The 115,343-nt window shown below is 72.1% G+C and carries 95 protein-coding genes and 2 riboswitches (1 of these 97 running past the window's edge); of the genes, 41 read left to right on the forward strand and 54 right to left on the reverse strand.

Going from position 1 to position 115,343, the window contains the following annotated elements:
• Positions 1–101 precede the first annotated feature (101 nt).
• A complete protein-coding gene (gene mnmA / locus IE124_RS19965; protein ID WP_189509211.1) occupies positions 102–1,247 on the reverse strand; it encodes a tRNA 2-thiouridine(34) synthase MnmA in 1,146 nt (381 codons plus the stop codon).
• 60 nt (positions 1,248–1,307) lie between these two features.
• Between mnmA and IE124_RS19970 the strand changes: the two genes are divergently transcribed.
• Positions 1,308–1,967, forward strand: a complete 660-nt coding sequence (locus IE124_RS19970) for an N-acetylmuramoyl-L-alanine amidase (protein ID WP_189509212.1) — start codon at positions 1,308–1,310, stop codon at positions 1,965–1,967.
• Positions 1,968–2,003: 36 nt separating this feature from the next.
• On the opposite strand, the gene IE124_RS19975 is transcribed toward IE124_RS19970, so the two are convergent.
• From IE124_RS19975 to IE124_RS20025, 11 genes are all read right to left on the reverse strand, one after another.
• Positions 2,004–3,167, reverse strand: coding sequence for a cysteine desulfurase family protein (locus IE124_RS19975; protein ID WP_189509213.1), 1,164 nt, complete (start codon positions 3,165–3,167; stop codon positions 2,004–2,006).
• A gap of 118 nt (positions 3,168–3,285) precedes the next feature.
• The gene (locus IE124_RS19980; protein ID WP_189509214.1) at positions 3,286–4,155 is read right to left on the reverse strand and encodes a thioesterase family protein; all 870 of its coding nucleotides are present in this window, start codon (positions 4,153–4,155) and stop codon (positions 3,286–3,288) included.
• 23 nt (positions 4,156–4,178) lie between these two features.
• Positions 4,179–4,856 (reverse strand): trimeric intracellular cation channel family protein, encoded by a 678-nt coding sequence (locus IE124_RS19985; protein WP_189509215.1) that lies wholly within the window; start codon positions 4,854–4,856, stop codon positions 4,179–4,181.
• A 236-nt stretch (positions 4,857–5,092) separates the two neighbouring features.
• Positions 5,093–6,217 (reverse strand): ABC transporter ATP-binding protein, encoded by a 1,125-nt coding sequence (locus IE124_RS19990; RefSeq protein WP_229832654.1) that lies wholly within the window; start codon positions 6,215–6,217, stop codon positions 5,093–5,095.
• Positions 6,218–6,225: 8 nt separating this feature from the next.
• Positions 6,226–7,329 carry an ABC transporter ATP-binding protein gene (locus tag IE124_RS19995; protein WP_189509217.1) on the reverse strand — a complete coding sequence of 368 codons (1,104 nt, stop codon included), beginning with the start codon at positions 7,327–7,329 and terminating at the stop codon, positions 6,226–6,228.
• Positions 7,326–8,324 (reverse strand): ABC transporter permease, encoded by a 999-nt coding sequence (locus IE124_RS20000; protein WP_189509218.1) that lies wholly within the window; start codon positions 8,322–8,324, stop codon positions 7,326–7,328. The genes IE124_RS19995 and IE124_RS20000 overlap by 4 nt, the downstream gene beginning before the upstream one ends.
• A gap of 114 nt (positions 8,325–8,438) precedes the next feature.
• Positions 8,439–10,211 carry an ABC transporter substrate-binding protein gene (locus tag IE124_RS20005; RefSeq protein ID WP_189509219.1) on the reverse strand — a complete coding sequence of 591 codons (1,773 nt, stop codon included), beginning with the start codon at positions 10,209–10,211 and terminating at the stop codon, positions 8,439–8,441.
• A 120-nt stretch (positions 10,212–10,331) separates the two neighbouring features.
• Positions 10,332–11,360, reverse strand: a complete 1,029-nt coding sequence (locus tag IE124_RS20010) for an ABC transporter permease (protein WP_189509220.1) — start codon at positions 11,358–11,360, stop codon at positions 10,332–10,334.
• A gap of 362 nt (positions 11,361–11,722) precedes the next feature.
• Positions 11,723–12,514, reverse strand: a complete 792-nt coding sequence (locus IE124_RS20015) for an enhanced serine sensitivity protein SseB C-terminal domain-containing protein (protein ID WP_189509221.1) — start codon at positions 12,512–12,514, stop codon at positions 11,723–11,725.
• A 99-nt stretch (positions 12,515–12,613) separates the two neighbouring features.
• Entirely contained in the window at positions 12,614–13,354 is a 741-nt protein-coding gene (locus tag IE124_RS20020) for an enhanced serine sensitivity protein SseB (RefSeq protein ID WP_189509222.1), read from the reverse strand.
• 189 nt (positions 13,355–13,543) lie between these two features.
• Positions 13,544–14,224: an AAA family ATPase gene (locus IE124_RS20025; protein WP_189509223.1), complete on the reverse strand. Its 681-nt coding sequence runs from the start codon at positions 14,222–14,224 to the stop codon at positions 13,544–13,546.
• 151 nt (positions 14,225–14,375) lie between these two features.
• Positions 14,376–14,475, forward strand: a riboswitch (glycine riboswitch).
• A gap of 1 nt (position 14,476) precedes the next feature.
• Positions 14,477–14,588, forward strand: a riboswitch (glycine riboswitch).
• 59 nt (positions 14,589–14,647) lie between these two features.
• On the opposite strand from IE124_RS20025, the gene gcvT reads away from it, so the two are divergent.
• The 5 genes from gcvT to IE124_RS20050 all read left to right on the forward strand — a co-directional run bounded on the left by gcvT (position 14,648) and on the right by IE124_RS20050 (position 19,826).
• Positions 14,648–15,772 (forward strand): glycine cleavage system aminomethyltransferase GcvT, encoded by a 1,125-nt coding sequence (gcvT, locus tag IE124_RS20030; protein ID WP_189509224.1) that lies wholly within the window; start codon positions 14,648–14,650, stop codon positions 15,770–15,772.
• A gap of 77 nt (positions 15,773–15,849) precedes the next feature.
• Positions 15,850–16,227 carry a glycine cleavage system protein GcvH gene (gcvH, locus tag IE124_RS20035; protein ID WP_024756552.1) on the forward strand — a complete coding sequence of 126 codons (378 nt, stop codon included), beginning with the start codon at positions 15,850–15,852 and terminating at the stop codon, positions 16,225–16,227.
• 31 nt (positions 16,228–16,258) lie between these two features.
• Positions 16,259–17,527, forward strand: a complete 1,269-nt coding sequence (gene glyA / locus IE124_RS20040; protein WP_229832629.1) for a serine hydroxymethyltransferase — start codon at positions 16,259–16,261, stop codon at positions 17,525–17,527.
• Between the two features lie 160 nt (positions 17,528–17,687).
• Positions 17,688–19,058, forward strand: a complete 1,371-nt coding sequence (locus IE124_RS20045; protein WP_189509225.1) for an L-serine ammonia-lyase — start codon at positions 17,688–17,690, stop codon at positions 19,056–19,058.
• Positions 19,059–19,256: 198 nt separating this feature from the next.
• Positions 19,257–19,826: a hypothetical protein gene (locus tag IE124_RS20050; RefSeq protein WP_189509226.1), complete on the forward strand. Its 570-nt coding sequence runs from the start codon at positions 19,257–19,259 to the stop codon at positions 19,824–19,826.
• A gap of 70 nt (positions 19,827–19,896) precedes the next feature.
• Here IE124_RS20050 and IE124_RS20055 read toward each other — a convergent pair whose 3' ends face one another.
• From IE124_RS20055 to IE124_RS20085, 7 genes are all read right to left on the reverse strand, one after another.
• Positions 19,897–20,112, reverse strand: coding sequence for an EF-hand domain-containing protein (locus IE124_RS20055; protein WP_189509227.1), 216 nt, complete (start codon positions 20,110–20,112; stop codon positions 19,897–19,899).
• 217 nt (positions 20,113–20,329) lie between these two features.
• A complete protein-coding gene (locus tag IE124_RS20060) occupies positions 20,330–21,514 on the reverse strand; it encodes a YncE family protein (protein WP_189509228.1) in 1,185 nt (394 codons plus the stop codon).
• Positions 21,514–22,293, reverse strand: coding sequence for a polysaccharide deacetylase family protein (locus IE124_RS20065; RefSeq protein WP_189509229.1), 780 nt, complete (start codon positions 22,291–22,293; stop codon positions 21,514–21,516). Before IE124_RS20065 ends, IE124_RS20060 begins: the two co-directional genes overlap by 1 nt.
• Before the next feature lie 417 nt (positions 22,294–22,710).
• Positions 22,711–23,217: an ATP-binding protein gene (locus IE124_RS20070; RefSeq protein WP_189509230.1), complete on the reverse strand. Its 507-nt coding sequence runs from the start codon at positions 23,215–23,217 to the stop codon at positions 22,711–22,713.
• Positions 23,218–23,312: 95 nt separating this feature from the next.
• Entirely contained in the window at positions 23,313–24,080 is a 768-nt protein-coding gene (locus tag IE124_RS20075; RefSeq protein ID WP_189509231.1) for an enoyl-CoA hydratase/isomerase family protein, read from the reverse strand.
• 86 nt (positions 24,081–24,166) lie between these two features.
• Positions 24,167–25,429: a L,D-transpeptidase gene (locus tag IE124_RS20080; RefSeq protein ID WP_189509232.1), complete on the reverse strand. Its 1,263-nt coding sequence runs from the start codon at positions 25,427–25,429 to the stop codon at positions 24,167–24,169.
• Positions 25,430–25,648: 219 nt separating this feature from the next.
• A complete protein-coding gene (locus IE124_RS20085) occupies positions 25,649–26,815 on the reverse strand; it encodes a L,D-transpeptidase (protein ID WP_229832657.1) in 1,167 nt (388 codons plus the stop codon).
• A gap of 235 nt (positions 26,816–27,050) precedes the next feature.
• Between IE124_RS20085 and glgX the strand changes: the two genes are divergently transcribed.
• Positions 27,051–29,252, forward strand: a complete 2,202-nt coding sequence (glgX, locus tag IE124_RS20090; RefSeq protein ID WP_189509234.1) for a glycogen debranching protein GlgX — start codon at positions 27,051–27,053, stop codon at positions 29,250–29,252.
• Between the two features lie 15 nt (positions 29,253–29,267).
• On the opposite strand, the gene IE124_RS20095 is transcribed toward glgX, so the two are convergent.
• The 4 genes from IE124_RS20095 to IE124_RS20110 are packed head-to-tail and all read right to left on the reverse strand — an operon-like array spanning position 29,268 to position 32,877.
• Entirely contained in the window at positions 29,268–29,912 is a 645-nt protein-coding gene (locus IE124_RS20095; protein ID WP_189509235.1) for a response regulator, read from the reverse strand.
• Positions 29,909–31,207 carry a sensor histidine kinase gene (locus IE124_RS20100; protein WP_189509236.1) on the reverse strand — a complete coding sequence of 433 codons (1,299 nt, stop codon included), beginning with the start codon at positions 31,205–31,207 and terminating at the stop codon, positions 29,909–29,911. The genes IE124_RS20095 and IE124_RS20100 overlap by 4 nt, the downstream gene beginning before the upstream one ends.
• An 18-nt stretch (positions 31,208–31,225) precedes the next feature.
• The gene (locus tag IE124_RS20105) at positions 31,226–31,975 is read right to left on the reverse strand and encodes an ABC transporter permease (RefSeq protein ID WP_189509237.1); all 750 of its coding nucleotides are present in this window, start codon (positions 31,973–31,975) and stop codon (positions 31,226–31,228) included.
• Positions 31,972–32,877 carry an ABC transporter ATP-binding protein gene (locus IE124_RS20110; protein WP_189509238.1) on the reverse strand — a complete coding sequence of 302 codons (906 nt, stop codon included), beginning with the start codon at positions 32,875–32,877 and terminating at the stop codon, positions 31,972–31,974. Before IE124_RS20110 ends, IE124_RS20105 begins: the two co-directional genes overlap by 4 nt.
• Positions 32,878–33,035: 158 nt before the next feature.
• Between IE124_RS20110 and IE124_RS20115 the strand changes: the two genes are divergently transcribed.
• Together IE124_RS20115 and IE124_RS20120 are read left to right on the forward strand one after the other, a co-directional pair.
• Positions 33,036–34,829 carry an ABC transporter ATP-binding protein gene (locus tag IE124_RS20115; RefSeq protein WP_189509239.1) on the forward strand — a complete coding sequence of 598 codons (1,794 nt, stop codon included), beginning with the start codon at positions 33,036–33,038 and terminating at the stop codon, positions 34,827–34,829.
• A complete protein-coding gene (locus IE124_RS20120) occupies positions 34,826–36,679 on the forward strand; it encodes an ABC transporter ATP-binding protein (RefSeq protein WP_189509240.1) in 1,854 nt (617 codons plus the stop codon). The genes IE124_RS20115 and IE124_RS20120 overlap by 4 nt, the downstream gene beginning before the upstream one ends.
• Positions 36,680–36,850: 171 nt before the next feature.
• Here the strand turns inward: IE124_RS20120 and IE124_RS20125 are convergent, their stop codons facing one another.
• On the reverse strand, positions 36,851–38,350 hold the full coding sequence (locus IE124_RS20125) for an MFS transporter (protein ID WP_189509241.1): 1,500 nt from the start codon (positions 38,348–38,350) through the stop codon (positions 36,851–36,853).
• A gap of 126 nt (positions 38,351–38,476) precedes the next feature.
• Between IE124_RS20125 and IE124_RS20130 the strand changes: the two genes are divergently transcribed.
• From IE124_RS20130 to IE124_RS20145, 4 genes are all read left to right on the forward strand, one after another.
• Complete coding sequence (locus IE124_RS20130) at positions 38,477–39,421, forward strand: TetR/AcrR family transcriptional regulator C-terminal domain-containing protein (protein WP_189509242.1); 945 nt, start codon at positions 38,477–38,479, stop codon at positions 39,419–39,421.
• A gap of 239 nt (positions 39,422–39,660) precedes the next feature.
• Positions 39,661–41,691, forward strand: a complete 2,031-nt coding sequence (locus IE124_RS20135; RefSeq protein WP_189509243.1) for a M4 family metallopeptidase — start codon at positions 39,661–39,663, stop codon at positions 41,689–41,691.
• Positions 41,692–41,798: 107 nt separating this feature from the next.
• Positions 41,799–42,476: a response regulator gene (locus IE124_RS20140; protein ID WP_189509244.1), complete on the forward strand. Its 678-nt coding sequence runs from the start codon at positions 41,799–41,801 to the stop codon at positions 42,474–42,476.
• Positions 42,469–43,995, forward strand: coding sequence for a sensor histidine kinase (locus IE124_RS20145; RefSeq protein WP_189509245.1), 1,527 nt, complete (start codon positions 42,469–42,471; stop codon positions 43,993–43,995). Before IE124_RS20140 ends, IE124_RS20145 begins: the two co-directional genes overlap by 8 nt.
• 24 nt (positions 43,996–44,019) lie before the next feature.
• Here IE124_RS20145 and glgP read toward each other — a convergent pair whose 3' ends face one another.
• The 6 genes from glgP to IE124_RS20175 form a co-directional block, all read right to left on the reverse strand.
• On the reverse strand, positions 44,020–46,575 hold the full coding sequence (glgP, locus tag IE124_RS20150; protein ID WP_189509246.1) for an alpha-glucan family phosphorylase: 2,556 nt from the start codon (positions 46,573–46,575) through the stop codon (positions 44,020–44,022).
• Between the two features lie 139 nt (positions 46,576–46,714).
• Entirely contained in the window at positions 46,715–48,070 is a 1,356-nt protein-coding gene (locus tag IE124_RS20155; protein ID WP_189509247.1) for an FAD-dependent monooxygenase, read from the reverse strand.
• A gap of 19 nt (positions 48,071–48,089) precedes the next feature.
• A complete protein-coding gene (locus IE124_RS20160; RefSeq protein ID WP_189509248.1) occupies positions 48,090–49,196 on the reverse strand; it encodes a monodechloroaminopyrrolnitrin synthase PrnB family protein in 1,107 nt (368 codons plus the stop codon).
• A gap of 108 nt (positions 49,197–49,304) precedes the next feature.
• Positions 49,305–50,774 carry an MFS transporter gene (locus IE124_RS20165; RefSeq protein ID WP_189509249.1) on the reverse strand — a complete coding sequence of 490 codons (1,470 nt, stop codon included), beginning with the start codon at positions 50,772–50,774 and terminating at the stop codon, positions 49,305–49,307.
• A complete protein-coding gene (locus tag IE124_RS20170) occupies positions 50,771–52,201 on the reverse strand; it encodes a 4-hydroxyphenylacetate 3-hydroxylase family protein (RefSeq protein ID WP_189509250.1) in 1,431 nt (476 codons plus the stop codon). The genes IE124_RS20165 and IE124_RS20170 overlap by 4 nt, the downstream gene beginning before the upstream one ends.
• Positions 52,202–52,378: 177 nt before the next feature.
• Positions 52,379–53,389 carry an AraC family transcriptional regulator gene (locus IE124_RS20175; protein ID WP_229832631.1) on the reverse strand — a complete coding sequence of 337 codons (1,011 nt, stop codon included), beginning with the start codon at positions 53,387–53,389 and terminating at the stop codon, positions 52,379–52,381.
• 118 nt (positions 53,390–53,507) lie between these two features.
• Here IE124_RS20175 and IE124_RS20180 point away from each other — a divergent pair, with 118 nt between their 5' ends.
• The 5 genes from IE124_RS20180 (at position 53,508) to glgB (ending at position 62,565) form a co-directional block, all read left to right on the forward strand.
• The gene (locus IE124_RS20180) at positions 53,508–54,449 is read left to right on the forward strand and encodes an SDR family oxidoreductase (protein ID WP_189509251.1); all 942 of its coding nucleotides are present in this window, start codon (positions 53,508–53,510) and stop codon (positions 54,447–54,449) included.
• Positions 54,450–54,791: 342 nt separating this feature from the next.
• Positions 54,792–56,786, forward strand: a complete 1,995-nt coding sequence (locus IE124_RS20185) for an alpha-1,4-glucan--maltose-1-phosphate maltosyltransferase (RefSeq protein WP_229832632.1) — start codon at positions 54,792–54,794, stop codon at positions 56,784–56,786.
• Positions 56,783–58,477, forward strand: coding sequence for a maltose alpha-D-glucosyltransferase (gene treS / locus IE124_RS20190; protein ID WP_189509253.1), 1,695 nt, complete (start codon positions 56,783–56,785; stop codon positions 58,475–58,477). Before IE124_RS20185 ends, treS begins: the two co-directional genes overlap by 4 nt.
• A 246-nt stretch (positions 58,478–58,723) precedes the next feature.
• Positions 58,724–60,073, forward strand: coding sequence for a maltokinase N-terminal cap-like domain-containing protein (locus tag IE124_RS20195; protein ID WP_189509254.1), 1,350 nt, complete (start codon positions 58,724–58,726; stop codon positions 60,071–60,073).
• Positions 60,074–60,297: 224 nt separating this feature from the next.
• A complete protein-coding gene (glgB, locus tag IE124_RS20200) occupies positions 60,298–62,565 on the forward strand; it encodes a 1,4-alpha-glucan branching enzyme (protein WP_189509255.1) in 2,268 nt (755 codons plus the stop codon).
• On the opposite strand, the gene IE124_RS20205 is transcribed toward glgB, so the two are convergent.
• On the reverse strand, positions 62,552–64,786 hold the full coding sequence (locus IE124_RS20205) for a HelD family protein (RefSeq protein ID WP_189509256.1): 2,235 nt from the start codon (positions 64,784–64,786) through the stop codon (positions 62,552–62,554). The two genes, glgB and IE124_RS20205, sit on opposite strands and share 14 nt — an antisense overlap.
• Before the next feature lie 145 nt (positions 64,787–64,931).
• On the opposite strand from IE124_RS20205, the gene IE124_RS35540 reads away from it, so the two are divergent.
• Positions 64,932–65,954 carry a DUF6817 domain-containing protein gene (locus tag IE124_RS35540; RefSeq protein WP_189509257.1) on the forward strand — a complete coding sequence of 341 codons (1,023 nt, stop codon included), beginning with the start codon at positions 64,932–64,934 and terminating at the stop codon, positions 65,952–65,954.
• 153 nt (positions 65,955–66,107) lie between these two features.
• On the opposite strand, the gene IE124_RS20215 is transcribed toward IE124_RS35540, so the two are convergent.
• From IE124_RS20215 to IE124_RS20225, 3 genes are read right to left on the reverse strand one after another with little or no spacing between them, the layout of a single operon-like run.
• Positions 66,108–66,443 (reverse strand): thioredoxin family protein, encoded by a 336-nt coding sequence (locus IE124_RS20215; protein ID WP_306432411.1) that lies wholly within the window; start codon positions 66,441–66,443, stop codon positions 66,108–66,110.
• 5 nt (positions 66,444–66,448) lie between these two features.
• A complete protein-coding gene (locus IE124_RS20220) occupies positions 66,449–66,859 on the reverse strand; it encodes a MerR family transcriptional regulator (RefSeq protein WP_189509258.1) in 411 nt (136 codons plus the stop codon).
• A 49-nt stretch (positions 66,860–66,908) separates the two neighbouring features.
• Positions 66,909–67,424, reverse strand: coding sequence for an Lrp/AsnC family transcriptional regulator (locus tag IE124_RS20225; protein WP_189509259.1), 516 nt, complete (start codon positions 67,422–67,424; stop codon positions 66,909–66,911).
• A gap of 67 nt (positions 67,425–67,491) precedes the next feature.
• Between IE124_RS20225 and IE124_RS20230 the strand changes: the two genes are divergently transcribed.
• Entirely contained in the window at positions 67,492–68,427 is a 936-nt protein-coding gene (locus IE124_RS20230; RefSeq protein WP_189509260.1) for an NAD-dependent epimerase/dehydratase family protein, read from the forward strand.
• A complete protein-coding gene (locus tag IE124_RS20235; RefSeq protein WP_189509261.1) occupies positions 68,427–69,323 on the forward strand; it encodes an aldo/keto reductase in 897 nt (298 codons plus the stop codon). The genes IE124_RS20230 and IE124_RS20235 overlap by 1 nt, the downstream gene beginning before the upstream one ends.
• Before the next feature lie 316 nt (positions 69,324–69,639).
• On the opposite strand, the gene IE124_RS20240 is transcribed toward IE124_RS20235, so the two are convergent.
• On the reverse strand, positions 69,640–71,022 hold the full coding sequence (locus IE124_RS20240; RefSeq protein WP_229832633.1) for a cation:dicarboxylate symporter family transporter: 1,383 nt from the start codon (positions 71,020–71,022) through the stop codon (positions 69,640–69,642).
• Positions 71,023–71,235: 213 nt separating this feature from the next.
• Between IE124_RS20240 and IE124_RS20245 the strand changes: the two genes are divergently transcribed.
• The 4 genes from IE124_RS20245 (at position 71,236) to IE124_RS20260 (ending at position 75,255) form a co-directional block, all read left to right on the forward strand.
• Positions 71,236–72,885 carry a sensor histidine kinase gene (locus IE124_RS20245; protein ID WP_189509263.1) on the forward strand — a complete coding sequence of 550 codons (1,650 nt, stop codon included), beginning with the start codon at positions 71,236–71,238 and terminating at the stop codon, positions 72,883–72,885.
• Positions 72,882–73,577, forward strand: a complete 696-nt coding sequence (locus tag IE124_RS20250; protein WP_189509264.1) for a response regulator — start codon at positions 72,882–72,884, stop codon at positions 73,575–73,577. The genes IE124_RS20245 and IE124_RS20250 overlap by 4 nt, the downstream gene beginning before the upstream one ends.
• Before the next feature lie 252 nt (positions 73,578–73,829).
• Positions 73,830–74,438, forward strand: a complete 609-nt coding sequence (locus IE124_RS20255) for a helix-turn-helix domain-containing protein (RefSeq protein ID WP_189509510.1) — start codon at positions 73,830–73,832, stop codon at positions 74,436–74,438.
• A 58-nt stretch (positions 74,439–74,496) separates the two neighbouring features.
• Positions 74,497–75,255 carry a tyrosine-protein phosphatase gene (locus IE124_RS20260; protein WP_189509265.1) on the forward strand — a complete coding sequence of 253 codons (759 nt, stop codon included), beginning with the start codon at positions 74,497–74,499 and terminating at the stop codon, positions 75,253–75,255.
• 9 nt (positions 75,256–75,264) lie between these two features.
• Here IE124_RS20260 and IE124_RS20265 read toward each other — a convergent pair whose 3' ends face one another.
• Both IE124_RS20265 and IE124_RS20270 read right to left on the reverse strand, forming a co-directional pair.
• Positions 75,265–76,308, reverse strand: a complete 1,044-nt coding sequence (locus IE124_RS20265) for an RICIN domain-containing protein (RefSeq protein ID WP_189509266.1) — start codon at positions 76,306–76,308, stop codon at positions 75,265–75,267.
• 298 nt (positions 76,309–76,606) lie between these two features.
• A complete protein-coding gene (locus IE124_RS20270) occupies positions 76,607–77,632 on the reverse strand; it encodes an ATP-dependent 6-phosphofructokinase (RefSeq protein WP_189509267.1) in 1,026 nt (341 codons plus the stop codon).
• A gap of 354 nt (positions 77,633–77,986) precedes the next feature.
• Here IE124_RS20270 and pta point away from each other — a divergent pair, with 354 nt between their 5' ends.
• The 4 genes from pta to IE124_RS20290 all read left to right on the forward strand — a co-directional run bounded on the left by pta (position 77,987) and on the right by IE124_RS20290 (position 83,501).
• A complete protein-coding gene (pta, locus tag IE124_RS20275) occupies positions 77,987–80,080 on the forward strand; it encodes a phosphate acetyltransferase (protein ID WP_189509268.1) in 2,094 nt (697 codons plus the stop codon).
• Positions 80,077–81,336 carry an acetate kinase gene (locus IE124_RS20280; protein WP_189509269.1) on the forward strand — a complete coding sequence of 420 codons (1,260 nt, stop codon included), beginning with the start codon at positions 80,077–80,079 and terminating at the stop codon, positions 81,334–81,336. The genes pta and IE124_RS20280 overlap by 4 nt, the downstream gene beginning before the upstream one ends.
• Before the next feature lie 82 nt (positions 81,337–81,418).
• Positions 81,419–82,849: a pyruvate kinase gene (gene pyk, locus IE124_RS20285; protein ID WP_189509270.1), complete on the forward strand. Its 1,431-nt coding sequence runs from the start codon at positions 81,419–81,421 to the stop codon at positions 82,847–82,849.
• A gap of 157 nt (positions 82,850–83,006) precedes the next feature.
• Positions 83,007–83,501: a hypothetical protein gene (locus tag IE124_RS20290; protein WP_189509271.1), complete on the forward strand. Its 495-nt coding sequence runs from the start codon at positions 83,007–83,009 to the stop codon at positions 83,499–83,501.
• Positions 83,502–83,585: 84 nt separating this feature from the next.
• Here IE124_RS20290 and IE124_RS20295 read toward each other — a convergent pair whose 3' ends face one another.
• From IE124_RS20295 to IE124_RS20310, 4 genes are all read right to left on the reverse strand, one after another.
• Positions 83,586–84,983, reverse strand: a complete 1,398-nt coding sequence (locus IE124_RS20295) for a hypothetical protein (protein WP_370468788.1) — start codon at positions 84,981–84,983, stop codon at positions 83,586–83,588.
• Positions 84,973–85,542 carry a DUF6114 domain-containing protein gene (locus tag IE124_RS20300; RefSeq protein WP_189509273.1) on the reverse strand — a complete coding sequence of 190 codons (570 nt, stop codon included), beginning with the start codon at positions 85,540–85,542 and terminating at the stop codon, positions 84,973–84,975. Before IE124_RS20300 ends, IE124_RS20295 begins: the two co-directional genes overlap by 11 nt.
• A gap of 107 nt (positions 85,543–85,649) precedes the next feature.
• Entirely contained in the window at positions 85,650–86,321 is a 672-nt protein-coding gene (locus tag IE124_RS20305; protein ID WP_189509274.1) for a DUF6230 family protein, read from the reverse strand.
• 602 nt (positions 86,322–86,923) lie between these two features.
• Entirely contained in the window at positions 86,924–87,895 is a 972-nt protein-coding gene (locus tag IE124_RS20310; protein WP_189509275.1) for a tetratricopeptide repeat protein, read from the reverse strand.
• A gap of 320 nt (positions 87,896–88,215) precedes the next feature.
• Here IE124_RS20310 and IE124_RS20315 point away from each other — a divergent pair, with 320 nt between their 5' ends.
• Positions 88,216–88,848 carry a TetR/AcrR family transcriptional regulator gene (locus IE124_RS20315; protein ID WP_189509276.1) on the forward strand — a complete coding sequence of 211 codons (633 nt, stop codon included), beginning with the start codon at positions 88,216–88,218 and terminating at the stop codon, positions 88,846–88,848.
• Between the two features lie 108 nt (positions 88,849–88,956).
• On the opposite strand, the gene icmA is transcribed toward IE124_RS20315, so the two are convergent.
• From icmA to IE124_RS20335, 4 genes are all read right to left on the reverse strand, one after another.
• Positions 88,957–90,657, reverse strand: coding sequence for a coenzyme B12-dependent isobutyryl-CoA mutase large subunit (gene icmA, locus IE124_RS20320; RefSeq protein WP_189509277.1), 1,701 nt, complete (start codon positions 90,655–90,657; stop codon positions 88,957–88,959).
• 71 nt (positions 90,658–90,728) lie between these two features.
• Positions 90,729–91,061 carry a DUF3817 domain-containing protein gene (locus IE124_RS20325; protein ID WP_055641276.1) on the reverse strand — a complete coding sequence of 111 codons (333 nt, stop codon included), beginning with the start codon at positions 91,059–91,061 and terminating at the stop codon, positions 90,729–90,731.
• A gap of 43 nt (positions 91,062–91,104) precedes the next feature.
• Positions 91,105–91,614 carry a MarR family winged helix-turn-helix transcriptional regulator gene (locus IE124_RS20330; protein ID WP_189509278.1) on the reverse strand — a complete coding sequence of 170 codons (510 nt, stop codon included), beginning with the start codon at positions 91,612–91,614 and terminating at the stop codon, positions 91,105–91,107.
• A 42-nt stretch (positions 91,615–91,656) separates the two neighbouring features.
• On the reverse strand, positions 91,657–92,952 hold the full coding sequence (locus IE124_RS20335; protein ID WP_189509279.1) for an MFS transporter: 1,296 nt from the start codon (positions 92,950–92,952) through the stop codon (positions 91,657–91,659).
• A gap of 118 nt (positions 92,953–93,070) precedes the next feature.
• Between IE124_RS20335 and IE124_RS20340 the strand changes: the two genes are divergently transcribed.
• Entirely contained in the window at positions 93,071–94,063 is a 993-nt protein-coding gene (locus tag IE124_RS20340) for an ArsR/SmtB family transcription factor (protein ID WP_189509280.1), read from the forward strand.
• Positions 94,064–94,195: 132 nt separating this feature from the next.
• Positions 94,196–95,212: a glycoside hydrolase family 6 protein gene (locus IE124_RS20345; protein WP_189509281.1), complete on the forward strand. Its 1,017-nt coding sequence runs from the start codon at positions 94,196–94,198 to the stop codon at positions 95,210–95,212.
• 14 nt (positions 95,213–95,226) lie between these two features.
• Here the strand turns inward: IE124_RS20345 and glxA are convergent, their stop codons facing one another.
• The 7 genes from glxA to IE124_RS20380 all read right to left on the reverse strand — a co-directional run bounded on the left by glxA (position 95,227) and on the right by IE124_RS20380 (position 102,019).
• Positions 95,227–97,188 (reverse strand): radical copper oxidase GlxA, encoded by a 1,962-nt coding sequence (gene glxA, locus IE124_RS20350; RefSeq protein WP_189509282.1) that lies wholly within the window; start codon positions 97,186–97,188, stop codon positions 95,227–95,229.
• Between the two features lie 3 nt (positions 97,189–97,191).
• Positions 97,192–99,012, reverse strand: coding sequence for a glycosyltransferase family 2 protein (locus IE124_RS20355; RefSeq protein WP_189509283.1), 1,821 nt, complete (start codon positions 99,010–99,012; stop codon positions 97,192–97,194).
• A 91-nt stretch (positions 99,013–99,103) separates the two neighbouring features.
• Positions 99,104–99,796, reverse strand: a complete 693-nt coding sequence (locus IE124_RS20360; RefSeq protein ID WP_189509284.1) for a TetR/AcrR family transcriptional regulator — start codon at positions 99,794–99,796, stop codon at positions 99,104–99,106.
• Entirely contained in the window at positions 99,793–100,452 is a 660-nt protein-coding gene (locus IE124_RS20365; RefSeq protein WP_189509511.1) for a DUF4166 domain-containing protein, read from the reverse strand. The genes IE124_RS20360 and IE124_RS20365 overlap by 4 nt, the downstream gene beginning before the upstream one ends.
• A 44-nt stretch (positions 100,453–100,496) precedes the next feature.
• Positions 100,497–101,219 carry a hypothetical protein gene (locus IE124_RS20370; RefSeq protein ID WP_189509285.1) on the reverse strand — a complete coding sequence of 241 codons (723 nt, stop codon included), beginning with the start codon at positions 101,217–101,219 and terminating at the stop codon, positions 100,497–100,499.
• A 156-nt stretch (positions 101,220–101,375) separates the two neighbouring features.
• The gene (locus IE124_RS20375; protein WP_189509286.1) at positions 101,376–101,669 is read right to left on the reverse strand and encodes an MTH1187 family thiamine-binding protein; all 294 of its coding nucleotides are present in this window, start codon (positions 101,667–101,669) and stop codon (positions 101,376–101,378) included.
• Entirely contained in the window at positions 101,666–102,019 is a 354-nt protein-coding gene (locus IE124_RS20380) for a DUF3817 domain-containing protein (RefSeq protein WP_189509287.1), read from the reverse strand. Before IE124_RS20380 ends, IE124_RS20375 begins: the two co-directional genes overlap by 4 nt.
• A gap of 107 nt (positions 102,020–102,126) precedes the next feature.
• Between IE124_RS20380 and IE124_RS20385 the strand changes: the two genes are divergently transcribed.
• The 4 genes from IE124_RS20385 (at position 102,127) to IE124_RS20400 (ending at position 104,852) form a co-directional block, all read left to right on the forward strand.
• A complete protein-coding gene (locus IE124_RS20385) occupies positions 102,127–102,765 on the forward strand; it encodes an AIM24 family protein (RefSeq protein WP_189509288.1) in 639 nt (212 codons plus the stop codon).
• 94 nt (positions 102,766–102,859) lie between these two features.
• Entirely contained in the window at positions 102,860–103,510 is a 651-nt protein-coding gene (locus tag IE124_RS20390; protein ID WP_189509289.1) for an AIM24 family protein, read from the forward strand.
• Complete coding sequence (locus IE124_RS20395) at positions 103,507–104,292, forward strand: AIM24 family protein (RefSeq protein ID WP_189509290.1); 786 nt, start codon at positions 103,507–103,509, stop codon at positions 104,290–104,292. Before IE124_RS20390 ends, IE124_RS20395 begins: the two co-directional genes overlap by 4 nt.
• Before the next feature lie 83 nt (positions 104,293–104,375).
• Entirely contained in the window at positions 104,376–104,852 is a 477-nt protein-coding gene (locus IE124_RS20400) for a MarR family winged helix-turn-helix transcriptional regulator (protein ID WP_189509291.1), read from the forward strand.
• 74 nt (positions 104,853–104,926) lie between these two features.
• On the opposite strand, the gene meaB is transcribed toward IE124_RS20400, so the two are convergent.
• On the reverse strand, positions 104,927–105,883 hold the full coding sequence (gene meaB, locus IE124_RS20405) for a methylmalonyl Co-A mutase-associated GTPase MeaB (protein WP_189509292.1): 957 nt from the start codon (positions 105,881–105,883) through the stop codon (positions 104,927–104,929).
• Between the two features lie 24 nt (positions 105,884–105,907).
• Positions 105,908–107,116, reverse strand: coding sequence for an acetyl-CoA C-acetyltransferase (locus tag IE124_RS20410; RefSeq protein ID WP_189509293.1), 1,209 nt, complete (start codon positions 107,114–107,116; stop codon positions 105,908–105,910).
• A gap of 138 nt (positions 107,117–107,254) precedes the next feature.
• On the opposite strand from IE124_RS20410, the gene mce reads away from it, so the two are divergent.
• The 5 genes from mce to IE124_RS20435 all read left to right on the forward strand — a co-directional run.
• Positions 107,255–107,707, forward strand: coding sequence for a methylmalonyl-CoA epimerase (gene mce / locus IE124_RS20415; protein WP_189509294.1), 453 nt, complete (start codon positions 107,255–107,257; stop codon positions 107,705–107,707).
• A 213-nt stretch (positions 107,708–107,920) separates the two neighbouring features.
• Complete coding sequence (scy, locus tag IE124_RS20420) at positions 107,921–112,429, forward strand: polarized growth protein Scy (RefSeq protein ID WP_370468794.1); 4,509 nt, start codon at positions 107,921–107,923, stop codon at positions 112,427–112,429.
• Positions 112,430–112,543: 114 nt separating this feature from the next.
• Positions 112,544–113,479, forward strand: coding sequence for a coiled-coil domain-containing protein (locus tag IE124_RS20425; protein WP_189509296.1), 936 nt, complete (start codon positions 112,544–112,546; stop codon positions 113,477–113,479).
• A gap of 132 nt (positions 113,480–113,611) precedes the next feature.
• Positions 113,612–114,580, forward strand: a complete 969-nt coding sequence (locus tag IE124_RS20430) for an ABC transporter ATP-binding protein (RefSeq protein WP_189509297.1) — start codon at positions 113,612–113,614, stop codon at positions 114,578–114,580.
• Positions 114,581–114,584: 4 nt separating this feature from the next.
• On the forward strand, positions 114,585–115,343 hold the 5' portion of the coding sequence (locus tag IE124_RS20435) for an ABC transporter permease (RefSeq protein ID WP_189509298.1). It continues 21 nt past the right edge of the window; the window shows 759 of its 780 coding nt (coding positions 1–759); the start codon lies at positions 114,585–114,587; its stop codon lies off the right edge, out of view.

Consider the following 115,343-nt stretch of genomic DNA (forward strand, 5'->3'; position numbering starts at 1 on the left):
ACGCACCAGACGCCGCGGGGCCGCCCTTCGGGCGACGACGGGAATGTGACGACACCCCCTAGGGCGCCACTGCCCGGCCCCGGCCGCCCGGGGCCGTGCCGCTACGCGGGCGTGGGCTCCGTCGTACGGCGGGTCGTGGTGGCGATCGTGGCCGAGCCGACGACGCGCGTCCCGTCGTAGAGCACGATCGCCTGGCCGGGGGCGACGCCGCGGACCGGCTCGGCGAAGGTGACCGTGAGCTCCCCGGCCACCAGGGCGGCCGTCACCTCGGTCTCGCCGCCGTGGGCGCGCAGCTGGGCCGTGTAGCTTCCGGGGCCCTCGGGGGCCGTGCCGCACCAGCGGGGCTTGATCGCGGTGAGGGCGGTGACGTCCAGGGCCTCGGCGGGGCCGACCGTGACCGTGTTGTTCACGGGCGAGATGTCGAGGACGTAGCGGGGCTTGCCGTCGGCGGCCGGGTGGCCGATCCGCAGGCCCTTGCGCTGGCCGATGGTGAAGCCGTAGGCGCCCTCGTGGGTGCCCACCTTGGTGCCCGCCTCGTCGACGATGTCGCCCTCGGCCTTGCCCAGGCGGGAGGCGAGGAAGCCCTGGGTGTCGCCGTCGGCGATGAAGCAGATGTCGTGGCTGTCGGGCTTCTTCGCGACCGCGAGTCCGCGCCGCTCGGCCTCCGCCCGGATCTCGTCCTTGGTGGTGAGGGTGTCGCCGAGCGGGAACATCGCGTGCGCGAGCTGCTTCTCGTCGAGGACCCCGAGGACGTACGACTGGTCCTTCGCCATGTCGGAGGCGCGGTGCAGCTCGCGCGTGCCGTCGTCGTTCAGGACGACCGTGGCGTAGTGCCCGGTGCAGACCGCGTCGAAGCCGAGGGCGAGGGCCTTGTCGAGCAGCGCCGCGAACTTGATCTTCTCGTTGCAGCGCAGGCAGGGGTTGGGCGTGCGGCCGGCCTCGTACTCGGCAACGAAGTCGTCGACGACGTCCTCGCGGAACCGCTCGGCGAGGTCCCACACGTAGAACGGGATGCCGATGACGTCGGCGGCCCGGCGCGCGTCGCGCGAGTCCTCGATCGTGCAGCAGCCGCGCGCTCCGGTACGGAAGGACTGCGGGTTCGCGGAGAGCGCGAGGTGCACGCCGGTGACGTCGTGGCCCGCCTCGGCGGCCCGGGCGGCGGCGACGGCGGAGTCCACACCGCCGGACATGGCGGCAAGTACCCGGAGGGGCTGGGTGCGGGGGCGCGGGGGCGAAGTCTCAGTCATAGCCCTACCAGGGTACGGGGCCCGGGAACCAAGGTCGCGGGAGTAAGCGTTCTCTGGTGCATGGGGAGCAGGGGAAGCGGTTCGGACAGGCGGGTGGGGCGGCGCGCCGTGCTGCTCGGCGGCGGGGTCGCCGTGCTGGGCACCGCCGCGCTGGCCAGGGACGAGCTGGCGCGCGCGTGGTGGCGGCTGCCGGGGATGGAGAAGAAGCGGGTCGAGGGCGAGCTCGACCACAAGGGCGCCGAGTGGACGTCCGCGGCGCGGGCGAACTGGCGGCGGGCCGACCGGCCGGACGACTACGTCATAGACCGGGTCGTGATCCACGTCGTGCAGGGCAGCTACGCGACCGCGCTGAAGGTCTTCAAGAACCCGGGGCACGGGGCCGCCGCGCACTACGTGGTCCGCAAGGACGGCCATGTGGCGCAGATGATCCGCGAGCTCGACGTGGCGTTCCACGCGGGGAACCGCGACATGAACGAGCGGAGCATCGGCATCGAGCACGAGGGCTTCGTCGACCGGCCGCAGGACTTCACGGCGGCGATGTACGCGGGGTCGGCGCGGCTGACGGCCGACATCTGCGCGCGGTACGGGATACCGGTGGACCGGGAGCACATCATCGGGCACGTGGAGGTCGAGGGCACCGACCACACCGACCCCGGTCCGCACTGGGACTGGGACCGCTATCTGCGGCTCGTGCGCGAGGCGTCGAAGAAGCCGGTGTGACGGGGGTCGGGCCCGCGCGGCCGGGGGGCCCGGGCCTCAGCTGAGGCCCGCGGTCCTCGCCCGCTCCACGGCCGGGCCGATGGCCTCGGCGACCGCCGTCACGTCCTCCTCGGTGGAGGTGTGGCCCAGGGAGAAGCGCAGGGTGCCGCGGGCCAGATCCGGGTCGGTGCCGGTGGCGAGCAGGACGTGGCTGGGCTGGGCGATGCCGGCGGTGCAGGCGGAGCCGGTGGAGCAGGCGATGCCGGCGGCGTCGAGCAGCAGGAGCAGGGAGTCGCCCTCGCAGCCCGGGAAGGTGAAGTGGGCGTTGGCGGGGAGCCGCTCGACGGGGTCGCCGCCGAGGATCGCGTCGGGGACGACCGTACGGACGGCGCTGACCAGCTCGTCGCGCAGGGCGCCGACCTCTCGGGCGAACTCCTCGCGGCGCTCGGTGGCGAGCCGGGCGGCGACGGCGAAGGAGGCGACGGCCGGCACGTCGAGGGTGCCGGAGCGGACGTGCCGCTCCTGGCCGCCGCCGTGCAGGACGGGTACGGGGGTGTACTCGCGGCCGAGGAGCAGGGCGCCGATCCCGTACGGGCCGCCGATCTTGTGGCTGGAGACGGTCATCGCGGCGAGGCCGGAGGCCGCGAAGTCGACGGGGACCTGGCCGACGGCCTGGACGGCGTCGGCGTGCAGGGGGACGCCGAACTCGGCGGCGGCGTCGGCGAGTCCGCGGACCGGCATGACCGTGCCGATCTCGTTGTTCGCCCACATGACGGTGGCGAGGGCGACGGAACCGGGGTCGCGGGCGATGGCCTCACGGAGGGCCTCGGGGTGGACGCGGCCGTAGCGGTCGACGGGGAGGTACTCGACGTCGGCGCCCTCGTGCGTGGCGAGCCAGTCGACGGCGTCGAGCACGGCGTGGTGCTCGACCGGACTGGCGAGGACGCGGGTGCGGCGGGGGTCGGCGTCGCGGCGGGACCAGTAGAGGCCCTTCACGGCGAGGTTGTCGGCCTCGGTGCCGCCGGAGGTGAGGACGACCTCGCTGGGCCGCGCGCCGAGCGCGGCGGCGAGCATCTCGCGCCCTTCCTCGACGGTCCGCCGGGCGCGTCGGCCGGCGGCGTGCAGGGAGGAGGCGTTGCCCGTGACGGCGAGGTGGGCGGTCATCGCCTCGATCGCCTCGGGCAGCATGGGCGTGGTCGCGGCGTGGTCGAGGTAAGCCATGGTGGGTCGATTCTACGAGTCGACCGCGGCGGCCCCGGCGCCTGGCCGGTTTACGCTCCCGTTCAGGCCGGGGGCCGGGGACTTCCGCCCTCGGATCCGGCCTGAACGGCAGGAACCCTCAGCCGCGCGGGGCGCGGGCCAGCTGGCGGGACTGGGCCACCAGGCGGTCGGCGCTGTCCCAGACCTCGGCGTCCTCCTCCAGGAAGCCGCCGGCGAGGTTGCGGGTGGTGATCGAGACACGCAGGGGGCCGGGGGCCGGGCGGCAGCGGATGTGGGTGGTGAGCTCCACGGTCGGGGTCCAGCCCTTGAGGCCGAGCTCGAAGGAGGTCGGCGGCAGCGCGTCGACGGTGAGCAGCAGCGAGAGCGCGTCCGGCTCGCGGCCGTCGGCGAGGCCGAACCAGGCCCGCATCTCGCCCTTGCCGGACGGGGCGCCGACGGCCCAGCCCACGCAGGCCGGGTCGAGGCGGAGGTCCAGGCGGTCGGCGATGGCGGAGGAGCCGGGGATCCTCGGCGCCGGGTTGTCGGCGGCGCTGAAGCAGTTCTCGATCGCGGCCATCGCGGGCGGCGTCGCGGTGGTGCGGACGTCGTCGGGGAGGGCGTCGAGGTCTCCGTACGAGGCGAGGACGCGGATGCGCTCGACCTCGGTGCCGTCCTCGGCGTACTGGAAGAGCGAGGCCTGTCCGGTGGAGAGGGTCCGGCCGGTACGGACGGTCTCCGTCCGGATCACCGCGGGGCCGGGCACGGACGGCGTGAGGTAGTGCGCCGAGATCGTGAACGGGTCGGAGTGCGGGAGGTGGTCGCCGAGGGCGCGGCCGAGCAGGGCGAGGAGGTAGCCGCCGTTGACGGCCTGGATGATCGTCCAGCCGGCGGAGAGGTCGGCGTCGTAGACGCCGGGGGCCCGGAGGGTGACGGCGGTGTCGCGGTCGAACTCGCTCGCGGCGGCGATGGCGGCCGTCGCGGCTGCGGTCGTCTCGGTGCTCGTGCTCATGGTTCCGACGGTACCGCAGCTCGTTACTGAGCGGTAGCTTTTCCTGGTTCCTCGCGCGCGGAGGAGCGGCGGTTCCAGGCGCGGGGCGCGCGCCAGTGGTAGCGCATCGCGAGGAGCCGGAGCACGAAGGCCGTGAGGACGGCGGCGCCGCTGGTGAAGGCGTTGAGCATGTCGAAGCGGATGCAGAGGACGACCATCGTCGCGCCGACGATCGCGGGGACGGCGTACAGGTCGCGGTCCCAGCGGAGCAGGGACGGCACCTCGTTGGCGAGCACGTCGCGCAGGACGCCGCCGCCGACGGCGGTCGCGAGCCCGAGCGCGGCGGAGGAGGTGAGACCGAGGCCGTAGTCGTACGCCTTCGTCGTGCCGGTCACGCAGAAGAGGCCGAGGCCCGCGGCGTCGAAGACGTTGACGGCGGTCTGGGTCCGCTCGACCTCCGGGTGGAGGAAGAAGACGAGGACGGTCGCGACGAGCGGCATGACGAAGTAGCCGAGGTCGGTGAAGGCGGCGGGGGGTACGGCGCCGATGATCAGGTCGCGGAGGAGGCCGCCGCCGAGGGCGGTGACCTCGGCGAGGACGGCGATGCCGAAGACGTCGAAGTTCTTGCGGACGGCGAGGAGGGCGCCGGAGATGGCGAAGACGAAGATGCCGATGAGGTCCAGGGCGTGCTGGACATCGGGGCTGAACAGATCGTGGAGCACCGCCCAATTGTGCCGGGTGCGGTCGCGTGGGTCGGGCCGTGGCGGGTGGCGCGGCCCGTGCGGGCCAGGCCTCCGGGGCCGGACCGGCACCCTGTGCGCAGCGCGGCCGATCGTGCGGGTCGGGGCACCGGGGGCGGAGGCGCCCGCAGGGGCGCCGTCCCGTGGGCGACGCGTTCACGCGCCCGCGGGAGCATGCCGGAGGCCCCTGCCGCAGCTGCGGCAGGGGCCTCTCGGTGTCACGCCTTCGGCGAGTCGGGCTCCGACTCCGGCTCGGGCTCCGGCTCCGCCGGCGTCTCCGCCTTCGTGGCCTCCGCCGGCGTCTCCGACGGCTTGGCCTTCGTGATCTCGACCGACTCCCGGGCCACCGGGATCGTCAGGCTTTCCGCGTTCTCCGGGTGGTGGCAGGCCACTCGCTGGCCCGGCCGGAGCTCGACCAGCGGGGGTTCCTGCGTGCGGCAGACCTCCGTCGCCTTCCAGCAGCGGGTGTTGAAGCGGCAGCCCGGCGGCGGGGCGATCGGGGACGGGACGTCGCCGGTGAGCAGGATGCGCTCGCTCTTGGCGCCCCGGCGGCGCGGGTCCGGGATCGGCACCGCGGACATCAGGGCCCGGGTGTACGGGTGCATCGGGTTCTCGTACAGGGACTTGCGGTCCGCGAGCTCGACGATCTTGCCGAGGTACATCACCGCGATGCGGTCCGAGACGTGCCGGATGACCGAGAGGTCGTGCGCGATGATCACGTACGTGAGGCCGAGCTCCTGCTGGAGGTCGTCCAGCAGGTTGACCACCTGGGCCTGGATGGAGACGTCCAGGGCCGACACCGGCTCGTCCGCCACGACCAGCTTCGGCTTCAGGGCCAGGGCGCGGGCGATGCCGATGCGCTGGCGCTGGCCGCCCGAGAACTCGTGCGGGTAGCGGTTGTAGTGCTCGGGGTTGAGGCCCACCAGACCCAGGAGGCGCTGGACCTCCTTGCGCACGCCGCCCTCGGGCTCGACGCCCTGGAGCTTGAAGGGCGCGGAGACGATCGTGCCGACCGTGTGGCGCGGGTTCAGCGAGCCGTACGGGTCCTGGAAGATCATCTGGATGTCGCGGCGGAACGGGCGCATCCCGCCGACTCCCAGGTGGGAGATGTCCTTGCCCTGGAACTCGACCGTGCCGCCGGTCGGTTCGAGCAGCCGCGTGATGAGCCGGCCCATCGTGGACTTGCCGCAGCCGGACTCGCCGACCACGCCGAGCGTCTCACCGGGCAGGACCTCGAAGTCGATCCCGTCGACCGCCTTGACCGCACCGGTCTGGCGCTGGAGAAGCCCCTTCTTGATGGGGAAGTGCTTCTTCAGGCCGGTGACCTTGAGGAGGGGTTCCATGGTCTCGCTCACAGTTTCGGCGCAATCTCTTCGGTCCAGATCCGGGTGCGCTCCTCCTGCGGCATGTGGCAGGCCGAGAAGTGGCGGTCGCCGGCGAGGGCCAGCTCGGGCCGCTGGGTGCGCGTGATGCCGCCCTTGGGGACGTCCGCGTACGGGCAGCGGGGGTTGAAGGCGCAGCCGCTCGGGATGTTGATCAGGCTGGGCGGGTTGCCCTTGACCGGGATGAGCCGCTCGGTCTGCTCGCGGTCGATCCTCGGCATCGAGCCGAGCAGGCCCCAGGTGTAGGGGTGCTGCGGCTCGTAGAAGACCTGCTCGGCCGGGCCGCGCTCGACGCAGCGCCCGCCGTACATCACGAGGATGTCGTCGGCGAGCTCGGCGACGACGCCGAGGTCGTGGGTGATGATGACGACCGCCGAGCCGAACTCCTTCTGGAGGTCCCGCATCAGGTCGAGGATCTGCGCCTGCACCGTCACGTCGAGCGCGGTGGTCGGCTCGTCCGCGATGAGCAGTTCGGGGTTGTTGACGAGCGCCATGGCGATCATCGCGCGCTGGCGCATGCCGCCGGAGAACTCGTGCGGGTAGTTGTCGAACCGCTTGGCCGGCTCGGGGATGCCGACCCGGTCGAGGAGCTCGATGGCCCGCCGCTTCGCGGTCTTCTTGTCGACCGGGTGGTGGACGCGGTACGCCTCCACGATCTGGTGGCCGACCGTGTAGTACGGGTGCATCGCGGACAGCGGATCCTGGAAGATCATCGCCATCTCGCGGCCGCGCATCCGGCGGACCTCGTCGGGGTCGGCGGAGAGCAGCTCGCGGCCGTTCAGCCAGATCTCGCCGGAGATCCGCGCCTTCTGGCGGCCGTACTGGCCCACGGTGTGCAGGCCCATGATGCCGAGCGAGGTCACCGACTTGCCGGAGCCGGACTCGCCCACGATGCCGAGGGTCTTGCCCTTCTCCAGCTGGAAGCTGAGGCCGTCGACCGACTTGACCAGACCGTCGTCGGTCGGGAAGTGGATCTTCAGGTCGCGCACGTCGAGGAAGGCGTCGGACGGGGCGCCCGAGGACACGACCGGCTCTCCGGGCGCCGCGCCCGTCTTCGTCAGCTTGTCGGTCATGCGAGCCTCACTCGGGGGTCGATCACCGCGTACAGGAGGTCCACGACGAGGTTGGCGATGACCACACAGGCGGCGGTGATGAGGGTGACGGCCAGGATCAGCGGCAGGTCACGCTCGCTCACGCCCTTGATGGCCAGGCCGCCGAGGCCGTGGAGGCTGAACGCGGTCTCGGTCAGGATCGCGCCGCCGACGAGGGCGCCGAGGTCCATGCCGAAGATGGTCAGGATGGGGGTCATGGTGGAGCGCATCGCGTGCTTGCCGAGCACGACGGGCTCCGGCAGACCCTTGGCCCGGGCGGTACGGATGTAGTCCTCGCCGAGGACCTCCAGCATGGTGGCGCGGGTGAGCCGCGCGTACATCGCCGCGTACAGGAAGGCGAGCGTCACCCAGGGCAACAGCAGGCCGCCGAACCAGCCGGTGAAGGACTCGGTGATCGGCGTGTACGAGGCGTCGACCCACTGGAGCTGGGTACGGAAGACGAGCATCGCCAGCATGGCGGTGAAGAAGATGGGGAGCGAGACGCCCGCGAGCGCGGTGATCATCGCCGCCCGGTCGATGATCGTGCCGCGCTTGAGCGCGGAGATCACACCGGTGGAGACACCCAGGACCAGCCACAGCACCGCGGCGCCGATGACCATGGAGAGGGTGACGGGGAAGGCGTCGACCAGCATCGTCCACACGTCCTGCTCGGTGCGGAACGAGTAGCCGAAGCAGGGCATCGCGCAGTGGATGGTGTCGCCACCGCCCGTGTAGTCCCGGCCGACGAAGATGCCGGAGACGAAGTGCCAGAACTGAACCAGGATCGGCTCGTCCAGGCCCAGCTTCTGACGGATGCCCTCAATGGAAGCCGGATCCGCCTGCTTGCCGACGAACATCGCGGCAGGGTCGCTGCCGGTCATCTTGGGGATGAGGAAGAAGATGCTGAGCGTCACGAGCGTGACGACGAGCAGCATCACGACGACTGCGAAGAGCCGTCGGATTATGTATGCAAGCATGCGGTCGGCCGGTCGGCGGCCGGGGGACCCGATCGGGTCCCCCGGCCGCCGCCCTCGGCCATCACCTGCCCTTCGGACCTGGCGGCGGGTGGTGCGCCGGTGGAGCGGGTCGGATTACTTGACGACGCCGAGCGACGCGTAGTCGTAGCGGCCGTTGTAGGCGTCCGCCGTGTAGACGTTGGTCAGCCGGGAGCTGCGCCAGATGATGTTCTTCTCGTGGGTGAAGGGCAGGTAGACCGCGGCCTCCGACACCTTCGTGTTGATCTGCTTGTAGAGCTCGCCGGCCTTGTCGGGGTCGGTCTCCTTCAGCGCCTGGTCGAAGAGGCCGTTGACGGCCTTGTCGTTCAGCTCGGAGAAGTTGTTGTTACCGCTCTGGAGGATGAAGCGGCCGTCGACCAGCGGCTGGAGGAAGCCCTGGCCCGACGGGAAGTCGGCGCCCCAGCCCATGATGATGATGCCGTAGCCCTTGTCCTTGACGACCTTCGGCGAACCGATGATGCCGGAGGTCTGGGCGCCGTCGAACTGGTCGATCTGGGCGTCGATGCCGACGGCCTTCAGCGACTGCTGGAGGGACTCGGCGGTCGCGATCTCGATCTTCTTGTTGTTGCGGACCGCGATCGTGGTCTTGAAGCCTTCCGGCTTACCGCACTTCTTGAGGGCTTCCTTCGCCTTGGCGATGTCCGGCGCACCGGCGAGCTTGCCGTACGGGTCGGCCTTCGCGTCGGCACCCTTGATCGCCGGCGGCAGCATGTTGGTGGCGATGTCGCCACCGGCCTGCGGGCCACCACGGGCGGTCTGGAGGGACTTCGAGTCGGCCGCGTAGATGATGGCCTTGCGGCACTCGATGTTGGGGATCACCGTCTGCGGGAAGACCGCGTAGCGGATGAAGCCCGTCTGCGGGTTGTCGACGTTGCCCTTGTGCTGCTGGAGCACCTTCTGGCGCGCGGCGGCGCCGACACCCGTCGCGTTGATGTCGAGGTCGTACTCACCCTCGACCAGACGGTTGTCCATGTCGTCGGCGTTCGTGGTGAACGTGACGCTGATCTTGTCCGGCAGGGCCTTGCGGATGGTGTCCGTCTTGGAGTCCCACTTGTCGTTGCGGACAAGCTTGATGGACTTGTTCGGGGTGTACGACTCCCACTTGTACGGACCGGAGGAGAAGGGCTTCAGCTGGTACTTGGCCTTGGTGTCCTTGTCCTGGCGGACCGGGGACGCGGCGGGCATGGCCAGCATCTGCAGGAAGTCACCGTTGGCGACCGGCAGCTTGAAGATGATGGTCTTGTCGTCCGGGGTCTCGATCGCCTTCAGGCCGAGCTTGTCCGCGGAGGTGTCCTTGTAGGGACCCTTGTACTCGCCCTTGGGGTCGAGGACCTGCTGGAGGTAGATCGGGCCGCCGGAGATGACGTCCTGGGCCCAGATGCGCTCGATGCCGTACTTGATGTCCTTGGAGGTGATCGGCTTGCCGTCCTCCCAGGTCACCCCGTCCTTCAGCGTGAAGGTGTAGGTGAGGCCGTCGGCCGAGACCTTGCCGGCGTCGGTGGCGAGGTCCGGGACGAGCTCGGTGGAGGCCGCGCCCGGCTCGGACTTGAAGGTGACCAGCTGGCGCGTGTAGTAGCGCGCGAAGTCCCACACGAAGCCGTAGTAACCGCGCTGCGGGTCCCACGAGTCGGCCTCCTGCGAGCCGATGAACTTCAGCTCGCCACCCTTCTTGTCCGAGGGGTTGGCGACCTTGTTCACGGCGGCGTTGAAGCCGGCGGCGCCCTTCGGGCCCTTGTCGCCGGTCTTGCTGCCACCGTCACCGCCGCACGCCGTGGTGACGACCATCGTGGCCGCCGCGAGCAGCGCGCCCGCGGCGATTCTGCGCCTCTGAGAGCTCATCAGAGTCATGGGTCTCGCAACCTCCGGAGTAGAGACGGCCGTCATGTCGGTCCGCCGTTGGGGGATGAGCCTCCTGTCGCCAGCGGCAGGGGCGGGTCTGTGTGGTGTCGTGGGCCGTCGGTGAAGCGGTCAGCGGGAGCCCTTCGGGTCGAGCGCGTCACGCACGCCGTCGCCGAAGAGGTTGAACGCCAGGACGGTGATGAAGATCGCGAAGCCGGGGATCACCATGAAGATGGGGTCGGCCTCGTAGGTGGTGATGGCCGTCGACAGCATCTGGCCCCAGGAAGCGGTGGGAGGCTTCACACCCGCGCCGAGGAAGCTGAGGGCCGCTTCGGTGAGGATGTTGGTGGGGATCATGAGGGTCGCGTAGACCATGATCGGGGCGATCAGGTTGGGCAGCAGCTCACGGCGCAGGATGTAGAAGCGGCCGGCGCCCAGGCTCTGGGCGGCCTCGATGTACTCGCGGTTGCGCAGCGAGAGGGTCTGGCCGCGGACGATGCGGCCGACGTACGGCCAGCCGAAGAAGCCGATCACGAGCACCAGGGCGGCGATGCGCACGCCCGAGCCGTCGAGGCCGAGGAGCTGGTTGGGCAGCACCGAGACCAGGGCGATCGTGAAGAGCAGCTGCGGGAAGGCGAGCATGACGTCCATGACGCGGCTGAGGGCGGCGTCGATCCAGCCGCCGAAGTAGCCGGCGATGATGCCGAGGACGGTGCCGAGGACGACCGCGAAGACCGCCGCGAGGAAGGCGACGAGCAGCGAGATCCGGGCGCCGTAGACGATCCGGCTGAAGACGTCACGGCCGTTGACCGGCTCGACGCCCAGGAGGAAGTCGGAGCTGATGCCGCCCCACGACCCGATCGGCGTACCGAAGAGCGGGTCGATCTGGTCCTCGTGGAACTCGTCCGGCGGGTGGCCGAGCAGGCCGACGATGACCGGGGCGAAGACCGCGACCAGGATGAGGAAGACGACGACGAAGGCGCCGGCGAGGGCGAGCTTGTCGCGCTTCAGCCGGGTCCAGGCGATCTGCCAGGGCGAGCGGCCCTGGATCGCCTTGGTGTCGGTGCCGGAGTTGTCCGGTGTGCCGGGAGCGTCGGGCGTGCCGACGACGGTGGCGGTCGACTCGCCCGCACTCGTCTCGTGCAGTGGTGCCGTCATCGTGGTGAGGACCCCTCTCGGCCGCGGGTAGCCGGCCCTTGCCCGCCGCGGGTAGCGGCTTGGTGGAACAACCTGCTGGGCACCGGCTCGAAAGGAGCCGAACGCCCTGTGTTCCGGGGAGTCTTCAATGCGTTCGCGATCACCCGCCAGCCCTGACGGGGAATGTTTGCTCAAACGTGATGCGGTGCTGCGACTTCCGTTATCCGGACGTCGTGATCACCTGAGCGGACCATCTCGGGTCCTCTTCGCCACAATCGGACATGTCGCACAACTGGGCGTTCGAGGTGCGTTATTGGGGCGAACAACGGCCTCCGGAGAGAACTCCGGAGGCCGGTGGGGTGGGAGGCGAGAAGGGTGGCGTCTCAGTATCCGGACGGGGCCGGCGGCGGGTAGCCGTAGCCCGGCGCGGGGGCGGATCCGCGTCCCGCGTGCGCCTCGCGGTCGTAGAAGGGGCGCGCGTGGGCGCCCAGCCAGAGGGCCACCGGGTCGTACGCGTCGGAGAGCGCGACCGTCGAGACGGGCAGGCCGTCGGGGACGGCGGAGATCGACTGGCGCATCATCGCGCGGACGGAGTCGACGGCGGCCGCGGAGTTGTCGTACAGGTCGAGTCCGACGGCGAGGTACGGGGAGCCGAGCGCGGGCTGCACCCAGCCGCGGCGCAGCGAGCGGACGGCCGGGGTGCGGTGCGCGTTCTGCGTGAGCAGGGCGTAGAACTGCGGAATCTCCAGCGCGGGTTCGCTGACGCGCAGAGGCCCTGCGGGCATCCGGTCGAGGCCGGTGGCGATGCGGCGCAGGTCGGCCCAGGGGATGCCGACGCCGCCGCCGGGAGCGTGCGGATTCAGCCAGATGCCCCAGCGGTCGGGGTAGAGGGCGCGGGCCATCTCGCGGCCGGTGACGAGCTCGTGGGCGCGGTTCCAGCCGGAGGCGGCGAGCTCCTGGGCGGAGGTGACGCAGGGCGCGTAGCCGAAGCCGTCGACCTCCATGTTCCCGTACTGGGCGTCGGGCGAGCCGGGAGAGCCCTGCCAGAGCAGCATCCAGACCTCGCCGTCGGCCAGGGCGTGCAGCAGCCTCTCGTACGCGTCGTAGCGTCCGGGTGCCACCTGGCGCAGCATGTGCTCGACCCCTCCGGTCGCAGCGGTGCTCGACGCGCTCACCCTGGGTCCCGCCCCTCTTCCGTTCACCACATCCGTCCAGCCGCCGGTTCGGTTCGGCTGGGATCGGTCCAGTTCAGTTCAGCTTAAACAAGGTGCCGCTCACCCGGCGGCGCGCTGGTAGAAGGGGCGTACCCGCTCCAGCATCCAGTCGCCGACCGGATCCTGCGCCATGTCGAGCAGGATGAGGTTGACCGGCCAGGCGGCCTCGACACGCCCGAGGGCCCGGCCGAGGGCGTCCAGGGGGGCGTTGCGGTCGACGCCGTCCCAGGCGACGAGCTGGACGCCGATGAAGAGGGCGGGTTCGGTGCCCTCGACGCTCGCGAGGACGCGGCGGGCGGTGGTGACGACTCCGGTGGCCTCGAACTCGGCGGAGGCGGCGGCGAGGAAGTCGACCGGGTCGTCCTGCCAGTCGGGCTCGAAGAGCCGGACGCGGCCGCCGCTGGCGGGGCCGTCGAGCGGGGTGCGGCCGGTGCGGCAGAGCTCCGCGACGGCGGGCGGGGGCAGCGGGACGCCGACGGTGCCACCGGGGTTCACGGCGATGCCGAGCTGCGGGGGCAGGCCGCGGGCGAAGTCGCGGGCGGGGGCGACGGTGTAGGACATGTGGGTGCCGACACAGGCGAGGAACTGCTGCTCGGAGCTGAAGACGGGGACGAAGGCCGCGCCGTCGATCTCCATGGTGGCGAGGTCCAGGTCGGCGCTCTCGGCACTGCCGCCGTTGGGCAGGGGCACCCAGACCGGGCTGCGTCCCAGCACCTCGACCAGTCGGCCCCCTGCGGCGGGGTTGCCGAGCGAGGCGGCCAGCACCTCTTCGAGCTCATTGCCCGGCCACGTCACGTCCACGGTCCCTCTTCCCCTGTCTCGCGGGTGCGCGCCCTCCCGCGCCGCCCCGCAGCACCCTAACGCCGCCCTGACGCCGCTGTGGCCAAAAGCAGGGGGTACGAGTGAGGGGCGGCCCACACCGAGCGGCCCCGTCACGCGCGCACGGGCCCCGTCACGTGCGCACGGGGCCCGTCCCGTGCGCACGGCGCCTCAGGCCGCGTCGCGGAAACCGATCTTCCGGAGGGCGTCCGCGGAGTCCCGGTCGAGCAGGGTCGCCGAGGCGCAGCCGTGCGGCAGGCCGCCGGACTCGGCGGCCTTCAGCATCCGTCCGACGGCCCGCCGGTGCCGGGCGAAGGCGTACGCGGAAACTCCGCGGCCCCGGGCGCGCTGGCCGTCCCGCGCGGTGTCCGGGGTGACGTCGAGCAGGACCAGGTGCAGGGCCGCGCCGCGGCGTCTCGCCTCGCGGGCGAGCCAGCCGCGCACCCAGGACTGGGTGCCGCAGTCGTGCACGATCACGCTCGCGCCGGAGCGCAGGGCGCTGCGCAGCCCGGCGTAGTGCGCGATCCGGACCAGGGGGCGGTAGACCGCGTACGGCAGGAGGCGCGGCATGCGGGCCTCCCAGCGCTCGCGGGCGTCCTGGGAGTCGATGCCCCGGCCGTCGGCGGCGCGCTTCATGAGGGTGGACTTGCCGCTGCCGGGCAGCCCGGACACGACGACGAGGTCGCCGGCCGCGAAGGTGAGGTCCCGGGGCCCCCGGCCGCCGCGCTCGCGCAGGTCCCTCAGGATCCGGCCACGGCGTCGGGTCCCGGCGCGCGCCTTGGTGCGGGCCCGGGCGCGCTGGGGCGGTATGCCGGTACCCGTCGCGTATGCGCCGGTGTGCTGGATCCTCATCGTTGCTCCCCCTGCCGGGCCTCGGGAGACCCTTGCCCACAAAGTGTAAAGAAGCGGTAATGAGATACAAGTGATGTGCCGCGCGGAGGTCGCGTGCAATGATGTGCGCGCCAGGCGCGCACAGTCGCCACACAACCTCATACCGGCCGCTCGAATCCGCGCGGGAGAGTTCCGGACCGCCTCAGGCGTCCGGACGCCGAAGGAGCAAGACCCTCCCTTGAATCTCTCAGGCCCCGTACCGCGTGGATGAGGCAGATCTGAAAAGCGGGACACCCTGCCGTGTCCCCACCCAAGGTGCAAGCCGATCTCTCGTTGACGAGATGCTCTCGGTGAACCTCTCAGGTTCCATGACAGATGGGGAGGACGTCCTCGCCCGTCATGTGTTTCGTCACCGAACCGCCCTTGGGATCCGGGAGCCACCCCATGAGCACTGCCCCCCGTCTGACCGCCCTCGATGCGCTGCATCGTTCGCTGGGCGCGACCATGACCGACTTCGCGGGCTGGGACATGCCGCTGCGCTACGCCAGCGAGCGGGACGAGCACGTCGCCGTCCGGACCAAGGCGGGCCTCTTCGACCTCTCCCACATGGGTGAGATCACCGTCACGGGTCCGCAGGCCGTGGAGCTCCTCGACCACGCCCTCGTCGGCAACATCTCCACGGTGGGCGTGGGCCGCGCCCGCTACACGATGATCTGCCAGGAGGACGGCGGCATCCTCGACGACCTGATCGTCTACCGCCTCGGCGAGACGGAGTACATGGTCGTCGCCAACGCCTCCAACGCGCAGATCGTCCTCGACGCGCTGACCGAGCGCGCGGCCGGCTTCGACGCCGAGGTCCGCGACGACCGTGACGCGTACGCGCTGATCGCGGTCCAGGGCCCGGAGTCCCCCGGCATCCTGAAGTCGCTCACCGACGCCGACCTGGACGGCCTGAAGTACTACGCCGGCCTCCCCGGCACCGTCGCGGGCGTGCCGGCCCTCATCGCCCGTACCGGCTACACGGGCGAGGACGGCTTCGAGCTCTTCCTGAAGCCCGAGCACGCCGAGGGCGTCTGGAAGGCGCTGACCGAGGCGGGTGCCCCGGTCGGCCTCATCCCCTGCGGCCTGTCCTGCCGCGACACGCTCCGCCTGGAGGCGGGCATGCCGCTGTACGGCCACGAGCTGACGACCGCCCTCACCCCCTTCGACGCCGGTCTCGGCCGGGTCGTCAAGTTCGAGAAGACGACCAACGACGGCCGCTTCGTCGGCCGCGAGGCGCTCGAGAAGGCCGCCGAGCGCGCCGAGACCGCCCCGCCGCGCAAGCTCGTCGGCCTGGTCGCCGAGGGCCGCCGGGTCCCGCGCGCCGGTTTCTCGGTCGTCAAGGACGGCGTGGTGATCGGCGAGGTGACCTCCGGCGCCCCGTCCCCGACGCTCGGCAAGCCGATCGCGATCGCCTACGTGGACGCGGCGCACGCCGCTCCGGGCACCGAGGGTGTAGGTGTGGACATCCGCGGCACCCACGAGCCCTACGAGGTCGTGGCGCTGCCGTTCTACAAGCGCCAGAAGTGACGCAGTCGTCTCACCCCGGGTCTCACCCCGCGAGACCCACGTTCATCAGTACTCCCCCGATCCAGGAGAATCAGGTCATGAGCAACCCCCAGCAGCTGCGCTACACCAAGGAGCACGAGTGGCTGTCGGCCGCCGAGGACGGCGTCGCGACGGTCGGCATCACCGAGTTCGCGGCCAACGCGCTCGGTGACGTCGTCTACGCCCAGCTCCCCGAGGTCGGCTCGACCGTCACCGCGGGCGAGACCTGTGGCGAGCTGGAGTCGACGAAGTCCGTGAGCGACCTGTACTCCCCCGTCTCGGGTGAGGTCGTCGCCGCCAACCAGGACGTGGTGGACGACCCGTCGCTGGTGAACACGGCTCCGTTCGAGGGTGGCTGGCTGTTCAAGGTACGTGTCGCGGGCGAGCCGGACGAGCTGCTCTCCGCCGACGAGTACACCGCGTTCTCCGCCGGCTGAGACCGGGCCCGAGACCCCTAGGGATCGATTCATGTCGCTTCTGAACACTCCCCTCCACGAGCTGGACCCCGACGTCGCCGCCGCCGTCGACGCCGAGCTCCTTCGCCAGCAGTCCACCCTCGAGATGATCGCCTCGGAGAACTTCGCTCCGGTCGCGGTCATGGAGGCCCAGGGCTCCGTCCTCACCAACAAGTACGCCGAGGGCTACCCGGGCCGCCGCTACTACGGCGGCTGCGAGCACGTCGACGTGGCCGAGCAGATCGCGATCGACCGGGTCAAGGACCTGTTCGGCGCCGAGTACGCCAACGTCCAGCCGCACTCCGGCGCCTCCGCGAACCAGGCCGCCCTCTTCGCGATCGCCCAGCCGGGCGACACGATCCTGGGTCTGGACCTGGCGCACGGCGGCCACCTCACCCACGGCATGCGCCTGAACTTCTCCGGCAAGCAGTTCAACGTCGTCGCGTACCACGTGGACGAGGCCGGTCTGGTCGACATGGCCGAGGTCGAGCGCCTCGCCAAGGAGCACCGCCCGAAGGTCATCATCGCGGGCTGGTCCGCCTACCCGCGTCAGCTGGACTTCGCGGAGTTCCGCCGGATCGCCGACGAGGTCGAGGCCAAGCTGTGGGTCGACATGGCCCACTTCGCGGGTCTGGTCGCGGCCGGTCTGCACCCGAACCCGGTCGAGTACGCGGACGTGGTGACCTCCACCACGCACAAGACGCTCGGCGGCCCCCGCGGCGGCATCATCCTCGCGAAGAAGGAGTTCGCGAAGAAGCTGAACTCCTCGGTCTTCCCCGGTTTCCAGGGCGGCCCGCTGGAGCACGTGATCGCGGCCAAGGCCGTCTCCTTCAAGGTCGCGGCCTCGGAGGACTTCAAGGAGCGCCAGCAGCGCACCCTGGACGGCGCCCGCCTCCTCGCCGAGCGCCTGGTCCAGGACGACGTCACCGCGCACGGTGTCTCGGTCCTGTCCGGCGGCACGGACGTGCACCTGGTCCTCGTCGACCTGCGCAACTCGGAGCTCGACGGCCAGCAGGCCGAGGACCGTCTCCACGAGGTCGGCATCACGGTCAACCGGAACGCCGTTCCGAACGACCCGCGCCCGCCGATGGTCACCTCGGGTCTGCGCATCGGCACGCCGGCGCTGGCGACCCGCGGTTTCGACACCGAGGACTTCACCGAGGTCGCCGACATCATCGCGGAGACCCTGAAGCCCGGCTTCGACGGCGAGAAGGCCGAGGCCCTCAAGGCCCGGGTGACCGCGCTGGCCGACAAGCACCCGCTGTACCCCGGCCTGAAGTAATTTCGTACGCTCTTCGTACGCTTTAGTTCCGATTGCGTTCGTACGGAACCTCTGGGGCACCGCGCACACTGGACAGTGAGCGCGGTGCCCCGCCCCATGATCAACGTTTCTGCACCACCCCGGCAGACAACGGCGTCTAGCCCCCCACAAGGAGTCCCCCGTGGCCATCTCGGTCTTCGACCTGTTCTCGATCGGCATCGGCCCGTCCAGCTCCCACACGGTGGGCCCGATGCGCGCGGCCCGGATGTTCGCCCGCCGCCTCAAGAACGAGGGCCTGCTCGCCCACACGGCGGCCATACGGGCGGAGCTGTACGGCTCCCTGGGCGCGACCGGCCACGGCCACGGCACCCCCAAGGCGGTGCTCCTCGGCCTGGAGGGCAGCTCGCCCCGCACGGTGAACGTGGAGACCGCGGACGACGAGGTCGAGCGGATCAAGTCGAGCGGCCGGATCAACCTCCTCGGCGCGCACGAGATCCCCTTCGACTTCGACGCCGACCTGATCCTGCACCGCCGCAAGGCGCTCCCGTACCACGCCAACGGCATGACGATCTTCGCGTACGACGCCGAGGGCGCGCTCGTCCTGGAGAAGACCTACTACTCGGTCGGCGGCGGCTTCGTCGTGGACGAGGACGCGGTCGCGGGCGAGAACCCGATCGTCCCGGACGACACCGTCCTGAAGTACCCCTTCCGCACGGGCGACGAGCTGCTGCGCCTCGCCAAGGAGACCGGTCTCTCGATCTCCTCGATGATGCTGGAGAACGAGAAGGCCTGGCGCACCGAGGACGAGATCCGCGCCGGGCTCCTGGAGATCTGGCGGGTCATGCAGGCCTGCGTCTCGCGCGGCATGACCCGCGAGGGCATCCTGCCGGGCGGCCTGAAGGTGCGCCGCCGCGCCGCGAACACGGCCCGCAAGCTGCGCTCCGAGGGCGACCCGGCGGCGCTTGCGATGGAGTGGATCACCCTCTACGCGATGGCCGTGAACGAGGAGAACGCGGCGGGCGGCCGGGTGGTCACCGCCCCGACGAACGGCGCGGCCGGCATCATCCCGGCGGTCCTGCACTACTACACGAACTTCGTGCCCGGCGCCGACGAGGACGGCATCGTCCGCTTCATGCTCGCGGCCGGCGCGGTCGGCATGCTCTTCAAGGAGAACGCCTCCATCTCCGGCGCCGAGGTCGGCTGCCAGGGCGAGGTCGGCTCGGCCTGCTCGATGGCGGCGGGCGCGCTCGCCGAGGTCCTCGGCGGCACCCCGGAGCAGGTGGAGAACGCGGCCGAGATCGGCATGGAGCACAACCTGGGCCTGACCTGCGACCCGGTCGGCGGCCTCGTGCAGATCCCGTGCATCGAGCGGAACGGCATGGCGGCGGTCAAGGCGGTCACGGCCGCGAAGATGGCGATGCGCGGCGACGGCAGCCACCTGGTCTCCCTCGACAAGGTCATCAAGACCATGAAGGAGACGGGCGCGGACATGAGCGTCAAGTACAAGGAGACCGCCCGCGGCGGTCTCGCGGTGAACATCATCGAGTGCTGAGGCCCCAGGCCGAGAACGAATCCCCCGACCGGTGCGCGACCGGTCGGGGGATTCGTCTTCTACAGCGGGCATGGGCGTGCAACCGGATCGACGCGGTGGCCGCCTCCGCCCGCCGGTCACCACCCCTCCGGCAGCGGCCTTGTCCCCGACGGGCGAAAGACCGATCACTCACCGTCCGAGGCCTGTAGTGTCCGCGTCATGACCACGCAGACAGAGACCACCGACGCGGAGTGCCTCGCCCTCACGCGCGGGCTGCGCCGCCGCGGCGCGATCGTCCTTGCCGTCTTCGGTCTCGTCTGGGCCCTCGCGGGGGGTTCGGGGATCGCGGCAGGCCCGGTGTCGGTCGCCGTCGGTGTCCTCGGGGTGGTCGTGGCGGCGGGTGCGGTCGTGGTGGCCTTCCGGGGGACCCGGGGGCCGGTGAACCGGCTGGTGCGGCTGCCGGAGAAGTGGAACCGCGGGGTCGGCCTGGTCAACGGTGCCGAGCTGCTGGCGATCTTCGCGGTGATCGCCGCGTCGAACGCCTCGGGCCACGCGGAGTTCATCCCGGTCGGGATCTGCCTCGTCGTCGGTCTGCACTTCTTCCCGCTGGCGCGCCTCTTCGACCAGCCGCAGTACACGTGGACGGCCGGCCTCCTGACGGCGGTCTCGCTGGTGGGCCTCGGCGTCCTCGCGGCCGGAGGCAGCGCGGAGACGGTCCGCGCGGTGGTGGGCCTGGGCGCGGCGCTCGTGCTGTGGGGCTCGTCGTTCCACGTCGCCCTGCGGGGTTAGGGCCTGACCCGGTGACCGAGCCCCGGGCGGGCGGCAGCTCAGGCCGGCGCCGCCTGCCCGGGCGCGCGGATCAGGCCTTGTTGTAGTGCGCCCAGAACTCGTCCCAGGACAGGACGCCGTCGCCGTTGGCGTCGCGCTGCTTGATGAGGACCTCGGCGACCGCCTCGGTGACGTTGAAGTCGCCGTGGCGGGCCATGAGGCTCTTGTACTCCGCGGCGGTGATGAAGCCGTCGCCGTCCGCGTCGAACTGGTTGAATGCCGTGCGTGCCGACTCGATGTCCGCCACTGCTTCCGCCCCTTCTTGGTGCTTCTCTGACGGGGGTCAGATTAGCGGGCCCGCTCCTGCCGGATGATGGCGGTATGAGCAGCGAAGTGGCACGGATCCTGGCGGGGGCGGCACGGGGGGAGTTCCCGCCCCCGGACGGCGCCACGACGGTGGTGAAACGATCGACCTGCTGACGATGGCCGACGCCCTGCCGGGCCCTCCCCCGCTGGAGCTCGGCCTACCGGAAGACGCCGGTGTGGCCGAGGGAGTAGCGGCCGGGCTGGGGGTAGACGGCGAGGCCGTGGGGGCCGCCGCCGACGGGGATGCGGGCGAGCTGTTCGCCGCTGGTCGTGTCGATGGCGTACACCTCGGAGTCGTAACGCCCGGAGAGCCACAGGACCTTGCCGTCGGCGGAGACGCCGCCCATGTCGGGTGAGCCGCCGTCCGGGAGCCACCACTTCTTGGTGAGCTTGTTCTTCGCGAAGTCGAAGACGGAGATCGAGCCCTCGCCGCGGTTGGGGACGTACATCTCGCGGGAGTCCCGGCTGACGTAGAGGCCGTGGGCGCCCTTGCCGGTGGGCATCAGGGTCGGGGTGGTGAACTTCTCGCCGTCCAGGACCCACATGCCGTGGGCCATCATGTCGGCGATGTAGAAGGTCTTGCCGTCCGGGGAGATCTTCACGTCCTGCGGCATGGCGCCCGCGAAGGGCAGTTTCTGCTGGCCGATCACCTCCATCTTCTCCGTGTCGACCTTGAGGAGTTCGCCGGAGAACTCGCAGGAGACGACGAAGTAGCGACCGTCGGCGGAGAAGTCGGCGTGGTTGACGCCGTAGCAGCTCACCGGGACGGTCTTCTTCCGCTCCATGGTGTGCGGGTCGCGGAAGACGAGTTCGCGGTCGAGGGAGGCCATGACGATCGCGTACTTGCCGTTGGGCGTGAAGTAGAGGTTGTACGGGTCGTGGACCTCGACCGGCTTGCCCGCGATGCCGGTGGCGGGGTCGATGGGGGTGAGGGTGTGGCCCCGGTTGTTGTTGACCCAGAGGGTCTTCATGTCCCAGGAGGGCACGACGTGCTGGGGCTGGACGCCGACGGGGATCGTCTCGACGACCTGGTAGGTGGTGGGGTCGATGACGGAGACGGTGTTGGAGTTGGTGTTGGGGACGTAGACCCGGGAGGGGAAGTTCCTGACGACCGGGGAGAGCTTGTTCGGCCGGTCGGCGGCGTAGACGTCGTTGGGGTCGAGGAGCGGCGGCATGCCGGGGAGTCCGGCGGGGGCCGCGGCGGGCTTGCGCACGGCGGGGGCGGCGGCCTTCTTGACCCCGGTGGCGCCGTTCTCGGCCCGGTCGGCGCCGCCGCAGCCCGCGAGGGTGACGAGCAGGGCCGTGGCGAGGAGGGCTCCGCTGCGGGCGGTGAGGTGTGCCATCAGGTCAGCAGCTCCGTGGTGGTGACCGCGCGCAGTCCGCGGCGGTCGAGGTCGGCGAGGAGGAGGGGCAGCGCGGCGGCGGTGTCCGGATAGCCGAAGTGCAGGCTGACGACCGAGCCGGGCCGGAGGGGGCCGGTGACGTTGCGGAGGATCGCGGTGGCACCGGGCGAGGTGTGGTCGAGGGAGTCGACGTCGTACGAGAGGGTGTGCGGGTATCCGGCGCGGTGGGCGGCGCGCAGGACGGCCGGGGAGGCGTGCTGGGTCCTGGAGGGGCGGAACCAGGTGCCGACGGAGCCGGTGAGGCGGCGCAGCCGGGTGGCGCAGGCCTCGATCTCGGCGTGGGCCTCCGCCTCGGTCATGGTGTTGATGTCGGTGTGGTGCTGGGTGTGGTTGCCGAGGTCGTGGCCGCCGTCGAGGACGCGGCGGGCCATGCCGGGGTGTTCGTCGAGCCAGCTGCCGACGGCGAGGACGGTGACGCGGGCGCCGGCCTTCTCCGCCTGGCCGAGGAGGGTGCGGGCGAGGGCGGGGTCGCCCTGGCCGTGGAAGGTGAGGGCGACGCGGGGCCGGTCGCGGGGCCCGTGGGCGATCTCGGCGGGCCGGCCGGGGAAGCGGCGCGGGGCGGGGGCGACGGCCGGGGCGGCGGCGGGCGCCGTGCCCGGGGCGGCTCCGGGGCGGCGGGCGGCGGGGCGGGGCTCCGTGCCGCAGCCGGTGGCGAGGGCTCCCGCGAGGGCGGCGGCCGCTCCCACCCGGAGGGCGCCGCGGCGGTCGGTCGGCTTCACGCGACCAGTAAAGAAGGATGTCGACCGAATCGTGATGATTAGGCCAATTCAGGACGTTTGCGGGCCGCTCCCAGGCGTCCAGCATGCGGACGAGCCGGGGAAACAATCGATGAACCGCATAGCCATTCAATGTTTGCAAGGCGAGTGCCGCAGGTCACCAATGATTCATAGAGAATCAATCCCTATTTGACCGATTTCGTCCCGGTAGGGACTTTTGGCTACGAGGCCACCTGTCTGTCATAGTCGGAGACACGACCCCCATTGACCCGGGCAAGGTCGACATAGCACCGCGGATACACCCCCCCGTCCGCGGCGCAGCAGACGAGAGCCCCCAGGCGCCCCACCACGGCGGACGGGGGCTTTCGTGCGTCCGGGGGCGGAGCTGCCGGACGCACGCGGCCGGGCCGGCGGGTGCGGTCAGGCGCGGTCGGCGACGCGCATCTCGAACCAGGTCGTCTTGCCGCGCGGCGCGAGGTCCACGCCCCAGCGGTCGGAGAGCTTGTCGACGAGGAAGAGCCCCCGGCCGCTCGTGTCGAGCTCGCCCACGGGCATCAGACACGGCAGCCCGCGCGAGGGGTCGCGGACCTCGATCCGGATCCAGCCGCGCCGCCGGTGCATCCGCAGTGCGAAGGACCGGGCGCCGGTGTGCCGGACGGCGTTGCCGACGAGTTCCGAGACGAGCAGCACCGCGTGCTCGGCGATCTGCGGGCCGAGGCCCCACTGGCGCAGGACCACACCCTGGGTGAGCCGGCGGGCCACCCAGGCGGACTCGGGACGGGACGGCAGCCGCACGTCCCCCTCGGCCGGGTTCCCGTACAACTCCAGTACGTCGGCGGCCTGTTCGTCTTCCACGGCCGGTGACCACCGTGCGGCGGCGGCGCTGCCGCGCTGCCACGGTTGTTCCGTACCCTCCAGGCCCGCCATGCCCCCCATCATGGCCGTACGGAGCCGTCCGCGGGGGCCGTTCCGGCGGAATCGGCCCCCTCGGAGAACGGCTCAAGGGCGCCCCCGGACAGGCTCTAGGCGAACTTCGCCTTGCCCGGGCCCTCCTCGACGAAGCTGCGCATCCCGTTCTCACGGTCCGCGGTCGCGAACAGGCCCGCGAACCAGGTGCGTTCGATCGCGAGACCGGTGTCGATGTCGGCCTCCAGACCCTGGTCCACGGCCTCCTTCGCGGCCCGCAGGGCGACCGCCGGGCCCTGGGCCAGCTTCGCGGCCCAGGCGTGTGCCTGCTCGTACACCTCGGCGGCCGGGACGACCCGGTCGACCAGGCCGAGCGTGAGGGCCTCGTCCGCCTTCACCATGCGGCCGGTGAAGATGAGGTCCTTGGCGCGGGAGGGGCCGATCAGCCGGGAGAGCCGCTGGGTGCCGCCCGCGCCGGGGATGAGCCCGAGCAGGATCTCCGGCTGGCCCAGCTTCGCGTTGTCGGCGGCGATCCGGTAGTCGGCGCAGAGCGCGAGCTCGCAGCCGCCCCCGAGGGCGTAGCCGGTGACGGCGGCGACGACGGGCTTCGGGATGCGGGCGATCGCCGTGAAGGCGTCCTGGAGGGCGCGCGAGCGCTTGACCATGGCCACGTGGTCCATGACCTGCATCTCCTTGATGTCCGCGCCGGCCGCGAACACCTTCTCCCCGCCGTAGATGATCACGGCCCGCACGTCGTCGCGGTCGGTCGCCTCCTGGGCCAGGTCGCGCAGCCGGTCCTGGGTGGCGATGTCGAGGGCGTTCATCGGAGGGCGGTCGAGGCGGATCGTGCCGACGCCGTCGGCGACTTCGAGGTTCACAGTCATGAGGGAAGGTTAGTCGGCGTTAACGGAGAGGGGCCCGGTGCTGTTGCTCACAGCGCCGGGCCCCTCTCACGAATCTCACGAACGACTTACTTGGTCCACTCCGACCACGGCATGTTCCAGCCGTTCAGGCCGTTCTCCGGCTGGATCTGCTTGTCCTTGGAGTTCTTGACGACGATCACGTCACCGATGATCGAGCGGTCGTAGAACCAGGCGGCCGGGGTCGAGCTGTCGCCCGCGCCGCGCGTGTCCGACAGGCCGACGCAGCCGTGGCTGACGTTGGAGGAGCCGAAGGTGCTCTTCGGCGCCCAGTAGTTGCCGTGTACGAAGGTGCCCGAGGTGGAGAGCCGCATCGCGTGCGGGACGTCCTTGATGTCGTACTCGCCGCCGAAGCCGACCGTGGCCCCGTTCATGCGGGTCACCTTGTACTTCTCGCTGATGACCATCTGACCGTTGTACGTGGTCGTCGACGGGGCACCCGCGGTGATCGGCAGCGTCTTGATGATCGAGCCGTCCCGCTCGATCTTCATCGTCTTGGCGCTCGCGTCGACGGTGGAGACCTGACGGCGGCCGATGGTGAAGGTGATCGTCTTCTTCTGCTTGCCGTAGACGCCCGGCCGGCCCTCGACGCCGTCCAGGTTGAGGTCGACGGTGACCTTGGTGCCCGCGGCCCAGTACTCCTCCGGGCGGAAGTCGAGGCGGTCGTTGCCGAACCAGTGACCCTCGATCTCGACGGCCGGCTGGGCCGTCACCTTGATGGCCTTCTCCACGGCGTCCGGGTCGGTGATGCCCCGGGTGAAGTTGATGGAGACCGGCATGCCGACGCCGACGGTCGAACCGTCCTCCGGCGTGTAGTGGCCGATGAAGGTGTTCTTCGGGACCAGGGTGGTGAAGGTGGTGTCCTTCGCCGACTCGCGGCCCTCGGCGTCCTTCGCGACGGCGTGGACCTTGTACTGGGTCCCCGCGGACAGGTGGGCGGTGGGCGCCCAGCTGGCACCGTCGGCCGCGATCTTGCCCTCGATCGGGGTGCCCTTGGAGTCGGCGACCGTGACCGTGGCCAGCTTGCCCTGCTCGGCGGTGACCTTGAGGGCCCCGCTGGTGGCGACCGAGTCGGCGCCGTCCTTCGGAAGGATCGTCACGACCGCCTGGGAGGCCGCGTTCTCCGCCTTGCCGCTCCCCTGCGACGCCGGGTCCTGGCCCCCCTTGGCGCCGCCGGTCTCGCCGCCGCCGCAGGCGGTGAGCACGAGGAGCAGAGCCCCCGCGGCCAGCGCCTGCAGACGGACGCCCCCGCGTCGTCGGCCGCGCCGGCCCGTCGCTCCTACCGATGCCCCCGATATCGGCTGCCCGTTCACTGTGGTCGTCTCCCCTCGCACGGCCTGGCACTGCCACGGCCCCACCCCCGTGCGCATCCGCTCGCGCACACGGCGCTAGATAATCACACCGCAGGACACGAAAGATCCTCGCGAATGTCACCGTTCCGTCCCGATCGGCGTGCTAAGGCGACGGAAAGACGGCCTGGTGACGAAAGGGGCGGGGGGAGACGAGGGGGAAGCCCCGACGGCACGCCGGGCTCACCTCAGCGCCGAACCGGCCTTCCAGTGGACCCAGTCCATGTTCCAGCCGCCGAGTCCGTTGTCGGGAGCGACCTTCCGGTCCTTGGAGTTGACCACCTCGACCACGTCGCCGATGAGCGTCCGGTCGAAGAACCACCCCGCCGGGGAGTCCGCGCTCCCGCCCTTCTCGTCCCGCAGTCCCACACAGCCGTGGCTGACGTTGGCCGAGCCGAAGGTGCCGGGCGAGGCCCAGTAGTTGCCGTGCAGGAAGGTCCCCGACTCGGTGAGCCGCATCGCGTGCGGGACGTCCTTGATGTCGTACTCGCCGCCGAAGCCGACCGTCCGCCCGTCCATCCGCGTCACGTCGTACAGCTCCGTGACCACCATCTTGCCGTTGTACGTGGTGGTCTTCGGCGCGCCCGCGGTGATCGGCACCGTGGCGAGGACCTCGCCGTCCCTGCGGACCTCCATCGTGTGCGCGGCGGCGTCGACGACGGAGACCTGGGAGCGGCCGACCGTGAAGCCGACCTTCTTGCGCTGGATGCCGTACACGCCGGGTGCGCCCTCGACGTCGCGGAGCGCGAGCTCCACGGTCACCTTCGTGCCCGGCTGCCAGTACGCGGCGGGGCGGAAGTCGAGCCGCTCCTTGCCGAACCAGTGGCCGACGACCTCGACCGGCGGGTCCGAGGTGATGCGCACGGCGCGCTCGACGTCGTCGCGGTTCTCGATCGGCCGGTTGAAGGAGAAGGAGACGATCATGCCGGTGCCGACAGTGGAACGGTTCTCCGGCTTGAAGTAGCCGATGAACCGGCTCTCCGGCACCACGGTGGTGAAGGTGGTGTGCCGGGCCGAGCGGCGGCCGTGGGCATCGAGCGCGACGGCGTCCACGCTGTACTTGGCGGCCAGCGCGAGCCGGGCGTCGGCCCGGGGCCGCCAGCGCAGCCCGTCCGCCGAGATCTCGCCGGGCACCCGGGTCCGCTGGGCGTCCTCGACCTGGACGACCGTCACCCGTTCGAGCCGCCCGCTGTCCACCCGTACCTCGACGGGGCCCTCGGCCGGCACCCCCCGGCTGCCGTCCTCCGGACTCACCCGGATGACGTCCCCGGGGGCCCGCGCCTTGCCCGGCAGGGAGATGTCGACGCCCCCCTCACCGTCCGTTCCTGTGCAGCCCGCGAGGCCCGCCATCAGTCCCGCCACCGCGAGGGCGTACCTCGCCCGCTTCCATACACGATTCACGCTCGGCCCAACGACAGCCCCCCTCCAGGGGAAACGTGCGTGCGGGCCATGTTGGGAGCACGGCCGTGCGGGCAGAACAGGGGGGACGACGGGAAAGAACTACGCGCGGGAGCGGCGGCCGGGACGCCGCCGCTCCCCCGGGTGCGGGCCCCACGAGCCCCACGAGCCGCGGGAGGCCGGGACGGTGTCGAGCGCAGCCGAGCAGGAGGCGGTACAGGAACATGCCCTGGAGCGGGCCCGACCGCCCGTCTGGCCGGGGGCGCCGACGCCGCTCGGCGCCCGGTGCCGGGTCGGGCCGGGCGGGGTGACGGGCACCAACTTCGCCCTGTGGGCGGGGGGTGCGGAGGCCGTGGAGCTGTGCCTCTTCGACGCGGACGGCACGGAGCGGCGGCTTCCGCTGACCGAGCTGACCCATGAGATCTGGCACGGTTTCGTGCCCGGGATCGGTGCCGGGCAGCGGTACGGCTACCGGGTGCACGGCCGCTGGGACCCGTGGACGGGTGCCCGCTGGAATCCGGCGAAGCTGCTCCTCGACCCGTACGCGCGTGCGGTCGAGGGCGACTTCTCGCTGCCGCCCGAGGTGTACGGGCACGTGCGGGACTGGCCGCAGCAGCACGTCGCCGACACCGTCCGCGACGACCGGGACTCCGCCCCGTACGTCCCCAAGGGGGTCGTCGTCCAGGACGACGACGACTGGTCGGACGACCGCAGGCCGAAGACCCCCTGGCAGGACTCGGTCATCTACGAGCTGCACGTGAAGGGATTCACCCAGCGCCACCCGGGCATCCCGGAGCGGCTCCGCGGCACGTACGCGGGGCTCGCCCACCCGGCGGCGATCGAGCACCTCGTACGGCTCGGTGTGACGGCCGTCGAGCTCCTGCCCGTCCACCAGTTCGCGCACGAGGACCATCTGCTGCGGCGCGGGCTGAGCAACTACTGGGGGTACAACTCCCTCGGCTACTTCGCCCCGCACGCGGCCTACTCGTCCTCGGGGACGACCGGGCAGCAGGTCGGCGAGTTCAAACGGATGGTGCGGGCGCTGCACGCGGCCGGCATCGAGGTCATCCTCGACGTCGTCTACAACCACACGGCGGAGGCGGGCGAGCTGGGCCCCACCCTCTCCCTCAAGGGCATCGACAACCGCGGCTACTACCGCCTCCAGTCCGACGCCCGCCGGTACGCCGACTACACGGGCTGCGGCAACACGCTGCACGTGGTGCAGCCGCAGGTGCTGCGCCTCATCACCGACAGCCTCCGCTACTGGGTGACGGAGATGGGTGTGGACGGCTTCCGCTTCGACCTGGCGGCCGCCCTGGCCCGCTCGATGCACGACGTCGACATGCTCTCCCCCTTCCTCGCGGTCATCGCCCAGGACCCGGTGCTCCGCCGGGTCAAACTCATCGCCGAGCCCTGGGACGTGGGCAACGGCGGCTACCAGGTGGGCGCCTTCCCGCCCCTGTGGACGGAGTGGAACGACCGCTACAGGGACGCCGTACGGGACTTCTGGCGGGGCGCGCTGCCCGATGTGCGGGACCTCGGCTACCGGCTCTCCGGCTCCAGCGACCTCTATGCCTGGGGCGGCCGGCGGCCGTACGCCTCGGTCAACTTCGTCACCGCCCACGACGGCTTCACCCTCCGGGACCTCGTCACGTACGAGCGGAAGCACAACGAGGCCAACGGCGAGGGGAACCGGGACGGCACCCACGACAACCGCTCCTGGAACTGCGGGACCGAGGGCGAGACCGACGACCCCGGCATCCAGGCGCTGCGCCTGCGCCAGCTCCGCAACCTCCTCACCACCCTCCTCCTGTCGACCGGGGTGCCGATGCTCGTCGCCGGCGACGAGATGGGACGCACGCAGGGCGGCAACAACAACGCGTACTGCCAGGACAACGAGATCGGCTGGCTCGACTGGTCGCTGCCGGACGACCCGGGGCGGGCCCAGCTCCTCGCCCTGACCCGCCGGCTGCTCGCCCTGCGCCACCGCCACCCGGTGCTGCGCCGCCGGGCCTTCTTCTCGGGGCGGGCACAGGGCGCGGACGGGCTGCGGGACCTCGCCTGGTTCGGCGCGGACGGGGCCGAGATGACGGAGCGGGACTGGTACGCGCCGACGGCGACGCTCGGCCTCTACCTCTCGGGCCGGGACATCCCGGGCCGGGACGAGCGCGGGGAGCAGATCACCGACGACAGCTTCCTCGCCGTCCTGCACGCCGGCCACACGCCGCTGGAGTTCCGGCTGCCGGGTCCGCCCTGGGCGGAGTCGTACGAGCTCCTCGTCGACACCACCCGGGAGGACCAGTCACGGGCGCCGGGCACGGTGCACCGGGGCGGCGGGACGATCACGGTGGGGGCGCGCTCGACGGTGCTGCTGCGGGTCAGGGAGTGAGCGGGCGGGCGGCTGTCAGGTGCGGCCCAGGATGCCCCGGTCGTATCCGGCGGCGACGGCGGCCGCCCGGTCCTTGACCCCCAGCTTGCCGTAGATGTGGGTGAGATGGGTCTTCACGGTGGCCTCGCTGATGAAGAGCTCGGCGGCGATGGCGCGGTTGGCGGTGCCCTTCGCGACGAGGCCGAGGATCTCGCTCTCCCGGGCGGAGAGGGTGGTGTCGGCGACCGGTGCGGGGGTGCGGACGGCGGTGACCAGGCGGGTGGCGACGGCCGGGGAGAGGACCGTGCGGCCCTCGGCGGCGGACCGGACGGCCGCGAACAGCTCCTCGCGCGGGGCGTCCTTGAGGAGGTAGCCGGTGGCGCCCGCCTCGATCGCCGGGAGGGTGTCGGTGTCCGTGTCGTACGTGGTGAGGACGAGGACCCGGGAGCGGGCGCCGCGGCGGGTGAGCTCGGCGATGGCGTCGACACCGCCGCCGCCGGGCATGCGCAGGTCCATGAGGACGACGTCCGGGTCGAGGCGCAGGGCGAGCTCGACGCCCTCGACGCCGCCGGAGGCCTCGCCGAGGACGCGGAAGCCGGAGCCGGCCGCGGCGAACATGCCGCGCAGGCCGTCCCGTACGACGGGGTGGTCGTCGACGATCAGCAGGGTGATGTCAGTCATGGCGCGCCCCAAGGTACGCGAGCGGAGATCGCCGTGCCCTCGCCCGGGGCGGCCTCCACGGTGACGGTGCCGGTGAGGCGTTCGGCGCGGGCCCGCATGCCGTCGAGGCCGAACCCGTGGCCCGTACCGGCGCGTTCGGGCGGAGCGAGCGGGTCGAAGCCGCGGCCGTCGTCCCGTACGTCGAGGGTGATCTCGTCGTCCATGTAGGACAGGGTGACGCCGGCCCGGGAGGCGCCGGAGTGGCGGGCGGCGTTGGACAGGGCCTCCTGCGCGATCCGCAGGAGGGTGGCGGCGACCTCGTCGTGGAGGGGCAGCTCTGTGCCGGTGACGGTGAACCGGGTGTCGACGCCGCTGCGTTCGGCCCAGTCGGCGACGGTCTTGCGCAGGGCCTCGGGCAGGGTGTCGTGCTCCAGGGCGGCCGGGCCGAGGTTCCGGACGGAGCGGCGGGCCTCGCCGAGGCTCTCCCGGGCGAGCCCGGCCGCCCGCCGGAGGTGGGCGTCGGCGCGCTCGCGGTCGGGGGTGGCGCTCGCGGCCTGGAGCTGGGCGATGACGCCGGTGAGGCCCTGGGCGATGGTGTCGTGGATCTCGGCGGCGAGCCGGCGGCGCTCGTCGGCGACCCCGGCCTCCCTGGCCTGGAGGAGGAGCTGGGCCTGGAGGGCCGCGTTCTCGGCGAGCGCCTGTTCGAGGCGGGCGTTGGTGCGGCCGAGCTCGGCGATGGTGGCGGTGCGTTCGGCGGCCTTCTCGGCGTCCTTCGTGGCGAGGTGCGAGAAGCCCATGGCGAGGCAGGCGTTCAGGGCGAAGAGTCCGCCGAAGGCGAGCCACTGCATGAGGGAGGCGGGCGGCAGCCCTCCTGACTGGGAGCCGGCCATCGTCACGGCGGTGACGAGAAGCCCGGCATGGGCGAGACGGCGGGGCAGCAGATGGGTGGCGTCGAAGTAGCCGGCGCAGGCGTAGATCGCGAAGAAGGGATTGAGCCAGGTCAACGCGAAGGCGAGGGCGGTACGGAGGACGAAGTGGACGACGAGGGCGGGCCCCGGCGCCGCCGGCACGAGGACCGGTCCGGAGCCGTGCTGCTCGGGCCCCCACCCGATGGTCGCGACCACCCGGCGGCAGCGGAGGTCCCACACGACGTGGAGGAGGAGCGCCGCCGCCACCAGGGCACCGGCCGCCACCTTCTCCGTACGGTCCATGAACAGGTCCGCCGACGCCGCGGCGATCGCCGTGGCGAGGCCGAGCAGTCCGTACGGTCCCCATCTGAAGAACTGGCGCCAGCGCTCCTCGACGGTGGTGGCCACCCCGCCGCCCCCTCTCACTCACTCCCAGCGGAACCAGCGCGCCGCCGCGGCGGTCAGGCCCACCGTCCACGCGGCCATGACGGCGAGCGGGGCCCAGCCGGGCCAGCCGCCGGACATGGCCGTGTCGAGTGCCTGGGACGCGGCGCCGCACGGTGTGAGCTGCACGATCCGCTGCAGGGTATCCGGCATGGCCTGGACGGGCACCCAGACGCCCGCCGTGAACATGGTGGGGAAGAAGACGGCCGAACCGACGGCGGTGGCGATCTTCTGCGTGCGGGAGACCGCGCACACGGCGGCGCCGAGCGCGAGCCCGCCCGCGACGGCGAGGAGCAGGGCGAGGGCGTAGCCGGGGAGGTTCTCCGGCAGGGCGACGCCGAAGGCGAGCCGGCCGACGGAGATCACGAGCAGCGCGGAGACGAGCGCGCCGGCCGCGTGCAGGGCGAGCTGAGCGGTGAGCAGCGTCCCGGGGCGTACGGGGGTGGTGGACATCCGGCGCAGGATGCCGCGTTCGCGGTAGCCGGAGAGGACCGGGGGCATGGCCTGGATGCCGGACATGATCAGGGCGAACAGGACGGCGACGGGGACGTAGAGGTCGATGACCCGGCGTCCGCCGAGGTCTTCCGAGACCTCCCGGAAGGAGGGGATGAGACCGAGGATCGTGAGCAGGACCGTCGGGGAGATCACCACCCAGAACAGGGAGCCGGGTTCGCGGGCGAAGAGCCGGGCCTCGGTGCGCAGGACGGTACGGGTGGCGGTGGCGGCGCTCATCGGAGGTCGGCTCCTGTCAGGTCGAGGAAGGCGTCGTCGAGTGTGGCGTCGACGACGCGGAGCCCGGCGGCGGTGACGCCCCGGCGGGCCAGGAGGGAGACGAAGGCGGTGACGGTCTCGTCGGTGCCGTGGACGGCGGTCCGGCCGTCCTTCGTCTCCACCCCCGCGGCCCCGGGGAGCGCGCGCAGCTCCGCGGGGTCGAGCGGTGTGCGCGACGCGAAGGAGATCTCCTTGGCGGCCGACGACCGCCCGATGAGGCCGGCGGGGGTGTCGAGTGCGGCGACCCGGCCCCGGTCGATGACGGCGATCCGGTCGCAGAGGCGCTGGGCCTCCTCCATGAAGTGGGTGACGAGCAGGACGGTCACCCCGCTGTCCCTGATCGATTCGACGAGCTCCCAGGCCTCGCGGCGGGCGCGCGGGTCGAGCCCGGTGGTGAGTTCGTCGAGGACGACGACCTTCGGCCTGCCGATCAGGGCGAGGGCGATGAACAGCCGCTGTTTCTGGCCACCAGAGAGCTTCCCGAACCGGGTCCTCAGCTGCGGGAGCAGTCCGAGCCGCTCCGCGAGCTCGTGCCGGTCGGCGGGCCGCTCGTAGAAGGAGGCGTACAGGTCGAGCGCCTCGCGGACGGTCAGTTTCGGCTGGAGTTCGCTGTCCTGGAGTTGGACGCCGAGGACCCGGGTGACGTCGGCGCGCTGTGTGCCGGGGTCGTACCCGCAGACGCGCACCCGCCCCTCGTCGGGGGTCCGCAGTCCCCCGACGCACTCCACGGTGGTGGTCTTGCCGGCGCCGTTGGGCCCGAGGATCCCGAAGATCTCGCCCTCGCCGACGTCGAAGGAGACCCCGTCGACGACCTTCCGGTCGCCGTAGGTCTTGTGCAGTCCGCGCACCTCGATCGCTGTCATGGCCCAAGCCTCGCGATCCGGGCGGATCGCCGGTATCGGCCATCGCGCTCGAATCACCGTCAACCGATCGGTTGATGGCGGTACGACTTCCGGAGGGTGTGAGGTGCGGCCGAAAACCGGATGAGACGTGTCAGTGGTGAACCGTATGGTCGGACCTGATGCCCGAGAAACCCATGCCCCCAGAATCCGCCCCCGACCGCTCGGCGATACGGACACTGCTCCGGCTGTGGCCGTACGTCCGGCCCGTGCGGGTGCGGCTGTTCACCGCGGCGTTCGTCGCGATCGTCGCCTCCTGTCTGTCGCTCGTCATCCCGCTCGTCCTGAAGTGGATGGTCGACGGGCCCATCACCGACCGCGACCCGGGCGGTGTGTGGCTGGGGGCGCTCTACCTCCTGCTGCTCGGCATCGCCGAGGCCGTCCTCTTCGGGTACCGGCGCTGGCTGGTGGCGCGGCCGCTCTCCGGGGTCGAGGCGCGGATGCGGTCCGATCTGTACCGCAGGCTCCAGCGGCTGCCGATCTCCTTCCACGACCGGTGGGCGTCGGGGCAGCTGCTCTCGCGCGGCACGACCGATCTCATGCTGGTCCGGATGTTCCTGGCCTTCCCGCTGACCTTCCTGCTGGTCAACGGCGTGACGATCCTGGCCGGTTATGTGCTGCTGCTCGCCCAGGACTGGTCGCTCGGCCTTGTGCTGCTGACGCCCGTGGTGCCGCTGGTGATCGTGTGCTCGCTCTTCGAGCGCCGGTACGGGGCCGTGGCGCGGCGCGCCCAGGACCAGGTCGGCGACCTGACGACGGTCGTCGAGGAGAGCGTCCTCGGCATCCGGATCGTCAAGGGCTTCGGCCGGAACCGCAGCCAGGCGCGGGCCTTCCGCGACCTCGCCGGACAGCTGCGCGGCACGGAGCTGGTCAAGGCCCGGCTGCTCGCCATGATCTGGGCGGTCATCACGGTCGTACCGGAGCTGGCCATCGGGGCGGCACTGGTCATCGGCACGGTGCAGGTCGCGGACGGGGACCTGTCGGCGGGCACGCTCGTCGCGTTCCTGTCGACGGCACTCGCGCTGCGCTGGCCGGTCGAGTCGATCGGCTTCCTGCTCGCGATGAGCCAGGAGGCGGCGACCGCGACGGAACGGTACTTCGAGGTGATGGACGCCGACGAGGAGCCGGAGACGACCGCGCCCTCGGCCCCGGCCGACGGCTCGGGCGGGGTGCGGTTCGAGAACGTCTCCTTCCACTACCCGGACGCCCCGGAGGGGTCCCCGCCCGTCCTGGACGGCATCGACCTCCACATCCGCCCGGGCGAGACCCTGGCCCTGGTCGGCGGCACCGGGTCCGGGAAGACGACGCTCACCGCGCTCGTACCGCGCCTGCACGAGGCGACCGGCGGGCGGATCCTGCTGGACGGCGAGGACATCGCTCTGATGGAGCGGGAGCGGCTGCGGACCCTGGTGTCGATGGCCTTCGAGGAGCCGACGCTCTTCTCGGCGAGCATCGGGGAGAACGTCCTGATGGGCGCCGAGGCCGGGGCAGGCGAGCCGGAGCTGCGGCGCGCCCTCGGCGTGGCCCAGGCCGACGGCTTCGTGGACCGGCTGCCGGAGGGCTCCGCGACACAGGTGGGCGAGCAGGGACTGAGCCTGTCGGGCGGTCAGCGGCAGCGGCTCGCGCTGGCGCGCGCCGTGGTCGGCAGGCCCCGCTTCCTGGTCCTCGACGACCCGCTCTCGGCGCTCGACGTGCACACGGAGGCGCGGGTGGAGGCGGCCCTGCGGGAGGTGCTCCGCGAGACGACGGCACTGGTCGTGGCGCACCGCCCGTCGACGGTGATGCTGGCCGACCGGGTCGCGCTGCTGTCCCGCGGCCGCATCACCGCCGTGGGCACCCATCAGGAACTGCTGCGGAGCAGCGAGGAGTACGCCTGGCTGATGTCCGGCGAAGACGAGGGGAACGAACACCGATGACGGACACGACCGTCGCGACGAAGAGCGATCCCCCGGCCTCGCTCCCCGAGGCACCGCCCACGGACCCCTTCGACCGCGACGACCTGCCGGCGCCCGAGGGCGCGACGGGCGGGCTGCTGCGTTCCCTCCTCGCCACCCACCGGCTGCGGGTCACGGCCGCCGCGCTCGTCCTCCTCCTCAAGGAGGCGGCGGTCCAGGCGGGCCCGCTGCTTGTCGCGTACGCCATCGACCGGGGCGTCCCGGCCTTCCGCGCGGGCGACCACGGCCCGGTGGTGGCGGTCGCGCTCGGCTACCTCCTGTGCGCCGCGCTCTCGGGCCTCCTCCAGTACGCCTTCGTACGGGTGGCGGCCCGCGTCAACCAGGACGTGCTGCTCGACCTCCGGGGCCGGATCTTCCGCCACGCCCAGGTCCTGAGCGTGGACTTCCACGAGCGCTACACCTCGGGCCGGCTGATCTCCCGCTCCACGACGGACGTCGAGTCGCTGCGCGAGTTGCTCTCGGAGGGACTCCAGGAGCTGATCGGGGTGGTCCTCTCCTTCGTCTCCATCGCCGTGATCCTCCTCTGGCTGGACCTGGGCATCGGAGCGGTGGCCGTGGTGTCCTTCGTCCCGCTGTACCTCCTGGTGCGGCTCTACCGCCGCCGCGCGGGCACGGTCTACGCGGAGCGGTCCACGGCGATCGCGGGCGTGATCGTGAAGTTCGCGGAGACGATGAACGGCATCCGCCCGGTCAGGGCGTTCCGCCGTGAGCAGCAGAACGACGCCGAGTTCTCGGTACTGAACCACCGCCACGAGCGCAGCAACGGCGACGCGCTCCTGGAGATGGCCCGCTACGTGGTCGGTTCACGGCTCGTGGCGAACACGGCGGTGGCGGGCATGGTCCTGTGGGGGGCCTATCGGGTCGCGGGCGGCACGCTGGAGCTGGGTGTCCTGGCGGCGGCGGTGCTGTACATGCGGCGCCTGTACGACCCGATCGACCGCCTGGGCATGTTCCTCAACTCGTACGAGTCGGCGGCGGCCAGCCTCACCAAGATCGCGGGCCTGCTGGCGCAGGAGCCGGGGGTCCCGGAGACGACGGCCCCGAAGGAGCTGCCGGACCGCGCGCACACTCCGGGCCGCGAGGTGGTCTTCGAGAAGGTCCGCTTCGCCTACCGGACGGGCGGCGAGGTGCTGCCCACGTTCGACCTGCGGATCCCGGCGGGTCAGACGGTGGCAGTGGTGGGCGCGACAGGAGCGGGGAAGTCGACGCTGGCCAAGCTCCTGGCCCGCTTCTACGACCCGACGGACGGCCGGGTGCTCCTGGACGGCGTCGACCTCAGGGACCTGACGACCCCCACGCTCCGCCGCGGCGTGGTGATGGTGACCCAGGAGGCGTTCCTCTTCTCCGGGACGGTGGCGGAGAACATCGCCATCGGCCGCCCGGACGCGACCCGCGAGGAGATCGAGCAGGCGGCGAAGGCCATCGGGGCCCACGAGTTCATCACGGCCCTCCCGGACGGCTACGACACGGACGTGCGCAAGCGCGGCGGCCGGATCTCGGCCGGGCAGCGCCAACTGGTGGCGTTCGCGAGGGCACTTCTCGCGGACCCGGCGGTCCTCATCCTGGACGAGGCGACGAGCTCGCTGGACGTGCCGGGCGAGCGGGCGGTGCAGCGGGCGATGGACACGGTCCTGGCGGGCCGTACGGCGGTGGTCATCGCCCACCGCCTGTCGACGGTGGAGGTGGCGGACCGGGTCATCGTCATGGAGTCGGGCAGGATCGTCGAGGACGGCACGCCCAGGACCCTGGTCTCGGGCGAGGGCCACTACGCGGGCCTGCACAAGGCATGGCGGGACAGTCTGGTGGGCTGACGAGAACCACTGCGGCACCGGTCCACCGGCGGGAGTGGGGGACGTGGAGGGGGTCGTGTTCGGGACGTAAAGCGTGATTTGTGGCGCAGAGAGACGTGAGGCCATGCGGCACCCGAGGGCGCCGTAAATCATGCAGTCCCGAACGCGACCCCCGGAACGTCCCCCACGCACTCAGGAACGCCCCCGCAACAACCCGACCGCCAACAAGCCGGCGAGGACCATCAACACGGCAGCCCCCAAGGCGGCACCCCCCATGGCCTCGACGAAGGCACCACGGGCGGCATCGAGAACACCCGCGGGCCCCGACAGCGCACCCCCCAACGTCTCCCGAGCGGCGGCGGGGGCCGAGGACGGCATCGCCGCGGTGTAGACGGCCGCCCCGATGGACCCGAGGATCGCCATCCCGAGCGCCCCGCCCAGCTCCTGCCCCGATTCGAGGACGGCGGCGGCCGACCCGGCGCGCTCGGGCGGCGCGGCGCCGAGGGCGAGTTCGTTGGCGAGGGTCATGGCGGAGACGAGCCCGGCGGCGTAGACGGCGCCGGCCACGAGGACCGCCCAGAAGGGCGTGGTGCGGTCGATCGCGGCGAGCCAGGCGAAGCCTCCGGCGGATACGAGGAACCCGCCGCCCATGACGTACGCCCGATCGACCCGCCGGGCGAGCATCGCGGCCAGGGGCGCGGCGACGAGGACGCCGAGGGCGGGTACGAGGCTCCACAGTGCGGCTTCGAAGGGGCTCTGGCCGAGGACGGACTGCAGGTACTGGGTGAGGAAGACGGCGAAGCCGACGGTGGCGACCATGGCGAGCAGGTTGACGAGGACGGAGCCGCCGTAGGCCCGGGTACGGATCAGGGCGAGGTCGACCATGGGGTGGGCGAGCCGGGCCTGGCGGCGGACGAAGACGAGGCAGAGCAGCAGTCCACCGGTCACCCCGAGAGCGGGCAGCGGCGCCCAGCCGTCCTTGGCGAGCTCCTTGATCCCGTAGATCAGGGGCAGCAGCGCGGCGAGCGAGATCCCGCCGCTCACCAGGTCGAACGGCCCACGGCCGGCGGCCGCCGCCTTGGACTCGGGAAGCAGCAGGGGCCCGAGGACGAGGAGGAGCGCCATGGCGGGGAGGTTGATCAGGAAGACGGACCCCCACCAGAAGTGCTCGACGAGGGCGCCGCTGACGACGGGCCCGAGGGAGATGCCGCTCGCCATGACGGAGGTCCATGCGGTGACGGCCTTGGCGCGCTGGGCGGGGTCCTGGAAGAGGTTGCGGATGAGGGCGAGGGTCGCGGGCATGAGACAGGCGCCGGCGAGGCCGAGGAGTCCGCGGGCGGCGATGAGGGCGCCGGGGCTGTGGGCGTAGGCGGCGGCGACGGAGGCGACGCCGAAGAGGGCGGCGCCGCCGAGGAGGAGCCGTCGGCGGCCGACGCGGTCGCCGAGGGCGCCCATGGTGACGAGGAGTCCGGCGAGGACGAAGCCGTAGGTGTCGAGGATCCAGAGCTGTTCGGTGGCTCCGGGGGCGAGGTCGGCGCTGATGGAGGGGATGGCGAAGTAGAGGACGGAGACGTCCATGGAGACGAGGAGCAGGGGCAGCATGAGGACGCCGAGGGCGGTCCACTCGCGCCGTCCGGCGCGGGCGGGTCCGGGTCCGGCGGTGTCGTGGCCGGGGCTTGCGGTGAGTGTCATGCGAGCAAGGAAGCAGCGCCGGGCGTACGGGGCCACTCCCGCCCTAGTACACCGTCGGAGGACCCCCTGGGATCCCAACTCCCGCAAGGCGTACGGCGTCCCGACCGCACTAGTACACTCCGCCCGGTGACGAACGAGCCGCCCTACCTCGCCATCGCCGCCGAGCTCCGCCGCCGCATCCGGTCCGGCGAGCTGTCGCCGGGCGACCGGGTGCCGTCGACACGGGCGGTCACGCGGGAGTGGGGCGTGGCGATGGCGACGGCCACGAAGGCGCTGGGGGTGCTGCGTCAGGAGGGGCTGGTGCGGCCGGAGCCGGGCGTGGGCACGGTGGTCGTCGCACGGACGAGAGCGGGCACAGGGCCGGGCACGGGATCAGGCAAGGGGTCGGGCGCCGGCCCGGACACGGAGCCGCTGTCGCGGGAGCGACTGGTGGCGGCGGCGCTGGAACTCGCCGACGCCGAGGGGCTGAACGCGCTCACGATGCGCCGGGTGGCGACGGTGCTCGGGGTGTCGACGATGACGCTGTACCGCCATGTGCCGGGCAAGGCGGAGCTGGTGCGGCTGATGGCGGACGCGGCCTGCGGGGAGGTGCCGTTGGGGCCGGTGCCGCCGGAGTGGCGGGTGGGTCTGGAGCGGGGGGCGCGGTGGCTGCGCGGGGTGTACGCGCGGCACCGGTGGATGGCGCACGCGATGGCCTCGTTCACGCGGCCGGTCGCGACGCGGAACGCGATGGCGTACACGGAGTGGGTGCTGCGGTCGCTGCGGGGCACTCCGCTGACGCACACGGAGAAGCTGCACGCCCATCTGCTGATCTTCGCCTACGTCCAGGGGCTGTCGATGGCGGACGACCTGGAGGAGCAGGCGCGGCAGGACACGGGGATCTCCGACGGCGAGTGGATGGAACAGAATGAGCCACGCTTCGACGCGATCCAGGCGGGCGGTTCCTACCCCGAGCTGAACTCGGTCACGAGTGGCGGCGGCTTCGGTCTGGACCTCGACGCGCTCTTCGAATTCGGACTTCAGCGAACACTGGACGGCATCGCGTCCATGATCGACGAAACGTCCGGTTAACGAACACGGACGTACGGGCAGCGGACGAGTTCCGGCCAACTTGCCGTCGCCCTCATGACAGGTACCCGTCAGTCCTGTCACTCTCTCCCCGGTTCTTCGCATCACTGTTCGCCGCTTCACCCGAACGTGCTGCACAGCTCCGAAGGTGCTCCACAGCTTGCGCTCCACAGCTCTCCAGTTGCTCTGCCCGGACGGACCTCACCCAGTCCGCCGGTACCCCCCTCGCAAAAGGAGTCTGCGTGAGATCCACGCCCAGCCGTCGCGCCACCGCGACCGGCGCTCTGATCGCTGCCGCCGCCATGCTCGCCGTGAGCGTCCAGACCGGATCCGCCACGGCGGCCGACGCCCCCTGGACGATCGCCCCCAAGGCCCAGCAGGGCACCTCGGCGAACCCCGGCAAGCTCCCGGCCGACCTCACCCCCGCCGAGCGCACCGCGCTCATCAAGGCAGCCGACGCCGACAAGGCCGCCACGGCCAAGTCGCTCGGCCTCGGCGCCCAGGAGAAGCTGGTCGTCCGTGACGTCGTGCAGGACCGCGACGGCACGACCCACACGCGCTACGAGCGCACCTATGCCGGCCTGCCGGTCCTCGGCGGTGACCTGATCGTCGCCGAGACCAAGAGCGGCACGACCGCCTCGGTCACCAAGTCCTCCCGCGCGGAGCTGAAGAACGTCGACCTCGCGGCCACCGTCGCCCCGGCCGCCGCCGAGAAGCAGGCCGTCGGCCTCGCCGCGGCGGACGGCTCGAAGAAGACGGACGCCGAGCGCGCCCCGCGCAAGGTCGTCTGGATGGCCAAGGGCGCCCCCGTCCTCGCGTACGAGACCGTCGTCGGCGGCCTCCAGCACGACGGCACCCCGAACGAGCTGCACGTCGTGACGGACGCCAAGACCGGCGCGAAGCTGTACGAGTGGCAGGCCGTGCACAACGGCACGGGCAACACCCAGTACAGCGGCCAGGTGAACCTCGGCACCGCGCCCTCGTACACGCTGACCGACACGACCCGCGGCAACCACAAGACGTACAACCTCAACGGTGGTTCGTCCGGCACCGGGACGCTGTTCAGCAACACCACGGACGTCTGGGGCAACGGGACTCCGCAGAACAAGGAGACCGCGGGCGCCGACGCGCACTACGGCGCCGCGCTCACCTGGGACTACTACAAGAACGTGCACGGCCGCTCCGGCATCCGCGGTGACGGCGTCGGCGCGTACTCCCGGGTCCACTACGGCAACGCCTACGTCAACGCCTTCTGGCAGGACTCCTGCTTCTGCATGACGTACGGCGACGGCGCGGGCAACACCAAGCCGCTCACGTCCATCGACGTGGCCGCGCACGAGATGACGCACGGCCTCACGTCCGTCACCGCCGGCCTGGTCTACAGCGGCGAGTCCGGCGGCCTCAACGAGGCCACCTCGGACATCTTCGCGGCGGCCGTCGAGTTCTACGCCAACAACAGCCAGGACCAGGGCGACTACCTCGTCGGCGAGAAGATCGACATCCGCGGCAACGGCACGCCGCTGCGCTACATGGACAAGCCGAGCAAGGACGGCTCGTCCAAGGACTACTGGTACTCGGGCATCGGCAACGTCGACGTCCACTACTCCTCGGGTCCGGCGAACCACTGGTACTACCTGCTCTCCGAGGGCAGCGGCACCAAGACCGTCAACGGCGTGAACTACGACTCGCCGACCTCCGACGGCCTGCCCGTCACCGGCATCGGCCGGGACAAGGCCTCGCTGATCTGGTTCAAGGCGCTCACCACCAAATTCAACTCCTCCACCAACTACGCCGGCGCCCGCACGGGCACCGTCGCGGTGGCCACGGAGCTGTACGGCGCCAACAGCCCCGAGGTCCTCGCCGTCCAGCACGCCTGGGCCGGTGTGAACGTCGGTACCCGCCCGGGTGGCGGCGAGCCGCAGCCGGGCAAGGTCTTCGAGAACGCGGCCGACGTGTCCATCCCGGACAACGGCGCCGCGGTGACCTCGACGGTCAACGTCACCGGCATCGCCGGCAACGCCCCCTCCACCCTCAAGGTGGACGTGAACATCGTCCACACCTACCGCGGTGACCTCGTGGTCGACCTCGTCGCCCCCGACGGCTCGGCCTACAGCCTGAGCAACCGGTCCGGCGGCAGCGCCGACAACATCGTCCAGACCTACACCGTGAACGCCTCCTCGGAGGTCGCCAACGGCGCCTGGAAGCTCCGCGTCCAGGACAAGGCCTCGATCGACACCGGCTACATCAACAACTTCAAGCTGACCTTCCCGTAAGCGGGAAGGCCGCGGAGCCGCACGGCCCGCAGAGTCTGAAGTGACGTGACGGAGGTCCGGAGGGAACGTTCCCTCCGGACCTCCGTGCGTCTGCATACCCTGGTCACATGATCAGGGTGCTGCTGGCGGACGACGAGACGATGATCAGGGCGGGGGTCCGGGCCATCCTCACCACCGACCCCGGGATCGAGGTGGTCGCCGAGGCCGGCGACGGCCACGAGGCCGTCGAACTCGCCCGGCTGCACCGGCCCGACGTCGCCCTGCTCGACATCCGGATGCCCCGGCTCGACGGACTCGGCGCCGCCGCCGAGCTGCGCGGGACCCTCCCGGACACGGCGGCCGTCATGCTCACCACCTTCTCCGAGGACGCCTACATCGCCCGGGCGCTCGCCCTCGGCGTCAGCGGCTTCCTGCTCAAGTCCGGGGACCCGCGCGAACTCATCGCCGGGGTCCGGGCCGTGGCGGCCGGCGGCGCCGCCCTCTCCCCCGCCGTCGCCCGCCGGGTCATCGACACCCTCGGCGGCGAGCGCCTCGGCCGGGCCGCCGAGGCCCGGGCCCGCCTGGAACCGCTCACCGGCCGCGAGCGGGAGGTCGTCGGCCTCCTCGGCGCCGGGCTCTCCAACCAGGAGATCGCGGACCGCATGTACGTCGTCGAGGGCACCGTCAAGGCGCATGTGAGCGCCGTCCTGGCCCGCCTGGGGCTCCGCAACCGCGTCCAGCTCGCGGTCCTCGTGTACGAGGCGGGCATGGTCCCGGGCGACCCCACCGGGGCGCCGGATGCGTGAGCGCCTCTTCGACCTGGCGCTGTGGCTGCTGCTGTGCGTGCCGGTGCTGCTGAGGTCGGACCCCAACGACGGCGGGAGCTGGCCGGAGGTCGCCGTCGGCGTCGTGGTGCTCGGCGGCTGCGTCGCGGCCAGCAGGAGGTGGCCGCTGGTGCCGATCGCGGTGACGGTCGTGCTGAGCCTGCCCGCCACCCTGGAGCTGTTCACGCCCTCGTACAGCCTGGCCCTCGTCGCCTTCGGCTATCTCGCGGGGCGCCGCCAGGAGCACACCCGGGGCGCGCTGTGGCTGTTCGGCGCGGTCGCGGCAGTGGGGCTGCTCCTGACCCGGCTCACCGCCACCTCACTCGGCCAGTGGTTCACGCTGCTGCTCGCGCTGGCCCTGGCGATCGTCGCGCCGTGGCTGATCGGCCGCTACGTCCGCCAGTACGGCCGGCTCGTGCACAGCGGCTGGGAGCTCGCCGTCCGGATGGAGCGCGAGCAGGCGGCCGTCGCCGACCGGGAGCGGTTGCGGGAACGCTCCCGGATCGCGGGGGACATGCACGACTCCCTCGGACACGACCTGGCCCTGATCGCGGTCCGGGCGGGCGCCCTGGAGGTCGATCCGGCGCTCGGTCCCGACCAGCAGCACGCGGCCGGCGAACTGCGCCGCGCGGCGGCCGACGCGACGGCCCGCCTCCGGGACGTCATCGGCGTCCTGCGCCAGCCCGACGAGGACCCGGCGCCCACGGCCCCGGGCGGCGAGCCCGTCGAGGAGCTCGTCTCCCGCGCCCGCGCCTCGGGCCTCGCGGTCACCCTGACGGTGACCGGGGAGGGCCACGAGCCGGACGGGATGGCCGGCTGGGCGCTGCACCGCGTCGTCCGGGAGGCGCTCACGAACGCGGCCAAGCACGCGCCGGGCGGCAGCGTGGACGTCCGCGTCGACGCCGCCCCTGAGCGCGTCGCCGTGGACGTCGTGAGCGGTGCGGGCACGGCCGGGTCGCCGCTCGCCTCGGGAGGCACCGGCCTCGTCGGCCTCGACGAGCGCGTCCGGCTCGCGGGCGGGGTCCTGACCCACGGGCCCACGCCCGACGGGGGCTTCGCGGTCCGCGCGGTCCTGCCGCGCCGGACGCCCACCGGCGGCCCGGCCGCCACGCCCACTCCGGCCGCACCCACCTCGGCCCGGGAGCTGGACCGGGTCCGCCGCGAGGTCCGCAAGGGCCTCGCCCAGGCGATCTGGATCCCGCTCGCGCTGCTCGCCGCGCTCGGCCTGCTCATGGCCGGGGTCGCGCTGTGGACGCAGGCCCAGTCGTACCTGGAGCCGGACGACTACGGGCGGATGCGGATCGGTCAGACGCTCACGGCGATCACCGAGGCCGAGGACCTGCCCGACCATCCGCTGGACGGCCCGCCGAAGGGCGTCCCGGCGGAGCCGCCCGGCATGGACGAGTGCCGGTACTACCGCTCGACGCTGCTCGCCGCGGTGCCGGTGTACCGGCTCTGCTTCACCGCGGGGCACCTCGCCGACAAGGCCGAGGTGCCCTGACGTGCCCTGCGGGGCTGCCGGCGCCTACCGCAGCAGGCAGCCCGCGCCCTCCCCCGCAGTCTCCTCCGGCAGGGCCACGAGCCCCGGTTCGGCCTGGTGGGCGAGGAGCGGGTGGGCGGGCAGGACCCGGACCGTGCAGCCGAAGGAGCCGGTGCGGTCGAGTTCCAGGGTGCCCGCGTACGGCTGCCGGCCCTCCAGGTCCGGGCGGCCCGCCGGCTTCAGCGGGACGGTACGGGTTTCCGCGAGGGTGTCGTCGGCGTCGACCCGGCCGGTGACGGCCTGCACCTCGACGTCGTCGGTCCCGAGCCCGTCGAGGAAGACCTTGACCCGGACGACCGGGGTCGAGCCGAGCTCCGCGTCCTCCAGGTCGTCCGCGAGCCCGTCGCCGACCTCGACGTGGTCGACGGTCACCTTGGGCCAGGCCGCCCTGACCCGGGCCTTCCAGGCCGCGAGCTCCCGGGCCCGGTCCGGGGTGAGCGCCCGGCGGGCGTCGGCGGCGGGGACGTAGAGCCGCTCGACGTACTCGCGGACCATCCGGTCGGCGAGGACCTTCGGGCCGAGGTCGGCGAGGGTGCGCCGGACCATCGCCGTCCAGCCGGCCGGGACGCCGTCGGGGCCCCGGTCGTAGAAGCGGGGGGCCACCCGCCGCTCGATCAGCTCGTAGAGGGCGGCGGCCTCCAGGTCGTCCCGGCGGTCCTCGTCCGCGGCGGCGGCGCCGTCGGCGGTGGGGATGGCCCAGCCGAAGTCGGGCTCGAACCACTCGTCCCACCAGCCGTCGAGGACGGAGAGGTTGAGGCAGCCGTTGAGGGCGGCCTTCATCCCGCTGGTGCCGCAGGCCTCCAGGGGGCGCAGCGGGTTGTTGAGCCAGACGTCGCAGCCGGGGTAGAGGCCGCGGGCCATCTCCATGCCGTAGTCGGGCAGGAAGACGATCCGGTGCCGGATCCGGGGGTCGTCGGCGAAGCGGACGAGCTCCTGCACCAGCCGCTTCCCGCCGTCGTCGGCGGGGTGGGCCTTGCCGGCGACGACGAGCTGCACGGGCCGCTCGGGGTGGAGCAGCAGGGCGCGCAGCCGGTCCTTGTCGCGGAGCATGAGGGTGAGCCGCTTGTACGAGGGGACGCGGCGGGCGAAGCCGATGGTGAGGACGTCGGGGTCGAGGACGGAGTCGGTCCAGCCGAGTTCGGCGGCGGCCGCCCCACGCTGGCGCCAGGAGGCCCGGAGCCGTTCCCGTACGTCGGTCACGAGCCGTTCGCGCAGGGTGCGGCGCAGGTCCCACAGCTCGCGGTCGGTGGCGTCGGGGCCGAGCCGGCCGACCTCGGGGGCGACCCAGGTGGGGGCGTGGACGCCGTTGGTGATGGAGGTGATGGGCACCTCGTCGGCGTCGAAGCCCCGCCAGAGCCCGGCGAACATGGAGCGGCTGACGGCGCCGTGGAGGGTGGAGACGCCGTTGGCGCGCTGGGCGAGGCGCAGCCCCATCGCGGCCATGTTGAAGACGCCGGTTTCGCCGCCGAGCGGGGTCTCGTCGCCGAGCGCGAGGACGCGTCCGGTGTCGATGCCGGGGAGGGCCCCGTCCTCGCCGAGGTGGCGGGCGACCAGGCCACGTTCGAAGCGGTCGATGCCGGCCGGGACGGGGGTGTGGGTGGTGAAGACGGTCCCGGCCCTGACGGTCTCCAGGGCGCTGTCGAAGTCGAGCCCCTCTCCCTGGAGTTCGCGGATGCGTTCGAGGCCGAGGAGCCCGGCGTGGCCCTCGTTGGTGTGGAAGACCTCGGGGTCGGGGGTGCCCGTGAGCCGGGTGTACGTGCGGACGGCGCGGACTCCGCCGATGCCGAGGAGCATCTCCTGGAGGAGCCGGTGCTCGCTGCCGCCGCCGTAGAGCCGGTCGGTGACGTTCCGTTCGCCGGTGGCGTTCTCCTCGACGTCGGAGTCGAGCATGAGCAGGGGTACGCGGCCGACCTGGGCGATCCAGATGTGGGCGTGCAGGCTGCGCCCGCCGGGCAGGGCGAGGGTGACCCGGGCGGGGGCGCCGTCGGCCTCACGGAGCAGGGTGACCGGGAGCTCGCCGGGGTCGAGGACGGGGTACTGCTCCTGCTGCCAGCCGTCGCGGCCGAGTGACTGCCGGAAGTAGCCGTGGCGGTAGAGGAGGCCGACGCCGACGAGCGGGACGCCGAGGTCGCTCGCGGACTTGAGGTGGTCCCCGGCGAGGATGCCGAGGCCGCCGGAGTACTGGGGCAGGGCCGCGGCGACGCCGAACTCCGGGGAGAAGTAGGCGACGGCCGCGGGCGGCCGGCCGGCCTGGCCCTGGTACCAGCGGGGGCCGCGCAGATAGGTGTCGAGGTCCTCGGCGGCATCGGTCAGCCGGGCCAGGAAGTCCCGGTCGGCGGCGAGCGCGGCGAGCCGGGGGGCTTCGAGGGCGCCGAGGACCCGGACGGGGTCGGCACCGGTCGGGCCCTCCGGGGCCAGGGAGTCGAAGAGCGCGCGGGTGGGTTCGTGCCAGGACCAGCGCAGGTTGTGCGCGAGGTCGGCGAGGGGTCGAAGGGTGTCGGGGAGGACGGGACGCACGGTGAATCGACGGATTGCCTTCACGTGTTCCACCTTCGCAGGCGAGTACGGAGCGGAGTGGACGCACCACGCTGTGCGTCCGTCGTTCCGCTCCGACGTTAGGACATGTCGCCCGGCCGGGCCACGGTGCCTCGGCGCGCGTGGCGTGTCGGCAGGGCGTCTTTCAGCCGATGACCGGGAGCGGCACTTCGTAGGGCGAGCCCTGGTTGACGGTGTCCGCGTCGAAGGCGCCCGCGGTGGCGTACCGCCCGGCGACGGCGGCGAGTTCCGCGGCGGGGACGACGTCGTGGATGTCCGTGAAGCCGTCCGGGGCGCGCTCGTGGGCGAGGTTGATGACGACCTCGGGGCCGAGCCGCCGGTTGGCGCGCTGGAGGGCGGTCATGGCGGGGCGGCGTTCGGCCTCGTACGCGGCGAGGCCCTCGGCCGGGTCGTCGTGCCGCGCCAGGGCGTGGGCGAGGGCCCGGGCGTCGACGATCGACTGGGTGGCGCCGTTGGAGCCGGTCGGGTACATGGCGTGGGCGGCGTCGCCGAGGAGGGTGGTCCGGCCGTGGGTCCAGCGGTCGAGGGGTTCGCGGTCGACCATCGGGTACTCGTGCGCGGAGTCGGCGGCCCGCAGGATGTCGGGGACGCGGACGCCGTCGAACTCCCAGCCCTCGTAGAAGGGAAGGAAGGTCTCCACGGGTACGCACCGGTCCCAGTCGCCCCGGCGCCGCTCCTCCGCGGCGGCGCAGCCGGAGTCCGCGGGGCGGGCCAGTGCCCAGTTCACCAGGACCTCCCGGCCCGGTCCCGTCGGGCGGCTCATCGGGTAGACCACGGCCTTCTGCCGGTCGTCGCCCGCGATGAGCATGAACGAACCGACGGCCCGCGCCGGCATCCGGGACACCCCCCGCCACACCAGCATCCCGTTCCACGGGGGCCCGCCCTCGCCCGGGTGCAGCGCCGCCCGGACGGCCGAGCGGATGCCGTCCGCGCCGACCAGCACGTCCGGTTCGAGCGAGGCCCGGCCCCGGACGGCGCCCGCCCGGTGCTCCAGGCGCAGCCGCGGCCGCCCGTCCGGCAGCGGTTCCACGCCGCTCACCCGGACCCCCGTCACGAGCGCCGCCGCGCCGAGCCGGGCCCGGACGGCGCCCGCGAGGACCTGCTGGAGGTGGGCGCGGTGCACCGAGAGCTGCGGCCAGCGGTAGCCCGCGCCGAGGCCGCGCGGCTCGCGGGATATCAGGCCGCCGGAGCGGTGGTAGTAGCGCAGCTCGCGGGTGCGCAGGGCGCCCGCCTCCAGCGCGTCGAGCAGGCCGAGGGCGTCCAGTTCGCGGACGGCGTTCGGCAGCAGGTTGAGCCCGGCGCCCACCGGGCGGATCGCGGCGGCCGCCTCGACGACGGTGACGCGCTCGAATCCGGCGGCGTGCAGGGAGAGGGCGGTGGTGAGCCCGGCGATGCCGCCGCCGGCGATCACGACGTGCGGGCTGCGTCCGTAGGGGGAGCGAGCCGGGAAGTAGGCATGGGAGGAAGTGTGCGGGGACATCGACAGCTCCTTCGCGCCGTTAAGCGGCCGCGGGCCCGACAGGGGCCCCGGCGGGACGGTGCCGCACGGCCGCGCGGCGCACCATGGTCTCGTTCTCCCTGGTCAGGTCCAGGATCGAGCGGAGCAGCGCGACGGGGGCGCCGCCGCTGCCCTCCTCGTACAGCCGCAGGTCGTCGCTGTACGCCTTGCGGGCGAGGCCGAGGTGTCGGGCCCGGAAGGTCTTGAGGATCCGCAGCACCCGGCCGAGCGCGGCCGCCGAGTCGACGAGCTCGGGCGGCAGCCGGTCCATCCGCTCCCAGCTGACCGCCGCCGACAGTTTGCTGACCGCCGACACCCCGCCCCGGTGCCGGGCGTGGAACTCCCGCCAGCCGGGCAGCGCGTAGGGCAGGGACTCGGCCAGGAAGGCGTCGTAGGCGTCGTCCGAGCGGTCGCACTGCCACAGCGTCAGGTCGACGAGCCAGAGGGGGACCTGTGCGGCGGCCGGGCCCAGGTAGTCGCGGCCCGCCACCTCGACCTCCTCGAAGTACGGCCGCAGGGTGACCGCGAAGTACTCGGGCGGGACCTGCGCGACCGTGAGGTCGATCGAGTCGACCATCGTCTTCACGTGCCGGGCGACCCGGTCGAGGGCGGAGGCGAAACCGGGGTCGTACGGTTCGAGGCGGGCGACCCGGGAGCAGTCCTCGATCGCCGCGACCAGGCCGGGGAAGACCATGCGGACCGCCTCCTGGAGCAGGGCCTCGGTCGGATGGCCGGTGTACGAGCGGCGGCGCCGCCCGGGCGGGTTCCAGGTCGTGTAGTGGTGGACGGTGTCCCGGGGCACCATGTCCGTCCGGCGGCCGAGGAGTTCGAGGACCGGCAGCGCCTCGGGGACGGCGGCGAGGGGCTGGATGCCGTGACGTTTCAGCGAGCCGAGCAGGATGCCGAGGTCCCGCATCGCGGCCAGCGCGCCCGCCACGCTCCATTGCGCGGCCCGGTCCTGATCGGGGACGAGGGCGCGCAGGGCGACGGTCAGGGCGGCGGTGTCGGCCCGGGCGTTCATCGCGGGCACCGCGGCGAGCAGGGCGTCGGCGCCCAGCGGGTCGGCGGCACGTATGTCCTCGGTGCGATGACGTGGATCGCCGAACAATGGGCGCTCCTTCTCTTGGGGCGCGGTTCGCCGGAGGAACACGGCTCACCCGCCAGGTGGTCGTGGGCGTCGTACGTGTGCGGTCGTTCGGAGGGAAGGTGCGGTTGGTCAGCGGGGGTCGGGTGCGTGGGCGCCCTCCGGGGGCTCGGCCGGCTCGGGGAGGTGGAGGCGTACGGAGAGCAGGGCGGCCAGGGCTGCGAAGGCGGCGCCGGTGAGCAGCGCGGCGCGGAAGCCCGCGGTCTCGGCGGCGGCGCGGGCGGCCTCCAGGGCCCTGGCCCCGGGATCGGCACCGGCCTCGGCACCGGCCCGGGTACGGGAGGTGGCGACGGCCACCAGGACGGCGAGGCCGAGGACGGAGCCGAACTGCTGGCTGGTGTTGACGAGTCCGGAGGCGAGTCCGGTCTCCTCGGGCGCCGCCTCGGCCGTCGCGGCCACGTTGGTGGTGACCATGACGAGCGGCAGGGCGGCGCCGATGAGCAGGCTGGGTGCGAGGACCGTGCTCGCGAAGGTGCCGTCGGGGGTGAGCGCGAGGGCCAGCCAGAGGGTTCCGGCGCAGAGCAGGACGAATCCGAGGGTCATGGCCCGGTGCAGGCCGAGCAGGAAGATGACCCGGCCGGTCTGCGGGGCGACCGCGACGACGACGAGCGAGAGCGGCAGCAGGCCGAGGCCGCCGCCGAGGGGGGCGTACCCGATGACGCTCTGGAGGTAGAGGCTGACCAGGAAGAACATCGGGAAGAGGGTGGTCTGGGCGAGTGCGGCCAGGGTGTTGGAGAGGCGGAGCGCCGGGCGGCGGAGGACCGGGGGCGGGACGAGCGGCGCGGCGGCGCGGGTCTCGACGGCGGCGAAGGCGAGGAGCAGCGCGAGGCCCGCTCCCCCGGCGCCGAGGGTGCGCGCGGAGGTCCAGCCGGCCTCGGTCCCCCCGACGAGCGCGTAGGCGGTCAGTCCGAGTCCGGCGGTCGCGGTGAGGGCCCCGGCGAGGTCGAAGCCGCCGGTCCCGGGGCGGCCTGCGCGGTCGTCGAGGAGCCGGAGCGCGAGGACGGCGAGGGCGGCGGCGAGGAGGACGTTCAGCCAGAAGGTGGAGCGCCAGCCGAGGAGGCCGGTGAGGGCGCCGCCGAGGACCGTGCCGAGGACGCCGCCGAGGCCGCCCATCGCGGCGAAGACGCCGAGCGCCCTGTGCCGGGCGGGGCCGTCGGGGAAGAGCAGGAGCAGCAGGGCGAAGGCGGCGGCCGCGGCGAGGGCAGCGCCGACGCCCTGGGCGGCGCGGGCGGCGACGAGCGCGGGCGCACCGGGGGCGAGGGCGCCGGCGGCGGAGGCCGCGGCGAGGAGGGAGAGGCCGGCGAGGAAGACCCGCCGGTGGCCCAGGAGGTCGGCGACGCGTCCGCCGAGGAGGAGCAGTCCGCCGAAGGTGATCAGGTAGGCGTTGGCGACCCAGGAGAGGCCGGTGGAGCCGGAGCCGAGGTCCGCGCCGACGGAGGGCAGGGCGACGTTGACGATCGCGGTGTCGGTGATCAGGAGCAACTGCGTGGAGGCGAGGAGCGCGAGCGCCCCGCGCCGCGGCCCCGGTCGGGGTGTCGTCACCGGGTCGTCCCGAGGCCGTAGCCGTCGAGGCAGGTCTGGGCGAGCCGCTCGCAGGCGTCGGCGGATCCGGCCCAGGTCTGCATGGTCAGGTAGACGTGGGGGGCTCCGTGGTAGAAGCGCTCGTACTGCTCGTGGCGGCCCGCGAACTCGGAACCGAGCGCGTCCCAGGCGAGCTTGAGGAGTTTGACGCGGTCCTCGGCGGGGTGGCCCGGGGTGCGGAAGTACTGCCGGACCAGCGGGCCGAGTTCGGGGTGGAGGAGGTCCCGCCCGCTCGCGGGGAGCTGGACGAGGGCGCCGCCCGCGAGGAGCTTGATGTCCTGGACGGCACGTGGGTAGAGCTCGCCGGCCATGATCCGCTGGGCGAAGGAGATCTCCTGGCCCGGCCGGACCCCGCCGCGGCCTCCGTCGACCTCCTCGTACGAGGCCTCGGAGCCGAGGACGAAGGCCTTGGCCTGGGCGACCATCCCGAGGAGCCTGCCGAGGGCCTGGGTGACCGGCGGCAGCCTGTCGGTGCCGTGGGAGCGGGCCACGAGGATCGCGAGGCCGGTGAGGAACTCCAGCTTCGTCCAGAAGCGGGTGGCGGACTGGTGGACGAAGTTCAGGTAGGCGGGGGTGTGCCACCAGATCGCCCCGGTGGTGGCGGGGTCCCGGTAGGTGAGGACCCGTTCCCAGGGCACGAACACGTCCTCGCAGACGAGCATCGCGTCGTTCTCGTCGTACCGGGAGGAGAGCGGATGGTCGAAGACGGACCGGGACCGCCCCTCGTAGGAGGTGCGGGAGATCAGCTTGAGGCCGGGGGTGTCGAGGCGTAAGGAGAAGGTCACGGCGTGGTCGAGGTCGTCCTCGGCCAGCGGCTCGATGGTGCCGACGAGGATCTCGTCGGCGAAGACGGCCCCGGTGCCGATGGTCTTGGCGCCGCGGACGACGATCCCGCCGTCCCGTTCCCCGGTGATCCGCAGGGTGAGGTCGTCCGCGCCGGCGCCGGAGGCCGGGTTGGTGAGGGTGAAGGCGGCATGCAGGTCGCCCTCGGCGAGCCGGCGGTGGAAGCCGAGGGCCTGCTCGGCGCCGTCGAAGGCGTCGCCGGTGAAGACGGCGGGCGCGGCGGCGAAGCCGGCCGCGCCGGCGGCCATGTAGTCGGGGGTCCGGCCGAGGAAGCCGTAACTCGCCTCGGCCGTCGTCCGGAAGGCCCGGCGCCGGGCCACCAGGTCCTCGTAGGACCGGGGCACGGCGAAGGCGCGCCGCACCCCGCCCTGGACCAGGACCGGGTGGTGCGCGGGGTCGTCGGCGAGGTCGTACAGGCCGGCGAAGGAGGCCGCCGAGGCCCGGAAGGCGGGGTGGGCGGTGACGTCCTTGACGCGCTCCCCGTCGAGCCAGATCTCGCGCCCGTCCCGCAGCGCCTCCAGATACTCCTGCCCGGACCTCGTCACCGGTCGCTCGCCTCTCCTCGGGTGTCACGGCTCTGCCGTCCCGAGCCTGTCCGGCGCGGAGCGTCCGGGCAATGAACGTCCGTCCAGGGGTCCTTATGAACCGTCCAGGCCCGGCGCGCCGCCTGGACATCCGCCGCGGGGCGCCCCCGGGGGCCCGCGGGAGGCGACCCGGCCGGTTCAGGCGGCCCTGGCGCCGCCTCCCGCGCGGTACTCGCCCGGCGTCACCCCGAACCACTTGCGGAAGGCGAGGTGGAAGCCGACGGCGCTCTGGTAGCCGATACGGGCGGGCAGGGCGGACTGCGGGAGCGACGTCTCGGTGAGGAGCCGTACGGCCTCCTGCATGCGGCGGGCGGCGAGGTAGCGGGCCGGGGACTCGCCGACGAGCTCGCGGAAGGCGGCGGTGAAGGCGGAGCGGGACATGCCGACCTCCCGGGCGAGGGAGTCGATCCGCCAGGGCTCGGCGAAGCGGGTGGTGATCATCACCACCGCCCGGCTGATGCCGGGGTGCCGCAGCATGGGCAACGAGGCGGGGCTGCCCGCGAGTTCGCGCAGCAGCGGGCGGAGCGCGAGGACGAGCGCCATCTCGAAGGCGCGCAGGGTGATGAGCCGGTCGCCGGGTCCGACGGGCCGGTCGGGGGAGGCGAGCAGCCGGAGGGTGTCGCGGAGCAGCGGCTCGCGGTCGACCTGGGCGCGGTCGAGGACGAGGGCCCAGGGCAGGGAGGTGTAGAGGCCGGTGGCGGCGCCGGCGTCGTAGTGGAGTCCGGCGCAGAGCAGCCGGGCCTCGGGGCCCGTGCCCTCGATGACGATCTCGCCGGAGGTGCCGGGCTGCCGTTCGGGCAGGACGGCCTTGAGGGGGACGCCCTGGCGTTCGGGGCGGTCGGCGAGGCGGTGCGCGGTGCCGGTGGGGAAGACGACGAGATCTCCGGCGTGCAGTTCCAGGGAGGCCTCGCCGTCGGTGGTGATCCAGCAGTCGCCCTCGACGACGTAGTGGAGGACGGCGCAGCTGCGTTCGGCGTCGCCTTCGATGGCCCAGGGGGCCCGGACGTGCCAGCGACTGTCGAAGACTCCGGTGAGCCGGAGGGGTTTCAGGAGTTCGGTCAGCAGGTCCTCGTGCTCGGCGCCGGGCTGCCGGGCATCGTGCTCGCGCCGGTGGTGCCGGTCGTGACGGTCGGTTCCCACGGTATCCATGGACGATCCTTCAACTTCCGCCCCGGTTTGTTAATTGAACAGCCGAAGCCGCCGCGACGAGCCTGGAAGGCAGCCGACACGACAGCAGCGACAGCCTATCGAAGGGCCTCAGAAAGACATGTCCAGAGAGATTCCGATGCGGGTGGCGGTCGTGGGCGCGACCGGATTCCAGGGCGGTGCGGTGGCCCGTCTGCTGGCCGAGCGGCACCACCGGGTCCGTGCGCTGACGCGGCGCCCGGAGGCCGACCGGCCGCCGCTGCCCGGTGCCTTCTTCCTCGCCGGCGACCTGGGGCGGCCGGACGACGTGCGGCGGCTCTTCGAGGGGACGACGCACGCCTTCGTCACGATGCCGCTGGTGTACGACCCCGAGCGGGTGGAGGCGTACGCGCGGAACGTCGCGGAGGCGGCCCTGCGCGCGGGCACGGTCCGGCTGGTCCTGAACACCAACACCCGGGTCCCGCACGCCCCGACGGGCTTCCCGGCCTTCGAGACGCGGCGGCTCGCGGAGCGGGTGCTGCGGGACAGCGGGGTGCCGCTGGTGGTGATCCGGCCGCCGGTCTACCTCGACAACCTCTTCTCGCCGTGGAACGGTCCGGCGCTCGTCGACGAGGGCGTGCTCGCCTATCCGCTGCCGGAGTCGGTGCGGACGGCGTGGCTCTCGCACCGGGGTCTGGCGGAGGCGGCGCTCGCGGCGCTGACCCGGGAGGGCCTGGAGGGGCGGACGTTCGACATCGGCGGCGCGGCGGCGCTGACGGGCGGCGAGCTCGCGGCGGCGTTCGGCCGGGGCCTGGGCCGGGCCGTGCGCTATCAGGAGCTGGATCCGGTCGACTTCGAGCACGGCCTCGCCGGGCTCCTCGGTCCGGTGGCGGCGGCCGGGGTGGCGGGGATCTACCACTACATGGCGAGCGGCGCGGACCCGCTGCTCATGGGCGGCGACGACGGGGTGTCGGCGGAGGCGCTCGCGCTCGAACGGGCCCCGGTGGAGGAGTGGGTGGCCCGCCAGCCGTGGCAGGTCTGGTCGACCGACGCGGAGGAGCCGGACGCCTCCCCGCGCCGCTGACCCACCCGCCCATCCGGCCGCCGGTACCTGCCTCCGGCCGACCCGTGAAGAGCCCTGCCTCGCCGAGGCGGGGCTTTTTTCGGTCGTCCGTTCGCTTGCCGGTACGGCTACGTCCTAGTAGTTAACAAAGCGCCGGATTGCCCACCCGAGAACTGTGGGAAGGCTCCTCCGGTACCCACACCCCCGGACCCCCTGGAACCCGTACTCCCTGTGGACCCGCCATTCGAGTGAACGCGGACAGGAGCCGTCATGCCCGCAACCCGCCGGCCGCCGACGGAGCTAGAAAGAGCGCACCACCACCCGCACCCCCGTAACCCGTCAGGTGATGCTGTGAATCCGCTCATGGGACGCATTCCCGTACTGGACGTCCGCCCGCTGGTCGACTGTGGCCGGCGCCCCGCGAAAGCGGTGGCTGGAGAGACCTTCGAGGTGACGGCGACCGTCTTCCGCGAAGGGCACGACGCGGTCGCCGCCAATGTCGTGCTGCGCGGCCCGTCCGGCCGCCCCGGCCCGTGGACCCCGATGCGCGAACTGGCCCCCGGTACCGACCGGTGGGGCGCCGAGGTCACCCCGGACGCCGAGGGCACGTGGACGTACACCGTCGAGGCGTGGAGCGACCCGGTGGCCACCTGGCGGCACACCGCGAAGATCAAGATCCCGGCCGGGATCGACTCCGAACTCGTCCTCGCCGAGGGCGCCGAGCTGCACGAGCGGGCCGCGAAGGGCGTCCCGAAGAAGGGCGGCGGCCGGGAGGCCGTGCTGGCCGCGGCGGACGCGCTGCGCGACGTCTCCCGCCCGGCGGCGGTCCGGCTCGCGGCGGCGCTCGCGCCCCGCGTCGTCGAGTCGCTCGACCGCCACCCGCTGCGCGAACTCGTCTCCGCCTCCCCCGCGTTGCCGCTGCAGGTGGAGCGGGAGCGGGCCCTGTTCGGCTCCTGGTACGAGTTCTTCCCGCGCTCGGAGGGCGTGCGGAAGGTCAAGGGCCGTACGGTCCCGGGGAACTTCCGCACCGCGTCCGAACGGCTCCCGGCGATCGCGGCGATGGGCTTCGACGTGGTGTACCTGCCGCCGGTCCACCCGATCGGCGAGACCCACCGCAAGGGCCCGAACAACTCCCTCTCGGCGTCCCCGAACGACGTGGGCGTGCCGTGGGCGATCGGCTCCCCGGAGGGCGGGCACGACGCGCTCCACCCGGACCTCGGCACCTTCGAGGACTTCGACGCCTTCGTGGCGCGGGCGCGGGAGCTGCGCCTGGAGATCGCGCTGGACTTCGCGCTCCAGTGCTCGCCGGACCACCCGTGGGTGGAGAAGCACCCGGAGTGGTTCCGCCACCGGTCGGACGGTTCGATCGCGTACGCGGAGAACCCTCCGAAGAAGTACCAGGACATCTACCCGATCGATTTCGACGGTGCCGCCGACAACATGGCCGGGATCGTCGCGGAGACCGTGCGGGTGCTGCGGTTCTGGATGGACCACGGGGTGCGGATCTTCCGCGTGGACAACCCGCACACCAAGCCGGTGGTGTTCTGGGAGCGGGTGATCGGCGAGATCAACCGGGCCGATCCGGACGTGATCTTCCTGGCGGAGGCGTTCACGCGGCCGGCGATGATGCGGACGCTCGGCGCGATCGGTTTCCAGCAGTCGTACACGTACTTCACCTGGCGCAACACCAAGGAGGAGCTGACGGAGTACGTGACCGAGCTGTCCGGCGAGACGGCCGCGCAGATGCGGCCGAACTTCTTCGTGAACACCCCCGACATCCTGCACGCCTACCTCCAGGAGGGCGGCCGCCCGGCATTCGAGGCGCGGGCGGTGCTCGCGGCGACGCTCTCGCCGTCCTGGGGCATGTACGCCGGGTACGAGCTGTGCGAGGGCACCCCGCTGCGGGCCGGGAGCGAGGAGTACCTGGACTCGGAGAAGTACGAACTCAGGCCCCGCGACTGGGAGTCGGCGGAGCGGGCCGGGGCGACGATCACCCCGCTCATCACCGCCCTGAACCGGATCAGGCGCCGCCACCCGGCGCTCCGCAGGCTGCGGAACATCACCTTCCACGAGACCGACAACGCGCAGGTGATCGCGTACTCGAAGCGCTCGGGTTCGAACATCGTTCTGGTGGTCGTCAACCTCGACCCGCACCACACCCAGGAGGCTTCACTCTCGTTGAACATGCCGGAACTCGGCCTCGACTGGCACGAGACCGTGCCGGTGCGCGACGAGCTCACCGGCGAGACCTATCACTGGGGCAGGGCCAGTTACGTGCGCCTGGAACCGGGTGTCACACCCGCGCACGTCCTCGTCCTGCGACCGTCCCCGCAGACCGGAGGGTCACCCACCACATGACTGTCAACGAGCCCGTCCCCGACACCTTCGAGGACACCCCCGTCAAGGACCGCGATCCCGACTGGTTCAAGCGGGCGGTGTTCTACGAGGTCCTCGTCCGCTCCTTCCAGGACAGCAACGGCGACGGCGTCGGCGACCTGAAGGGCATCACGGCCAAGCTGGACTACCTCCAGTGGCTGGGCGTGGACTGCCTCTGGCTGCCGCCGTTCTTCAAGTCCCCGCTGCGGGACGGAGGTTACGACGTCGCGGACTACACCTCTGTGCTCCCCGAGTTCGGCGACCTGGCCGACTTCGTGGAGTTCGTGGACTCGGCACACCAGCGGGGTATGCGGGTGGTCATCGACTTCGTCATGAACCACACGAGCGACCAGCACGAGTGGTTCCAGGAGTCCCGGCGCGACCCGGAAGGACCGTACGGCGACTACTACGTCTGGGCGGACGACGACAAGCAGTACGCGGACGCCCGGATCATCTTCGTCGACACGGAGACCTCCAACTGGACCTTCGACCCGGTCCGCAAGCAGTACTACTGGCACCGGTTCTTCTCGCACCAGCCGGACCTCAACTACGAGAACCCGGCGGTACAGGAGGAGATCCTGTCCGCGCTGAAGTTCTGGCTGGACCTGGGGATCGACGGCTTCCGGCTCGACGCGGTGCCGTACCTGTACCAGCAGGAGGGCACCAACTGCGAGAACCTCCCGGCCACCCACGGCTTCCTCAAGAGGGTCCGCAAGGAGATCGACGACCACTACCCGGACACGGTGCTGCTCGCCGAGGCGAACCAGTGGCCGGAGGACGTCGTCGACTACTTCGGCGACTTCCGCTCGGGCGGCGACGAGTGCCACATGGCCTTCCACTTCCCGGTCATGCCACGGATCTTCATGGCCGTGCGGCGAGAGTCCCGCTACCCGGTCTCCGAGATCCTGGCGAAGACCCCGGAGATCCCCTCCGGCTGCCAGTGGGGCATCTTCCTGCGCAACCACGACGAGCTCACGCTCGAGATGGTCACGGACGAAGAGCGCGACTACATGTACGCCGAATACGCCAAGGACCCGCGGATGCGAGCCAACATCGGCATCCGGCGCCGTCTCGCCCCGCTCCTCGACAACGACCGCAAGCAGATGGAGCTGTTCACCGCGCTGCTCTTCTCGCTGCCCGGTTCGCCGGTGCTGTACTACGGCGACGAGATCGGCATGGGCGACAACATCTGGCTGGGCGACCGGGACGGCGTCCGCACCCCGATGCAGTGGACACCCGACCGGAACGCCGGCTTCTCCTCCTGCGACCCGGGACGGCTCTACCTGCCGACCATCATGGACCCGGTCCACGGCTACCAGGTGACCAACGTCGAGGCGGGCATGGCCTCGCCGTCCTCTCTGCTGCACTGGACCAAGCGGATGATCGAGATCCGTAAGCAGAACCGGGCCTTCGGCACCGGGACGTACACCGAACTCCCCGCGTCCAACCCGGCGGTGCTCGCCTTCCTCCGGGAGGATGGCGACGATCTGGTCCTCTGCGTGAACAACTTCTCGCGCTTCGCGCAGCCGACCGAGCTCGACCTGCGACGCTTCGCCGGCAGCCAGCCGGTGGAGCTGATCGGCGGGGTCACCTTCCCCGCCATCGGCGAGCTGCCCTACCTCCTGACCCTTGCGGGACACGGCTTCTACTGGTTCCGTCTCAAGAAGGGCTGACCACCGGTCAGTTCGGATTCGTCCTGGGTGGGACGGTTTCCTCCCGTCCCACTCTGGGCACTGTGACCCACACACGTTCCGCAGCACGATTCAGGTCCATACGGGCCTACTTGTCGGGCCCATACGGATCTTCCCCTCCCGACACGTCCCGCACATCCGGACAGTCCAAGCCGCCATCCGGGACACTCTGCGCATTTGAACGCATACAACAGCCCACTGCGCGCCCCGGGGAAAGGACGCGATGCCATGCCGGAGACCGCATCCACCACCCGGGCCCCGGACGCCCTCCTTCCGTCCCTCGCTCCCCTGCTCCACGAATGGCTGCCACGGCAGCGCTGGTTCGCGGGCAAGGGCCGTCGGGTCATCGGATTCACCCTGGACGCGGCCACCGAGCTGCTCCCCCTGGACGGCGCGGGCCCCGGGCTCCTCCATCTGCTCGTACGGGTCGAACAGCCCGGCCGCCCGGCCGGCACGCCCGCCGACTGCTACCAACTGCTCCTGGGCGTACGGACCCAGCTGCCGCCCCGCCTGGCCCCCGCCCTGATCGGGCGGATCCGGCAGGGCCCGCTCGCCGGACGCGCGGTCTACGAAGGGCTGCGCGACCCGCGGCTCGCGGGACTCCTCTACGAGCGGCTGCGCTCCCCGGGCCGGACCGGCCCGCTGCGCTTCCACGCCACCACCGCGCTACCGCCCGCGCTCGCTCCCCGCGTGCTCGACGCGGAACAGTCCAACTCCTCCCTGGTGTACGGGGATTCGTTCATCCTGAAGATCTTCCGGCGGGTCAGCCCGGGGGCCAATCCGGACCTCGAACTGCCCCTCGCGTTGAGCAGGGCCGGTTGCGCGCGCGTACCGGCCCCGGTCGCCTGGTTCGAGTCGGGGGCCGCGACCCTCGGCGTCCTCCAGCCCTACCTCCGGGACTCCCGGGACGGCTGGCGGCTCGCGCTCGACGCGCTCGCCGACGGCCGGGAGTTCACCACCGAGGCGCGGGCCCTCGGCCGGGCCACGGCCGAAGTGCACCTCGCGCTCGCCGGGGCGCTGCCGACCCTGCGGCTGCCGCGGTCCGAGACCGAGCACCTCGCCGCGGCGATGGACCGGCGGCTGCACGCGGCGGCGCAGGCGGTGCCGGCCCTCCTGCCGTTCGTGCCGGGGCTGCGGGCCGTCTTCGCCGCGGCCGGCGAGGCGCCCGGCGCGGGGGCGCTCCAGCGCATCCACGGCGACCTGCACCTGGGGCAGACCCTGCGGGGCTCGGACGGCGGCTGGGCCGTCATCGACTTCGAGGGCGAGCCGGCGAAGCCGCTGGACGAGCGGCGGAGTCCGCAACCCACGGTCCGGGACGTCGCGGGCATGCTCCGCTCCTTCGACTACGCGGCCCGCACCCACCGGCCGTGGAACGCGGACTGGGCGGCGCGCTGCCGTGCCGCCTACTGCACGGGCTACGCCGAGGCGGCGGGCGTCGACCCGCGCGCCGACCCGGCGCTCCTGCGCGCCTACGAGACCGACAAGGCGGTCTACGAGGTCGTGTACGAGGCCCGGCACCGTCCGGACTGGCTCCCGGTTCCCATGTCCGCGATCGAACGTCTCGCCGCACCCCGGTGACACCCCCCCGCCCCCGCGGCCGGCCGCCCCGCCCCCACGGGCGGGGCGCCGGACCCGTTCGGCCCAGTCGCGCGGGGCACTCGCACCACTCCCGCCTGCGGTGACCCGCACGCGCCCCGTTCGGCCGAGTGTCCCGCGCCCTCGGGGGGCCGTTTCCTACCCCGTGGACAACCGTGGACACGCACACCCACATCCCTCGTTCCCGCCCTCCAGGAGGCACCCCCGTGACCGCCCGATCCGCAGGCAAGACGTCCCGCGCCCGGAAGACGCCCGCACCGGACCGGACCGCCGTACGGAAGGCGCCACCCATCGGGCCGGGTGACCGGGCCCGGCTGCTCGCGGGCGAGCACCACGACCCGCACGGCCTCCTGGGCGCCCACCCGGTCAAGGGCGGCGTCGTGGTGCGCGTGCTGCGGCCGTGGGCCAAGGAGGTCACGGTCCTGGCGAAGGGCCGTCGGGTCACGCTGCACGACGAGGGCGACGGCCTGTTCTCCGGTCTGCTGCCGCTGCTGCGGAAGGTGCCCGCGTACGAGCTGCGCGTGCGGTACGAGGACGGGGGCGAGGAGCTCGGCGTCGTCGACCCGTACCGCTTCCTGCCCTCCCTCGGCGAGCTGGACCTGCACCTCATCGGTGAGGGGCGGCACGAGGAGCTGTGGACGGCGCTCGGCGCCCACGTCCTGACCCATGAGGGCGTCGCCGGTACCCGGTTCGCCGTCTGGGCGCCGAACGCCCGGGGCGTCCGCGTCACCGGTGACTTCACGCACTGGGACGGCACCGCGCTGCCGATGCGCTCGCTGGGTTCGACGGGCGTGTGGGAGCTGTTCGTGCCGGGCATCGGCGAGGGGGCGGTCTACAAGTTCGACATCGCCCGGCCGGACGGTTCGCACACCGTACGGGCGGACCCGATGGCCCGCCGCACCGAGTGCCCGCCGAACACCGCGTCGGTCGTCACCGCCTCGCACTACACGTGGGACGACGCCGAGTGGCTGGCGCGGCGCGGCGCCCGCCCGCACCACGAGGCTCCGCTCTCCGTCTACGAGCTCCATCTGCCTTCCTGGCGCCCGGGGCTGACGTACCGGCAGCTGGCGGAGCAGCTGCCGGACTACGTGCGCGACCTCGGCTTCACACACGTGGAGTTCATGGCCGTCGCCGAGCATCCGTTCAGCGGCTCCTGGGGCTACCAGGTGACCGGCTTCTACGCGCCGACGGCCCGGATGGGCACGCCCGACGACTTCAAGTACCTGGTGGACGCGCTGCACCGGGCCGGGATCGGGGTCCTGATGGACTGGGTCCCGGCGCACTTCCCGAAGGACGACTGGGCACTCGCCGAGTTCGACGGCCGACCGCTGTACGAGCACGAGGACCCGCGCCGTTCGCACCATCCCGACTGGGGGACCCTGGAGTTCGACTACGGGCGCAAGGAGGTGCGGAACTTCCTCGTCGCCAACGCCGTGTACTGGTGCCAGGAGTTTCACCTCGACGGGCTGCGGGTGGACGCCGTCGCCTCGATGCTCTACCTGGACTACTCGCGCGAGCACGGCGAGTGGCTGCCGAACGAGTTCGGCGGCCGGGAGAACCTGGACGCGGTGGCCTTCCTCCAGGAGATGAACGCCACGGTCTACCGCCGCTGCCCGGGGATCGTCACCTTCGCCGAGGAGTCCACGGCCTGGGACGGGGTGACGCGGGCCACGGACCAGGTGGGCCCCGGCGGCTTCGGCGGCCTCGGCTTCGGCATGAAGTGGAACATGGGCTGGATGCACGACTCGCTCGGCTACGCGGGCAAGGAGCCGGTGCACCGCAAGTACCACCACCACGAGATGACCTTCTCGATGGTCTACGCGTACAGCGAGAACTACATCCTGCCGATCTCCCACGACGAGGTCGTGCACGGCAAGCGGTCGCTGGTGTCGAAGATGCCGGGCGACTGGTGGCAGCAGCGGGCCAACCACCGGGCCTACCTGGGCTTCATGTGGGCGCACCCCGGCAAGCAACTCCTCTTCATGGGTCAGGAGTTCGCGCAGGGGGCGGAGTGGTCCGCGGAGCACGGGCCCGACTGGTGGCTGCTCGACCCGTCGTACGGGGCGGAGCCGGACCACCGGGGGGTGCGGGACCTGGTGCGGGACCTGAACACGGTCTACGCCGCGAGCCCCTCGCTCTGGGAGCGGGACACCGCCCCGGACGGCTTCCAGTGGGTGGTCGGGGACGCCACCGAGGACAACGTCTTCGCGTTCCTGCGCTTCGACGGCTTCGGCTCCCCGCTGCTCGCGGTCTCCAACTTCTCGCCGGTCGTGCGGCACGACTACCGGCTGGGCGTGCCGGACACCTTCGCCGCCTGGACGGAGGTCCTGAACACGGACGCCGCCCGGTACGGCGGCGGGGACGTGGTCGGCACCGACGCGGTGAAGACCGAGTCGGTGCCGTGGCACGGCCGTGCGTCGAGCCTGCGGATGACGCTGCCGCCGCTGGCGACGGTCTGGCTCAGGCCGGCCTGATGACGCCCAGCCGCTGAGTCGCCCGGGTCAGCGCCACGTACAGGTCGTTGACCCCGTGCGGGGCGCCGGCCACGATGCGGTCCGGGTCGACGACGAGGACGGTGTCGAACTCCAGGCCCTTCGCCTGCCGGGGGTCCAGCAGGACCACCGGCCGGGTGAGGTCGGGGGCGGCTCCGTCGGCGGCGTCCGGCAGGGCGGCGACCAGGCCGGGGAGCAGCTCCACCGGGGCGATCACCGCGAGCCGGCCCTCCGTGCGGAGTTCGGCGGCGACGGCGTCGGCGGCCTCCTTCACCGGGTCGTCGACCGTGCGGTCCCAGGGCGCGACTCCGGTGGAACGGACGGACCGGGGCGGCTCGAAGGCCGGGTCGGCGGCCCGCCGCACCTCGGCGGCGACCTCCATGATCTCGGCGGGCGTGCGGTAGTTGACCCCGAGGCGTACGTGCTCCCAGCGGTCCTGCACGTACGGGTCGAGGATCCGCTCCCAGGCGCCGACGCCGGCCGGGTCGCCGGTCTGGGCAGGGTCGCCGACGAGCGTCATGGAGCGGGTCGGGCTGCGGCGCATGAGGAGGCGCCAGGCCATCGCGGAGAGCTCCTGGGCCTCGTCGACGATGATGTGGCCGAAGGCCCAGGTGCGGTCGGCGGCGGCCCGCTCGGCGGCGGTGCGGTGGTCGGCCTCCTCGTGCCGGTCGGCGAAGCGCTCGGCGTCGATGATGTCGTGGGCCGAGAGGACCTCGGAGGCGTCCTCGTCGAGCTCCTCCTTGTCCTCGAACTCGTAGGTCCGCGAGGCGAAGCTGACGTCGAGGACGCCCTGCGCGTACTGGATCCGACGCTGCCGCTCGGCCTCCTCGGCGGCGCGGGCGGCCGAGTCGTCCTGGCCGAGGTGCTCGGCGGCCTCGTCGAGGAGCGGTACGTCGGCCGGGGTCCACTCGCCGGCCTCGCGCCGGATCGCCGCGGCGTCGGCCTCGTCGAGGTGGGTGGGCTCGGCGAGGTAGTCGGCCAGGAACTCCTGGGGCGTGAGCTCGGGCCAGAGGGTGTCGACGGCGGCGTGCACGTCGGGGTTGGCGGCGATGCCCTTGGCGAGGAGCGCGCGGTCGTCGGGGCCGAGGAAGTTGGGGCCGCCGTAGGGGTCGGCGCCGATGCGGTCGGCGAGCTGCTCCGCGAGGGCGTCCAGGATCCGGAAGACGAAGTAGGGGCGGGCGAGGTTGTGCGGGAGGACGGTCTCGCGGGCCTTGTGGCGGGCCTCCAGGGCCATGTCCCAGTCGATGACCAGGTCCCCGTCCTCGTGCGGGACGAGGAGGGGCGCGCCGCGTTCGGGGACCTGCTGGCGGTCCCGTACGGCGGCGGCGAGGGCTTCCGCCATGGCGGCGGAGCCCTTGACGGCGGCGGCGCGGGGGGTGTCGGTGCCGGTGGCGCGGACGCCGGGGAAGAGCTCGGCGGGGGTGGCGAGCAGGACTCCGGTCTCGCCGAGGGAGGGCAGGACGTTCCCGATGTAGCCGAGGAAGGCGGGGTTGGGGCCGACGATGAGGACGGCGCGCTTGGCGAGCTGCTCGCGGTGGGCGTAGAGGAGGTACGCGGCCCGGTGCAGGGCGACGGCGGTCTTGCCGGTGCCGGGGCCGCCCTCGACGACGAGGACGCCCTGGTGCGGGGAGCGGATGATGGCGTCCTGCTCGGCCTGGATGGTCTGCACGATGTCGTGCATGCGGCCGGTGCGGGCGGCGTCGAGCGCAGCGAGCAGCACCTCGTCGGCGTCGCGGCTCTCGTGCCCGGTGCGGGTGGCGTCGGCGAGGTCGAGCACCTCGTCGTGGAGGGCGGTGACCTCGCGGCCCCGGGTGGTGATGTGGCGGCGGCGGGAGAGGCCCATGGGCTCGTAGCCGGTGGCGAGGTAGAAGGGCCTGGCGATCTCGGCGCGCCAGTCGACGACGAGGGGCGTGCGGTGCGGGTCGTCCTCGCGGATGCCGAGCCGGCCGATGTGGTGGTCGCGCCCGTCCTGGAAGACCAGGCGCCCGAAACAGAGCCCGCTCTCCCCCGCGTTGAGCGCGGAGAGCAGCCCGGACTGCTCGGCGACCAGCACGTCCCTTTCGAGGCGGCCCTGGTTGCTGCCGACCCCCGGCGTGCGCAGGGCCTTCCCGACGGCGGCCTCGGCCTCGTCCCTCAGTTCGTCGAGTCGAGCATAGAGATCGGTGATGAATTGCTGCTCGTTCCGAAATTCCTCGGTTGACAATTCGACTCCCGGCGCGATACAGTGCGTTTAGTGAACTTCTCCTGAACCTTCTCGCACGTCTTTGGCGTGCAGGCACAGGAACTCATCAATATACGCCTCGCATTCCCCCGGCTGTCAATTCCGAGCCGGGGTATTTTTGTGCCCCATGAATGCCTTCGACGCGGCACGGACCCTGCTCCGCACCCTCGGCGCGGACACCCTCCCCCACCCCGGCGGCACCCTTCTCGCCCACCTGGAGCGGGTCGCTTCCCGCCTGGCGGCCTGGGGCGCCCGGGAAGAACTGCGACTCGCGGGCCTCTGCCACGCCTTCTACGGTACGGACGGTTTCGCGGAAAGTCTGCTCCCCCTGTCCCGGCGCGACGAACTGGCGGCGGCGATCGGCCCGGCGGCCGAGGAACTCGTCTACTTCTACGCGAGCTGCGACCGGGAATTCTCCTACCCGGGCCTGCCGGAATCCGACGGCCCGTTCCGCGACCGTTTCACGGGCACGGTCTTCGTCCCGACGCGGCGGCAGCGGGCCGATCTCGCGGAACTCACGGCGGCCAACGAACTGGACGTGCTCCAGGAGAACGAGGAGCTCCGTACGCGGTACGGCGGCACGCTGTCGCGGCTCTTCACCCGCTGGAGTCCCCTGCTCGGGGAGGCGGCCGTCGAGGCCGCCCGCGAGATGCTGACGCTGCGGGGCGAGGAACGGGAGACGTTCCTGCGCGGGCTGGAGGCGGGGGACCTGCGTGTCGGCGTCGTCTCGAAGATCGCGAGCTTCCACGTGACCTTCGTCGACCTGGGCGGGGTCGAGGGGATGATGAACATCCCCGAGGTCTCCTGGCGGCCGTTCCACCTGCCCGGCGACGTGATCGCCGAAGGGCAGGAGCTCGTCTTCCAGGTGCTGGGCGTCGACGAGAGCCGGGATCGCGTCTTCCTCTCCCTCAAGGCCCTGGAGCCCGACCCGATGGCGGCCTTCGCGCGCTCCGGCTTCGGCGGCGTCCGGACCGGCCGGGTCACCCGGCTCGTCCCCTTCGGCGTGATCGTGCTGGTCGCGGACGGGGTGGAGACGGTCGTCCACCGCGACGACCTCGACGGCCTGGCGCCCCGGGAGGGCGACGAGCTGACCTTCGAGGTCGTCGCGGTGAACCTGGTCACCCGGCGGGTGCGGGTCACCCTGCGCTGACGGCCGGCCGTCAGGCGAGGTCCCGGGGTCGGCGCCCCGGGACCTCGGCCGTGGTCAGCGTGCGGGAGCGGCCCCGGAGCACGCGCCCCTAGGGGGTGTCGTCACATTCCCGTCGTCGCCCTTCGGGCGACGACGGGAATGTGACGACACCCCCTAGGTCACGTCCTCCAGCTCCTGGAGGAGGCGGCGCTTCGGGCGGGCGCCGACCAGGGACTTCACCGGCTCGCCCGCGCGGAAGACCATCAGTGTCGGGGTCCCCAGCACCCCGTACTTCACCGTGGTCTCCGGGTTGCGGTCGACGTCCATCTCGACGATCCGCAGCCGCCCCGCCTCCTCCGCGGCGATCGCGGCGAGCACCGGCTTCAGCTGCCGGCACGGTCCGCACCACTCCGCGGTGAACTTCACCAGGACCGGCAGCTCGGCCCCCAGCACCTCCGCGCCGAAGTCCGCGTCCGTGACCTCGCCCACGCCCTCCGTGTACGTCGTCATCTCCGTCACCCCTCCGTGTCCCTCGCCGTGTCCCACTCGCACCGGGGCTCCGGGCCGTGCGGCAGCTCCGCCTCGGCGCGCAGCAGCCGGGCACCCATCTGGGCGCGTACCGCCTGGAGCTGTCCGATCAGACCGTCCAGTTCGGCGACCTTCCGCCGGTAGACGGCGATCGAGGCGGGGCAGGCGTCACCCGCCGGGTGCCCCGCGCGCAGGCAGTCCACGAACGGACGCGTCTCCTCCAGCTCGAACCCGAAGTCCTGCAGGGTCCTGATCTGCTGGAGTAGCCGCAGGTCGTCCTCGTCGTAGGTGCGGTACCCCTGCTCCGTGCGCCGTGCGGTCAGGAGGCCCCGGGACTCGTAGTACCGCAGAGTCCGCGTGGTGGTGCCCGCCCGCTCGGCCAGTTCTCCGATGCGCATGTCCCCGAACGTAAGCCTTGACGCCGACGTCAAGGCAAGGGGAAGGGCCTCAGGAGGGAAGCAGGGGCTTGCGCTCCACCGGCGACGACAGGACGACCGACGTCGTGGTCCGGCCGAGCGCCGAGGTCTGCTCCAGGACCTCTTCCAGGTGGACGGTGTCGGTGACGGCGACCTTGAGGATCCAGCAGTCCTCGCCCACCACGTGGTGGACCTCCAGGACCTCGGGGCGCGCGGTCAGCTCCAGGGTCCGCGGGTGCTTCAGGGTGTAGCCGCCGTGCGGGTTCACGCGGATGAAGGCCTGGATGCCGTAGCCGAGCCGGGCCGGGGAGACATGGGCGCCGTAGCCGGTGACGGCCCCGCTCGCCTCCAGCCGGCGGACCCGCTCGGCGACGGCCGCGGGGCTGAGCCGGACGCGGCGGCCGAGCTCGCTGAGCTTGATCCGGCCGTCGCTCTGCAGGAGGTCCAGGATCTGCCGGTCGACGGCGTCGAAAGCGGCCGCCGAGGAATTGTCGGTGGCGGGTCGCGCGGACCGTGGTTCCTTCGGTGCGGCGGCCAGGACTCCCATGATTCCCCCTTCAGACAACGAGCGCACAACGTAACACTTGTCCTGCGGATCAAGGGAGTTGAGAGCATTGGACATTCTGGTCATCGGCGGGAACCGCTATTTCGGAAAGCGGCTCATCGCCTTGTTGCAGGAATCCGGGCACCGGGTCGCGGTGCTGAACCGGGGTTCTTCCGGGACCCCCGGGGGAATCGAGCACCTCGTGGCCGACCGGGACGACGAGGCCGCGCTGGAATCCGTCCTGGCGGGCCGTTCCTTCGACGTCGTCGTGGACCAGGTCTGCTACACCCCGCGCCAGGCGGAGATCGCCCGGCGGGCGTTCGGGACGCGCACGCGGCGCTACGTGATGACCTCGACGGTCGAGGTGTACGAGTACGAGCACTCCGCCGCGGCCGAGCGGGTCGCCGAGACCGCCCTCGACCTGGACTCGGTCACCGTGGACACGGGCCCGGCCTGGGAGGATCCGGAGTTCCGCGAGGAGCACTACGGGGAGGGCAAGCGGCAGGCCGAGGCGGTGTTCGCGGCGCCCGGAGCGCCCTTCGCCTGGACCTCGGTGCGGGTCGCCCACGTCCTGGGCGGCGAGGACGACTTCACGGGCCGGATCGACCACTACGCGCGGCGGATCCGGTCGGGCGAGCCGATCGCCGTGCCCGCGGTCAACCATCCTGCGACCTATGTGTACGTGGAGGAGATCGCCGCCTTTCTCGCCTGGGCGGTCGAAGCGGAATTCACCGGACCGGTGAACGCCCATTCCCACGGCCTGCTCTCCACCGCCGACATCTGCGCGGAGATCGAGAAGCTGACGGGCGGCCGGACCGTCTTCCGGGAGGTCGAGGTCGGCGAGGTCTCGCCCTTCTCCTTCACGCGCTTCTACGGGATGGACAACTCCCGCGCCACGGAACTCGGCTATTCCTTCCGGCACTGCGCCGAGTGGCTTCCGCGCGCGGTCGCCGAGACGGTCGGGGCGATGCGCTTCGAGGCGACGGACGCCGGGGCGGTGCGCTGATGCGGCTCAGGACACTGGGGGACGTACGGGTCGGGGCGGTCGGCCTCGGCACGATGCCGCTCTCCATCGAGGGCCGGCCCGACGAGGCCCGGGCGGTGGCGACCGTGCACGCGGCCCTGGACGCGGGCGTGACCCTCCTCGACACCGCCGACTCCTACCACCCGCCGGGCGGCGCGCCCGGCGAGGGCGAGCTGCTCGTCTCGCGGGCCCTGGCCTCGTACGGGGGACGCACGGACGGCGTCCTCGTCGCGACGAAGGGCGGGCGCGGCCGGACCGCGGACGGCGGCTGGACCGTCGACGGGCGGCCCGCGCACCTGCGGCGGGCGGCGGAGGAATCGGCCCGGCGGCTCGGCGGGACGCCGATCGGCCTGTACCAGCTGCACAAGCCCGACCCGGCCGTCCCGTACGCCGAATCACTGGGCGCGATAAGGGAGTTGATCGACGCGGGCACGGTCAGGCTGGCCGGGATCTCCAATGTGGACACGGAGCGGATCCTGCTGGCCCGCGAGATCCTGGGCGACCGGCTGGTCTCCGTGCAGAACCGCTACTCGCCCGCGGTCCGGGAGAGCGAGGCGGAGCTGCGGCTCTGCGCGGAGCTCGGTCTCGCCTTCCTGCCGTGGAGTCCACTGGGCGGGATCTCGCGCAGCTCGCTCGACGGGGCGTCCGCCCTGGAGGCGGACCCGGAGTTCGGCGGCTTCCACCGGGTGGCGCGGGAGCGGGGGGTCAGTCCGCAGCGGGTGGCGCTGGCCTGGCTGCTCGCCCGGTCGGAGACGGTCCTGCCGATCCCGGGCGCGAGCCGGCCGGAGACGGCGCGGGACTCGGCCGGGGCGGCGGGCCTCTGCCTGGGGCCGGAGGAGCTGGCACTGCTGGACGGCCGGCCCGGCGGCGCCGCCTGAGCGCGGGAGGGCCGGCCTGGCGGCGCCCGAGCGCGGGACGGCCGGCACGGCACCCGAGCGCGGGACGGCCGGCACGGCACCCGAGCGCGGGACGGCCGGCACGGCACCCGAGCGCGGGACGGCCGGCACGGCACCCGAGCGCGGGACGGCCGGCACGGCACCCGAGCGCGGGACGGCCGGCACGGCGGCGCCCGAGCGCCGACCGTACCGGCCGGATGTTCCGTACAGCCGCGTCCTCCCGGGGCCCGGATCCGGCTCAAGGCCCGGGATCCGGAAGGACGCGGCCCCCCGTCGGGGTACGTGGGGGGCGTCCGGGTCAGACGCCCGCTCGGGCCTTCTCCTCCCCGTCCTCGATCCGCTGGTCCGGGAGCGGGGCGGGGGCGTGGTCGTCGACGAGGGTCTTCTCGTCGAAGGGGATGTTCCCGGCGAGGACCTCCGCGACCCTCGCTTTGTCGATCTCCTTCGTCCAGGTGCCGACGAGGACCGTGGCGACGGCGTTGCCCGCGAAGTTGGTGAGGGCGCGGGCCTCGCTCATGAAGCGGTCGATGCCGACGATCAGGCCCACCCCGTCGACCAGTTCGGGCCGGTGGGACTGGAGGCCGCCCGCGAGGGTCGCGAGGCCGGCGCCGGTGACGCCCGCCGCACCCTTCGAGGCGATGATCATGAAGACGAGGAGCGAGATCTGCTCGGCGACCGAGAGCGGGTCGCCCATCGCCTCGGCGACGAAGAGCGAGGCCATCGTGAGGTAGATCGCGGTGCCGTCGAGGTTGAAGGAGTAGCCGGTCGGGACCGTGATGCCGACGACCGGCTTGCTGACGCCCAAGTGCTCCATCTTCGCGATGAGCCGCGGCAGGGCGGACTCCGAGGAGGACGTGGAGAGGATCAGCAGGAACTCGCGGCCCAGGTACCTCAGCAGGGTCCAGATGTTGACCCCGGCGACCAGTCGCAGGATCGCGCCGAGCACGACGAAGACGAAGAGCCCACAGGTCAGGTAGAAGCCGATCATGATGACGGCGAGGGACTTGAGCGCGGCGGCGCCGGTCGCGCCGACGACTGCGGCGATCGCACCGAAGGCGCCGACGGGGGCGACCCACATGATCATGCCGAGGATGCGGAAGACGAGCCGCTGGATGTGGCCGATCCCGCGCAGCACCGGCTCGCCGGCGGCGCCCATCGCCTGCAGCGCGAAGCCCGCGAGCAGCGCGACGAGGAGCGTCTGGAGGACCTCGCCCTCGGTGAAGGCCGAGACGAAGGTGGTCGGGATGATCCCGAGCAGGAAGTCCGGCGTGGACTCGCCGCCGCCCTCGGCCTGCTTCGCGCCGGCCTCGGCGATCTCCTTGGTGAGGTGGAGGCCGGAACCGGGCTCCAGGAGGTTGCCGACGAGCAGACCGATCGCGAGTGCGACGGTCGACATCACGAGGAAGTAGCCGAGGGCGAGGCCGCCGCCGGCGCCGACCTTCGCGGCCTTCCGGACCGATCCGACGCCGAGGACGATCGTGCAGAAGATGATCGGCGAGATCATCATCTTGATCAGATTGACGAAGCCGGTGCCCAGCGGCTTCAGCTCGACGGCGACGCCCGGCGCCAGGAAGCCGACGGCGATGCCGAGCAGGACGGCGCCGATGACGGCCAGATACAGATAGTGGGTACGGTCCCGTCGTGCGGCCACGGGGTCCTCCTCGCGCTGATGGGTGTCCACGTCCCGGTGGACTCCGCGACTATCCATCAGCCTGTGACCGGGGTCACGGTTACGTTCGTTTCGTTCACGACCGAAACATCACGCCCGCCGGGGGAGGCCTCCGTGAGCACCTCCCAGAGCGCTCCCGGAGGCGCCCCCGGAGGCACTCCCGGGAAGAGAACGATTCGGGAACGCAATGACCCGGCGCAAATTCCGCCGTGCACACTTACCCGCATGCGCCTCCCCCGTCCCCGCCCCCGCAGCCTGGCCGGCCAGCTCTTCGCGATGCAGGTCGTGCTCGTGGCCCTCGTCGTGGCGGGCTGCGCGGTCTTCGCGTACGTCACGGACCTGACCCAGGCCGAGGAGACGGCGCGGCGCCAGTCCACTGCGACCGCCGCGGCCGTCGCCCACTCCCCCTCCGTGGTGGCCGCGGCCCGCACCGCCGACCCGTCGGCGGTGCTCCAGCCGTACACGGAGGCGCTGCGCCGGCACGCGGACGTCGCCTTCGTGGTGATCATGGCGCCGGACGGGACGCGCTGGACACATCCGGAGCCGGACCAGATCGGGCGCACGTACCTCGGCCACATCGAGGAGGCGGTGCGGGGACGGACCTTCTCCGAGACGCACCTGGGGGTGCTGGGGCCGTCCGTGCGGACGGTGGCGCCCGTCCACGACGAGGACGGGCGGCTCGTCGCGCTCGTCAGCGCGGGCATCACGATCGAGCGGATCAGCGAGCAGGTGCGGGAGCAGGTAGCCGCCCTCTTCGGTATGGCGGGCGCGGCGCTCGCGCTGGGCGGCGCGGGGACGTACGTCGTCAACGCCCGGCTGCGCCGCCACACGCACGGCATGAACGCGGCCGAGCTGAGCCGGATGCACGACTACCACGAGGCCGCGCTGCACGCCGTGCGGGAAGGGCTCGTGATGCTCGACGGGCGGCGGCGGATCGCCCTCATCAACGACGGGGCACGGGAGTTGCTCGGTCTGGACGAGGGGGTCATCGGCCGCTCGGCCGCCGAACTCGGCCTGCCCGCGCCGCTGACGGGCGCGCTGCTCTCCTCCGAGCCGCGGGTCGACGAGACCCATCTGACGGCCGACCGGGTGCTCGTCGTCAGCACCCGCCCCGTGGTGGGCGGGGAGCGGCGCGGCACGGTCGTGACCCTCCGCGACCGTACGGAACTCCAGGCGCTGTCCGGGGAGTTGGACTCCGAGCGGGGGTTCACACAGGCGCTCCGCTCGCAGGCCCACGAGGCGGCGAACCGGCTGCACACCGTCGTCTCGCTCATCGAACTGGGCAGGGTGACGGAGGCCGTGGAGTTCGCGACGGCGGAGCTGGAACTCGCGCAGGCGCTCACCGACCGGGTCGTCGACGCGGTCGGCGAGCCCGTGCTGGCGGCGCTGCTGCTCGGCAAGGCGGCGCAGGCCAACGAGCGGGGCGTGGAGCTGGTGCTGACCGAGGACAGCCGGATCGACGACGGCCGGGTGCCGGCGGCCGTGCCCTCCCGTGACCTGGTCACGATCCTGGGCAACCTGATCGACAACGCCGTGGAGGCGGTGGGCGGAACCCCGCACGCGCGCGTGCGGGTCACGGTCGCGGCCCGCGCGGGCGACGGCGAGCTGCTGCTGCGGGTCGGGGACAACGGCCCCGGGGTCCGTCCGGCCGACCGGGACGCGGTCCTGAGCCGCGGCTGGACGACCCGCGGCCCGGGGCGCGGCCTCGGCCTCGCCCTGGTGGGTCAGGCGGTCTCGCGCGCCTCGGGCACCCTGGAGCTGGCGGACGCGACGGAGGGCGGCGCGGAGTTCACCGTACGGCTGCCCCTGCCGAGGGAGGGCGGTGCGGGTGCGCCCGTGGCCGGTGCTCCGGCCCGAGTGGAGGTGACCCCGTGAGTACACGCCCCCTCCGTGTCCTCGTCGTCGAGGACGACCCCGTCGCCGCCGACGCCCACGCGCTCTACGCCGGGCGGGTCGAGGGCTTCACCGTCGTCGGCGTCGCCCACTCCCGGGCCGCCGCCGTGCGGATCCTCGACCGGACGCCGGTCGATCTCATCCTGCTCGACCTCTACCTGCCCGACGGCCACGGCCTCCACCTGCTGCGTGCGCTGCGGGCCGCCGGGCACTCCGCGGACGTGATCGCCGTGACCTCCGCTCGTGACCTGGCGGTCGTCCGCGAGGGCGTGTCCCTCGGCGTCGTCCAGTACGTCCTGAAGCCCTTCGCCTTCGCCACCCTCCGGGACCGGCTCTCCCGGTACGCGGAGTTCCGGGCGTCCGCCGGGGAGGCCTCCGGGCAGGACGAGGTGGACCGGGCGCTCGCCACACTCCGGGCCCCGCAGCCCGCCACGCTGCCGAAGGGGCTCAGCGCACCGACCCTGGAGGCGGTCACCCGCACCCTCCGGGACACCCCGGCCGGGGTCACCGCCGCCGAGGCGGGCACGGCGGTCGGGATCTCCCGGATCACCGCCCGGCGCTACCTGGAGCACCTCGTGACCGAGGGCCGCGCCGTGCGCGCCCCGCAGTACGGTCAGATCGGGCGGCCCGAGCTCCAGTACCGCTGGCTCGACGGCCGGGCCCGCGGCCACTGACCGGGGCAAGGCCCGGACAGGGCCGGGCCAAGGCGCGGAGAGGGCCGGGGCAGGGCGCGGACAGGACCGGGCCAGGGCGCGGATCGGGGGATTGATCCGGTTACTGACTGGTTCCCACGTTCCTACGACGTTGCACGTTGGGCGAACGAACCGTAGCCACCTGTCACCCTCCGCACCTACGGTGACCGGGTGCACCAACCCTCTCCCCCCTTCAACGGCCTGGCCGCGCGCCGCCTGCGTGAGGGTCTCGGCATGGCTCCGGGACACGTCGCGTACGGCCTCCGTGCCCAGTACGGCATGCTCGTCGACCCCGAGACCGTCGTCGCCTGGGAACGCGGCCGCCTCCTCCCGACCGCGCAGGAGCTCACCGCGCTCGCGGGCGTCCTGTGGTGCGCCCCCGCCGAGCTCATCGCCGCCGCCACGACCCTGCGCGAGCACCGGCTGGCCCGCGCGCTCTCCGCGGAGGAACTGGCCCGGCGGATCGGCGTGGGAGCCGGCGCGTACCAGCGGATGGAGGACGAGGGCCGCTGGCGCGGCACCGAACGCCAGACGGCCGCCCTCGCGGAGGTCCTCGGCCTCGGCCCGCGCGCGCTGATCACGGCGACCGGCGGTGACGCCGACCTCGCCGAGCTGCTGCGCGACGCCGCCACCACCCGCTGGCAGGCCTACGTGAAACCGGCCGTGAAGATGGTGCCGCTGCCCAAGCCGACCGTGGAGTCGGCGCTCCAGCGACTGCACGCCGACTACCACGCGCGGATGGCGGCGACCAGCAGCTGGGGGGCCTCGGGGGCGACGGGCGACGAGGGGCGCGCGTACCTGGACGAGATCACCGGGCACTTCTGGGCGGCCGTGGGTCACTGAGGGCCGGTGGGCCACCGGTGTCGCTCCCATGATCGGGCGGGGCCGTAGATTGGCCCGCGTGAGACGACACGTACCCTTCGAACGACTCCACAACTTCCGTGACCTGGGCGGCTATCGGACCGCAGACGGCGGGACCGTGCGGTGGGAGACCCTCTACCGCTCCGACTCCCTGGCCAAGCTCGTGGGAGCCGGACCCGACGACCTCGCCCGCTTCCGCGCACTGCGCGTGGCCTCCGTGATCGACCTGCGCTACCCGTGGGAGATCGACGCCAAGGGCCGTCTGCCGGAGACCGAGGACGTCGCCTGGCACAACCTGTCCATCGAGCACCGGCCGTACGACCAGGCGGAGATCGACCCGGACCTCGATCCGTGGCGCTACCTCGCCGACCGGTTCGCCGAGGTCGCCGAGGACGGCGCGGCGGAGATCCGCACCACCCTCGAGGTCATCGCCGCGGCCGACGGCCCGCTCGTCTTCCACTGCGCCTCCGGCAAGGACCGGACGGGGCTCGTCGCGGCGCTCGTCCTCGCGCTCCTGGACGTCCCCGACGAGGAGATCCTCGCGGACTTCGCGCTCACGGAGCTGGCCACGGAGCGGCTGATCGCCGACTGGCGGGCGTCGCACCCTGGCCGTGAGCTCCGCTGGCCGGGGTACGGGCGGGCGCCGGCCGAGATCCTCCGGCTGTTCCTCGCGGACCTGCGCGAGCGGTACGGCTCGGTGTACGGGTACGTCACCGGCCACGTCGGGCTCGACCCCGCGGTCGTGACGGCGCTGAAGGACCGGCTGGTGGAGCCCGCCCGGGACGTCCCGGTCTCCTGATTCCTTCCGTCAGTTCCTGCGGTCGAAGCTGAAGAGCTGGCCCGCCGCGTCCGGCGCGCAGGGGGCCTGGGCCAGTCGCGCCCAGGCCGCCGAGCGGTCTCCGACGACCGTGACGCAGCTGCCGGGCGTCGCGGAGTCCGCCGGAACGATCCGGTAGCCCTCGACGGGGGTGCCGTACGGCTCCAGGGTGAACTGCTCCACCCTGCTGGGGTCACCGCACTCGGAGTCCTCGAACGCAGCGTCGGGTATCCGGCCGCCGGAGGGTATCCCGGAGCAGCCGGGACCGTAGTCCGGGTGGTCCGAAACGATCCTCCACCGGCCGCCGCCCAGCTCCTTCAGCGAGTACAGCGGCACCTTCGCGTCGGCGCAGGGCACCTGGTGGATCTGCCCGCTGCGGGCGCCGCGCCGCTCGGCGAGGCACAGGTCCCGGCCGATGACCCGGATGCGTACGTCCCCGGCGGCGGGCGCCGTGAGCGCCCGGGGCGGGTGCGCGCCGTGCCCGTCCCGCACGACGGCGACGACGCTGACGCCGGCGAGGACGAGCCCCGTCAGGGCGACCGCCGCGACGAGGGCGCGCCGTATCCGGGACCGGGGTCCCGGCCGCGGGGTGTCGGGGGCGGCGTCCGGGGCATCCGCCGCCGGGTCCCCCGGCCAGACGACGTCCGAGGGGGCGAGGGCCTTCCCGGGCTCCTCCTCCCGCGACGTCGGACGGGCCGCCGCCTCGTCGCCGCCGCCGGCGGGGCCGCGGTCGGCGGGCTCGTACACCCCTCGTACCGCGAGCTCCTTGCGTACCGTCTGCCACTCCTCAAGGCCGCCCGGCCCCACCCCGCACGCGCGGACGAAGGTGACGAGGAGCTCCTCGCGGGGGACCGTGGCGCGGGCCAGCATGTTGGCGACGGTGGACCGGGGCAGGATCTCGCCGTTCGCCTCGGCCCGGGCCGTGAGCTCGCGGTAGGTCAGGCCGGACCAGTCCTTGAGCGCCTGGAGGCACGCGACGAACTCCGCGGCGTTCCGCACCTCCCGCGGGTCGGGTGCCCGTTCCGCCGGAATCATCCGCCTCTCCCCCTTCCGCCGGACAGGGTTGGGACATGTCCGGGACAGGCCTCAAGCCTTGTTGATCTCGTGCTCCGACGGAAGAGTGGAACTCGGCAATTCCGGTGGTGACGCCGGTCACGGACAAGTGGCCCCGACCCTCCACGGGGGGAGGGTCGGGGCCACTCGGGCGGTCCGGGTCCCGGTGCGGTTCCGGGACAGGTCGGGACGCGGGTCCCGGCCGGAGGGACGTTCGGCGGACGGGGCGGCGCACCGCGCACCGCGCACCGCGCACCGGCTACCGGCTACCGGCTACCGGTCAGAAGACCGATTCGGCCTCGCGCATGCGGTCCTCGGGGACGGTCTTGAGCCGTGTCACGGCCTCGGCCAGCGGCACCATCTCGACGTCCGTGCCGCGCAGCGCCGTCATGCGGCCGAACTGGCCCCGGTGCGCCGCCTCCACCGCGTGCCAGCCGAAGCGGGTGGCGAGCACCCGGTCGTACGCGGTCGGCGTGCCGCCGCGCTGGACGTGGCCGAGAATGACCGGACGGGCCTCCTTGCCGAGGCGCCGCTCCAGCTCGACGGCGAGCTGGGTGCCGATGCCCTGGAAGCGCTCGTGACCGAACTGGTCGATCTCGCCCTTCTGGTAGTCCATCGAGCCCGCGGCCGGGTGCGCGCCCTCGGCGACGCAGATGACGGCGAACTTCTTGCCGCGGGCGAAGCGCTCCTCGACCATCTTGACGAGGTCGTCGACCTCGAAGGGGCGCTCGGGGAGGCAGATGCCGTGCGCGCCGCCGGCCATGCCGGACTCCAGCGCGATCCAGCCGGCGTGGCGGCCCATCACCTCGACGACCATCACGCGCTGGTGGGACTCGGCGGTGGTCTTCAGCCGGTCCATGGCCTCGGTGGCGACGCCGACGGCGGTGTCGAAGCCGAAGGTGCGGTCCGTGGAGGAGATGTCGTTGTCGATCGTCTTCGGGACGCCGACGACGGGCATGCCCGCGTCGGAGAGCATCCGGGCGGCGGTGAGGGTGCCCTCGCCGCCGATCGGGATGAGGACGTCGATGCCGTACTGCCTGGCGAGGTCGGAGGCGGACTCGGCGGCCTCGCGGAGCCGGTTGCGCTCAAGACGCGCGGAGCCGAGGATCGTGCCGCCGCGGGCGAGGATGCCGCTGACGGCGTTGAGGTCGAGGGGGCGGAAGTGGCCGTCGAGAAGGCCCTTGAAGCCGTCCTCGAAGCCGATGACCTCGTCGTTGTGGCCGGTCATCGCCCGGTGCACGACCGACCGGATCACTGCGTTCAGGCCGGGGCAGTCGCCGCCTGCGGTGAGAACTCCGATGCGCATCGTGCTGTGTCTCCTGCTCGGTCGCGGTCCAGGTGAGCCACGGCAATTCTCACACGCCCGGCCTGACGGGATCGCTCGTCGCCGCTCCGCGCGTTCCTGCCGGGGCCCGCTCCGGGCCTTCTCGGAGGCGTTTCGTCCCGGGCTTCCGGGCCCTTTGTCCGGCGGGCGACCTAACCAGTGGCGGGGGTATTGTCAAGGGGGTAATGCCGCCCTTTAGGGGCTTCCCGAGGACAGCGGATTGACGTCGGCGCAGAGGGTCGGCGCCGCTGCGCGGGCCCGCCGGTGCCATGCGGCATCGCCCGCCCCGCTCCCCGGGTGAGCCCCTTTCCGCAGGACTGGACAGGAGACCACGGCGTGACGCGCAGCGTGTACGTGACCGGGATCGACCGCGGTGACGGCCGCCAGGTCGTCGAGCTGGGAGTCATGGAGCTCCTCACCCGTCAGGTGGACCGGGTGGGGGTGTTCCGTCCGCTGGTGCACGACGGCCCCGACCGCCTCTTCGACCTCCTGCGGGCCCGCTACCGGCTCTCGCAGGACCCCTCGACGGTCTACGGCATGGACTATCACGAGGCCTCGGCGCTCCAGGCCGAGCGGGGCACCGACGAGCTGGTCTCGCAGCTCGTCGATCGCTTCCACGCCGTCGCCCGCGAGTACGAGGTCGTCCTGGTCCTCGGCACCGACTTCGCCGCCACGCAGCTCCCCGACGAGCTCGCGCTCAACGCCCGGCTGGCCAATGAGTTCGGCGCCTCCGTCATACCGGTCGTCGGCGGCAAGGGCCAGCCCGCGGAGTCCGTACGGGCCGAGGCCCGCAACGCCTTCCGGGCGTACGACGGACTCGGCTGCGACGTGCTCGCGATGGTCGTCAACCGGGTGGCGCCCGAGGACCTCGCGGCGCTGGAGCGGCTCGCGACCCGGGTCCCCGTGCCCTGCTACGTGCTGCCCGACGAGCCGGCGCTCGCCGCGCCCACCGTCGCCCAGATCACCCACGCGCTCGGCGCCTCCGTCGTCCTCGGCGACGACGCGGGCCTCGCGCGCGACGCCCTGGACTTCGTCTTCGGCGGCGCGATGCTGCCGAACTTCCTCAACGCGCTGACCCCCGGCTGCCTCGTCGTCACCCCCGGGGACCGGGCCGACCTGGTCGTCGGAGCGCTCGCCGCCCACTCGGCCGGCACGCCGCCGATCGCCGGGGTGCTGCTCACCCTCAACGAGCGGCCCAGCGAGGAGATCCTGACGCTCGCGGCCCGCCTCGCGCCCGGCACCCCGGTCATCTCGGTCCCCGGCAACAGCTTCCCGACGGCGACCGAGCTCTTCTCCCTCGAAGGCAAGATGAACGCCGCCACCCCGCGCAAGGCGGAGACGGCCCTCGGCCTGTTCGAGCGGCACGTCGACACCGCCGACCTGCTCAAGCGGATCTCGGTCGCCCGCAGCGGCCGGGTCACGCCGATGATGTTCGAGCACGAACTCCTCGAACAGGCGCGGGCCGACCGGCGCCGGGTCGTGCTCCCCGAGGGCACCGAGGAGCGGGTGCTGCGCGCCGCCGACGTCCTGATCCGCCGGGACGTGTGCGACCTGACGCTCCTCGGTGACGTGGAGGCCATCCGCAAGAAGGCCGCCGACCTGAGCGTGGACCTGCGCGAGACGCAGCTGATCGACCCGCAGACCTCGGAGCTGCGCGACTCGTTCGCGGAGAAGTACGCGACGCTCCGCGCCCACAAGGGCGTCAGCGTCGAGCTCGCCTACGACGTCGTCTCGGACGTCAACTACTTCGGCACCCTGATGGTGCAGGAGGGCCTGGCCGACGGCATGGTCTCCGGCTCGGTGCACTCGACGGCCGCGACGATCCGCCCGGCCTTCGAGATCATCAAGACGAAGCCCGAGGCCTCGATCGTCTCGTCGGTCTTCTTCATGTGCCTCGCCGACAAGGTGCTCGTGTACGGCGACTGCGCGGTCAATCCCGACCCGAACGCCGAGCAGCTGGCGGACATCGCCGCCCAGTCTGCGGCCACCGCGGCCCGCTTCGGCGTCGATCCGCGGATCGCGATGCTCTCGTACTCCACGGGCACCTCGGGCTCCGGCGCCGACGTCGACAAGGTGCGCGAGGCCACGAAGCTGGTCCGCGAGGCGCACCCGGAGCTGCGGATCGAGGGCCCGATCCAGTACGACGCGGCGGTGGAGCCCTCCGTCGCCGCCACGAAGCTGCCGGATTCGGAGGTGGCCGGCCAGGCGACCGTGCTGATCTTCCCGGACCTCAACACCGGCAACAACACCTACAAGGCCGTGCAGCGTTCGGCCGGCGCCGTGGCGGTCGGCCCCGTGCTCCAGGGTCTGCGCAAGCCCGTGAACGACCTCTCGCGCGGCGCGCTCGTCAGCGACATCGTCAACACGGTGGCCATCACGGCGATCCAGTCCCAGACCCCCACCACGACCCGCGAGGAGCTCCCCGCATGACCGGCACCCCCACCCGTGTCCTCGTCCTCAACTCCGGCTCGTCCTCGTTGAAGTACCAGCTCCTCGACATGGCGGACGGCACCCGGCTCGCGGTCGGTCTGGTGGAGCGGATCGGGGTGGGGGTCCCCCCAGCGAAGCGAGGGGGAGAGAGCTCCCGTCTGGTGCACACCCCGCTGCAGGGCGGCGGCGGCGAGAAGCGCGAGACGACCGGCCCGATCGCCGACCACGAGGCCGCGCTGAAGGCGGTCGCCGAGGAGCTGGCGGCGGACGGCCTCGGCCTGGACTCCCCCGAGCTGGCCGCGATCGGCCACCGGGTCGTGCACGGCGGGCTGCGCTTCACCGCCCCGACGGTCGTCGACGACGAGGTGCTCGCGGAGATCGAGCGGCTGGTGCCGGTGGCCCCGCTGCACAATCCGGCGAACCTCACCGGCCTCCGTACGGCGATGTCCCTGCGCCCCGACCTGCCGCAGGTGGCGGTCTTCGACACGGCCTTCCACACGACGATGCCGGAGTCGGCGGCGCGGTACGCGATCGACGTGGCGACGGCGGACGAGCACCGGATCCGGCGGTACGGCTTCCACGGCACCTCGCACGCGTACGTGTCGCGGGAGACGGCGAAGCTGCTCGGCCGGACGCCCGAGGAGGTGAACGTGATCGTGCTGCACCTGGGCAACGGCGCCTCCGCCTCCGCGGTGAAGGGCGGCCGGTGCGTCGACACCTCGATGGGCCTGACGCCGCTGGAGGGCCTGGTCATGGGCACCCGCTCGGGCGACATCGACCCCGCGGTCACCTTCCACCTGAAGCGGGTGGCGGGCATGTCGGCCGACGAGATCGACGTGCTGCTCAACAAGAAGTCCGGCCTGGTGGGGCTCTGCGGCGACAACGACATGCGGGAGATCCGCCGACGTGTGGACGAGGGCGATCCGGCGGCGGCGCTGGCCTTCGACATCTACATCCACCGGCTGAAGAAGTACATCGGCGCCTACTACGCGGTGCTCGGCCGGGTGGACGCGGTCGTGTTCACGGCGGGGGTCGGCGAGAACGCGGCCCCGGTGCGGGAGGCTGCCATCGCGGGCCTGGAGGAGCTGGGTCTCGCCGTGGACGCGGACCTCAACGCCGTGCGTTCCGACGAGGCACGGATCATCTCCCCGGACTACGCGCGGGTGGCGGTCGCCGTGGTGCCGACGGACGAGGAGCTGGAGATCGCGCGGCAGAGTTTCGCGCTCGTTCAGAGCTCGGTGAGCTCGAACGAGTGAACGCTTGAGCGGGCCCGCGCCCATTTGTACTTTCCGCCAGTCGGAATATTCCGCAGTGAAACAAACCGATAGGATCCGCCTCATGCGCCGTTCCAAAATCGTCTGCACGCTGGGCCCCGCCGTCGACTCGTATGAGCAGCTGAAGGCTCTCATCGAGGCCGGCATGAACGTGGCCCGATTCAACTTCAGCCACGGATCCCAGGCAGAGCACCAGGAGCGGTACGACCGCGTCCGGCAGGTCTCCGCGGACACCGGGCACGCCGTCGGCGTCCTCGCCGACCTCCAGGGCCCCAAGATCCGACTCGAGACCTTCGCCGAGGGCCCGGTCGAGCTGGTGCGCGGTGACGAGTTCACCATCACCACCGACGACGTCCCCGGCGACAAGTCGATCTGCGGCACCACCTACAAGGGTCTGCCCGGCGACGTCTCCAAGGGCGACCAGGTCCTCATCAACGACGGCAACGTCGAGCTGCGGGTCGTCGAGGTCGACGGCCCCCGGGTCAAGACGATCGTCGTCGAGGGCGGGGTCATCTCCGACCACAAGGGCATCAACCTGCCCGGCGCGGCCGTCAACGTCCCCGCGCTGTCGGAGAAGGACGTCGACGACCTCCGCTTCGCGCTCCGCATGGGCTGCGACATGGTCGCCCTCTCCTTCGTCCGCGACGCCAACGACGTCAAGGACGTCCACAAGGTGATGGACGAGGAGGGCCGCCGCGTCCCCGTCATCGCCAAGGTCGAGAAGCCGCAGGCCGTCGAGAACATGGAGGCCGTCGTCGCGGCCTTCGACGCGGTCATGGTGGCCCGTGGCGACCTCGCCGTCGAGTACCCGCTGGAGCGGGTCCCGATGGTGCAGAAGCGCCTCGTCGAGATGTGCCGCCGCAACGCCAAGCCGGTCATCGTCGCGACCCAGATGATGGAGTCGATGATCACCAACTCCCGGCCGACCCGCGCCGAGGCGAGCGACGTCGCCAACGCGATCCTGGACGGCGCGGACGCGGTCATGCTGTCGGCCGAGTCCTCGGTCGGCGCCTACCCGATCGAGACCGTGAAGACGATGTCGAAGATCGTCGCCGCGGCCGAGGAGGAGCTGCTCTCCAAGGGCCTCCAGCCCCTGGTCCCGGGCAAGAAGCCGCGCACCCAGGGCGGCTCCGTCGCCCGCGCGGCCTGCGAGATCGCCGACTTCCTCGGCGGCCAGGCCCTGATCGCCTTCACCCAGTCCGGCGACACGGCCCGCCGCCTCTCCCGCTATCGGGTGCAGCAGCCGATCCTCGCCTTCACGACGGACGAGAACACCCGGAACCAGCTCACCCTGAGCTGGGGCGTGGAGTCCTTCCTCGTCCCGTTCGTGGAGACCACGGACGCCATGGTCGACCTCGTGGACGCCGAGCTCCTGAAGCTCCAGCGCTACAACGCGGGCGACACCATGGTCATCACGGCCGGCTCGCCCCCCGGCGTCCCCGGCACGACGAACATGGTCCGCGTCCACCACCTCGGTGGCGCCGACAACGCCTGACGTTCCGCCTGACGTACGACGGTGGGCCGCACCCCTGCGAGGGGGCGCGGCCCACCGTCGTACGACGGACGGCTTGTTCCTGTCACTCCCGGTGCCGACGACGACCTTCGCGCCATCAGGGAGAACATCCGAGTCGCCAGGGAAGGGTTCGAGGCCGATGGCGGATGCCGAGATACCCCGGGAACTCCGGGACGCCGTACGGCGGCTGGAGGGTCTGGTGGGCACGGCCGTGTCCGACGTGACCGACAGCCACGCCCGCTGGGAGCTGTACCGGGCCGCGCTCGCCTCCGACGACGCGAGGCCGGGTCTGCTGTCCGCGGTCGTTGCGGAGCCGGACGACGCGCTCGCTTCCGCCGTCGTCGGCGAGGCCCTGCAGCTGGTTCCCCGCGCCGACCGGGAGACCTGGGTCCAGGCCCTGGCCCCCTCGGTGCGCGCCTTCAGTGAGCGCCGGGCTCGCGAGCTGGGGACCCTGGAGGACCTCCGGTCCGGAGCCGAGGTGCCGACGCCTGGCCCCGAGCTGGTGGGTGGCTGGAGCGACTGGCTCCAGCTCCGGATCGTCGCCGAGGCGCCCAATGCGTCGGTGCTCCGCATCCTCGCCGAGTCGGGCCGCACCAAGCGCATCCGCCGGGCGGCCGCCGGGGCACTCGGCTGACGCCGGCGGAACGAGAACGACGGCCTCCCCTCCCGTGCGGGAGGGGAGGCCGTCGAGGTGTTGCGGCTCCCGGAGGTACGAGGGTCAGCTGGGCTCGATCGTGTTGCGGAGGCCCGGGACCTTGAGGGTGCCGCCGAACTGGCCCGCCTGCTTGAGCTTCACGTTGGTGAAGAAGGCGAAGGGGACGTCCAGCGGGGGCGGGGACTCCGGGCCGAAGGTGATCGGGATGAGGCCGAAAAGGTTGCCCTTCAGCTCCTCCGTGTACATCGTCACCGTGCCGTCGGTGATGGTCGACGTCGAGCCCTTGTTCGAGCGGACGTGTCCCGTGTAACCCTCGGAGTGGACCGTCAGCTGGTGGAGGTCCTTGATGTCGATGCCGCTCGCGGTGAACTTCAGGACCTTCTTGATCTTGCCGCTGCCGGTCTTCACCTCGACGATGCCGTGGTACTTGAGACCCTTGAGAGTGAGGAGCGTGCTCTCCAGCCGCCACGGGTCGTCCGGGAGCAGCGGGATGCCCGGCTCCAGTTCGGCCGCCGCGAGTGCCTCGGCGTCGTACTCGGGGCACGGGAAGTGGGGCTTGGCGCCGTCGGGTATGGACTCGTCCTTCTTGGGGTCGAGGCCCTTGGAGCTCTCCGGGAGCTCCTTGACGGTGGCGCCGGCCTTGTCGGCCGCCTTCTCGATCGCCTTCTTGGTCGCCTCGGCGGCCGGGTCTGTGGTCGGGTCGGACGCCGGGGCGGTGCTCGGGTCCGCGGTCGTCTTCGGCTCGGGGCCGGCGGGCGCGGTGGTCGTGGCCGTGGCCGAAGGGGTCGCGGCCGGCGCGGCCGGTTCGTCGTCCGTCACGGTCTTCTGGACCGGGGCGGCCGTGGTCGGTGCCGTGGTCGGCGCCGCCGTCGTGGCCGTCGGCTTCGGCTCCGGGCCGTCGAAGAGGTCCTTGAGCGCGTCGCCCAAGCCCAGCGGGTCGAGCGGGTTCTTCGACTGCGTCGCCGAGGGGGTCGCGGTCGGGGCCGGCGCCTGCGCCTGCTGCGCGGCCGTCTGCACGTTCTCCGTCGCGGTCGGCGTCGGGGTCGCGGTGGCGGTCAGGGCAGCGGTCTCGGTCGCGGTCACGGTCGCCGAAGGCGTGGCCGTGGCCGTGGGGCCGGTCGTCGGGCCGGTCGTCGCCGTGGCGCTCGGGGTCGCGGTCGCCGAGGGGGTGGCCGTCGGCTTCGCGCTCTCCGTGGGCTTCGCCGTCGCCGTCTCCGTGGCCTCCGGAGTGGGCTCGTCCGAGCGGGTCACGCAGGGGCCCGGCGCGAAGGGGATGTCCTTCTCGTCGGCGAGGGCGAGCTTGGGCGTGAGGCCCATGCCCACGAACACCGCGGTCGGCATGGCGGCCAGCGCCATCGCCTTGCCCGCGGGGCCCTGGATCCTGTTCAGCAGCGACTTGCGCGGGGCCGCGTGCCGCGGGCCCTCCTTCGCGAGCGCCGACTGAGTCTCGTCACCCCGCACTGTTCCTCCCGCCATTGGCGTCGGTCGTCGTTTCGGCCGCCGACTCGTACGTCTCGCGCTGCTCCGGGACACCGGCCGCCACCACGACCTCGGTCTCGGGCTCGGCGCCGGCCTCCTCGGAGGCCTCGGGCCGGCCGTCGTGCTGTGCGTCGTCGGTCTCCTCGACCGGGGGCGCGGGCGCCCAGGCGGCGGACATGCCACCGCCGATCAGGGCGAACAGGAACCCGATGACAAGGCCGCCGAAGTTCGACACCGGGATGGAGACAAGGGCCAGGACGATCGTCGCGACGCCCGCGAACACCCGGACGACGGGCTGGAACCACATCGTGAACCCGAGCGTGATGAGCAGGACACCGATGATCAGCGCGCCGGCCCCGGCGGTCGTCTGCATGGCGAGCGTGGCGTTGCCGAGCCGCATGTCCCCGTAAGGGAGGTAGGCGATCGGTACGCCGCCGATCATGGTGAGGAGTCCCGCCCAGAAGGGCCGGGTCTGCCGCCAGACCTTGAACCGGTTCTCCTTTTTGGGGACTTCGCGGGAGGCGGGGATCTCGGCGCTCATGGAAACAGCTCCCTGGAAGCGGTGTTGCTGAGAAAGGTGAAGAAGGTGGTGCCGACGGGCGGAGTGGGTGGGGGCCGTACGGGACGGCCCACACCCCAAGGACCGGATCAGTCCTTGTAGCACTCCGCCGAGGTGCCCCGGTGCAGGGACAGGTCGAGGTTGGGGAGCTTGAAGGTGGCGGCCGTCGTGGCCCACGCCTTCTGCCGGACGTTGTTCAGCGTCGCGTCCTTGGCGCGCTGACCGAAGCCGAAGGGGTTGGCCTTCGTGTTCGGCTGGATGCCCGGCTTGCCCTCGACCGGCTTGCCGTCGGGCCCGTGGTTGAGCGCACCGGCCGCGACACCGATGTCGATGTTCTGGAACTCGGCGTCGGCCTTCAGCTCGGAGACATCGAGGTAGATGCCCTTCGCGTAGACCGGCTTCTTCGCCTCGGTGCCGGCCTCGAGCCGGAGCGTGACGTCACCGATGAACGGCACCTTCGGCGTCACGACCGACTGGCACATGTTGGTGATCCAGGCTTCGGAGAAGCCGGACACGGCGACGGGCTCGGCGAAGTCCTTGCCCTCGAGGTCCTTGCCGCCGTCGACGCTGCCGTACTGGACGAAGTCCTTGCCGACAAGGCTGTCGGCCTTGACCTTGAACTCCTGGCCGGAGATCGAGAAGGACGCGGCCAGCGCGCCCTGGGCCAGACCGACGCCGATCGCGGCCGTCGCGGCCACGCTCGGGACCATGACGACGGCGAACCGCTTCCATCTGGTTCCGCCACGAACCTGGGACTTCATGAGAATTCCTCCTTCTCGGACGTACATCTCCGGGAGGGCCGGGGGCCCGTCCCGGGATGGGAGAAGAGCTACGTCCTCGGGAAGGGAAGCACCGAGGCATCAGGCGGCGCGCTGCGCGTCCGAATCACCGGCGATCACCCCCGAGCGACAACCATGAGCCACGCTTTGCGCGTGACCGGTTTGGACAGGCCCCGTTCGGTGAGAGCGGGAACCCCCCTGTCCACGGCCGGCGCTTGGGGCACCGGCCCGCCCGGTGGGGACCCTCCCCTCTTACCCGGGTGGTTGCCGGGGTGTGCGGTTCGGACCGAGCGTCGCCGATCGTGGTCCATTAACGGCCCTCGCACAAGGGGGTTCGTTACTGGCTAGTAACGGGTGGATAACCGGGGCATGGCGGGGCGGCGCCGAACGGGCACGCAGGGTGCGGTCGAGTGCCGCCCAATATGATCAGATAGCCGCATGAAGGCGGACAGAATCCCCGGTTCGATTTACTGCAAGTAACAGCGGCCGCGATTACCAAGTTTTGGTAAAACGCGGCCGCTGTTTGTCGCCGTGTCGCCAAATCGTCGGCGGATCCGGCGCCCTGTGTGGTTTTCCGAAGCGCCCTAGAAAAGGACCCGGGCGAGGGCCTGGCGGGCCGACGTCACGCGCGGGTCGTCGGCGCCGATGACCTCGAAGAGCTCCAGGAGCCGCAGCCGCGCCGCGTCCCTGTCCTCGCCGACCGTGCGGCGCACGGTCTCCACCAGACGCCCGAAGGCGTCCTCCACATGACCGCCCACCAGGTCGAGGTCGGCGGCGGCGATCTGCGCGGCGACGTCCGACTGGTCGTCCGCCGCCTTCTTGCGCACGGCGGCGGGGTCGAGGTCCTGAACCCGGGCGAGGAGCTCGGCCTGGGCGAGGCCCAGCTTGGCCTCCGGGTGCGCCGGGTCGTCGGCGAGCACGTTCTTGTACGCCTGGACCGCGCCGGCCAGGTCACCCGCGTCGAGCGCGGACATGGCCGCTTCGAGGAGGGCGTCGTACGGGCCGACGGGGCGGGCGGCGGCGGCCGGGCCTTCGGCGTCCGCGCCCGCGTCCACGGAGATGCCCGTGAGGCCGAAGCGCTCCTCGCCGACCATGATCAGCTGGTCGAGGGTCTCGCGGATCTGGGCCTCGGGCACCGCGCCCTGGAAGAGCGGCAGCGCCTGGCCGGCGACCACCGCGAAAACGGCCGGAATTCCCTGGATGCCGAACTGCTGCATCAGCATCTGGTTGGCGTCGACGTCGATCTTCGCGAGCAGGAAGCGGCCGTTGTACTCGACGGCCAGTCGCTCCAGGAGGGGGCCGAGCTGCTTGCAGGGCTCGCACCACTCGGCCCAGAAGTCGAGGACGACCGGCACCTCGGCGGAGCGCTGGATGACATCGCGCTCGAAGCCGGCCTCGTCGACGTCGATCACCAGGGCGGAGGGGGGCACCGCGGCGGGTCCGCCCGTCCGGGCGGCCTCGGCCCGGACCTGCTCCGCCTTGGCCTTGGCCTCTCCGGCCGCCTTCACCGCGGCGAGGTCGACGACGCCGCTCATGGACATGTTTCGGGGCTGCATGCGTACATCCTCCCCCTTCCGCGCGCGTAACCGGTAAGTCATGGCTGAACCGTGCCGCCCGTACGCCTCCCGCCGGTGTGCGAGACGCCCGGGCAACACGGTTCCTCGTCTTCGTTCCGCACCGGATCCCCACCCGGTGCGCGCCGGGTCCCCACCCGGCATCTGGTTGTCGCTCGGGCCGCTCAAAGCCTTTCGCTACAGGTCGTAGCGTAACTCTCCGGGAGGATCGGCGGGGAGGGCGCGGGAGCGATCCGCTCGGTGAACTGCCTCACATCACGCGCCTCTGGCGCCGTACCTACCGACGGGTATGGTCGTCCTCCATGTGCAGCAGGACCTCCCGCAACAGCCGAACCGGACGACCTCGTTCCATCGAGGCCGACACCGCCATCCTGGAGGCGACCCGCGCCGCCCTGGTCGATCTCGGCTGGTCCAAGCTCACGATGGGGGACGTCGCCGGCCGCGCCGGGGTTGCGAAGACGACCCTCTACCGCCGCTGGGCCAACAAGAACGAGCTCGTCGTGGACGCCGTCGCCGTCCTCTTCGACGAACTCGAACTGCCCGACCTGGGTTCCCTCCGGGCGGACATCGAGCACGTCGTCCTGCAGTTCGCCGCGCTCCTCGAACGCCCGGAGACCAAGACGGCCCTGATGGCGGTGGTGGCCGAGTCGACCCGCGACGCCCCGCTGCGCGAGCGCATCCGCGCCTCGATAGTCGACCGCCAGAAGCGCCTCGTCCTGGACGGCCGCCGGCGCGCGCAGCAGCGCGGCGAGCTGCCCTCGGACCGCGATCCGACCACCGTCGAGGCCACGGACGACCTGATCTTCGACGTCATCGCGGGCGCGGTCGTCCACCGCGCCCTGGTGAGCGCCGAGCCGGTCGACGGGCAGTGGGTGGCCCGCCTCTCGGCCCTCCTGGTGGGCGGCCTGGGCGCGGTGGCGACGCTCGGCGAGTGAGTCCGGGGTCCGGGCGAACGGACCCGGAGTTCGTCACCTCGGCACTCGACACGACGACAGGGGCGGTACGGGAACTCCCGTACCGCCCCTGCTTCTTGCCCCTGCCGGCTAGAAGCCCGGCGGCTCCGTGTAGACGCCCCACTCGTCGCGCAGGGCGTTGCAGATCTCGCCGAGCGTGGCCTCGGCGCGTACGGCCTCCAGCATCGGGCCGATCATGTTCGACCCGTCCCGGGCCGCCGCCAGCATCGCGTCGATCGAGGCGCGGACCTTGGCGTCGTCGCGGCGCGCCTTGCGCTCGCCGAGGACGCGGACCTGCTCCCACTCGACCTCGTGGCTGACCCGCAGGATCTCCAGGTCGCCGGTGACGGAGCCGTGGTGGCAGTTGACGCCGACGACCCGCTTGTCGCCCTTCTCCAGGGACTGCTGGTACTGGAAGGCGGACTCGGCGATCTCGCCGGTGAACCAGCCGTCCTCGATGCCCCGCAGGATGCCGGAGGTGATCGGTCCGATCGGGTGCTGCCCGTCCGGGTGGGCGCGGCGGCCGCGCTCCTTGATCTGGTCGAAGATCTTCTCGGCGTCGGCCTCGATGCGGTCGGTGAGCTGCTCGACGTACCAGGAGCCGCCGAGCGGGTCGGCCACGTTGGCCACGCCCGTCTCCTCCATCAGCACCTGCTGCGTGCGCAGCGCGATCTCGGCGGCCTGCGCGCTGGGCAGCGCGAGGGTCTCGTCGAGGGCGTTGGTGTGGAGGGAGTTGGTGCCGCCGAGGACGGCGGAGAGGGCCTCGACCGCCGTACGGACGACGTTGTTGTACGGCTGCTGGGCGGTGAGGGAGACCCCGGCGGTCTGGGTGTGGAAGCGGAGCCACTGGGCCTTGTCGGTCTTGGCGCCGTACACCTCCTTCATCCAGCGCGCCCAGATGCGGCGGGCCGCGCGGAACTTGGCGATCTCCTCGAAGAAGTCGAGGTGCGCGTCGAAGAAGAAGGAGAGGCCGGGGGCGAAGACGTCGACGTCGAGGCCGCGGCTGAGCCCCAGCTCCACGTAGCCGAAGCCGTCGGCGAGGGTGTACGCGAGCTCCTGCGCGGCCGTCGCCCCGGCCTCGCGGATGTGGTAGCCGGAGACGGAGAGCGGCTTGTACGCGGGGATGCCCTGCGCGCAGTGCTCCATCAGGTCGCCGATGAGGCGCAGATGGGGCTCGGGCTCGAAGAGCCACTCCTTCTGCGCGATGTACTCCTTGAAGATGTCGGTCTGGAGCGTGCCGTTGAGCACGGCCGGGTCGACGCCCTGGCGCTCGGCGGCGACCAGGTACATGCAGAAGGCGGGCACGGCGGGCCCGGAGATCGTCATCGAGGTGGTGACGTCGCCGAGCGGGATGTCCTTGAAGAGGACCTCCATGTCGGCGGCGGAGTCGATGGCGACGCCGCAGTGGCCGACCTCGCCGAGCGCCTTCGGGTCGTCGGAGTCGCGGCCCATGAGGGTCGGCATGTCGAAGGCGACGGAGAGGCCGCCACCGCCGGCCTCCAGGATCATCTTGTACCGCTCGTTGGTCTGCTCGGCGTTGCCGAAGCCCGCGAACTGGCGGATGGTCCAGGTACGGCCCCGGTAGCCGGTCGCGTGGAGTCCGCGGGTGTAGGGGTACTCACCGGGCCAGCCGATGCGCTCGAACCCCTCGTAGGCGTCGCCGGGCCGGGGCCCGTAGACGGGCTCCACGGCGTCGCCGGAGAGCGTGGTGAAGTCGGCGTCCCGCTTGCGGGCCTTGTCGTAACGGGCCTGCCAGCGACGGCGGCCTTCCTCGATGGCGTCAGCGTCCATGACTCGAATTTACTAGGACGTCCTAGTAAATGTCGATGGCAAACCTCCGCACATACGTGCGGAGGTGGGGGTCAGGCCTTGACCGGCTCCGGCTGCACGCCGCTGACCAGCGGCAACGTCTCGCGGACGACCTTGCGCTCCACGAAGAACGCGGCGAAGGGAATCGTTCCGGACAGCAGCACCCAGAGGAGCTTGCCGAAGGGCCACTTCGCCTTCGAGCCCAGATCGAAGGCGAAGACCAGGTAGATGATGTAGAGGATGCCGTGGGCCTGGGAGACCATGAAGGTCACGTCCTCGCCCTTGTCGAACCCGTACTTGAAGATCATGCAGGTGCAGAGCACGAGCAGCATGACGGCCGTCACGTAGGACATGACGCGGTAGCGGGTCAGCACACTGGATTTCATGCCGTCGAGCGTAACGGCACGTTCCGGGCGATCTTCGCGCGGGTCAGCTCTCGTCGAAATCGTGCGCGCTGACCCGCAGCGGGCGCAGCATCGCGAAGATCTCGCCGCACTCCTCGGCGTCGTACGTGCCGAGGCCGAACTCCATCTCCATCAGGTCGCGGGTCGCGGCCTCGACCACCTCGCGCCCCTTCTCGGTGATGGTCGCGAGGGTGCCGCGGCCGTCGTTGGGGTTCGGCCGCTTGGCGACCAGGCCGGACTTCACGAGCCGGTCGACCGTGTTCGTCACCGAGGTGGGGTGCACCATCAGCCGCTCGCCGATCTTGGACATCGGCAGCTCGCCCGCCTTGGAGAAGGTGAGCAGGACCAGGGCCTCGTAGCGCGCGAAGGTCAGCCCGTACGGCTTGACGACGGCGTCGACCTCCGCGAGGAGGATCTGATGGGCGCGCATGATCGAGGTGATCGCGGCCATCGACGGGACCGGGCCCCAGCGCTTCTGCCACAGTTCGTCGGCGCGGGCGATGGGATCGAAGGGGAGACTGAGCGGCTTCGGCACGCGTCGACCTTACCCATGGGGAACTTGACGGTCAGCCCCGTCTCAATTCTCGGTCGCCCCGGAGGCCCGCAGCTCCACCGCGGCGGCGAGCAGACAGAGCGTGCCGACGACGCCCGTGCCCGCGACGACCGTGTGCACGGGAGCGAACTCGGCCGCGATCCCGGCCCCCGCCATGCCGACGCCCTGGACGGTCATCATGCCCGCCGTCATCAGGGTCATGGCCCTCCCCCGCTGCTCCTCCGGGACGGCGGCGACGAACCAGGCGTCGAGGCCGAGGGTGTACGCGCCGGTGGCGCCCGCCAGGAGGAGCGCGACGACCGCGAGGGCGAGGCCGGGCTCGGGGGCGTAGAGGAGATAGGGGAGGACACCGGTCACCGCGAGCGGGAGCACGATCCGGGAGCGGGCCGCCGCACCGAGGAGGGACCCGGCGAGGAGCTCGCCCGCGATGGTGCCGACGGGCAGCGCGCACATGAGGAGGCCGAGGGCGGCGGTGGAGACGCCGATCTCGTCGGCGTAGGGCGCGGCGAGGGCCTCCGGTACGACGGCGAAGAGCGGCGGCACCCAGAACATCAGCATCAGGGCGCGCACCCGCCGGTTCCGCAGCACGGCCCAGGTGCCGGAGAGCCCGCTCGCGGCGGACTTCCCGGCGGCGCGGGCGGGCCGGCGGACGGTGCCGACGCGCAGCAGCAGCGCCGAGACGAGGAAGGTGCCGGCGGTGACGGCGAGGGCGCCGCGCGGCGGGACGGCGGTGAGGAGGACGCCGCCGACGGCGAAGCCGGTGAGGAGGGCGCTCTGGGAGACGATCCGCAGGAGGGAGCGGCCGAGGACGAAGAGGTCGCCCTCGCCGAGGACGTCGGCGAGGGTCGCCATGCGGGTGCCGTTGAAGACCGGGGAGACGACGGCGATGGCGCAGCGCAGGGCCAGGAGGACGGCGACGGGGGTCGCGGGGACGACCATCACGGCGACGCAGACGGCGCAGACGAGGTCGCAGGCGACGAGGATCCGGCGGGGCGGGAGGCGGTCGGTGAGGCCGGCGAGGAGGGTGCCGCCGAGGAGGTAGGGGAGGAAGCCGAGGGCGAAGGTGAGGGAGGAGAGGAGTGGGGAGCGGGTGAGGTCGTAGACGAGCACGGTGAGGGCGAGCTCGCTGACGACGACCCCGAGCAGCGAGAAGAGGTGCGCCACGAAGACGAACCGGAACTCCCGCACCCGGAAAACGGCCCGGTATCCGGGGCGGCCGACCCCGGCGGGGGCGGGGGCGGGGGCGGGGGCCTGGGCGAGCGCCGGGGCGGGGGCCGGGGCGGGGGCCGGGGGTGGGTGCGGGGAGTCGTGCTTCGGCATGGCGGCAGCGTGCCGCCGGGCAGGGTCCCAGCCCTAGACTTTCGGCTCCACACGAATGTTCCGGACCGAAGGCTCCGCTGTCACGGACCGAAGGCTCCGCGTCCCAGGGGAGGTGCCCGTGCCGTACCACCTGCGCTTCGGCGAGGCCGACCCGCTGCGGATCCGGTTCGCGATCTCGCCGCTCTGGGAGACGCACTCCGCCGTCCGGGTCCTCGCCCGGCCCGGGAAGCAGAGCTACCACCTGCCGTGGCTGCGGCGGATCGCGGGCGCCGCGCGGGGGCTCGACCTCGGGCCGCTCCAGCTCCTCATGCCGCTCCGCGGGCACAGCCCCGACTTCCTGTACCCGCCGCCGCTCGGGCCCGCCGCCACCTTCGACGAGGAGATCGCCGCCGTACGGGAGACCGACCCGGCCCTCGTGCTCGACGACTTCGAGCGGGCTCTCGCCGAGACGCCGGGAGCGGCCGACACGGACGAGGGGCGGCGGCTGCTTGCCGATCCGTCCGACGGGCTGCGGCGCCTGACCGTTCTGCTGGAGGAGGCCTGGGAGGCGCTCGTCGCCCCCGAGTGGCCCCGGCTGCGGGCGCTCCTGGAGGCGGACGTCGCGTACCACTCGCGCCGGCTCGCCGAGGGCGGGCTCGAACGGCTCCTGAGCGAGCTGCACCCGGCCTTCGCCTGGGCCGCCGAGACCGCCACCCTCCAGGTCGCCTACGCCGGGGAGCACGACCGCCCGCTGGACGGGCAGGGGCTCGTCCTGATGCCTTCGGTCTTCACGTGGCCCGATGTGGTGAGCGGCTTCGATCCGCCGTGGCAGCCGACCGTGGTCTACCCGGCGCGCGGGATCGGCGGACTGTGGGCCGCGCCCCAAAGCCGTACGCCCGAGGTGCTCGCCCGGCTGCTCGGCCGCGCCCGGGCGGACGTCCTGTGCGCCCTGGACGAGCCGACCGGGACGACGGCGCTCGCGCACCGGCTGGGCCTCGCACCCTCGTCGGTCTCCGCGCATCTGTCGGTGCTGCGGGACGCGGGGCTGCTGGCCTCCCGGCGGTACGGCCACCAGGTGCTGTACGAGCGGACGCCGTTGGGGATAGCGGTGTCGCAGCCCGGAACCGACTGACCGACATGTCACGATGGCGCCGATTACCCGGAACAGCCGTGCGCCGTCACGCGAAGTCATGCACCGTCCTGAACCCCGTACCCGTACGCCCCGCCGTACCGCCGTACCGCCGTACCCGACCCTGGGGGCCGGATGTCCCGCCGCACCGTCACCGCCGCCGCCCTGGCCCTCGTCTCCGCTCTGCTCCTGACCGGATGCACAGCGGACGAGCCCCCGAGGACCCCGGTCGGCCCGCCGTCCGGGCGCAGCGAGGCGCCGGCCCCCTCGGGCGGCTCGCCCTTCTGGGTCGACCCGGAGAGCGACGCGGCGAAGCAGGTCAGGGAGTACGAGGCCCAGGGCAGGACCGAGGACGCGAGGATCCTCAGGCGGATCGCGGAGCGGCCGGTCGCGGAATGGCCCGCCGGGGACGACCCCGTCCCCGAGGTGACGCGCGCGGTCCGGGGCGCGGCGCCGGAGGGCCGGACGCCGGTCTTCGTCGCGTACAACATCCCCCACCGCGACTGCGGGATGTACTCGGCGGGCGGCTCGCACGACGCCCAGGCCTACCGGAGCTGGGTCGACTCCTTCGCGTCCGCGATCGGCGACTCCCCCGCGATCGTCGTCCTGGAACCGGACGCGGTGCCGCACATCGTGGACGGCTGCACCCCGGGCCAGTACCACGACGAGCGCTACGAGCTGCTCGCCGGGGCGATCCAGCGGCTCAAGCGGCAGCCGCGCACCCGGGTCTATCTGGACGCGGGCAATCCGGCGTGGATCGACGACCCGGGCAAGCTGGTGGAGCCGCTGCGCCGGGCGGGTGTCGCCCGCGCGGACGGCTTCTCGCTGAACGTCTCCAACTTCCAGACGAACGACACGGTGAAGGGCTTCGGCTCGACGCTGTCGGGGCTGCTCGGCGGCATCCACTTCACGGTGGACACCAGCCGGAACGGCGACGGCCCCCTCCCGGGCGACCGGGCGGAGGCCTGGTGCAATCCGCCGGGCCGGGCCCTCGGCGTACCGCCGACGGACCGGACCGGGGACAAGCTGGTCGACGCGTACCTGTGGATCAAGCGCCCCGGCGACTCGGACGGTCAGTGCCGGGGCGGCCCGGCCGCCGGGACGTGGTGGCCGGAGTACGCGCTGGGCCTGGCCCGCAGGGCGAAGGCCTGAGGACTTCGGCGTCGTCACCCCACCTGGATCCACTTGGCCTCGCTCGGGATGCCGTCCGCGTCCGTCACGAAGAGCATGTACCAGCCGGGCGGCACCAGCGTCCGGTCCTGCGGTACGTCGATGGTGACCGACTTCCCGTCCTGTCCCCTCACCAGGCCGAGCTCCACCGAGCGCTGTTCGACGTCCGTCGTGTGGGTGACGGCGCTGGGCCGCATCAGCCGGGCCTTGACGATCCGTCCGGCGTCGGCGGTCGTGAAGGTGGCCCGGCCGTTCTGGTCGAGCTCCTGCGGGCCCTCGCCCAGGGCGGGCCGGTCGGTGCCCGTCCGGTGGAGGTAGGGCGGGGTGAAGACCTCGATGCGCTGCTCGAACGTACCGAGCTTGGTGTTGTCCTTGTCGTCGAAGAGCGGGTCGGAGCCGAAGGTGGCGACCCGGCCGTCGGGGAGCAGCAGCGCCTCGGAGTGGTAGTTGCGGCCGATGGTGGGTTCCGCGGCCTCGGTGAAGGCGTTGCTCTTCGGGTCGTAGAACTGGGCCTTGAGGATGTCGCTGCCGCTGCGGCCGCGGTACTGCTCGGAGCCGCCGCTGGTGAAGACGGTGTCGTCGGGGAGCAGGACGCTGCTGAGGTAGCGGGTGCCCTGCGGGAGGGCGGGCCCGTCGGTGAAGACGGGGCTGTCCGCCGAGAGGTCGACGATCGAGGTGCGGGCGGTGGACTTCGGGGACTCGCCGACCCCGCCGCCGCCGAGGACCATGACCTTCTGGTTCTGGACGGGCGGGAGCATCAGGGAGGCGGAGGTCTCCAGCTGGTCGGGGTCGGTGAGCCCGCCGAGCTTGGTGAAGGAGTTCTTCTTCAGGTCCCACAGGCCGGGTTCGCGGCCCTTCTCGGCGGGGCCGTAGCCGGCGTTGGAGCCGGTGTAGAGGAGCTTGCCGCCCTTGGTGAGGAAGAGGGAGGGGTAGGTGGGGAAGTAGCGGAAGGGGCCCTTCGTCCACTTCTTGGTCTCGGGGTCGTAGATCTCGTTGTCGCCGGGGACGACGTCGCCGACGTCGTTGAGGCCGGAGACGGCGAGGACCTTGCCGTCCTGGAGGGTGACGAGCGTGGGGTACCAGCGGGCGTCCTTCATGGGGGCGACGGGGATGTACCTCTCGGCCCGGGGGTCGAACTCGTAGGCGCCCCTGATGCCCTGGAAGTCCTGCTTCTCGGTGGTGAGCTTCTGCGCGAGCCCGTAGACGTTGTCGGCCTCCTCGCCCTTGAGGCCGACGACCTCGTACTGCGCGGCCTCGGTGGTGAGGGCCTGCGGGCCGGCCTTCCTGGCCTCGACGAAGACCCGCGCCTCGGCGGCGGTGACCTTGGTCTTCCAGGGCTGCATCTGGCCGCTCTTGGAGTACGAGATCTCGAACTCGCGCTTGGCCTTGGGGACGGTGACGTCGAACTTGGAGACGTACTCGACCCCGGACGGGGAGCGGAAGACGGTGCCCTTCCTGAGGGTGACCGCCTTGTCGGGGCTCTCGTTCTTGACCCGCATGCCGCCGCCGGCCTTCTCGACACCGTCCTCCAGTACCTCGTAGCGGGCGGTGCCGCCGGCGACGAGCAGCCGCCCGTCGGGGAGCTGGGTGTGGCCCGAGCAGAAGAAGTCCACGGGGGTGGGGACCTTCTTGAAGGTGTTCTTCACGGGGTCCCAGAGGATGGTCTCGAAGGTCCCCGCGTCGAAGTTCTTCTGGTCGTTGCCCGAGCCGGCGATCAGCAGCACCTTCCCCGTGCGCAGGAGCGCCGCGTGGATGGCGTTGATGCGGTACTCGGCGGGGACCTCGACCTCCGCCCAGGAGCCGAACCGCTTCTTGTAGCCGGGCTGGTCGATCTTGTAGGCGTGGTACTTCTCCTCGGCGAAGGAGACGGCAGCCGGGGCGTTCAGCGCGGCGAGGAGCGCGACGGCCCCGCTGCCGAGCAGGGTCTTCTTGAACTTCTTCGACGGCCGGTAGGCCATGGCTCAATTCCCTCCGGTCGTCGTCGGAGCGGGCGTCACCGGGGCGGTCGGGTGCGGCGTGGCCGCCGTGATGACCTCGACCCCCTCGCGGGCGTCGACGAGACCGCGGGCACGGGCCCGGGCGCGGGCGCGCTCCCTGACGTTCCGGGCGCGCCGGTCCCGGACGCTCGTGCACGCCCAGAGGGCGACCGGGGCCAGGGCGATGACGAGGGCGAGGGACGCCCAGGTGCGCATGGCGGCGTGGGTGTGGCCGAAGTGGACGGAGGCCACGAGCGAGGCGATGAGGACCGCCGCCCAGAAGAGGTGGCTGCGGAAGGTGAGGACGCGGTCGGGGCTGGACTCGCCGCCCTTGGGGGTGACGACGAAGCGGCCGCGGGTGCGCAGGATCGCCGAGCCGAGGGACTTGAGGTAGATGGGCGCGGAGAGCGCGGACATCGCCATGCCGGCGAGGCCGCCGGAGCCCTCGGGTTCGTGGGGCGAGACGTTGTGGCGCCGGTTCCAGAGGTAGAGCCCGATCTGGAGGGCGACGGCGTCGCTGTAGATCATCAGCCACACCGAGGTGGAGACCTGCGTGCCGGAGGCGCCGAACCAGAGGTAGAGGACGCCGCTGAGGATGCCCACGAACCAGTTGACGGCCGTCATCGGGTAGTAGACGAGCATCAGGGTGTAGTTCAGGAAGCGGCCCGGCGGGGTGCGGAAGGGTGCCTTCCAGAACTGCTTGATGATCGTCTCGTAGGTGCCCCGGGACCAGCGCAGCTGCTGGGTGAAGAAGTCGGTCCAGGAGGCAGGGCCCTCGCCGACCGCGAGCACGTCGGGGGTGTAGACGGAGCGCCAGAAGTGGCCGGTGCCCGGGTTCTTCCTGCGGTGCAGTTCGAAGCCGGTGGCCATGTCCTCGGTGACGGAGTCGTACAGGCCGCCGATCTGCCGGAGGGCGGCGATCCGGACGATGTTGTTCGTGCCGACGAACATGGGGGCGCGGTAGCGGTTCCCGGCCCGCTGGATGAGGGCGTGGAAGAGGAACTGCTGCGACTCGGCGGCCTTGGTGACGAGGTTGGTGTAGTTGCCGTACACCTGCGGTCCGACGACGAAGGCGATGTCGGGGTCGCGGAAGTAGCCGAGCATCCGCTCCAGGAAGTTGGGGAGCGGGACGTGGTCGGTGTCGACGGAGGCGAAGAAGTCGTACTCGCCCCCGTGCATGGCGAGCCAGGCGTTGTAGTTGCCGTGCTTGGTCCTCGCCTTGTGGACGCCCTTCCTGCGGTTCCACTCGGGGACGCCGGCGCGGGTGAAGTGGCGTACGCCGAGCCGGGCGCAGAGCGCCTTGGTCTCGGCGGAGTCGCCCTCGTCGAGGAGCCAGACGTCCAGCGGTCCGTCGTGCCGCAGCCGGACGGCGCCTTCGAGGGTGCCGCGGACCATGGAGAGCGGTTCCTTGCCCGGGACGTACGTGGTGAGGAAGGCGACGCGGGTGCCGGGTTCGGCGTGGACGGGTATCGGGTCGCGGGCCACCATCGTGGCGTGGGCGATCGACGTGACGTTCACCAGCATGAAGAAGCAGATGAGCCCGATCGACACGAGCATCACGGTGTCGAGGTGGACGAGCCAGCGGTCACCGCCCTCGCGGACCGTCCAGTGGCTCGGCCAGACGAGGTAGGCCAGGAGCAGCGCCGACAGGAGCGGCGCGAGGCACATGAGCAGGACGGCGCGTATTCGGTGCGGCTCCTTGGAGAGGAGACTTCGGTACTGCACCGTGTAGGCCACCGGGTCCGGCTCCGTGAGGGGACCGGCGAGTCGGCTGTAGGTGTCGTAGTCGTAGGCTCCCGGCCGCACGGTGCCTCCAGCTGTCGTCGGACAGATCGATACCCCCACGAAAAGGGACATCGCTCGGCGTGTCGACTGGAGTAGTCCGAGTGGGCGGTCTTTACCGGCCGCGGCCGCCCTGTCGACGCAGGGTGTACGTGACGGCCCTCCGGGCGACCGGGTTGAGCTCCTCGACCGCGGCCATCAGGGCGCCGAGCTGCTCCAGCGCCGTGAGCGCGGCCTCCGCGCCCGCGGGGTCGACGCCCTCGTACAGTTCGAGGCCGACGAAGGAGGCGGCGACCGCGCGGGCGAGCCCGGCGGGGTCGGTGAACTCGGCGAGCGGGGTCCCGGCGAGGACCCGGACGAGGACCTGTTCGATCTCGGCGATCCACAGGTCGAGTCCGGCGGCGGTGGCGGGGGCGAGCCGGGGGTGGGCCTGCGCCCCGGCGAGCAGCTGGCCGAGGACGGCGACGTGCCCCGCGTCCCGCTCCTCGGCGTGCATCTCGCGGCCGAAGGCGAGCAGCTCGGAGAGGCTGCGGACGGAGCGGAGCCGCTCGCGGTGACGGGCGACCCGCAGCTCGGCGCCGTGCCGGCAGGCGGCGGCGAGCAGCTCGTCGACGGAGCCGAAGTGGTAGAAGACCAGGGCCTGGTTGACGCCGGCGGTGGTCGCGATCGCCCGCGCGGAGGCCTTGGCGATGCCCTGCTCGACGAGGGTCCGCAGGGCGCCTTCGAGCAGCTTGTCCCGGGTCTCCCGACTCCGGGCGTCCTGCCCCTTGGACTCCCCCGCCTGCCGTTCCTTCACGTCCCCGCTCATGCCCGTACCTCCTCGCGCACCGGGCGCAGCCCCGCGCGCACCCCCCGGGAGCGTACGTCGGCGTACTCGGCGGTGAAGGACCCCTCGTAGCCGAAGAGCGGTCCGAAGTAGCGGTTCACCACCTGGACGTTGATGCGGAAGCGGCCGGTGCGCTCGTCGAAGGACTCCCGGACCTCGGCCCGGCCGCCGACCAGTTCCGGGACGCGCACGTCCAACGGGCCTTCACGGAAGCGGTGTTCGCCGGAGGTGATGAGGAGCGAGCCGTCGGGTTCGGCGGTGAGGTGGAGGTCGCTGGCGAGGTGCTGGTGGGTGCCGAGGTAGTCGAGGACGCAGTCGCGCTCGGGGCTGTGGACCATGGTGGCGTCGAAGCGCCGGGGGCCGCCGGGCAGGTCGAAGGTGCGGACGAAGGTGACGGTCTCGCGGCCGTACGAGTCGGCGTACGGCACGTTCTCGATGACGAAGGGGACGTTCCGGCCGGTGCGGGGCAGCAGGATGTTCCGCAGCCCGCCGACCGCGAGGAAGGGCTTCACGAAGGCCCGGCCGTGCCAGACGCGGTCCATGACGCCCCGCCCGACGCAGAGCTCCCCGCTCGCGAGCCCGACCGAGAAGCGGCGCCGGAGCTCCGGGTGGAGCCGCTCGAAGTCGGCGTCCCCCATGGCGGTGCGGAAGATCGAGGGCGCGGTGGCGGTCAGGGTCGCGGTCACGGCTGCTCCAGGGTGGCGAGGAGCCGGGGCACCCGGCTGCGGGCGGGCGCGGTGCGCAGACAGCGGCGGGCCGCGGGGGTGCGGGACGAGGGGGGCACGAGGACGGCGGCGGCGAGTCCGAGGACGGTGAGCGGCACGGCGGCGAGCGACACCGGACCCAGCGGCAGCGCGCCGGCGGCCCACGGGACGGCCACGAGCAGCACCCGGGCGAGGAGTTCGAGGAGCCAGCGGTTCCGCGAGCGCTCCGGGGTGATCCCCTCTTCGCACCAGAGACGCAGCCGGTCGAAGGACCAGGCCGTGGCCCAGCCCATCAGGGGCCGGAAGGCAAGCCGGTCGGCGGTGCGGCCGAGGCGGCCCCAGCGGGGCCGGTAGTCGTAGCCGGTGAGGAAGCGGACGCCGTCGGGCGTCGGGACATAGCGCCAGTAGCCGCTGCCCTCGGCGAGGAGCGAGAGCGGGTGCGGCGAGGCGAAGCGGAGGGCGGAGACCCGGTCGCCGCCGGCCCGGTGGCGCTCCCCCGCGGAGACACCGGTGCCGGCGACGACCAGGAAGGGCAGGACGCGGGTCGCGTAGCGGAAGTGCTGCGGCTCGCCCTCGGCGCGCGGGAGGTAGGCGATCTCCGTGAACCTCAGGTCCCACCGCTGGTGGCGGTCGGGTTCCTGCGTGCGCTCCCAGAGCGTCTCCAGGTCGGCGCGCACGCGCGTCTCGATGTAGAGACCCATCGGTGTTCCCCCAGCTCATCCGGCATCTTGAGCGACTGCTCAAAACTGCCCCGCGAGTGAAGGTAGCTGATGTTGAGCACTCGCTCAACCAGTGGGCGAAAAGAACCCCCGGCCCTGGATCAGGGCCGGGGGTCCCGGCTGTGTCGCCGTGCGGTGTCAGGCGCCGAGGTGGCGCTCCACCGTCTCGACCTTGGAGGTCAGACCGTCCGTCACGCCGGGCCGGATGTCGGCCTTCATGACGACGGAGACGCGCGGCGCGCGGGCCTCGACGGCGGCGACCGCCCGCTTCACGACGTCCATCACCTCGTCCCACTCGCCTTCGACGCTCGTGAACATGGCGTCGGTACGGTTCGGGAGCCCGGACTCGCGCACGACCCGGACAGCGTCGGCGACGTACTCGCCGACCTCCTCCCCCACGCCCAGCGGCGTCACCGAGAACGCGAGGATCACGCCTTCACCGCGCCCTCGGCCGCCTCGGCGCGGGCTCGGGAGGCGACGACCGCGTCGGCCGCCTCGCGCTTCAGCTTCCGCTCGGCGTAGAAGCCGCCGAAGGGCAGCACCGACAGGACGAAGTAGAGCGCGGCGGTCCCGAAGCTCCACTTGGTGCGGTTCCAGGCGTCCAGCCAGAAGAGGACGTACAGGATGAAGAGCACGCCGTGGACCGCGCCCATGACCGGCACCGCGTTGAAGTCCGTCGTCCGCTTGAGCACCGAGCAGACGAGCAGAAGCAGGAACGAGACGGCCTCCGGCGCGGAGACGAGCCGGAGCCGGTGGAGGGAGGAAGCGGTCTTGATGTCCACGGAGGGGGTCACCTTCGTTCGATCTTGTGAACGGATGCACAAGGGCCCGTCCATTGTGCATGCCGACTTTGCTGTCTCTTTATCCGGGTCCCCAGTACCTTCTCCGGGTGGCAACGTTCCGACTCCAGGGCAGCAAGGTGCTCGCGGTCTCCATGACCGGCGACTCCGTCAAGGCGAAGAACGGCTCGATGGTCGCCTACGACGGCCAGATGGCGTTCAAGAAGATGAGCGGTGGAGGTGAGGGTCTGCGTGGCATGGTGACCCGCCGGCTCACCGGTGAACAGATGGAGGTGATGGAGGTACGCGGCCAGGGGACCTGCTGGTTCGCCGACCGTGCCTCCGAGATCAACCTCGTGTCCCTGCACGGCGAGAAGCTCTGGGTCGAGGCGAGCAATCTGCTCTGCACCGACGCGGGGCTGCGCACCGGCACCACCTTCACGGGCATGCGCGGCGGCGCCACCGGAAACGGCCTCTTCACGACGACCGTCGAGGGCACCGGCCAGGCGGCGATCATGTCCGACGGCCCGGCGGTCGTGCTGCGGGTGACCCCGCAGTACCCGCTCCAGGTCGACCCCGGCGCGTACATCGCCCACCAGGGCAACCTCCAGCAGCACTTCCAGTCGGGTGTGACCTTCCGCACCCTCATGGGCGAGGGCGGCGGCGAGGCCTTCCAGATCCGCTTCGAGGGGGACGGCCTCGTGTACGTCCAGCCGAGCGAGCGGAACACGATCGGGGGCGACCTGTGAGCGACGCACGCGCGGCCACCGGCCCGCAGCCGACGACGACAGCCGCACCTCTGCGCCGCGCGGGCGGAGAAGCGAACGATCGGGGCACAGTCTGATGCCGTTCCGTGAGATCAACTCGAAGATGGTCGAGGCGACCGTCGTCCCCGGGCAGCGGATGTTCAGCCAGCGCGGCGCGATGCTCGCGTACCGCGGTGACGTCACTTTCACGCCGAACATCGCCGGCGGCCAGGGCGGCGTGATGTCGATGATCGGCCGCCGGGTGGCCGGCGAGGCGACGCCGCTGATGACGGTCGAGGGCAACGGCACGGTGATGTTCGGGCACGGCGGCCACCACATCCAGGTGATCGGACTGACGGGCGACACCCTGTACGTGGAGGCCGACCGGCTCCTCGCCTTCGACGGCACCCTGGAGCAGGGCACGATGTTCATGGGCTCCCAGGGCGGGGTCATGGGCATGGTCCGCGGCCAGGTGACCGGCCAGGGGCTCTTCACCACCACCCTCAAGGGTCACGGCGCGGTGGCCGTCATGGCGCACGGCGGGGTCGTCGAGCTGCCCATCACCCCGGGCCGCCCGGTGCACGTCGACCCGCAGGCGTACGTGGCCCACCACGGCGACGTACGGAACAAGCTCTCCACGGCGCTGGGCTGGCGCGACATGGTGGGGCGCGGCTCGGGCGAGGCGTTCCAGCTGGAGCTGAGCGGCAGCGGCGCGGTGTACGTCCAGGCCTCGGAGGAGAAGCTGTGAGCACGCCGGTGATCCACGACCCGACGACGCTTCCGTCGGACGACAACGTCAATCCGTACACCTTCTGCGTGGAGCTCAAGGGCTCCCAGTGGTTCTTGCAGAAGGGCAAGATGATCGCCTATTACGGGCGGATCGAGTTCAACGGCATCGGGCACGGGCGGCTCGACCGGCTGGTCCGCACGTCGTTCCACTCGCCGCTGCACGCGAGCGACTGGGTGGTCGCCGAGGGCAGCGGCAAGATGCTGCTCGCGGACCGGGCCTTCGACGTGAACTCGTTCGACCTGGACCAGGGCAACCTGACGATCCGCTCGGGCAACCTGCTCGCCTATGAGCCGACGCTCGCGCTGAAGCAGTCGATCGTGCCGGGTTTCGTGACGCTGATCGGCACGGGCAAGTTCGTGGCCGCGTCGAACGGCCCGGTGGTCTTCATGGAGCCGCCGATGCGGGTGGACCCGCAGGCGCTGGTCGGCTGGGCCGACTGCCCCTCCCCCTGTCATCATTACGACCACGGCTACATGACGGGCGTCATGGGCGGTGTACGGGCCCTGACGGGGATCGGCGGCACCTCGGGCGAGGAGCACCAGTTCGAGTTCGTGGGCGCGGGCACGGTCCTGCTCCAGTCGACGGAGCTGCTCATGGCGGACCGGGCGATCGGCGGTCCGCCCGCGCAGGCGGGAGTGCCGGGCGGCCACGGTGCGCACGGTTCCGGCCAGAGCGTGCCGGGCTCGGTACCGCGCCTTCCCGGCCAGCTCGGTGACCTCCAGCGGCGCTTCGGTCTGTGAGCGGTAGTCTGCGGAGTGTGACGTCTTCGAACGCACGCTCCCAGACTTCGTCAAGTATTCAACTTCTTAGGTAGAATCCATACATGGAGACCGAGACCGCCACCCCGTGGCTCACCGACGGCGAGCAGTGCGCCTGGCGCACGTTCCTGGACGTCCAGAGGATGCTGACGCACCAGCTGGAGAAGGACCTCCAGCCCTTCGGACTGACGATGAACGACTACGAGATCCTGGTGAACCTCTCGGAGTCGGCGGAGCGGCGGCTGCGCATGAGCGACCTGGCCACGGCCACCCTCCAGTCGAAGAGCCGGCTCTCCCACCAGATCACCCGGATGGAGAACGCCGGACTCGTCCGGCGCGAGAACTGCGAGTCGGACCGTCGCGGGCTGTACGCCGTCCTCACGGACGACGGCATGGACACCATGCGCAAGGTCGCCCCGCACCACGTCGAATCGGTGCGCAGGCACTTCATCGACCAGATCGGCCCCGACGCCCTCGGAGACCTCCACGAGTCCCTGAAGCCCATCGCGGAGCAGCTCCGCGGGCGGCGCGGGAAGCCGTGACCTGACAAAGAAGAGCAACGGGAAGGGCCTCTCCGGACTGCCGGAGAGGCCCTTCCCGTGTTCGCCCAGCCGGGTCAGTTGCCCGTCAGGCTCGCGACCAGCTCGTCGGAGGCCGCGTACGGGTCGAGCTCACCCGCGACGATCCGCTCGGCCAGCGCGTCCAGGCGCCGGTCGCCGTGCAGGTCGCCGATGCGCTCGCGCAGGGCGGTGACCGCGATGGTCTCCACCTCGCGGGCGGCACGGGACCGGCGGCGGTCCGCGAGCACGCCGTGCTCCTCCATCCACGCGCGGTGCTTCTCCAGGGCCTCCACGACCTCGTCGATGCCCTCGCCGCGCGCCGCGACCGTCTTGACGATCGGCGGCCGCCAGTCGCCGGCGGACCGCGCCTCGCCCAGGCCCAGCATGTGGTTGAGCTCGCGGGCGGTGGCGTCCGCGCCGTCCCGGTCCGCCTTGTTCACCACGTACAGGTCGCCGATCTCCAGGATGCCCGCCTTCGCGGCCTGGATCCCGTCGCCCATGCCCGGCGCGAGGAGGACGACCGAGGTGTCGGCCTGCGAGGCGATCTCCACCTCGGACTGCCCGACGCCGACGGTCTCCACGAGGATCACCTCGCAGCCGGCCGCGTCCAGGACGCGGATGGCCTGCGGGGCCGACCAGGCGAGGCCGCCCAGGTGGCCGCGGGTGGCCATGGAGCGGATGTAGACGCCCGGGTCGGAGGCGTGCTCCGACATCCGGACCCGGTCGCCGAGCAGCGCTCCCCCGCTGAACGGGGAGGACGGGTCGACGGCCAGGACGCCGACCCGCTTGCCCGCCCGCCGGTAGGCGGAGACCAGCGCCGAGGTCGACGTCGACTTGCCGACGCCGGGCGAGCCGGTCAGGCCCACCACGTACGCGCCGCCGGTGAGCGGCGCGAGCGCCGCCATCACCTCGCGCAGCTGCGGGGACGCCCCCTCCACGAGCGAGATCAGCCGGGCCACTGCCCGCGGCCTGCCCTCACGTGCCTGGGCGACGAGTTCGGGGACGTCCACCATCTGCGCTGCTCCTTGAGTACGGAACTACTTGCCGTTGCCGGGGACACGGACGATCAGCGCGTCACCCTGGCCGCCGCCGCCGCACAGGGCCGCCGCGCCGATGCCGCCGCCGCGCCGCTTGAGCTCCAGGGCGAGGTGCAGCACCACACGGGCGCCGGACATGCCGATCGGGTGACCCAAGGCGATGGCGCCGCCGTTGACGTTCACCTTCTCGGAGGTGACGCCGAGGTCCTTCATTGACTGGTGCGCGACCGCCGCGAAGGCCTCGTTGATCTCGATCAGGTCGAGGTCCTCGACGGCCAGGCCGTCCTTCTTGAGGGCGTGCAGGATGGCGTTGGACGGCTGCGACTGGAGCGAGTTGTCCGGGCCCGCGACGTTGCCGTGGGCGCCGATCTCGGCGATCCACTCCAGGCCCAGCTCCTCGGCCTTGGCCTTGCTCATCACGACGACGGCGGCGGCGCCGTCGGAGATCTGCGAGGAGGTGCCGGCGGTGATGGTGCCGTCCTTGGCGAAGGCCGGACGGAGCTTGCCGAGGGACTCGGCGGTGGTCTCCGCGCGGATGCCCTCGTCCTTGGCGAAGATCACCGGCTCGCCCTTGCGCTGCGGGATCTCGACCGGGGTGATCTCGGCCTCGAAGATGCCGTTCTTCTGGGCGGCGGCGGCACGCTGGTGCGAGAGGGCGGCGATCTCGTCCTGCACGTCGCGCGGGATGCCCAGGCGCGTGTTGTGCTTCTCGGTGGACTCGCCCATGGCGATGTTCTCGAAGGCGTCCGTGAGGCCGTCGTACGCCATGGCGTCGAGCATCTCGATCGCGCCGTACTTGTAGCCCTCACGGGACTTCGGGAGCAGGTGCGGGGCGTTGGTCATCGACTCCTGGCCGCCGGCGACGACCACGTCGAACTCACCGGCGCGGATCAGCTGGTCGGCGAGCGCGATGGCGTCGAGACCGGACAGACACACCTTGTTGATGGTGAGGGCCGGGACGTTCATCGGGATGCCGGCCTTGACGGCGGCCTGGCGGGCGGGGATCTGCCCGGCGCCCGCCTGGAGCACCTGGCCCATGATCACGTACTGCACCTGGTCGCCGCCGATGCCCGCACGGTCGAGGGCGGCCTTGATCGCGAAACCGCCGAGGTCCGCGCCCGAGAAGGACTTGAGCGAGCCGAGCAGGCGACCCATGGGCGTGCGGGCGCCCGCGACGATCACTGAGGTGGTACCGGTCGTTCCAGACATGAGGCACGGCCCCTAGGGATGAGGAGTGAACGAGGGTTTACCGCCAATGTACTGAGGCGCGGCGCGCGCGGTCACCGGGCAGCCGGTGTGATCGCGCGCACGTTGCGTAACCGCCCTTCTGGCGCTGGACTAGGGGGCATGCTGACGCGTATCGACCACATCGGGATCGCCTGTTTCGACCTCGACAAGACTGTCGAGTTCTACCGTGCGACGTACGGATTCGAGGTGTTCCACACCGAGGTCAACGAAGAGCAGGGTGTCCGCGAGGCCATGCTCAAGATCAACGAGACCTCGGACGGCGGGGCCTCCTACCTCCAGCTCCTGGAGCCGACCCGCGAGGACTCCGCGGTGGGCAAGTGGCTCGCCAAGAACGGCGAGGGCGTGCACCACATCGCCTTCGGCACCGCGGACGTCGACGGTGACGCCGCGGACATCCGTTCCAAGGGCGTCCGTGTCCTCTACGACGAGCCGCGCATCGGTTCGATGGGCTCCCGCATCACCTTCCTCCACCCCAAGGACTGCCACGGCGTCCTCACGGAACTGGTCACCTCGGCGAAGCCGTCCGCTGACCACTCCTCAGCGGAGCACTGACCTCCGGATTCCTGGCCCGGTAGAGTGGGCGGCTCCGGGCCGGGGCCGGTCGGGGCCGCTCCACGTGGCACCGAAGTCGGGATGTCGGGGTCGTCCGATCCATCACGATTCCTCGGGGGTCCGTTCTCGTCGGTGAGGACGGTGCTCGTTGGAGTTGCGATCAGGGTTGGGGTCTCCCCTGCTCGAAGAGCTCGGGGAAGGATGGACCGCGCAGTGCGGGGCTACGAACGCCAGGAGAGCCACCGAGCTGAAGACGACCATCTCGCCCGGTTCGAAGCCGAGATGGACCGGCTGAAGACCGAGCGGGAGAAGGCCGTCCAGCACGCCGAGGACCTCGGCTACCAGGTCGAGGTCTTGCGTGCCAAGCTCCATGAGGCGCGCCGCACGATCGCGTCCCGGCCCGCGTACGACAGCGCGGACATCGGCTACCAGGCCGAGCAGCTGCTGCGCAACGCGCAGGCCCAGGCCGAGCAGCTCCGCCAGGACGCCGAGCGCGAGCTGCGCGAGGCCCGCGCCCAGACACAGCGCATCCTCCAGGAGCACGCCGAGCACCAGTCCCGGCTCCAGGCCGAGCTGCACAACGAGGCGGTCCAGCGCCGTCAGCAGCTGGACCAGGAACTCAACGAGCGCCGCCAGACCGTCGAGGCGCACGTCAACGAGAACGTCGCCTGGGCCGAGCAGCTGCGCGCCCGTACGGAGTCCCAGGCCCGCCGCCTGATGGAGGAGTCCCGCGCGGAGGCCGAGCAGGCGCTCGCCACCGCCCGAGCCGAGGCCACCCGGCTCGCCGAGGAGACCAGCCGCCGCGTCGGCACCGAGGCCGAGGCCGCCCGAGCCGAGGCCGAGGCGATCCTGCTGCGCGCCCGCAAGGACGCCGAGCGGCTCCTGGGCGCCGCCTCCAGCCAGGCCCAGGAGGCCACGGCCCACGCCGAGCAGCTCCGCTCCACCACCACCGCCGAGACGGACCAGGCCCGCCGCCAGGCCACCGAGCTCTCCCGCGCCGCCGAGCAGCGCCTGCAGGAGGCCGAGGAGAAGCTCCGGCTGGCCGGCGCCGAGGCCGAGAAGGCCCTCACGGAGGCCAAGGAGGCCGCCGCCAGGCAGCTCGCCTCCGCGGAGTCGGTCAACGAGCAGCGCACCCGCACCGCCAAGACGGAGATCGCCCGGCTCGTCGGCGAGGCCACCAAGGACGCCGAGGCCCTCAAGTCCGAGGCCGAGGAGAAGCTCCGCGAGGCGACCGCCGAAGCCGAGAAGCTGGTCTCGGAGGCCTCGGAGAAGGCCCGTACGGCCGTGGCCGAGGACTCCGCCGCCGCGCTCGCCAAGGCCGCCCGCAGCGCCGAGGAGATCCTCACCAAGGCGTCCGAGGACGCCCGCGAGACCACCCGCAAGGCCTCCGAGGAGGCCGAGCGGATCCGCCGCGAGGCCGAGACCGAGATGGACCGGCTGCGGACCCGGGCCGAGGAGCAGGCCGACGAACTGCTCGGCTCGGCGAAGGACGACACCAAGGAGTACCGCGCCAAGACGGTCGAGCTCCAGGAGGAGGCCCGCCGGCTGCGCGGCGAGGCCGAACAGCTGCGCGCCGAGGCCATCGCGGAGGGCGAGCGGATCCGCGGCGAGGCCCGCCGCGAGGCCCTCCAGCAGATCGAGGAGGCGGCCGGCACCGCCGAGGAGCTGCTGACCAAGGCCCGTACGGACTCCGAGGAGCTCCGCACCAAGGCCGGCGCCGAGAGCGAGCGGGTCAAGTCGGAGGCCGTCGAGCGCGCCCAGACGCTCCGCGCGCAGGCCGAGGAGACCCTGGAGCGCACCCGCGCCGAGGCCGAGCGGCTGCGCGCCGAGGCCGAGGAGCAGGCGGAGTCGGTCAAGGAGGCGGCCGAGGAGGCCGCCGCCGGGCTGCGCGCGGACGCCGAGCGGGCCGCCGAGGCACGCCGCGCCGAGGCCGCCGACGAGCTGACCCGGCTGCACACCGACGCCGAGACGAAGCTCGCGGCGGCCGGACAGGAGCTGACCGACGCCCGCGCCGAGAGCGAGCGCATCCGGCGCGAGACCGCCGAGGAGACCGAGCGGCTCCGCACGGAGGCGGCCGAGCGCGTCCGTACGCTCCAGGAGCAGGCCGAGCAGGAGGCCGAGCGGCTGCGCGCCGAGGCGTCTTCGGACGCCTCCACCGCGCGGAGCGAGGCCGAGGCCGCGGCCGTACGGCTCCGCACGGAGGCCTCGGACGAGGCCGAGCGCCTGAGGTCCGAGGCGCAGGAGACCGCCGACCGTGTGCGGGCCGAGGCCGCGGCAGCCGCCGAGCGCGTGGCCGCCGAGGCCGCCGAGGCCCTGAGCGCCGCGCAGGAGGAGGCCAACCGGCGCCGCCGGGAGGCCGAGGAGACGCTGGACTCGGCCCGCTCCGAGGCCGGCCGCGAGCGCGAGCTCGCCCGCGAGCAGTCCGAGGAGCTCCTCGCCGCCGCCCGCAAGCGCGTCGAGGACGCCCAGACCGAGGCGCAGCGCCTGGTCGAGGAGGCGGACGCCCGGGCGACCGACATGGTCACCGCCGCCGAACAGACCGCCCAGGAGGTGCGGGACTCGGTCGCCGGTCTTCGCGAGCAGGCCGAAGAGGAGATCGCCGGGCTGCGCAGCGCCGCGGAGCACGCGGCCGAGCGGACCCGCACCGAAGCACAGGAAGAGGCGGACCGGGTCCGGGCCGACGCGTACGAGGAGCGGGAGCGGGCGTCCGAGGACGCCGCCCGCACCCGGGCGCGCGCCCAGGAGGAGTCGGAGGCCGCGAAGGCGCTGGCCGAGCGGACCGTCGGGGACGCGATCGCCGAGTCGGAGAAGCTGCGGGCGGACACCGCGGAGTACGCGCAGCGGGTACGCACCGAGGTGACGGACTCGCTCGCCTCGGCGGAGCAGGACGCGGCCCGCACGCGGGCGGACGCCCGGGACGACGCGAACCGGATCCGCTCGGAGGCCGCCGAGAAGGCCGAGACGGTGGTCGGCGAGGCGCGTGCGGAGGCGGACCGGATCGGCGCCGAGGCCGAGCAGGTCCTCGACGAGGCCCGCAAGGCCGCCGACAAGCGCCGCAGCGACGCCGCCCAGCAGGCCGACGCGCTCGTCGGCGAGGCGACGATCGAGGCCGAGCGGATCGGCGCCGAGGCGGCCGCCGAGGCCGAGCGGCTCACGACCGAGGCCGCCGAGCTCCTGGAGAGCACCGAGCAGGACGCGCTGCGGCTCCGCACCGAGGCCGAGCAGGTCAAGGCCGACGGCGAGGCGCACGTGGAGGCGCTGCGGGCCGCGGCGATCGCGGACGGCGAGCAGGTCCTCGACGAGGCCCGCAAGGCCGCCGACAAGCGCCGCAGCGACGCCGCCGAGCAGGCCGACGCGCTCATGGCCGAGGCGACGAGCGAGGCCGAGCGGCTCACCGCCGAGGCGGTCGAGCTCATGGAGACGACCGAGCAGGACGCACTGCGGCTCCGCACCGAGGCCGAGCAGGTCAAGATCGACGGGGAGGCGCACGCCCAGGCCCTGCGGACGGCCGCCCTCGCGGACGGCGAGCAGGTCCTCGACGAGGCCCGCAAGGCCGCCGACAAGCGCCGCAGCGACGCCGCCCAGCAGGCCGACGCGCTCGTCGCCGAGGCGACGGCCGAGGCCGAGCGGATCACCCGCGAGGCGGCCGAGCTGTCCGACGCGGTCACGGCGGACGCCCGGGCCGAGGCCGAGCGGATCGCGGCGGAGGCCGCCGAGCAGGCGGCCCGGACCGTCGCGGAGGCCGAGCGCCACAAGGCCGAGGCCCAGGCGGAGGCGACCGCGGCGGTGGAGACCGCCCAGCAGGACGCCGAGCGGATCCGCGCGGAGTCGGAGCAGCTCAAGGCGGACGCCGCGGCGGCGGCCGAGCAGATGCGCTCGGAGGCTCGCGAGGAGGCGGACCGGACGCTCGACGAGGCCCGGGACGCGGGCGCGCGGAAGCGTTCGGACGCGGCCGAGCAGGCGGACCAGCTGATCGCGAAGGCACAGGAGGAGGCGCTGCGCGCCACCACCGAGGCCGAGACGCAGGCGGACACCATGGTCGGCGCGGCCCGCAAGGAGGCCGAGCGGATCGTCGCCGAGGCGACCGTCGAGGGCAACTCGCTGGTGGAGAAGGCCCGTACGGACGCCGACGAACTGCTGGTCGGGGCGCGCACCGACGCGACGGCCATAAGGGACCGGTCCGAGGAGCTGCGGGGCCGCGTCGAGGGCGAGATCGAAGAGCTGCACGACCGGGCGCGGCGCGAGACCGCCGAACAGATGAAGACGGCCGGCGAGCGCGTCGACAAGCTGGTCAAGGCCGCGACGGAACAGCGCGCCGAGGCGGAGGAGAAGGCGAAGGAGCTGCTTTCCGACGCGAGTTCCGAGGCGAGCAAGGTCCGTATCGCGGCCGTCCGGAAGGCGGAGGCGCTCCTCAAGGAGGCCGAGCAGAAGAAGGCGTCGCTCGTCGCGGAGGCCGAAGGCATCAAGGCGGAGGCCGAGCAGCTGCGGGCCGACGCGGAGGCCGAGGCCGAGCGGACCGTCGAGGAGGGCAAGCGGGAGCTGGAGGTGCTCGTGCGCAGGCGCGAGGACATCAATGCCGAGATCTCCCGTGTCCAGGACGTGCTGGAGGCGTTGGAGTCTTTCGAGACACCATCGGCGGGGGCGAAGACCGTCGGGGCGGGCGCCAAGGCGGGCGCGTCGTCAGGTATCACCCGTTCGAGTGGCAAGTCTCTGGACGGCTAGCCACTCGAAAGGCTGGACATTCTCCAGATCAAACGGGCATACGCTCGATGACACGCCGCTCCGGCCCCTAGGATTCCCTCTAACACCTCACCGGTCTCATTCGACAGGAACCCCATGAGCGACACTTCCTCCCCCTTCGGCTTCGAGCTCGTGCGGCGTGGTTACGACCGCGGTCAGGTGGACGACCGCATTACCAAGCTCGTCGCCGACCGTGACAGTGCTCTCTCCCGGATCACTTCCCTGGAGAAGCGCATCGAGGAACTCCACCTCGAAACGCAGAACGCACAGGCGCAGGTCACCGACGCCGAGCCGTCTTACGCCGGCCTCGGCGCCCGTGTCGAGAAGATCCTCCGGCTCGCCGAGGAGGAGGCGAAGGACCTGCGCGAGGAGGCCCGTCGCGCCGCCGAGCAGCACCGCGAGCTGGCCGAGTCGGCCGCCCAGCAGGTGCGCAACGACGCCGAGTCCTTCGCGGCCGAGCGGAAGTCGAAGGCCGAGGACGAGGGCGTCCGGATCGTCGAGAAGGCGCAGGGCGAGGCCAACTCGCTGCGCGCCGAGGCGCAGAAGGACGCGCAGTCGAAGCGCGAGGAGGCGGACGCCCTCTTCGAGGAGACCCGCGCCAAGGCCGCCCAGGCCGCCGCGGACTTCGAGACCAACCTGGCGAAGCGCCGCGAGCAGTCGGAGCGCGACCTGGCCTCGCGTCAGGCGAAGGCCGAGAAGCGTCTCGCCGAGATCGAGCACCGCGCCGAGCAGCTCCGCCTGGAGGCCGAGAAGCTGCGTACGGACGCGGAGCGCCGGGCCCGTCAGACGGTGGAGACCGCGCAGCGCCAGGCCGAGGACATCGTGGCCGACGCGAACGCGAAGGCCGACCGGATCCGCAGCGAGTCGGAGCGCGAGCTCGCGGCGCTGACGAACCGCCGCGACTCGATCAACGCCCAGCTGACCAACGTCCGCGAGATGCTGGCGACCCTGACGGGTGCCGCCGTCGCGGCGGCCGGCTCCCCGATCGACGACGAGCGCCCCGCCGGCGTCCCGGCCCAGCAGTCCCGCTGACGCCCCGGCAGCCCCACCGAGGCCTGTCGGTACCGCGGGCGGCACGTCGGCGGTAACGCGTGCACAGAGCATCGGAAAAACCCTCCGTCACTCCGGTGGCGGGGGGTTTTGCACGCCCTTAGGTTGGTACGCATGATCGAGCTTGAGGGCCTGACCAAGCGCTACGGGACGAAGATCGCGGTCGACCATCTCTCCTTCCAGGTCCGGCCGGGCGTCGTCACCGGCTTCCTCGGGCCGAACGGGGCGGGCAAGTCGACGACGATGCGGATGATGCTCGACCTGGACAACCCGACCAGCGGTACGGTCCGGATCGACGGCAAGCACTACCGGGAGCTCCAGGAGCCGTTGAAGTACATCGGCGCCCTGCTCGACGCCAAGGCGATGCACGGCGGCCGTTCCGCGTACAACAACCTGCTGTGCCTCGCGCAGTCGAACCGGATCCCGGCGAGCCGGGTGGGCGAGGTGCTCGACCTCGTGGGTCTGACGCCGGTCGCGCGGAAGAAGTCGAAGGGTTTCTCCCTCGGCATGGGGCAGCGGCTCGGTATCGCCTCGGCGCTGCTCGGCGATCCCGAGATCCTGATGTTCGACGAACCCGTCAATGGTCTGGACCCCGAGGGAATTCACTGGATCCGCAATCTGATGAAGGCGCTGGCCGGCGAGGGCCGGACGATCTTCGTCTCCAGTCATCTGATGAGCGAAATGGCGCTGACGGCAGATCATCTGATCGTCATCGGGCAGGGAAAGCTGCTGGCCGACACGTCGATGGCGGATTTCATCCAGCAGAATTCAAGAAGTTATGTGCGGTTGCGTTCGCCGGAGCAGGAACGCCTGCGGGACGTTCTCCACGCCAACGGATTCATCGCGATCGAGTCGGGCAACGGGACCCTTGAGGTGGACGGGGCGACGACCGAGAAGCTGGGTGAGCTGGCGGGGGCGAACCAGATCGTCCTGCACGAGCTGAGCTCCCAGCGCGCCTCGCTCGAAGAGGCGTTCATGCAGATGACGGCCGGTGCGGTGGAGTACCACGCGCACGGCACCGACGTACACGGCGCCGCGCCGGCGCCTGGCCCCAGGTGGGGCTCGATCTCCGAGGGAGACTGACACGATGGCAGCGGTATCCGCGGTCCTCCAGTCCGAGTGGACGAAGATCCGGACGGTGTCGTCGACCGTCTGGACGCTGGCGAGCGCCCTGATCGTCACGGTGGGGGTCGGGGCGGCGCTGTCCGCCGTGTTCAACTCCACCTTCGACGATCTCAGCACGGCCGAGAAGCTCACCTTCGACCCGACCCTGGTCAGCTTCTTCGGGATGACCCTGGGCCAGCTGGCGATGGTCGTCTTCGGCGTCCTGGTGGTCGGCACCGAGTACTCCTCCGGCATGATCCGCACCTCGCTGGCCGCCGTGCCGCAGCGCGCGACCTTCCTCTTCTCGAAGATCGCGGTGGCCGGCGGGCTCGCGCTGCTCGTCGGGGTGGTGACGAGCTTCCTCTCCTTCTTCCTCGGGCAGGCGCTGCTCGGCGAGCACCGGGCGTCGATCGGCGACGAGAACGTGCTGCGGGCGGTGTTCGGCGGCGGCCTCTACATGGGGCTGATCGCGATCTTCTCGATGGGCGTGGCGGCGATGCTGCGGTCCTCGATGCTGTCGCTCGGCATCCTGATGCCGTTCTTCTTCCTGGTCTCGCAGATCCTGGCGGCCGTGCCGAAGGCCAAGGAGGTCGCCAAGTACTTCCCCGACCAGGCCGGCTCGAAGATCATGCAGGTCGTCCCGGACGCCCTGAACACGGAGAAGGCCCCGTACGGGCCCTGGGGCGGGCTCGGGATCATGCTGCTCTGGGTGGCGGCCGCGCTCATCGGCGGCTACCTGGTG

It is taken from the genome of Streptomyces narbonensis (assembly GCF_014649015.1).
Lineage (GTDB): Bacteria > Actinomycetota > Actinomycetes > Streptomycetales > Streptomycetaceae > Streptomyces > Streptomyces narbonensis.

Excerpts from the sequence above, each read along its gene's own strand:
- mnmA (WP_189509211.1), bottom strand. The coding sequence starts at position 1,247 with ATGACTGAGACTTCGCCCCCGCGCCCCCGCACCCAGCCCCTCCGGGTA.
- IE124_RS19970 (WP_189509212.1), top strand. The coding sequence starts at position 1,308 with ATGGGGAGCAGGGGAAGCGGTTCGGACAGGCGGGTGGGGCGGCGCGCC.
- IE124_RS19975 (WP_189509213.1), bottom strand. The coding sequence starts at position 3,167 with ATGGCTTACCTCGACCACGCCGCGACCACGCCCATGCTGCCCGAGGCG.
- IE124_RS19980 (WP_189509214.1), bottom strand. The coding sequence starts at position 4,155 with ATGAGCACGAGCACCGAGACGACCGCAGCCGCGACGGCCGCCATCGCC.
- IE124_RS19990 (WP_229832654.1), bottom strand. The coding sequence starts at position 6,217 with ATGGAACCCCTCCTCAAGGTCACCGGCCTGAAGAAGCACTTCCCCATC.
- IE124_RS19995 (WP_189509217.1), bottom strand. The coding sequence starts at position 7,329 with ATGACCGACAAGCTGACGAAGACGGGCGCGGCGCCCGGAGAGCCGGTC.
- IE124_RS20000 (WP_189509218.1), bottom strand. The coding sequence starts at position 8,324 with ATGCTTGCATACATAATCCGACGGCTCTTCGCAGTCGTCGTGATGCTG.
- IE124_RS20005 (WP_189509219.1), bottom strand. The coding sequence starts at position 10,211 with ATGACTCTGATGAGCTCTCAGAGGCGCAGAATCGCCGCGGGCGCGCTG.
- IE124_RS20010 (WP_189509220.1), bottom strand. The coding sequence starts at position 11,360 with ATGACGGCACCACTGCACGAGACGAGTGCGGGCGAGTCGACCGCCACC.
- IE124_RS20025 (WP_189509223.1), bottom strand. The coding sequence starts at position 14,224 with ATGAGGATCCAGCACACCGGCGCATACGCGACGGGTACCGGCATACCG.
- gcvT (WP_189509224.1), top strand. The coding sequence starts at position 14,648 with ATGAGCACTGCCCCCCGTCTGACCGCCCTCGATGCGCTGCATCGTTCG.
- gcvH (WP_024756552.1), top strand. The coding sequence starts at position 15,850 with ATGAGCAACCCCCAGCAGCTGCGCTACACCAAGGAGCACGAGTGGCTG.
- glyA (WP_229832629.1), top strand. The coding sequence starts at position 16,259 with ATGTCGCTTCTGAACACTCCCCTCCACGAGCTGGACCCCGACGTCGCC.
- IE124_RS20050 (WP_189509226.1), top strand. The coding sequence starts at position 19,257 with ATGACCACGCAGACAGAGACCACCGACGCGGAGTGCCTCGCCCTCACG.
- IE124_RS20060 (WP_189509228.1), bottom strand. The coding sequence starts at position 21,514 with ATGGCACACCTCACCGCCCGCAGCGGAGCCCTCCTCGCCACGGCCCTG.
- IE124_RS20070 (WP_189509230.1), bottom strand. The coding sequence starts at position 23,217 with ATGGCGGGCCTGGAGGGTACGGAACAACCGTGGCAGCGCGGCAGCGCC.
- IE124_RS20075 (WP_189509231.1), bottom strand. The coding sequence starts at position 24,080 with ATGACTGTGAACCTCGAAGTCGCCGACGGCGTCGGCACGATCCGCCTC.
- IE124_RS20085 (WP_229832657.1), bottom strand. The coding sequence starts at position 26,815 with ATGGCGGGCCTCGCGGGCTGCACAGGAACGGACGGTGAGGGGGGCGTC.
- IE124_RS20095 (WP_189509235.1), bottom strand. The coding sequence starts at position 29,912 with ATGACTGACATCACCCTGCTGATCGTCGACGACCACCCCGTCGTACGG.
- IE124_RS20105 (WP_189509237.1), bottom strand. The coding sequence starts at position 31,975 with ATGAGCGCCGCCACCGCCACCCGTACCGTCCTGCGCACCGAGGCCCGG.
- IE124_RS20110 (WP_189509238.1), bottom strand. The coding sequence starts at position 32,877 with ATGACAGCGATCGAGGTGCGCGGACTGCACAAGACCTACGGCGACCGG.
- IE124_RS20115 (WP_189509239.1), top strand. The coding sequence starts at position 33,036 with ATGCCCGAGAAACCCATGCCCCCAGAATCCGCCCCCGACCGCTCGGCG.
- IE124_RS20120 (WP_189509240.1), top strand. The coding sequence starts at position 34,826 with ATGACGGACACGACCGTCGCGACGAAGAGCGATCCCCCGGCCTCGCTC.
- IE124_RS20125 (WP_189509241.1), bottom strand. The coding sequence starts at position 38,350 with ATGACACTCACCGCAAGCCCCGGCCACGACACCGCCGGACCCGGACCC.
- IE124_RS20140 (WP_189509244.1), top strand. The coding sequence starts at position 41,799 with ATGATCAGGGTGCTGCTGGCGGACGACGAGACGATGATCAGGGCGGGG.
- IE124_RS20145 (WP_189509245.1), top strand. The coding sequence starts at position 42,469 with ATGCGTGAGCGCCTCTTCGACCTGGCGCTGTGGCTGCTGCTGTGCGTG.
- IE124_RS20155 (WP_189509247.1), bottom strand. The coding sequence starts at position 48,070 with ATGTCCCCGCACACTTCCTCCCATGCCTACTTCCCGGCTCGCTCCCCC.
- IE124_RS20175 (WP_229832631.1), bottom strand. The coding sequence starts at position 53,389 with ATGGATACCGTGGGAACCGACCGTCACGACCGGCACCACCGGCGCGAG.
- IE124_RS20180 (WP_189509251.1), top strand. The coding sequence starts at position 53,508 with ATGTCCAGAGAGATTCCGATGCGGGTGGCGGTCGTGGGCGCGACCGGA.
- IE124_RS20185 (WP_229832632.1), top strand. The coding sequence starts at position 54,792 with ATGGGACGCATTCCCGTACTGGACGTCCGCCCGCTGGTCGACTGTGGC.
- treS (WP_189509253.1), top strand. The coding sequence starts at position 56,783 with ATGACTGTCAACGAGCCCGTCCCCGACACCTTCGAGGACACCCCCGTC.
- IE124_RS20195 (WP_189509254.1), top strand. The coding sequence starts at position 58,724 with ATGCCGGAGACCGCATCCACCACCCGGGCCCCGGACGCCCTCCTTCCG.
- IE124_RS35540 (WP_189509257.1), top strand. The coding sequence starts at position 64,932 with ATGAATGCCTTCGACGCGGCACGGACCCTGCTCCGCACCCTCGGCGCG.
- IE124_RS20215 (WP_306432411.1), bottom strand. The coding sequence starts at position 66,443 with ATGACGACGTACACGGAGGGCGTGGGCGAGGTCACGGACGCGGACTTC.
- IE124_RS20220 (WP_189509258.1), bottom strand. The coding sequence starts at position 66,859 with ATGCGCATCGGAGAACTGGCCGAGCGGGCGGGCACCACCACGCGGACT.
- IE124_RS20225 (WP_189509259.1), bottom strand. The coding sequence starts at position 67,424 with ATGGGAGTCCTGGCCGCCGCACCGAAGGAACCACGGTCCGCGCGACCC.
- IE124_RS20235 (WP_189509261.1), top strand. The coding sequence starts at position 68,427 with ATGCGGCTCAGGACACTGGGGGACGTACGGGTCGGGGCGGTCGGCCTC.
- IE124_RS20245 (WP_189509263.1), top strand. The coding sequence starts at position 71,236 with ATGCGCCTCCCCCGTCCCCGCCCCCGCAGCCTGGCCGGCCAGCTCTTC.
- IE124_RS20255 (WP_189509510.1), top strand. The coding sequence starts at position 73,830 with ATGGCTCCGGGACACGTCGCGTACGGCCTCCGTGCCCAGTACGGCATG.
- IE124_RS20265 (WP_189509266.1), bottom strand. The coding sequence starts at position 76,308 with ATGATTCCGGCGGAACGGGCACCCGACCCGCGGGAGGTGCGGAACGCC.
- IE124_RS20270 (WP_189509267.1), bottom strand. The coding sequence starts at position 77,632 with ATGCGCATCGGAGTTCTCACCGCAGGCGGCGACTGCCCCGGCCTGAAC.
- IE124_RS20280 (WP_189509269.1), top strand. The coding sequence starts at position 80,077 with ATGACCGGCACCCCCACCCGTGTCCTCGTCCTCAACTCCGGCTCGTCC.
- pyk (WP_189509270.1), top strand. The coding sequence starts at position 81,419 with ATGCGCCGTTCCAAAATCGTCTGCACGCTGGGCCCCGCCGTCGACTCG.
- IE124_RS20290 (WP_189509271.1), top strand. The coding sequence starts at position 83,007 with ATGGCGGATGCCGAGATACCCCGGGAACTCCGGGACGCCGTACGGCGG.
- IE124_RS20300 (WP_189509273.1), bottom strand. The coding sequence starts at position 85,542 with ATGAGCGCCGAGATCCCCGCCTCCCGCGAAGTCCCCAAAAAGGAGAAC.
- IE124_RS20305 (WP_189509274.1), bottom strand. The coding sequence starts at position 86,321 with ATGAAGTCCCAGGTTCGTGGCGGAACCAGATGGAAGCGGTTCGCCGTC.
- IE124_RS20310 (WP_189509275.1), bottom strand. The coding sequence starts at position 87,895 with ATGCAGCCCCGAAACATGTCCATGAGCGGCGTCGTCGACCTCGCCGCG.
- IE124_RS20315 (WP_189509276.1), top strand. The coding sequence starts at position 88,216 with ATGTGCAGCAGGACCTCCCGCAACAGCCGAACCGGACGACCTCGTTCC.
- icmA (WP_189509277.1), bottom strand. The coding sequence starts at position 90,657 with ATGGACGCTGACGCCATCGAGGAAGGCCGCCGTCGCTGGCAGGCCCGT.
- IE124_RS20325 (WP_055641276.1), bottom strand. The coding sequence starts at position 91,061 with ATGAAATCCAGTGTGCTGACCCGCTACCGCGTCATGTCCTACGTGACG.
- IE124_RS20335 (WP_189509279.1), bottom strand. The coding sequence starts at position 92,952 with ATGCCGAAGCACGACTCCCCGCACCCACCCCCGGCCCCCGCCCCGGCC.
- IE124_RS20345 (WP_189509281.1), top strand. The coding sequence starts at position 94,196 with ATGTCCCGCCGCACCGTCACCGCCGCCGCCCTGGCCCTCGTCTCCGCT.
- glxA (WP_189509282.1), bottom strand. The coding sequence starts at position 97,188 with ATGGCCTACCGGCCGTCGAAGAAGTTCAAGAAGACCCTGCTCGGCAGC.
- IE124_RS20360 (WP_189509284.1), bottom strand. The coding sequence starts at position 99,796 with ATGAGCGGGGACGTGAAGGAACGGCAGGCGGGGGAGTCCAAGGGGCAG.
- IE124_RS20365 (WP_189509511.1), bottom strand. The coding sequence starts at position 100,452 with ATGGGGGACGCCGACTTCGAGCGGCTCCACCCGGAGCTCCGGCGCCGC.
- IE124_RS20370 (WP_189509285.1), bottom strand. The coding sequence starts at position 101,219 with ATGGGTCTCTACATCGAGACGCGCGTGCGCGCCGACCTGGAGACGCTC.
- IE124_RS20390 (WP_189509289.1), top strand. The coding sequence starts at position 102,860 with ATGCCGTTCCGTGAGATCAACTCGAAGATGGTCGAGGCGACCGTCGTC.
- IE124_RS20400 (WP_189509291.1), top strand. The coding sequence starts at position 104,376 with ATGGAGACCGAGACCGCCACCCCGTGGCTCACCGACGGCGAGCAGTGC.
- meaB (WP_189509292.1), bottom strand. The coding sequence starts at position 105,883 with ATGGTGGACGTCCCCGAACTCGTCGCCCAGGCACGTGAGGGCAGGCCG.
- IE124_RS20410 (WP_189509293.1), bottom strand. The coding sequence starts at position 107,116 with ATGTCTGGAACGACCGGTACCACCTCAGTGATCGTCGCGGGCGCCCGC.
- mce (WP_189509294.1), top strand. The coding sequence starts at position 107,255 with ATGCTGACGCGTATCGACCACATCGGGATCGCCTGTTTCGACCTCGAC.
- IE124_RS20425 (WP_189509296.1), top strand. The coding sequence starts at position 112,544 with ATGAGCGACACTTCCTCCCCCTTCGGCTTCGAGCTCGTGCGGCGTGGT.
- IE124_RS20430 (WP_189509297.1), top strand. The coding sequence starts at position 113,612 with ATGATCGAGCTTGAGGGCCTGACCAAGCGCTACGGGACGAAGATCGCG.